The sequence below is a fragment of the Natronomonas salina genome, assembly GCF_013391105.1.
Lineage (GTDB): Archaea > Halobacteriota > Halobacteria > Halobacteriales > Haloarculaceae > Natronomonas > Natronomonas salina.
Genome location: NZ_CP058335.1, coordinates 3,195,940 through 3,306,229, shown reverse-complemented (window position 1 = coordinate 3,306,229; position 110,290 = coordinate 3,195,940). Strand labels below are relative to the sequence as shown.

The 110,290-nt window shown below is 69.1% G+C and carries 118 protein-coding genes and 2 pseudogenes (1 of these 120 cut by a window edge); 56 read left to right on the top strand and 64 right to left on the bottom strand.

Annotation, left to right across the window (positions count from 1 at the left end; genetic code table 11):
- Positions 1-76: 76 nt before the first annotated feature.
- Positions 77-469 carry a VanZ family protein gene (locus HWV07_RS17140; protein ID WP_178335489.1) on the bottom strand — a complete coding sequence of 131 codons (393 nt, stop codon included), beginning with the start codon at positions 467-469 and terminating at the stop codon, positions 77-79.
- Positions 470-604: 135 nt separating this feature from the next.
- Here HWV07_RS17140 and HWV07_RS17135 point away from each other — a divergent pair, with 135 nt between their 5' ends.
- Both HWV07_RS17135 and HWV07_RS17130 read left to right on the top strand, forming a co-directional pair.
- On the top strand, positions 605-2,536 hold the full coding sequence (locus HWV07_RS17135) for an aldehyde ferredoxin oxidoreductase family protein (protein WP_178335488.1): 1,932 nt from the start codon (positions 605-607) through the stop codon (positions 2,534-2,536).
- A gap of 229 nt (positions 2,537-2,765) precedes the next feature.
- Positions 2,766-3,536, top strand: a complete 771-nt coding sequence (locus HWV07_RS17130; RefSeq protein ID WP_178335487.1) for an SRPBCC family protein — start codon at positions 2,766-2,768, stop codon at positions 3,534-3,536.
- Between the two features lie 76 nt (positions 3,537-3,612).
- On the opposite strand, the gene HWV07_RS17125 is transcribed toward HWV07_RS17130, so the two are convergent.
- From HWV07_RS17125 to HWV07_RS17100, 6 genes are all read right to left on the bottom strand, one after another.
- A complete protein-coding gene (locus tag HWV07_RS17125) occupies positions 3,613-4,509 on the bottom strand; it encodes an HFX_2341 family transcriptional regulator (protein ID WP_178335486.1) in 897 nt (298 codons plus the stop codon).
- A gap of 60 nt (positions 4,510-4,569) precedes the next feature.
- Positions 4,570-4,764 carry a hypothetical protein gene (locus tag HWV07_RS17120; RefSeq protein WP_178335485.1) on the bottom strand — a complete coding sequence of 65 codons (195 nt, stop codon included), beginning with the start codon at positions 4,762-4,764 and terminating at the stop codon, positions 4,570-4,572.
- Positions 4,765-4,846: 82 nt separating this feature from the next.
- Entirely contained in the window at positions 4,847-6,376 is a 1,530-nt protein-coding gene (locus tag HWV07_RS17115) for a CARDB domain-containing protein (RefSeq protein WP_178335484.1), read from the bottom strand.
- Positions 6,377-6,627: 251 nt separating this feature from the next.
- Positions 6,628-8,160 carry a sodium:solute symporter family protein gene (locus HWV07_RS17110; protein ID WP_178335483.1) on the bottom strand — a complete coding sequence of 511 codons (1,533 nt, stop codon included), beginning with the start codon at positions 8,158-8,160 and terminating at the stop codon, positions 6,628-6,630.
- Complete coding sequence (locus HWV07_RS17105) at positions 8,157-8,390, bottom strand: DUF3311 domain-containing protein (protein WP_178335482.1); 234 nt, start codon at positions 8,388-8,390, stop codon at positions 8,157-8,159. The genes HWV07_RS17110 and HWV07_RS17105 overlap by 4 nt, the downstream gene beginning before the upstream one ends.
- A 79-nt stretch (positions 8,391-8,469) precedes the next feature.
- Positions 8,470-8,817, bottom strand: coding sequence for a tRNA-binding protein (locus HWV07_RS17100; RefSeq protein ID WP_178335481.1), 348 nt, complete (start codon positions 8,815-8,817; stop codon positions 8,470-8,472).
- A 175-nt stretch (positions 8,818-8,992) separates the two neighbouring features.
- On the opposite strand from HWV07_RS17100, the gene dnaG reads away from it, so the two are divergent.
- Positions 8,993-10,402, top strand: a complete 1,410-nt coding sequence (dnaG, locus tag HWV07_RS17095; protein ID WP_178335480.1) for a DNA primase DnaG — start codon at positions 8,993-8,995, stop codon at positions 10,400-10,402.
- On the opposite strand, the gene HWV07_RS17090 is transcribed toward dnaG, so the two are convergent.
- The gene (locus HWV07_RS17090; protein ID WP_178335479.1) at positions 10,379-10,786 is read right to left on the bottom strand and encodes a GNAT family N-acetyltransferase; all 408 of its coding nucleotides are present in this window, start codon (positions 10,784-10,786) and stop codon (positions 10,379-10,381) included. The two genes, dnaG and HWV07_RS17090, sit on opposite strands and share 24 nt — an antisense overlap.
- The gene (locus tag HWV07_RS17085; protein WP_178335478.1) at positions 10,783-12,108 is read right to left on the bottom strand and encodes a DUF92 domain-containing protein; all 1,326 of its coding nucleotides are present in this window, start codon (positions 12,106-12,108) and stop codon (positions 10,783-10,785) included. Before HWV07_RS17085 ends, HWV07_RS17090 begins: the two co-directional genes overlap by 4 nt.
- Positions 12,109-12,189: 81 nt before the next feature.
- Here HWV07_RS17085 and HWV07_RS17080 point away from each other — a divergent pair, with 81 nt between their 5' ends.
- On the top strand, positions 12,190-12,798 hold the full coding sequence (locus HWV07_RS17080) for an undecaprenyl diphosphate synthase family protein (protein WP_178335477.1): 609 nt from the start codon (positions 12,190-12,192) through the stop codon (positions 12,796-12,798).
- A 343-nt stretch (positions 12,799-13,141) separates the two neighbouring features.
- Here HWV07_RS17080 and HWV07_RS17075 read toward each other — a convergent pair whose 3' ends face one another.
- Entirely contained in the window at positions 13,142-13,411 is a 270-nt protein-coding gene (locus tag HWV07_RS17075) for a HalOD1 output domain-containing protein (RefSeq protein ID WP_178335476.1), read from the bottom strand.
- Between the two features lie 169 nt (positions 13,412-13,580).
- On the opposite strand from HWV07_RS17075, the gene HWV07_RS17070 reads away from it, so the two are divergent.
- Entirely contained in the window at positions 13,581-13,745 is a 165-nt protein-coding gene (locus tag HWV07_RS17070) for a PhlB family protein (RefSeq protein ID WP_178335475.1), read from the top strand.
- Between the two features lie 58 nt (positions 13,746-13,803).
- Here HWV07_RS17070 and uppS read toward each other — a convergent pair whose 3' ends face one another.
- Positions 13,804-14,724, bottom strand: a complete 921-nt coding sequence (gene uppS / locus HWV07_RS17065; RefSeq protein WP_178335474.1) for a polyprenyl diphosphate synthase — start codon at positions 14,722-14,724, stop codon at positions 13,804-13,806.
- A 230-nt stretch (positions 14,725-14,954) separates the two neighbouring features.
- Here uppS and HWV07_RS17060 point away from each other — a divergent pair, with 230 nt between their 5' ends.
- The 8 genes from HWV07_RS17060 (at position 14,955) to HWV07_RS17025 (ending at position 22,670) form a co-directional block, all read left to right on the top strand.
- A complete protein-coding gene (locus HWV07_RS17060) occupies positions 14,955-15,149 on the top strand; it encodes a cold-shock protein (RefSeq protein WP_178335473.1) in 195 nt (64 codons plus the stop codon).
- A 98-nt stretch (positions 15,150-15,247) separates the two neighbouring features.
- The gene (locus HWV07_RS17055) at positions 15,248-15,652 is read left to right on the top strand and encodes a DUF5778 family protein (RefSeq protein WP_178335472.1); all 405 of its coding nucleotides are present in this window, start codon (positions 15,248-15,250) and stop codon (positions 15,650-15,652) included.
- A gap of 75 nt (positions 15,653-15,727) precedes the next feature.
- Entirely contained in the window at positions 15,728-16,786 is a 1,059-nt protein-coding gene (gene ahbB / locus HWV07_RS17050; protein ID WP_178335471.1) for a siroheme decarboxylase subunit beta, read from the top strand.
- Between the two features lie 25 nt (positions 16,787-16,811).
- Positions 16,812-17,459 (top strand): precorrin-2 dehydrogenase/sirohydrochlorin ferrochelatase family protein, encoded by a 648-nt coding sequence (locus HWV07_RS17045; RefSeq protein ID WP_178335470.1) that lies wholly within the window; start codon positions 16,812-16,814, stop codon positions 17,457-17,459.
- The gene (gene hemA, locus HWV07_RS17040) at positions 17,456-18,814 is read left to right on the top strand and encodes a glutamyl-tRNA reductase (RefSeq protein WP_178335469.1); all 1,359 of its coding nucleotides are present in this window, start codon (positions 17,456-17,458) and stop codon (positions 18,812-18,814) included. Before HWV07_RS17045 ends, hemA begins: the two co-directional genes overlap by 4 nt.
- A 309-nt stretch (positions 18,815-19,123) precedes the next feature.
- Positions 19,124-20,719 (top strand): bacterio-opsin activator domain-containing protein, encoded by a 1,596-nt coding sequence (locus HWV07_RS17035; protein ID WP_178335468.1) that lies wholly within the window; start codon positions 19,124-19,126, stop codon positions 20,717-20,719.
- A gap of 67 nt (positions 20,720-20,786) precedes the next feature.
- Complete coding sequence (locus tag HWV07_RS17030) at positions 20,787-21,788, top strand: phytoene/squalene synthase family protein (RefSeq protein ID WP_178335467.1); 1,002 nt, start codon at positions 20,787-20,789, stop codon at positions 21,786-21,788.
- A gap of 117 nt (positions 21,789-21,905) precedes the next feature.
- Complete coding sequence (locus HWV07_RS17025; protein WP_178335466.1) at positions 21,906-22,670, top strand: pirin family protein; 765 nt, start codon at positions 21,906-21,908, stop codon at positions 22,668-22,670.
- A 60-nt stretch (positions 22,671-22,730) separates the two neighbouring features.
- On the opposite strand, the gene HWV07_RS17020 is transcribed toward HWV07_RS17025, so the two are convergent.
- Positions 22,731-23,297: a hypothetical protein gene (locus HWV07_RS17020; RefSeq protein WP_178335465.1), complete on the bottom strand. Its 567-nt coding sequence runs from the start codon at positions 23,295-23,297 to the stop codon at positions 22,731-22,733.
- Between the two features lie 191 nt (positions 23,298-23,488).
- On the opposite strand from HWV07_RS17020, the gene HWV07_RS17015 reads away from it, so the two are divergent.
- Positions 23,489-23,914: a sterol desaturase gene (locus HWV07_RS17015; RefSeq protein ID WP_178335464.1), complete on the top strand. Its 426-nt coding sequence runs from the start codon at positions 23,489-23,491 to the stop codon at positions 23,912-23,914.
- Positions 23,915-24,648: 734 nt separating this feature from the next.
- Here the strand turns inward: HWV07_RS17015 and HWV07_RS17010 are convergent.
- Together HWV07_RS17010 and HWV07_RS17005 are read right to left on the bottom strand one after the other, a co-directional pair.
- Positions 24,649-26,157 carry an amidase gene (locus HWV07_RS17010; RefSeq protein WP_211694161.1) on the bottom strand — a complete coding sequence of 503 codons (1,509 nt, stop codon included), beginning with the start codon at positions 26,155-26,157 and terminating at the stop codon, positions 24,649-24,651.
- 418 nt (positions 26,158-26,575) lie between these two features.
- On the bottom strand, positions 26,576-27,424 hold the full coding sequence (locus HWV07_RS17005) for an MBL fold metallo-hydrolase (protein ID WP_178335462.1): 849 nt from the start codon (positions 27,422-27,424) through the stop codon (positions 26,576-26,578).
- A 788-nt stretch (positions 27,425-28,212) separates the two neighbouring features.
- On the opposite strand from HWV07_RS17005, the gene HWV07_RS17000 reads away from it, so the two are divergent.
- The 3 genes from HWV07_RS17000 (at position 28,213) to gdhB (ending at position 32,562) form a co-directional block, all read left to right on the top strand.
- Positions 28,213-31,014: a bacterio-opsin activator domain-containing protein gene (locus tag HWV07_RS17000; protein ID WP_178335461.1), complete on the top strand. Its 2,802-nt coding sequence runs from the start codon at positions 28,213-28,215 to the stop codon at positions 31,012-31,014.
- 75 nt (positions 31,015-31,089) lie between these two features.
- A complete protein-coding gene (locus HWV07_RS16995) occupies positions 31,090-31,266 on the top strand; it encodes a rubrerythrin-like domain-containing protein (protein ID WP_178335460.1) in 177 nt (58 codons plus the stop codon).
- A gap of 3 nt (positions 31,267-31,269) precedes the next feature.
- Positions 31,270-32,562, top strand: coding sequence for a glutamate dehydrogenase GdhB (gdhB, locus tag HWV07_RS16990; protein WP_178335459.1), 1,293 nt, complete (start codon positions 31,270-31,272; stop codon positions 32,560-32,562).
- A 60-nt stretch (positions 32,563-32,622) separates the two neighbouring features.
- On the opposite strand, the gene HWV07_RS16985 is transcribed toward gdhB, so the two are convergent.
- Positions 32,623-35,070: a PAS domain-containing sensor histidine kinase gene (locus tag HWV07_RS16985; protein ID WP_178335458.1), complete on the bottom strand. Its 2,448-nt coding sequence runs from the start codon at positions 35,068-35,070 to the stop codon at positions 32,623-32,625.
- Between the two features lie 338 nt (positions 35,071-35,408).
- On the opposite strand from HWV07_RS16985, the gene HWV07_RS16980 reads away from it, so the two are divergent.
- Positions 35,409-35,627 (top strand): hypothetical protein, encoded by a 219-nt coding sequence (locus HWV07_RS16980; protein WP_178335457.1) that lies wholly within the window; start codon positions 35,409-35,411, stop codon positions 35,625-35,627.
- A 355-nt stretch (positions 35,628-35,982) separates the two neighbouring features.
- On the opposite strand, the gene HWV07_RS16975 is transcribed toward HWV07_RS16980, so the two are convergent.
- Both HWV07_RS16975 and HWV07_RS16970 read right to left on the bottom strand, forming a co-directional pair.
- Positions 35,983-36,822 (bottom strand): ABC transporter permease, encoded by an 840-nt coding sequence (locus HWV07_RS16975; RefSeq protein WP_178335456.1) that lies wholly within the window; start codon positions 36,820-36,822, stop codon positions 35,983-35,985.
- Between the two features lie 518 nt (positions 36,823-37,340).
- The gene (locus HWV07_RS16970; protein ID WP_178335455.1) at positions 37,341-37,646 is read right to left on the bottom strand and encodes a hypothetical protein; all 306 of its coding nucleotides are present in this window, start codon (positions 37,644-37,646) and stop codon (positions 37,341-37,343) included.
- A gap of 99 nt (positions 37,647-37,745) precedes the next feature.
- On the opposite strand from HWV07_RS16970, the gene HWV07_RS16965 reads away from it, so the two are divergent.
- The 3 genes from HWV07_RS16965 to HWV07_RS16955 all read left to right on the top strand — a co-directional run bounded on the left by HWV07_RS16965 (position 37,746) and on the right by HWV07_RS16955 (position 40,824).
- Positions 37,746-38,288, top strand: coding sequence for a hypothetical protein (locus tag HWV07_RS16965; RefSeq protein ID WP_178335454.1), 543 nt, complete (start codon positions 37,746-37,748; stop codon positions 38,286-38,288).
- 233 nt (positions 38,289-38,521) lie between these two features.
- The gene (gene thrS, locus HWV07_RS16960; RefSeq protein ID WP_178335453.1) at positions 38,522-40,447 is read left to right on the top strand and encodes a threonine--tRNA ligase; all 1,926 of its coding nucleotides are present in this window, start codon (positions 38,522-38,524) and stop codon (positions 40,445-40,447) included.
- Positions 40,444-40,824 carry an acyl-CoA thioesterase gene (locus HWV07_RS16955; RefSeq protein WP_178335452.1) on the top strand — a complete coding sequence of 127 codons (381 nt, stop codon included), beginning with the start codon at positions 40,444-40,446 and terminating at the stop codon, positions 40,822-40,824. The genes thrS and HWV07_RS16955 overlap by 4 nt, the downstream gene beginning before the upstream one ends.
- Here HWV07_RS16955 and HWV07_RS16950 read toward each other — a convergent pair.
- From HWV07_RS16950 to HWV07_RS16925, 6 genes are all read right to left on the bottom strand, one after another.
- On the bottom strand, positions 40,821-41,876 hold the full coding sequence (locus HWV07_RS16950; protein ID WP_178335451.1) for a DUF7972 family membrane protein: 1,056 nt from the start codon (positions 41,874-41,876) through the stop codon (positions 40,821-40,823). The genes HWV07_RS16955 and HWV07_RS16950 overlap by 4 nt on opposite strands.
- 41 nt (positions 41,877-41,917) lie before the next feature.
- A complete protein-coding gene (locus HWV07_RS16945) occupies positions 41,918-42,745 on the bottom strand; it encodes a PspA/IM30 family protein (protein WP_178335450.1) in 828 nt (275 codons plus the stop codon).
- Between the two features lie 58 nt (positions 42,746-42,803).
- Positions 42,804-43,613 carry a carboxylating nicotinate-nucleotide diphosphorylase gene (gene nadC / locus HWV07_RS16940; protein WP_178335449.1) on the bottom strand — a complete coding sequence of 270 codons (810 nt, stop codon included), beginning with the start codon at positions 43,611-43,613 and terminating at the stop codon, positions 42,804-42,806.
- Entirely contained in the window at positions 43,603-45,168 is a 1,566-nt protein-coding gene (locus HWV07_RS16935; protein ID WP_178335448.1) for an L-aspartate oxidase, read from the bottom strand. Before HWV07_RS16935 ends, nadC begins: the two co-directional genes overlap by 11 nt.
- 1 nt (position 45,169) lies before the next feature.
- Positions 45,170-46,306 (bottom strand): quinolinate synthase NadA, encoded by a 1,137-nt coding sequence (nadA, locus tag HWV07_RS16930; RefSeq protein ID WP_178335447.1) that lies wholly within the window; start codon positions 46,304-46,306, stop codon positions 45,170-45,172.
- A 151-nt stretch (positions 46,307-46,457) separates the two neighbouring features.
- Positions 46,458-47,966, bottom strand: coding sequence for an amidohydrolase (locus HWV07_RS16925; protein ID WP_178335446.1), 1,509 nt, complete (start codon positions 47,964-47,966; stop codon positions 46,458-46,460).
- Between the two features lie 226 nt (positions 47,967-48,192).
- Between HWV07_RS16925 and HWV07_RS16920 the strand changes: the two genes are divergently transcribed.
- Entirely contained in the window at positions 48,193-49,014 is an 822-nt protein-coding gene (locus tag HWV07_RS16920; RefSeq protein WP_178335445.1) for a DUF4397 domain-containing protein, read from the top strand.
- A gap of 95 nt (positions 49,015-49,109) precedes the next feature.
- Entirely contained in the window at positions 49,110-50,318 is a 1,209-nt protein-coding gene (gene hmgA, locus HWV07_RS16915; RefSeq protein ID WP_178335444.1) for a hydroxymethylglutaryl-CoA reductase (NADPH), read from the top strand.
- Positions 50,319-50,330: 12 nt separating this feature from the next.
- On the opposite strand, the gene HWV07_RS16910 is transcribed toward hmgA, so the two are convergent.
- The 4 genes from HWV07_RS16910 to pyrH are packed head-to-tail and all read right to left on the bottom strand — an operon-like array spanning position 50,331 to position 53,558.
- Complete coding sequence (locus tag HWV07_RS16910; protein WP_178335443.1) at positions 50,331-50,675, bottom strand: hypothetical protein; 345 nt, start codon at positions 50,673-50,675, stop codon at positions 50,331-50,333.
- 1 nt (position 50,676) lies between these two features.
- Entirely contained in the window at positions 50,677-51,180 is a 504-nt protein-coding gene (locus HWV07_RS16905) for a DUF5817 domain-containing protein (RefSeq protein ID WP_178335442.1), read from the bottom strand.
- Position 51,181: 1 nt separating this feature from the next.
- On the bottom strand, positions 51,182-52,882 hold the full coding sequence (gene lysS, locus HWV07_RS16900; protein WP_178335441.1) for a lysine--tRNA ligase: 1,701 nt from the start codon (positions 52,880-52,882) through the stop codon (positions 51,182-51,184).
- A complete protein-coding gene (gene pyrH / locus HWV07_RS16895; protein ID WP_178335440.1) occupies positions 52,875-53,558 on the bottom strand; it encodes a UMP kinase in 684 nt (227 codons plus the stop codon). The genes lysS and pyrH overlap by 8 nt, the downstream gene beginning before the upstream one ends.
- A gap of 82 nt (positions 53,559-53,640) precedes the next feature.
- Here pyrH and HWV07_RS16890 point away from each other — a divergent pair, with 82 nt between their 5' ends.
- The 3 genes from HWV07_RS16890 to HWV07_RS16880 all read left to right on the top strand — a co-directional run bounded on the left by HWV07_RS16890 (position 53,641) and on the right by HWV07_RS16880 (position 56,214).
- Positions 53,641-54,450, top strand: a complete 810-nt coding sequence (locus HWV07_RS16890) for a molybdopterin synthase (RefSeq protein ID WP_178335439.1) — start codon at positions 53,641-53,643, stop codon at positions 54,448-54,450.
- A gap of 254 nt (positions 54,451-54,704) precedes the next feature.
- Complete coding sequence (locus tag HWV07_RS16885) at positions 54,705-54,944, top strand: DUF7123 family protein (RefSeq protein ID WP_178335438.1); 240 nt, start codon at positions 54,705-54,707, stop codon at positions 54,942-54,944.
- A 97-nt stretch (positions 54,945-55,041) separates the two neighbouring features.
- Positions 55,042-56,214 carry a site-2 protease family protein gene (locus HWV07_RS16880; RefSeq protein ID WP_178335437.1) on the top strand — a complete coding sequence of 391 codons (1,173 nt, stop codon included), beginning with the start codon at positions 55,042-55,044 and terminating at the stop codon, positions 56,212-56,214.
- Here the strand turns inward: HWV07_RS16880 and thiL are convergent.
- On the bottom strand, positions 56,204-57,073 hold the full coding sequence (gene thiL / locus HWV07_RS16875) for a thiamine-phosphate kinase (protein ID WP_178335436.1): 870 nt from the start codon (positions 57,071-57,073) through the stop codon (positions 56,204-56,206). The two genes, HWV07_RS16880 and thiL, sit on opposite strands and share 11 nt — an antisense overlap.
- Positions 57,074-57,145: 72 nt before the next feature.
- On the opposite strand from thiL, the gene HWV07_RS16870 reads away from it, so the two are divergent.
- On the top strand, positions 57,146-58,162 hold the full coding sequence (locus tag HWV07_RS16870) for a lysylphosphatidylglycerol synthase transmembrane domain-containing protein (RefSeq protein WP_178335435.1): 1,017 nt from the start codon (positions 57,146-57,148) through the stop codon (positions 58,160-58,162).
- A 65-nt stretch (positions 58,163-58,227) separates the two neighbouring features.
- Entirely contained in the window at positions 58,228-58,683 is a 456-nt protein-coding gene (locus tag HWV07_RS16865; protein WP_178335434.1) for a 30S ribosomal protein S19e, read from the top strand.
- A gap of 86 nt (positions 58,684-58,769) precedes the next feature.
- Here HWV07_RS16865 and HWV07_RS16860 read toward each other — a convergent pair whose 3' ends face one another.
- Positions 58,770-59,222 (bottom strand): response regulator, encoded by a 453-nt coding sequence (locus HWV07_RS16860; RefSeq protein WP_178335433.1) that lies wholly within the window; start codon positions 59,220-59,222, stop codon positions 58,770-58,772.
- Positions 59,223-59,433: 211 nt separating this feature from the next.
- Here HWV07_RS16860 and HWV07_RS16855 point away from each other — a divergent pair, with 211 nt between their 5' ends.
- The 5 genes from HWV07_RS16855 to HWV07_RS16835 all read left to right on the top strand — a co-directional run bounded on the left by HWV07_RS16855 (position 59,434) and on the right by HWV07_RS16835 (position 63,076).
- Positions 59,434-59,784, top strand: a complete 351-nt coding sequence (locus tag HWV07_RS16855; protein ID WP_178335432.1) for a DNA-binding protein — start codon at positions 59,434-59,436, stop codon at positions 59,782-59,784.
- Positions 59,785-60,384 (top strand): DUF7411 family protein, encoded by a 600-nt coding sequence (locus HWV07_RS16850; protein ID WP_178335431.1) that lies wholly within the window; start codon positions 59,785-59,787, stop codon positions 60,382-60,384.
- Positions 60,385-60,457: 73 nt separating this feature from the next.
- Positions 60,458-61,111, top strand: a complete 654-nt coding sequence (locus tag HWV07_RS16845) for a potassium channel family protein (RefSeq protein ID WP_178335430.1) — start codon at positions 60,458-60,460, stop codon at positions 61,109-61,111.
- 289 nt (positions 61,112-61,400) lie between these two features.
- Positions 61,401-62,471, top strand: coding sequence for a putative sulfate/molybdate transporter (locus HWV07_RS16840; protein ID WP_178335429.1), 1,071 nt, complete (start codon positions 61,401-61,403; stop codon positions 62,469-62,471).
- A 125-nt stretch (positions 62,472-62,596) separates the two neighbouring features.
- Positions 62,597-63,076 carry a DUF7384 family protein gene (locus HWV07_RS16835; protein ID WP_178335428.1) on the top strand — a complete coding sequence of 160 codons (480 nt, stop codon included), beginning with the start codon at positions 62,597-62,599 and terminating at the stop codon, positions 63,074-63,076.
- 49 nt (positions 63,077-63,125) lie between these two features.
- Here HWV07_RS16835 and HWV07_RS16830 read toward each other — a convergent pair whose 3' ends face one another.
- From HWV07_RS16830 to HWV07_RS16820, 3 genes are all read right to left on the bottom strand, one after another.
- A complete protein-coding gene (locus HWV07_RS16830; RefSeq protein ID WP_211694158.1) occupies positions 63,126-64,157 on the bottom strand; it encodes a lysylphosphatidylglycerol synthase transmembrane domain-containing protein in 1,032 nt (343 codons plus the stop codon).
- A gap of 81 nt (positions 64,158-64,238) precedes the next feature.
- Positions 64,239-65,522 carry a glycosyltransferase family 2 protein gene (locus HWV07_RS16825; RefSeq protein ID WP_178335427.1) on the bottom strand — a complete coding sequence of 428 codons (1,284 nt, stop codon included), beginning with the start codon at positions 65,520-65,522 and terminating at the stop codon, positions 64,239-64,241.
- Between the two features lie 94 nt (positions 65,523-65,616).
- Positions 65,617-66,282: a non-canonical purine NTP pyrophosphatase gene (locus HWV07_RS16820; protein ID WP_178335426.1), complete on the bottom strand. Its 666-nt coding sequence runs from the start codon at positions 66,280-66,282 to the stop codon at positions 65,617-65,619.
- A 93-nt stretch (positions 66,283-66,375) separates the two neighbouring features.
- Between HWV07_RS16820 and HWV07_RS16815 the strand changes: the two genes are divergently transcribed.
- Positions 66,376-66,768 (top strand): hypothetical protein, encoded by a 393-nt coding sequence (locus HWV07_RS16815; RefSeq protein ID WP_178335425.1) that lies wholly within the window; start codon positions 66,376-66,378, stop codon positions 66,766-66,768.
- Between the two features lie 15 nt (positions 66,769-66,783).
- Here HWV07_RS16815 and HWV07_RS16810 read toward each other — a convergent pair whose 3' ends face one another.
- From HWV07_RS16810 to HWV07_RS16745, 14 genes are all read right to left on the bottom strand, one after another.
- Positions 66,784-67,740: a beta propeller repeat protein gene (locus tag HWV07_RS16810; protein ID WP_178335424.1), complete on the bottom strand. Its 957-nt coding sequence runs from the start codon at positions 67,738-67,740 to the stop codon at positions 66,784-66,786.
- Between the two features lie 220 nt (positions 67,741-67,960).
- The gene (gene pan2, locus HWV07_RS16805; protein ID WP_178335423.1) at positions 67,961-69,178 is read right to left on the bottom strand and encodes a proteasome-activating nucleotidase Pan2; all 1,218 of its coding nucleotides are present in this window, start codon (positions 69,176-69,178) and stop codon (positions 67,961-67,963) included.
- A 97-nt stretch (positions 69,179-69,275) separates the two neighbouring features.
- Positions 69,276-71,066 (bottom strand): oligoendopeptidase F, encoded by a 1,791-nt coding sequence (pepF, locus tag HWV07_RS16800; protein ID WP_178335422.1) that lies wholly within the window; start codon positions 71,064-71,066, stop codon positions 69,276-69,278.
- Between the two features lie 37 nt (positions 71,067-71,103).
- Positions 71,104-71,928: a tRNA pseudouridine(38-40) synthase TruA gene (gene truA / locus HWV07_RS16795; RefSeq protein ID WP_178335421.1), complete on the bottom strand. Its 825-nt coding sequence runs from the start codon at positions 71,926-71,928 to the stop codon at positions 71,104-71,106.
- 30 nt (positions 71,929-71,958) lie between these two features.
- On the bottom strand, positions 71,959-73,257 hold the full coding sequence (gene hisS, locus HWV07_RS16790; RefSeq protein WP_178335420.1) for a histidine--tRNA ligase: 1,299 nt from the start codon (positions 73,255-73,257) through the stop codon (positions 71,959-71,961).
- A 139-nt stretch (positions 73,258-73,396) separates the two neighbouring features.
- Entirely contained in the window at positions 73,397-73,672 is a 276-nt protein-coding gene (locus HWV07_RS16785) for a DUF5808 domain-containing protein (protein ID WP_178335419.1), read from the bottom strand.
- A 58-nt stretch (positions 73,673-73,730) separates the two neighbouring features.
- On the bottom strand, positions 73,731-75,332 hold the full coding sequence (locus tag HWV07_RS16780) for a bifunctional N(6)-L-threonylcarbamoyladenine synthase/serine/threonine protein kinase (protein WP_178335418.1): 1,602 nt from the start codon (positions 75,330-75,332) through the stop codon (positions 73,731-73,733).
- A 3-nt stretch (positions 75,333-75,335) separates the two neighbouring features.
- Positions 75,336-75,470, bottom strand: coding sequence for a 30S ribosomal protein S27ae (locus tag HWV07_RS16775; protein ID WP_178335417.1), 135 nt, complete (start codon positions 75,468-75,470; stop codon positions 75,336-75,338).
- On the bottom strand, positions 75,471-75,842 hold the full coding sequence (locus HWV07_RS16770) for a 30S ribosomal protein S24e (RefSeq protein WP_178335416.1): 372 nt from the start codon (positions 75,840-75,842) through the stop codon (positions 75,471-75,473).
- A gap of 109 nt (positions 75,843-75,951) precedes the next feature.
- Positions 75,952-76,491, bottom strand: coding sequence for a GTP-dependent dephospho-CoA kinase family protein (locus tag HWV07_RS16765; protein ID WP_178335415.1), 540 nt, complete (start codon positions 76,489-76,491; stop codon positions 75,952-75,954).
- Between the two features lies 1 nt (position 76,492).
- A complete protein-coding gene (gene spt4, locus HWV07_RS16760; RefSeq protein ID WP_178335414.1) occupies positions 76,493-76,690 on the bottom strand; it encodes a transcription elongation factor subunit Spt4 in 198 nt (65 codons plus the stop codon).
- Positions 76,691-77,260, bottom strand: coding sequence for a DNA-directed RNA polymerase (locus tag HWV07_RS16755; RefSeq protein ID WP_178335413.1), 570 nt, complete (start codon positions 77,258-77,260; stop codon positions 76,691-76,693).
- A gap of 1 nt (position 77,261) precedes the next feature.
- Positions 77,262-77,636 (bottom strand): type II toxin-antitoxin system VapC family toxin, encoded by a 375-nt coding sequence (locus HWV07_RS16750; protein ID WP_178335412.1) that lies wholly within the window; start codon positions 77,634-77,636, stop codon positions 77,262-77,264.
- A complete protein-coding gene (locus HWV07_RS16745; RefSeq protein WP_178335411.1) occupies positions 77,637-78,866 on the bottom strand; it encodes a translation initiation factor IF-2 subunit gamma in 1,230 nt (409 codons plus the stop codon).
- A 174-nt stretch (positions 78,867-79,040) separates the two neighbouring features.
- Between HWV07_RS16745 and HWV07_RS16740 the strand changes: the two genes are divergently transcribed.
- The 5 genes from HWV07_RS16740 to HWV07_RS16720 all read left to right on the top strand — a co-directional run bounded on the left by HWV07_RS16740 (position 79,041) and on the right by HWV07_RS16720 (position 85,150).
- Entirely contained in the window at positions 79,041-79,718 is a 678-nt protein-coding gene (locus HWV07_RS16740) for a haloacid dehalogenase type II (protein ID WP_178335410.1), read from the top strand.
- 84 nt (positions 79,719-79,802) lie between these two features.
- On the top strand, positions 79,803-80,768 hold the full coding sequence (locus HWV07_RS16735; RefSeq protein WP_178335409.1) for a DUF5787 family protein: 966 nt from the start codon (positions 79,803-79,805) through the stop codon (positions 80,766-80,768).
- A 40-nt stretch (positions 80,769-80,808) separates the two neighbouring features.
- Positions 80,809-82,182, top strand: coding sequence for an aryl-sulfate sulfotransferase (locus HWV07_RS16730; protein ID WP_178335408.1), 1,374 nt, complete (start codon positions 80,809-80,811; stop codon positions 82,180-82,182).
- 31 nt (positions 82,183-82,213) lie between these two features.
- A complete protein-coding gene (locus HWV07_RS16725) occupies positions 82,214-83,416 on the top strand; it encodes a hypothetical protein (RefSeq protein ID WP_178335407.1) in 1,203 nt (400 codons plus the stop codon).
- A 45-nt stretch (positions 83,417-83,461) separates the two neighbouring features.
- Positions 83,462-85,150 carry a sensor histidine kinase gene (locus tag HWV07_RS16720; RefSeq protein ID WP_178335406.1) on the top strand — a complete coding sequence of 563 codons (1,689 nt, stop codon included), beginning with the start codon at positions 83,462-83,464 and terminating at the stop codon, positions 85,148-85,150.
- Position 85,151: 1 nt separating this feature from the next.
- Here HWV07_RS16720 and HWV07_RS16715 read toward each other — a convergent pair whose 3' ends face one another.
- Both HWV07_RS16715 and HWV07_RS16710 read right to left on the bottom strand, forming a co-directional pair.
- Positions 85,152-85,976 (bottom strand): MBL fold metallo-hydrolase, encoded by an 825-nt coding sequence (locus HWV07_RS16715; RefSeq protein WP_178335405.1) that lies wholly within the window; start codon positions 85,974-85,976, stop codon positions 85,152-85,154.
- Positions 85,976-87,301: an ATP-binding protein gene (locus tag HWV07_RS16710; protein WP_178335404.1), complete on the bottom strand. Its 1,326-nt coding sequence runs from the start codon at positions 87,299-87,301 to the stop codon at positions 85,976-85,978. The genes HWV07_RS16715 and HWV07_RS16710 overlap by 1 nt, the downstream gene beginning before the upstream one ends.
- Before the next feature lie 366 nt (positions 87,302-87,667).
- Between HWV07_RS16710 and HWV07_RS16705 the strand changes: the two genes are divergently transcribed.
- Positions 87,668-88,822, top strand: a complete 1,155-nt coding sequence (locus HWV07_RS16705; protein WP_178335403.1) for a thiolase family protein — start codon at positions 87,668-87,670, stop codon at positions 88,820-88,822.
- 126 nt (positions 88,823-88,948) lie between these two features.
- Positions 88,949-89,167 (top strand): hypothetical protein, encoded by a 219-nt coding sequence (locus HWV07_RS16700; RefSeq protein WP_178335402.1) that lies wholly within the window; start codon positions 88,949-88,951, stop codon positions 89,165-89,167.
- 12 nt (positions 89,168-89,179) lie between these two features.
- Here the strand turns inward: HWV07_RS16700 and hisB are convergent, their stop codons facing one another.
- The gene (gene hisB, locus HWV07_RS16695) at positions 89,180-89,767 is read right to left on the bottom strand and encodes an imidazoleglycerol-phosphate dehydratase HisB (protein ID WP_178335401.1); all 588 of its coding nucleotides are present in this window, start codon (positions 89,765-89,767) and stop codon (positions 89,180-89,182) included.
- 111 nt (positions 89,768-89,878) lie between these two features.
- On the opposite strand from hisB, the gene HWV07_RS16690 reads away from it, so the two are divergent.
- Positions 89,879-90,052, top strand: a complete 174-nt coding sequence (locus tag HWV07_RS16690) for a hypothetical protein (RefSeq protein ID WP_178335400.1) — start codon at positions 89,879-89,881, stop codon at positions 90,050-90,052.
- A gap of 70 nt (positions 90,053-90,122) precedes the next feature.
- Positions 90,123-90,266, top strand: a complete 144-nt coding sequence (locus HWV07_RS16685) for a hypothetical protein (RefSeq protein ID WP_178335399.1) — start codon at positions 90,123-90,125, stop codon at positions 90,264-90,266.
- Here HWV07_RS16685 and hisA read toward each other — a convergent pair.
- Positions 90,263-90,979 carry a 1-(5-phosphoribosyl)-5-[(5-phosphoribosylamino)methylideneamino]imidazole-4-carboxamide isomerase gene (gene hisA / locus HWV07_RS16680; RefSeq protein WP_178335398.1) on the bottom strand — a complete coding sequence of 239 codons (717 nt, stop codon included), beginning with the start codon at positions 90,977-90,979 and terminating at the stop codon, positions 90,263-90,265. The genes HWV07_RS16685 and hisA overlap by 4 nt on opposite strands.
- Positions 90,980-91,080: 101 nt before the next feature.
- On the opposite strand from hisA, the gene HWV07_RS16675 reads away from it, so the two are divergent.
- Positions 91,081-92,232: an inorganic phosphate transporter gene (locus tag HWV07_RS16675; RefSeq protein WP_178335397.1), complete on the top strand. Its 1,152-nt coding sequence runs from the start codon at positions 91,081-91,083 to the stop codon at positions 92,230-92,232.
- Positions 92,233-92,337: 105 nt separating this feature from the next.
- Positions 92,338-92,727: a ferredoxin Fer gene (gene fer, locus HWV07_RS16670; protein ID WP_178335396.1), complete on the top strand. Its 390-nt coding sequence runs from the start codon at positions 92,338-92,340 to the stop codon at positions 92,725-92,727.
- 134 nt (positions 92,728-92,861) lie between these two features.
- On the opposite strand, the gene gvpM is transcribed toward fer, so the two are convergent.
- The 8 genes from gvpM to HWV07_RS16630 are packed head-to-tail and all read right to left on the bottom strand — an operon-like array spanning position 92,862 to position 97,233.
- Positions 92,862-93,134 (bottom strand): gas vesicle protein GvpM, encoded by a 273-nt coding sequence (gvpM, locus tag HWV07_RS16665; protein WP_178335395.1) that lies wholly within the window; start codon positions 93,132-93,134, stop codon positions 92,862-92,864.
- Positions 93,131-93,976: a gas vesicle protein GvpL gene (gvpL, locus tag HWV07_RS16660; RefSeq protein ID WP_178335394.1), complete on the bottom strand. Its 846-nt coding sequence runs from the start codon at positions 93,974-93,976 to the stop codon at positions 93,131-93,133. Before gvpL ends, gvpM begins: the two co-directional genes overlap by 4 nt.
- Positions 93,973-94,293 (bottom strand): gas vesicle protein K, encoded by a 321-nt coding sequence (locus HWV07_RS16655; RefSeq protein WP_178335393.1) that lies wholly within the window; start codon positions 94,291-94,293, stop codon positions 93,973-93,975. The genes gvpL and HWV07_RS16655 overlap by 4 nt, the downstream gene beginning before the upstream one ends.
- On the bottom strand, positions 94,290-94,874 hold the full coding sequence (gvpJ, locus tag HWV07_RS19985; RefSeq protein WP_178335392.1) for a gas vesicle protein GvpJ: 585 nt from the start codon (positions 94,872-94,874) through the stop codon (positions 94,290-94,292). Before gvpJ ends, HWV07_RS16655 begins: the two co-directional genes overlap by 4 nt.
- Positions 94,867-95,853 carry a hypothetical protein gene (locus HWV07_RS16645; protein WP_178335391.1) on the bottom strand — a complete coding sequence of 329 codons (987 nt, stop codon included), beginning with the start codon at positions 95,851-95,853 and terminating at the stop codon, positions 94,867-94,869. The genes gvpJ and HWV07_RS16645 overlap by 8 nt, the downstream gene beginning before the upstream one ends.
- Positions 95,850-96,353, bottom strand: coding sequence for a gas vesicle protein GvpH (gene gvpH, locus HWV07_RS16640; protein WP_178335390.1), 504 nt, complete (start codon positions 96,351-96,353; stop codon positions 95,850-95,852). Before gvpH ends, HWV07_RS16645 begins: the two co-directional genes overlap by 4 nt.
- On the bottom strand, positions 96,350-96,607 hold the full coding sequence (gene gvpG / locus HWV07_RS16635) for a gas vesicle protein GvpG (protein WP_178335389.1): 258 nt from the start codon (positions 96,605-96,607) through the stop codon (positions 96,350-96,352). Before gvpG ends, gvpH begins: the two co-directional genes overlap by 4 nt.
- The gene (locus tag HWV07_RS16630) at positions 96,604-97,233 is read right to left on the bottom strand and encodes a GvpL/GvpF family gas vesicle protein (protein ID WP_178335388.1); all 630 of its coding nucleotides are present in this window, start codon (positions 97,231-97,233) and stop codon (positions 96,604-96,606) included. The genes gvpG and HWV07_RS16630 overlap by 4 nt, the downstream gene beginning before the upstream one ends.
- A gap of 90 nt (positions 97,234-97,323) precedes the next feature.
- Between HWV07_RS16630 and gvpA the strand changes: the two genes are divergently transcribed.
- The 5 genes from gvpA (at position 97,324) to HWV07_RS16605 (ending at position 100,608) form a co-directional block, all read left to right on the top strand.
- Entirely contained in the window at positions 97,324-97,617 is a 294-nt protein-coding gene (gvpA, locus tag HWV07_RS16625; protein WP_178335387.1) for a gas vesicle protein GvpA, read from the top strand.
- Positions 97,618-97,638: 21 nt separating this feature from the next.
- Positions 97,639-98,196, top strand: coding sequence for a gas vesicle protein GvpO, halophile-type (gene gvpO / locus HWV07_RS16620; protein WP_178335386.1), 558 nt, complete (start codon positions 97,639-97,641; stop codon positions 98,194-98,196).
- A gap of 5 nt (positions 98,197-98,201) precedes the next feature.
- On the top strand, positions 98,202-98,537 hold the full coding sequence (locus HWV07_RS16615; RefSeq protein WP_178335385.1) for a hypothetical protein: 336 nt from the start codon (positions 98,202-98,204) through the stop codon (positions 98,535-98,537).
- 66 nt (positions 98,538-98,603) lie between these two features.
- The gene (locus HWV07_RS16610) at positions 98,604-99,542 is read left to right on the top strand and encodes a hypothetical protein (protein ID WP_178335384.1); all 939 of its coding nucleotides are present in this window, start codon (positions 98,604-98,606) and stop codon (positions 99,540-99,542) included.
- 25 nt (positions 99,543-99,567) lie between these two features.
- Entirely contained in the window at positions 99,568-100,608 is a 1,041-nt protein-coding gene (locus HWV07_RS16605; RefSeq protein WP_178335383.1) for a hypothetical protein, read from the top strand.
- An 18-nt stretch (positions 100,609-100,626) separates the two neighbouring features.
- Here HWV07_RS16605 and HWV07_RS16600 read toward each other — a convergent pair whose 3' ends face one another.
- Positions 100,627-101,214, bottom strand: coding sequence for a cysteine hydrolase family protein (locus HWV07_RS16600; RefSeq protein ID WP_178335382.1), 588 nt, complete (start codon positions 101,212-101,214; stop codon positions 100,627-100,629).
- A gap of 278 nt (positions 101,215-101,492) precedes the next feature.
- Here HWV07_RS16600 and HWV07_RS16595 point away from each other — a divergent pair, with 278 nt between their 5' ends.
- Complete coding sequence (locus tag HWV07_RS16595) at positions 101,493-102,530, top strand: A24 family peptidase (RefSeq protein ID WP_178336089.1); 1,038 nt, start codon at positions 101,493-101,495, stop codon at positions 102,528-102,530.
- A 72-nt stretch (positions 102,531-102,602) separates the two neighbouring features.
- Here HWV07_RS16595 and HWV07_RS16590 read toward each other — a convergent pair whose 3' ends face one another.
- The 4 genes and pseudogenes from HWV07_RS16590 to HWV07_RS16575 form a co-directional block, all read right to left on the bottom strand.
- Positions 102,603-103,199 (bottom strand): RPA family protein, encoded by a 597-nt coding sequence (locus tag HWV07_RS16590; RefSeq protein WP_178335381.1) that lies wholly within the window; start codon positions 103,197-103,199, stop codon positions 102,603-102,605.
- Positions 103,199-104,129: pseudogene (locus HWV07_RS16585) on the bottom strand (replication factor A). Before HWV07_RS16585 ends, HWV07_RS16590 begins: the two are co-directional and overlap by 1 nt.
- Before the next feature lie 210 nt (positions 104,130-104,339).
- Positions 104,340-104,939 (bottom strand): annotated as a pseudogene (locus HWV07_RS20165) (alpha/beta fold hydrolase); the annotation flags it as partial.
- 151 nt (positions 104,940-105,090) lie between these two features.
- Positions 105,091-107,283, bottom strand: coding sequence for a hybrid sensor histidine kinase/response regulator (locus tag HWV07_RS16575; protein WP_178335380.1), 2,193 nt, complete (start codon positions 107,281-107,283; stop codon positions 105,091-105,093).
- 119 nt (positions 107,284-107,402) lie between these two features.
- On the opposite strand from HWV07_RS16575, the gene HWV07_RS16570 reads away from it, so the two are divergent.
- The 3 genes from HWV07_RS16570 (at position 107,403) to HWV07_RS16560 (ending at position 108,514) form a co-directional block, all read left to right on the top strand.
- Positions 107,403-107,687 (top strand): DUF7091 family protein, encoded by a 285-nt coding sequence (locus tag HWV07_RS16570; RefSeq protein WP_178335379.1) that lies wholly within the window; start codon positions 107,403-107,405, stop codon positions 107,685-107,687.
- Positions 107,688-107,759: 72 nt separating this feature from the next.
- Positions 107,760-108,044 (top strand): hypothetical protein, encoded by a 285-nt coding sequence (locus tag HWV07_RS16565; RefSeq protein ID WP_178335378.1) that lies wholly within the window; start codon positions 107,760-107,762, stop codon positions 108,042-108,044.
- Positions 108,041-108,514 carry a universal stress protein gene (locus HWV07_RS16560; RefSeq protein ID WP_178335377.1) on the top strand — a complete coding sequence of 158 codons (474 nt, stop codon included), beginning with the start codon at positions 108,041-108,043 and terminating at the stop codon, positions 108,512-108,514. Before HWV07_RS16565 ends, HWV07_RS16560 begins: the two co-directional genes overlap by 4 nt.
- Before the next feature lie 40 nt (positions 108,515-108,554).
- Here HWV07_RS16560 and HWV07_RS16555 read toward each other — a convergent pair whose 3' ends face one another.
- A complete protein-coding gene (locus HWV07_RS16555; RefSeq protein ID WP_178335376.1) occupies positions 108,555-109,343 on the bottom strand; it encodes an SDR family oxidoreductase in 789 nt (262 codons plus the stop codon).
- A gap of 198 nt (positions 109,344-109,541) precedes the next feature.
- Between HWV07_RS16555 and HWV07_RS16550 the strand changes: the two genes are divergently transcribed.
- Together HWV07_RS16550 and HWV07_RS16545 are read left to right on the top strand one after the other, a co-directional pair.
- Positions 109,542-109,700 carry a hypothetical protein gene (locus tag HWV07_RS16550; RefSeq protein WP_178335375.1) on the top strand — a complete coding sequence of 53 codons (159 nt, stop codon included), beginning with the start codon at positions 109,542-109,544 and terminating at the stop codon, positions 109,698-109,700.
- Positions 109,701-110,136: 436 nt separating this feature from the next.
- Positions 110,137-110,290, top strand: partial view of an Lrp/AsnC family transcriptional regulator gene (locus tag HWV07_RS16545; protein ID WP_178335374.1) — the beginning only. 323 nt of this gene lie beyond the right edge of the window; only the first 154 of its 477 coding nucleotides appear in the window; the start codon lies at positions 110,137-110,139; its stop codon lies beyond the right edge, outside the window.

Below are 110,290 nucleotides of genomic sequence, written 5' to 3'. Positions count from 1 at the left end.
ACGATAGCGAGATAGCCGACACCAGCGGCGTCACGGCCTGACTGGCGCTCGCCGTGGGCATCCCGGGGAGTGCTTATCACGGTCGTTCCGCGCCGAATAGCGGAGCGAGACCGCGCCACAGCAGCGTTCCGGCGACGCCCCCGACGCCGTTGACGACCACGTCGAAGGCGCTCATCGTCCGATAGGAAATTGTCCCCTGGACGAGTTCGACGATGACGCCGAACAGCGTCGCGGTACCAGCCGCCGCGGCCAACGTCCGACCGTCCGCGGCCAGTCGAGCGTACCCGATGGCGCCGGCAAGCCCCCCGTAGGCGAGGAAGTGCAGGTAGACGGTCGCGCCGACGCCGAAGAGCGTCGTGGCGGCGCCGTCGCCCGGTTCGAGCACCGAGGCGTAGAGGATAACGACTGCGCAGGCGGCCACCCCGGCGTAGCGGAGCGGCCGGGGCGCCGGCGGCAGCGAGCGTGTCACGGCACAGGGATGAGGGCGCTGGGACTTCAACTGCTCGCTGTCGCTGGCCCGTTCGCCCGCGTAACCCTTTCCGGTTACATCTCGTCGGCAAGTATTACGACGTATGGGTCCGTCTAGCTAGTGACACACGTTACTATGACAGACCTAGGCGGATTCCACGACCACGTCGCTCGCGTCGACCTGACCGACGGGAGCGTCGACTACGAGGGGATAGATCAGGAGGACGCCGAGAAGTACATCGGCGCGCGGGGGCTGGGCGTCAAGTACGTCTTCGACAACGGTCCGGACGTCGACCCGATGGGCCCCGACAACCTGCTGGCGTTCATGAACGGCCCGCTGACGGGCACCCAGACGACGATGAGCGGACGCATCGCCGTCTGCACGAAGTCGCCGCTGACCGGCACCGTAACCGATAGTCATCACGGCGGCTGGTCCGGCGCGCGGCTGAAGTGGGCGGGCTTCGACGGCCTGCTGTTCGAGGGGCAGGCCGAGGACCCGGTGTACGCCGTCGTCGAGGACGGCGAGGTCGAACTCCGGGACGCCTCGCACCTCTGGGGCTCCGGCGTCCACGACACCCGGGACGAACTCGAGGCCGAGGTCGACGGGAGCTACGGGAAGAACCTCTCGATGATGGCCATCGGCCAGGGCGGCGAGAACGGCGTCAAGTACGCCTGCATCGTCAACGAGGACGACCGTGCCTCGGGCCGGGGCGGCACCGGCGCCGTGATGGGCTCGAAGAACCTCAAGGCCGTCGTCGTCAAGTCCACGACGAAGATGCCGAAACCCGCGGATTCGGAGACGTTCAAGGAGGGCCACAAGCAGGCGATGGAGGTCATCCAGGAGTCGGAAGTCACCGCGCCCAACGAGGGCGGCCTCTCGCTGTACGGCACCAACGTCCTGATGAACGCCACCGAGGAGATGTCTGGGCTGCCGACCCGGAACGGGCGGTACACCTCGACCCAGGACGAGGCCGACGCGGACCCCGACGACCCGAACATCGACTCCGAGAACGTCTCCGGCGAGAACGTCCGGGAGAACATCCTCGTCGACGAGCCGACCTGCCACTCCTGTCCGGTGGCCTGCAAGAAGGAGGTCGAGGTCGACGTCGAGCACAAGGGCGAGGACATGAACGTCCGGATGGAGTCCTACGAGTACGAGTCGGCGTGGGCGCTCGGTCCGAACTCGATGAACGACGACCGCGACAAGATCGCGGTGATGATAGACCAGTGCAACGACTACGGGATCGACACCATCGACACCGGGAACATGCTCGCGATGGCGATGGAGGCCTCCGAGAAGGGCTACATCGACGAGGGCATCGAGTGGGGCGACGTCGACGAGATGATCGACATGGTCGAGCGCATCGCCCACCGGGAGGGCGACCTCGCTGACGTCCTCGCCGAGGGCGCCAGCGGCGTCGCCGACGCCCTCGACGCCCACGACTGCCGGCTCGACGTCAAGGGCCAGACGATGGCCGCCTACGACCCGCGCTGCATGAAGGGGATGGGCATCGCTTACGCCACCTCGAACCGCGGGGCCTGCCACCTGCGGGCCTACACCCCGGCGGCCGAGATCCTCGGCATCCCCGAGAAGGTCGACCCCGTCGAGTGGGAGGGGAAGGCCGAACTCTCGGCGACGTTCCAGGACATGCACGCCATCAGCGACTCCTTCGACATCTGCAAGTTCAACGCCTTCGCGGAGGGCATCGAGGAGTACGTCATGCAGTACAACGGCATGACCGGCCGCGACGTCGGTGAGGAGGAGCTGATGCGGGCCGGCGAGCGCGTCTGGAACCTCGAGCGCTACTACAACAACCTCGCCGGCTTCGACGGCGCCGACGACTCGCTGCCGGACCGGTTCGTCGAAGGTCACGAGGACGCCGTCCCCGGCCAGGGTGGCGTCGAGGGGAGCCTGGTCGAACTCGACCGGATGAAGGACGCCTACTACGAGCACCGCGGCTGGGTCGACGGCGTCGTCACCGACGAGAAGCTCGACGAACTCGACATCGACGTCGGGCCCGGCACCGGCGTCTCCGCCGGCGACAGCCCTGCTCCCGCGGACGACTGAGCGAGACCCACCTTCCGTTCTTTCGAACACGCCGAGCAGCCGACCGGCTCGAGCGATAGTGCGGCGGCCGGATACCGGCCACTGCTGCACTTGCAGGCCCGGAAGCTAAGGCCGGAATCCACCTTATATAGTACGGTTGCTGACTTCGCATGTTCCTGGAAGCTACGCATACGCGACGGGCCGGGGGAATCGCACCCGCACAGCCACTGCCGGTCGGGAGGTGCCGCCGATGACGACCGCCAGCGAGGACGCGGCGCCGAAGGCCGAGGCCGAGGAGGCCGTCGAGGAGTCGGCCGCCGAGGCCGACCTCCGGGGCTGGGAGCGGGCCGCCTCGACCGCCCTCGGCGGCTTCATGCTGGTCGGCGGGCTCCGGCGCCGGTCGCTGGCCGGCCTCGCCAGCGCCGGCGTCGGCGGCGCGCTGCTGTACCGTGGGCTCGGCGACTGGAGCCCGCTCCAGCGCGGCGGCCGCGACGCCGAGTCCGAGGTGTACCGGAGCGACCCGTCGGCCGCCGAGCGCCCGGGCGGCGTCGAGCGCAGCATCATCGTCGGGAAACCGGCGGAGGAGCTCTCGGAGTACTGGCAGGACGCCGAACACCTGTCCCGGCTGCTCGGCGAGTTCGCCGAGGTGAGCGACGCCGAGGGCAACCGCCTCCGCTGGGAGATGACGGGACCGCTCGGCCGGAAGTTCTCGTGGGAGACCCGGACCATGCTGGACCGCCCCGGCGAGGAACTCCGCTGGCGCTCCACGGGCGACGCGGCGGTCGCCAACGAGTGGACCGTCCGCTTCGAGGAACTGGCGGACGGCGAGGAGACCAAGGTGACGCTGACGGTCGCCCTCGACCCGCCGGGCGGCGCCGTCGGGCGGGCGATCGCGGGGCGCCTGCTGCCGGAGGCCGCGGTCGGAACCATCCTCGATCGGTTCAAGAGCCTCGTCGAGACCGGCGAGATTCCGTCCCTGGAGAAGAATCCCTCCGCGCGCGGCACCGGCGACCGGATTTAGCGGGGCCGCGCGGCATCGGCGGCCGGCTCCCGCCGGCTGCGGCCGCGTTCGGCTACACGGTCGCAGCCCCGTTCGACTACAGTTCGGACTGGTCGGCGTGCGACCGCACCCACAGTTCGCCGATCCGCGAGAGCCGGGTCCGGTAGGACTTGCCGTGGGACTCCTGCTCGATGTACCCCTTCCCGCCGGGGCCCAGCCGGTCGACGTTGTAGATGACCTTCGAGCGGAAGCTGTCGGTGTACTCCTCGCCGAGTTCGCGGGCCAGCGTCTGGGCGAGCTCGGAGACCGACTCGAACTCGCCGTGCTCGCCGAGCGTGAAGAGGATGAGCTCCTCGAACGGCTTGACGTTCGAGAACGAGGCGACCGGGAGCTCGATGATGTGGCTGTCGCCGAACTTCTTGGCGCCGATGGTGGTGCCCCGCTCGTCGAACTCCTCCAGCAGGTCGTCGGCCACCTCGAGGTGCTCCTCGACGCGGTCGTCCTCGACGTCGCCCTCCAGGAGGTCCGAGAGCAGGTCGCGGTGGGCGCGCAGCTCCTCGGCCAGTTCGGTCTCGAGGTACTTCTCCGGGACCGTGTAGTAAGTGTGGATGCGGTCGCGGTCGCCCTCCCGTTCGACCATGATGGAGTGGGCCGCCGTCGCAAACGCGAAGGAGACCGTCCGCGGCATCGCCGAGACGTTCACCCAGACCTCGCCGCCGCTGTCGAGTTCGCTGTTGATGAGGTCGTAGGCCTGCTCGAAGGCCGCGTCGTAGTCGTAGACGTCCTCGACGACGAACTGCTCGGTCTCGGCGCCCAGCAGGTTCGTGAAGTCCTTGTCGAGCTTGTCGGCGAGGTTCCGGGAGTACTCGACGTTCGCCTCGCTGCCGACCGCCCCCTCCAGCAGCACGACGCGGTCCACGTCGAGCTGATCCCGGACGAGCGGCGCGATGAGCCGGTCGTAGTCGAACCCGACCGGGACGATGTGCACCTGCATACCGGCTACAGCGCGCGTGTGGTTATAAAAGCCTGCAGAGTGCGCCGAAGGCGGCCCCGTTCAACACATCTCGCCGGTGTCCTTCCAGTCGTGGGCGTCGCGGAGCGCGACCTCCACCTCGTAACCGCAGAACTCGCAGTAGAAGGCGGCCTTGGCGTGGCCCGCTGGGAACTCCTCGCTCTCGCCGTGTTCCTCGCAGGTGACCCGGATGCCCCGTTCGGGCCCGTCGGGCGACTCGACGATGTATCGTGACACGTAGTGGCGTAGTGGGCGCGCGGTAATGAATTGTGGCATCGCAGAGTCCGGGGCGGGAGCGGAGCCTGCGATCCGTGTCCAGTCAGCGCCGCCAGTCCCAGTTCTCGCGTCGAGAGGCGAGGAGGCCGGTCCCCGCAGCGGCGAGCACGACGAAGGTCGCCGCCGCGATGCCGAATCCGACGTCGAGACGGCTCTCCTCGGCCGCCGCGGGCGTCGCGGTGTCCGCGCCGCGGACCTGCAACTGGCCGGCCTCGACGCCCTCGACGGCGACCGAGCGCTCGCCGGCCGCCTGGGCCGGCAGTTCGAACTCGACCGTGGTGGACTCGCCGCCGTCGAGGGTCACCTCGCGGGTCTCGACGGTCTCGCCGTCGACGGAGACCGACACCGACTCGGTCGCCCGTCGTTCGCTGGGGTTGGCGACCGTCGCGCGGGCGGTGGGTTCGTGGCCCGCCCGGACCTGGTCGGCCGGCACCTCGGCGTCGGTGACCTGCAGCGGCCGCCGTTCCGGCAGGGCGACCGCGAACGTCGAGAAGCCCGGCGTCACGGCGGTGACCGTCGCCGCGTCGCTGGCGGTCCCGTCGGTCGAGGTCTCCGCGCTCGTCCACTCGCCGTCGTGGTACCGCAGTACCTGGACGGCCTCGGGGGCGACGTCCGACGGCAGGGCGTCCGCGTCGACCTCGAGGGTCAGCGTCGCCCGCTCGACGTCGTCCAGGTCGGTCTCGACGTCGAAGTACGCGAGCGAGACCCCGGAAACCGGTTCGTCGGTCGCGTTCGCCGTGGGGCGGGTCACCCCGATGTCGAAGGCTTGCCCGTCGCCGACGCCGACGTCGATTGCCTCGACGCCGACGGTCCGGCCGTCGGTCGCCGGGCCGCGCAGATCGATCGAGACGTTCTCGCCGTCGTCGACGCCCGAGACCGACGCGACGGTTTCGTTCTCACCGGTCTCGACGTCGACCGACGGCCCCGGGTCAGCCACGCCCGAACTCGTCGGAGTTGTGGCTGGAGTGGACGCACCGCCGTCGTCCGGGGTCGGCGTCGAGTCGACCGACTGGTTCGATGGGAATCCGGGCGTCCCGGTCGGTTCGGACTCCGCCTCCGGGGTCGACGTCTCCGTCTCCTCCGGGAAGGGGAACCGCTCCCGGTCGTCCTGCGAGGAGGGCGTGTCGGGCGTCGCTTCGGGCGTCTCCGGCGTCGGGTCCTCCGACGGGTCGAGGGGCTCGAGCACGGAGTCGACCACGTCCGACGGGCCGTCGTCGGAGTCCGACCCACCCTCCGGCGACGACTCGCCGTCGCGCTCGTCCGAGTCCGCGTCGGTCGTGGCGTCGTCGCTATCACTATCCGCCGACTCCGAACCTCCCTCCTCCGCGGCGTTCGCGTGGTCCGGCGGACCGTCGTCCGCCTCGTCGCCCGCTTCCTCTTCGCCGGCGTCGTCGTCACCGTCGGCTTCGGCGTCATCGTCGTCGGCGTCGCCGCCGTTCGCGTGGTCGGGGGGACCGCCGCCGTCTCCGCCCCCGGCGTGGTCGGGCGGGCCGCCCTGGAGCGCGGCCCCGGGGACCGCAGCCCCGGCCACGAGGACCAGCACCACGAGAGAGAACACGGAAAACTTTCCCATAGCGGATGCTGTGCCCCCGGGAGGATTGTTATCGGGAGAGAAATCCGGTAAGCCCGCCCTGGCCGCCGATGGCCCGAATCAAGCCGATCACCACGCGATCGCGTCACACGGATACGTGCCGGTTCGCGCGACTCAGCCCCGCACAGTCGGTTTCACCTCTCCATACCTCCGTAATTGGGTGGCGTTACCCGCCCTGCCGATGGGAGAGATACGAAATCCCGTGCCACGAGTCGGCCCGTGCGGGAGATGGGTCAGTCCGCGGTCAGGCCCTCGAAGTAGAGGTCGGTGTCCTCCTCCGGCGACTGGACGGTGGCCGCCGAGACGCCGACGGTCACCAGCAGGCCGAGCAGCATGCAGTAGATAGAGACGCCCCAGCCGAGGTAGGCGTCGGCGAAGAGGGTGACCGACCCGACGGTCACCGGGTCGACGAAGTTGAACAGGACGTAGACGGCCTGCGGGGCGACGATCCCGGCGATCATCCCCGGGCGTGTCGTCTTCCGCCAGTACATCGCGACGATGACGGGCAGGGCCAGCTGGGCGAACCCGCCGAACGCGAGGTCGCCGATGCTGACGAGGATGGAACCGACGGTCCCGCCGCCGAACGCCGAGGCCTCCGCCCAGATGCTCGCCGCCAGCGCCGCGGTCGCGAAGACCGCCACACCCGCGCGGGCTAGCAGGTCCTCGCGGGTCGGCGAGATGGTCTCGTCGACCAGCGGGCGGTAGAGGTCGCGGGTGAAGTACGAGGACCCCGAGAGGAGCATCGAGTCCGACGAGGACATCATCGCGGCGATGGCGCCGGCGATGACGAGCGCCGCGAACCACGCCGGGGTGTACTCGCCCAGCAGGACCGGCAGGATGCTCTCGCCCGCGGTGACGTCGGCCTCGAGGCCCAGTCCGGCGGCCCAGGTCCCGAGGATGAACGCGGGGACGAACAGCAGCAGGACGAGGACGGGCCACAGGGCGAACGACCGCTTGAGGACGGTCTCGGAGGACGCGGCGAAGAACCGCTGGTTCACCTGCGGGAACATCGCGACGCCGAAGGCGATGGAGATGGCGAAGGTGAGCATCGTCGCCGGCGTGTAGAAGCCGCCGCCGAGTGCGAGGAACTCGGGGTTCGTCTCCTCAAGACCGGCGTTGATCGTCGCGATCCCGCCGTCGACGGCCACGAGGACCCACAGCATCGCCGCCCACACCATCACGAGCATGAAGGCGCCCTGGAGGGTGTCGGTCCAGGCGATGCCGCGCATCCCCGCCAACGCGACGTAGAGGATCATGAAGACGGTGACGAGCGTCGCGCCGGCCCAGAAGGGGAAGGTGCCGCCGGTGAGCGACGCGAGGGCGGCGCCGGCGCCGATCTGCTGGAGCATCACGTACGGGAACAGCCAGAACAGCGAGACGACGGCGACGAGCGCCCGGAGGGCGGTCGACCCGAAGCGGTCGCCGAGCATCTCCCCGAGGGTCACGTAGCCGTGCCGGTGGCCGAGGAGCCACTGCTTGTAGCCGACGACGTACCAGAGGACGGCGAAGATGACCCCGTCCATCAGCCCCATGACGAGGATCCACTCCGGACCGAACGCGTAGGCGTTGTCGGGGCCGCCGAAGAAGGTGAACGCCGACAGCAGCGTCGCGAACACGGTGAACAGGAGGACGACCGTGCCGAACGTCCGGCTCGCCAGGTAGAAGTCCTCGGCGGTGCGGTCGGTGAGCCGGTAGGCGACGAGCCCGACCGCCAGCGCGACGAGCAGGTAGCCGACGATGATGCCGAGCTGGAGGGTCGCCGTCACGCCCGCTCACCTCCGGTCGGCCGCGTGTCGGTGATGCCGATGCCCCAGGCGCGCCGCGCGAACAGGCAGAAGACGACCGAGGACAGCGTCAGCCACCCGACGTGCCACCAGAGCCACAGCGGTAGCCCCAGGGCTATCCGGCTGTCGCCCCAGAGGAACCAGGGGATGGCCAGGGCCATCAGGACCGCCATCGCTACCGCCCACCCGTACCGTTCGACCTTCGAGACCATCGTTACGACCGATTATCGGACGGAGGTGCCTAAACGTTGCTAATCGTCGACGAACGTCGGCGTCGAAGAGAATTATTCTTCAGTACACGCGCGTCCCGTTCGGCACCTCCCGCTCCGGCTGGAGGTGGACGACGTTCCCGTCGGCGTCGTCGACGCCGGTGACGAGACACTGGCTCTCGTAGCCGGCGATGGAGACGGTCCCGAGGTTGACGACGGCGACGACCTGACGACCGACGAGGTCGTCGGGGTCGTAGAGGTCGGTCAGGCCGGCCGCGGACTGCCGGGTCTCCTCGCCGAAGTCGACCGCCAGCTTGTAGACGTCCTTCCGGGCCTCCGGGAACGGTTCGACGCTCGTCACCTCTCCGACCCGCATCTCGACGTCCTCGAGGAACGTCGTCGGGTCCACGTCCGCTTCTTCGATGCCCATGGGTCGACGTGGACGCCGGCCACCATAAACGTCGACGGGACCGCCGCGGCCGGCGCTCGACGGTCGGTTGCCGGTCCGTGCCATTTATATGTCGACCGGAACGTATTTAAACCGACCATGGGCTCGCTCATGGATTCACCATCACCATCCACGCCCGGCGACGGGCAGTTCACCAATGCAAGACACGGCGAAATACCTCGTACACGCGGACATCACGGCCGACGGAGTCGTCGAGCGGTCGGACGTCGTCGGGGCGGTCTTCGGGCAGACCGAAGGCCTCCTCGGCGACGACCTCGACCTCCGGGAGCTGCAGGACTCCTCGAAGGTCGGACGCATCGACGTCGAGATCGACTCCCAGAACGGCCAGTCGTTCGGACACATAACCATCGCGACCAGCCTCGACCAGGTCGAGACCGCCATCCTGGGGGCGGCCCTGGAGACCATCGACCGGGTCGGCCCCTGCCGGTCGACCATCGAGGTCCGGAAGATCGAGGACGTCAGGGCCGCCAAGCGCCGCGAGGTCGTCGAGCGCGCGAAGACGCTGTTCGGTGAGGCCTTCGACGACTCGGTCCGCTCCAGCCGGGACCTCGTCGAGGAGGTCCGCGAGGCGGTCCGGGTCGAGGACATCAGCGAGTACGAGGGCCTCCCGGCCGGCCCCCACGTCGCCGACTCCGACGCCATCGTCGTCGTCGAAGGGCGGGCCGACGTGCTCACGCTCCTCCGGTACGGCATCAAGAACGCCATCGCCGTCGAGGGGACGAGCGTCCCCGACGCCGTCGCCGACCTGACCGAGTCCCGGACCGTCACGGCGTTCCTCGACGGCGACCGCGGGGGCGAGCTGATCCTCAAGGAGCTCGAGCAGGTCGGTGACGTCGACCACGTCGCGTTCGCGCCGGAGGGCCGCTCCGTCGAGGACCTCGCGCGCCACGAGGTGATGACGGCGCTCCGCGAGAAGGTCCCCTACGACCGGGTCGCGGCGGCCGACGACCCGGGCGACGTCGTCCCGAGCGGCGTGGAGCGACCGACCGACGCCGACCCGACGACCGCGGCCGGCGACGGCGCCGCAGCCGAGCCCCAGCCGAACGACCGGCCGGTGAAGACCGACGGCGCGTCGGCCCAGGCGGCGACTCCCGACCCGGAATCGGCGGCCGGCCCCGTCGACGACGCGGCCGACGACACGGTCGACGACGCGCCGACGATGGAGGAGCCCTCCTCGACGTCCACGGCCGCCCCCGAGGACGACGAGAGCGATCCGGAGTCGGAATCCGCCGACGAGCCCGAGACGCTGCGCGGCCACGTCCGGGCGGTCGTCGACGGCGACGCAGGGACGGTCCGGCTGCTCGACGCCGAGTTCGGCGTCGTCGCGAGCGGGCACGCGACGGACGCCTTCGACCTCCTCGCCGACGCGTCGGCCGACGTCACCGCCGTAGTCCTCGACGCGGAACTGGACCAGCGGCTCCTCGACGTGGCGGCCCAGCGCGGCGTCGACCAGATCGTCGCCGCCTCGACCGGCGAGTTCGTCAAGCAACCGACGAGCGTCCGGGTCCGGACCGCCGACCAGCTACTCGCGACGAACGAGGCGTAGGGCGTCGTCGTCCCCGTAGAACCCCGACAACCGCTCGTCGACCTCGAAGCCGAGTGCCTCGTAGAATCGCTGCGCTTCCTGCTCTCCGACCGGCGTCGTGACGACCAGCCCGTCCCCGGATGTCTCCACGGCGACCGCTTCGACCAGGGCCCGTCCGTGGCCCGATCCGCGGTGCTCGGGCGCGACGACCAGCTCCGAGAGCGTCGTCTCTCGACCGGGGAACGCGATAGCGTAGCCGGCGACGTCCCCGTCCGTCTCGACTACGAGCCCGAGGAAGGGACCCTCCAGCGCGGCCGTCACGAGCTCTTGGTCGGCGTACTTGAGGTGACCTTGCAGCGAGCGGACGGCCGGTTCGTCGGCCGACCGCATCGAGCGGACCGTCACAGCGCCAGCGCGACCGCCCCGGCGACGAGGCCGGCCGACAGCGTCGCCAGGAGGTTCACGCCCTGGTTGTCGAGGTGGTGGCCCTCCAGCGTCGCCCCCAGCAGGCTGTCGACGGTCATCCCGACGCCGCCGGCGACCGCGACGGTCACCGCCGGCAGCGGACCGTAGTCGAAGAACCCCCAGCCGAGCAGGGCGATGAGGCCGGACCCGGCCAGCCCCGCGACGGCGCCCTGCCAGGTGACGCCGCCGTCGGTGCCGGGGTCGACACGCTCGAACGTTGTGATGAGCAGCGGGTCGTCGAAGAGCCCGCCGAACTCGCTGGAGAACGTGTCGGCCAGGGCGGCGGCGACGGCGCCCGCGAACGCCAGCCGGAAGACCGCCGGGTCGATCCCGGCTAGCCCGGAGGCGGCGTAGGCGACGACGGCGACCAGCGCGACCGCGGAGTTGGCGAGGACGTTCCCGCTGCCGCGGGCGCCCTCGTTCCGCTGGGCGATGCCGCGGTCGAGCTTCTCCTCGTAGCGGTACTTCGAGGAGAGCCCGCCCAGCCCGAAGAACGTCACCAGCAGGACGAACCAGCCGTAGCCGCCGAGGACGACGGCGAACAGCGCTAGCAGGACGCCGGTGAACATGCCGGTCACCGAGGCCGTCCCGAGCGCGTAGGCGAGGTAGCCGAGCGCGAAGGTGACCGCGAAGCCGACGGCGACGCGCTGGCCGGTCACGCTCGGCGGGTCGAGGCTCAGGAGGAACCACACGAGCAGCCCCGCCGAGAGCAACACCAGCGAGTCGTCGCGGACGTACAGCACCGACCGGATGAGCGCCCCGAGCAGCGCGCCGCTGGCGGCGACGAACGCCACGAGCGGCAGCGCGAACGTCCCGGCGCCGAGGAGGCCGGCGACGAGGATGGCCGCGACGGCGCCGAGCGTCCCCGCGACGGCGAACGCGGTGGTGCCGACCACGAGGTCGGGGTCGTACCGCGAGACGACCGCCTGCCCGAGGTTCCCCGTGGTGAGGACGAACACGCCCGCGACGAACGCGGGGATCGGGAGGTCGAAGGCGACGATGAGGACCGCCAGCCCGGAGACCGCCAGCGAGAACGAGGCGAGGCCGTAGAGACGTCCCTCAGTGCGGTCGCCGGCGTGGGCGAAGAGTTCGAACAGCGGCCCCTCCGTGGAGACGAGCGCGACGGCGGCCACGAGGGCGAAGGGAACCACGGTGCCGACGGCGACGAGCGACCCGCTCGTCCGGCCGTCGAGCGCCGGCGCGAGCAACGCGAGGGCTCCGATCAGCAGAAAGCCGACGGCACGACGTACCTCGCCAGTCACGAACCGAGATTCCGTCGTCGCCCACTTAACCTTCCCGAAGGGGACCGATACGTTCAGGCGACTCCAGGATAACACGCGAACGTGGGGCTGTACGACCGGTATCTGGCGACCCGCGTCCGCACGAGCGACGCCGACGTCCCCGAGCAGGTCGCGCTCGTCATCACCGAACACGACCTCCTCGAGCAGGGCGCCTACGACACCCTGGCGTCGTTCCTCGAGTGGGCCTTCGAGACCGGCGCCGAGCGGGTGCTCATCTACGTGAGCGTCCTCGACAAGGCGGCCGTCCCGACGCTCCGGTCGGCGCTCTCGGACCTCGAGAGCCCGCGGGAGGTCGCGGTCCGCGGCCCGGAGGCCGACGCCGCCGCCGATGCGCCCGTCCAGGTGAGCATCGGCCTCGGGGGCCGCGAGGAGTTCGCCGCCGCCGTCCGCCGCATCGCCGAGGACGCCGCCGCCGGCGACCTCGACCCGGCGGGCGTCGACGAGTCGGAGATCGAGGAGCGGCTCGTCTTCCAGACGCCGCCGGACCTCGTCATCAAGACCGGCGCCGAGCGGCTCTCGGACTTCCTCATCTGGCAGTCGGTCTACTCGGAACTGTACTTCACCGACGTCAACTGGCGGGACTTCCGCCGGCGCGACTACCTGCGGGCAGTCAGGGAGTTCCAGGAGCGCCAGCGCAGGTTCGGACGCTGACCGACGGGAAGCGTCCGAGCCCTGGGAGACGAGCGGAGCGAGTCTCCCCCAGGTTCGGGCGGTAGACCGAGCCCCGGGAGACGAGTGGAGCGAGTCTCCCCCAGGTTCGGGCGGTAGACCGAGCCCCGGGAGACGAGTGGAGCGAGTCTCCCCCAGGTTCGGGCGGTAGACCGAGCCCCGGGAGACGAGTGGAGCGAGTCTCCCCCAGGTTCGGGCGGTAGACCGAGCCCCGGGAGACGAGTGGAGCGAGTCTCCCCCAGGTTCGGGCGGTAGACCGAGCCCCGGGAGACGAGTGGAGCGAGTCTCCCTCAGGTTCGGGCGGTAGACCGGGCCGCCGGCGCGGCTACGTCCTGACGAACTTGCCGGTGCCGTCCTGGGAGACCGTGATCCGGAACGACTCGTAACTGAACTCGACCTCCATGTCCGCCTCGGCAGCCGGCGGGTCGGAGAAGAGATGTTCGAGCATCCCGTCGATACAGCCCCACAGCGGCGTCATCTCGGCCGGGTCGCGCTCGTCGATCCGGCCGATAGCTTCGACGACCGCGACGCCCGGTCGCAATCCGTCCGTGTCGAAGTCCCGGTAGAAGATGTCCTCCTGCTGGGGTTCGTCCATTATATCGCTAGATTGGGCCCGGACGTGTATACGTGTTCGCCAGCGTTTCACATACTCTGTCCCGACCCGGCTCGCCGTCGCGGCTGCGCTACCGCCGACGGCGACGGTTTCGAGCGCCTCGACCGGCGGCTGCCCAACGCTTATTCGGTGTGCTACCCAACCACAGGTGATGGGCATCTTCAGGAAAGCCGGCGAGAAGTTCGAGGAGACCAAGCGGGCGTTCAAGCGGGGCGAAGGGCGAGCGTACGCCTGTACCTCCTGCGAGCGGGCCGTCTCGGAGAACCACGAGCACTGCCCGCACTGCGGCGAGGAGACGGTCGAGCCGGTGGAGTAGCCCCGGTTCTCGCAGGGAGAGAGTTGCGGACACACTCCGGCTCCGAAGTCGGGTGCGGTCAGTCCGCTGACTGATCCGGCTCGGCGACTTCGACGTCTTCGAGTTCGCCGTCCGGCACCGAGTCGCGGAACCGGCCGACGACGCGGCGCGCCTCCTCGAGTTCGACGTCGCCGACCGCCCGCAGCAGCGCGGCGGCGCGCTTGACGCGGGTCCGGCGCCACGACTCCTGGCGCGACTCGTAGGTCCGGATGGCCCGGAGGAAGTCGACGCGGGAGAACTCCGGCCAGTAGGGCGTACAGAAGTAGACGGCCGCCTCGTTGCCGTTGGCGTGCCACGGCAGGAAGTTCGAGGTCCGCTCGTCGCCGCCGGTGCGGATGATGAGGTCCACCGCGCGCGTCGAGCGGGCTGTGAGTCGGTCCTCGATCTCGTCGACGGTGACCTCCGCAGGGTCGAGGTCGCCGGTCGCGGCCTCCCGGGCGACGTCCCGGGCGACGCCGAGCAGTTCGGCGCGGCCGCCGTAGGCGAGCGCGACGTTGAGGAACAGTTCGTCGTAGTGGGCCGTCTGGGACTCGGCGTACTCGATGGCCTCGCGGACGCGCTCGGGGAGCAGGTCGGTCTCGCCGATGGCGCGGATGCGGACCTCCCGGTCGTGGACCTCCTCGTGGTCGGCGAAGCTCCGGAGCTTCTCGCTGATGAGGTCGAACAGCGCCTCGCGCTCGTCGGGCGGGCGCTCGAAGTTCTCCGTCGAGAAGGCGTAGAGGGTGAGCTCCTCGATGCCCATGTCGGCACACCACTGCAGCACCTGCTCGGTCGTGTCGGCGCCGGCCCGGTGGCCCTCGGTCTTCTCGGCACCGTTCTCGCGTGCGTACCGGCGGTTGCCGTCCTGGATGACGGCGACGTGCGTCGGTGCGCCGGTGATCTCCCGTTCGAGGAGCCGCTCGTAGGCGCGTCGCGCAAGCCGACGTGGCCCTCGCTTCATCTATTTCGTCTGGTCGGGGCGCAAACAAATGCGTGTCGGTGTCGAGCCGTGCTCGCGCGCGAGGTGACGACGCCGTTCGGAACCGCGAAACGCCGGACGATAGGCCAGGGGAAGTCTCCGTCCGACAACTTGTTTCCGCCCCTCGTTTAACGTAACCGCCTCCTAACGCGTCAGCTCGGCGGTATGTAGCCGCAGGGTTTTTATCTAATCCCGTCTTCGGGTCAGGTGCAATGGCGAAAGGCGTGGTTGACTTCTTCAACGACACTGGCGGTTACGGATTCATCGAGACTGACGACGCGGACGAGGACGTCTTCTTCCACATGGAGGACGTCGGCGGTCCGGACCTCGAAGAGGGCCAGGAGGTCGAGTTCGACATCGAACAGGCCGACAAGGGTCCCCGAGCGAAGAACCTCGAGCGACTGTAACCCACCGACACAGCTGCACAGCGGACGACTTCGGCGCGGTGCGGGCGATCCTCGTCGCGGACCGTGACCTGTATTACCCTCGATAGCGACCGCTCTGTATGAGCGACGCTATCGACGAGGACCTTTATCAGCGGACGAAGGCGCTGCTCGAGCCCGGCGACATCGAGCTGAACGGCGTCATCGTGCGCACCGACCTGACCGGCGAGGAGGAGCCGACGCTCCACCAGGCGACCCTCGACGTCGGGAACGTCATCGCCGAAGCATCCGGGATCGACCCCAAGGACACCTTCGTCTACTCCGGCAACGACGACCCCGAGTTCGGCGTCAACCAGCACCAGGGCCGCACCCTCGAGGACGAGGCGTTCGTCTGGGAGTGCCAGCAGCTGATGCGCGACGGCACCTACGACGTCGTCTTCTACTACGAGGCCGACGCCGACCAGGAGGCGATCGTCGAGGGCGTCGAGGACCTCGGCTTCGACGCGACGGGCGTCCGCGGCGAGTAGTCGGTCTCGCGACCTCCCTGCGACCGACCGATCGGAGCGGACCCCTTATGGTGCCGAGGCCCCCACCACGGTGTAATGAGTCAGTCCACCGGGCTGGACCGCCTCGACCGGGCGGTCGTCAACGCCTTCCAGGGCGGCTTCCCGGTCGTCGCCGAGCCGTTCGAACCCGCCGCCGAGGCCCTCCGGGAGCGCGGCGTCGACGTCACCGCCGACGAACTCCTCGAGCGCGTCCAGGCGCTCGACGAGGAGGGCGTCCTCACGCGCTTCGGGGCGCTGATTAACGCCCAGGAGATCGGCGGCGCGGCGACGCTCGTCGCGATGCACGCCCCCGAGGAGCGCTTCGAGGAGGTCGCCGAGCAGGTCAACGCCCACCGCGAGGTCGCCCACAACTACGAGCGCGAGCACCCCCACCTCAACATGTGGTTCGTCGTGTCGGTCGCCGACCCCGACGAGGTCGACCGCGTCCTGGCGGACATCGAAGCCGAGACCGGCCAGGAGACCTACAACCTCCCGAAGCAGCGGGAGTTCCGCGTCGAGGCGAAGTTCCTGCTCGACGGGCCGGTCGAGGACGGCGACGTCGACTGCTCGGCCCTGGGGCCGGACGTCGAGGCGGTCGACCGCGACACGCTGACGCCCGAGGAACGCGACCTCGTCGTCGAGATCCAGGGCGGCCTGCCGATCACCGCGACGCCGTACGCCGACGTCGCCGAGGAGTTAGGGGTCGACGCCGACTGGGTCCGCCGGACGATCAAGCGCTTCGACCGGGAGGGCAAGGTCAGGCGAGTCGGCGTCATCCCGAACCACTACGCGCTCGGGTACACCGAGAACGGGATGACCGTCTGGAACGTCCCGGACGACCTCGTCGAGGAGGTCGGCCCGGAGGTCGCCTCCCTTGGGTTCGTCACGCACTGCTACCAGCGGCCCCGCCACGAGGGGGTCTGGCCGTACAACTTCTTCGCGATGACGCACGGCCGCTCTGAAGCGGAGAGCGAGGCGCGCATCCAGGAGGTCAGAGAGACGATGGAGCGGTACTGGGACGTCGGCGACGACGACTGGGACACGCTGTTCTCCACCCGGATCCTGAAGAAGACGGGGATCCGGCTGGACGAGCGCGCCGAGGCGAACACGCGATGACGGCGGCAGGAGAGTCCACGGACGCATGATCCCCCTCTACCACGACTTCACGGGCGAGACGGTCCTCGTCTTCGGCGGCGGGCGCGTCGGCGCCCGGAAGGCCCGGCGGTTCGCTCGCGAGGCCGACGTCGTGGTCGTGAGTCCGACGTTCCCCGACGACGACTACGGCGGCGCCGAACGGGTTCGTGCGTCGCCCGGCGTCGACGACGTCCCCGAGTGGTTCGACCGCACCGACCCGGCGCTGGCGGTCGCCGCGACCAGCGACGAGGCGGTCAACGAGGCCGTCGAGGAGGAAGCGCGCGCCCGCCACGTCCTCGTCAACCGCGCTGACGAGTCGGGCGGCCGCGAGGCCGGCAGCGTCGTCGTCCCCGCGACGGTCCGGGACGGCGACGTGGTCGTCTCCGTCTCGACGGGCGGCGCGAGCCCGGCGCTGGCGAAGGAGCTCCGGAAGCGCGTCGAGTCCGAGATCGGGGGCGCGGGCGAACTCGCCGAACTGACCGGCGAAGTGCGGGAGGAGTTAAAAGACCGGGGCGTGGACCCGTCGGTTCGCCGGGAAGCGCTCCGTCAGGTGGTGCAATCCCCGCAGGTTTGGAAGGATTTAGGTACCGGGAGGGACAAGCCACGGCGAACAGTAGACGCCGTCGTCGACGCGGCGTTGGGTGAACTGGAGTGACCAAAGGAACAGGAATCATCGCCGGCGTGAGCGTCTCACACAGCCACGCGAGCGTCGAACAGATCGAGGCCGCCTGCACGGACTCACAGCGAGCGGCCGTCGAACGCCTCCACGAACAGCGCGGCATCTCCGAGGCGTTCGTCCTCCAGACGTGCAACCGCGCGGAGGCGTACGTCGTCGCCGACGACGAAGCGACGGCCAGGGCCGTCCTCGACGACCACGTCGGCGACGTCGACGGCGACGCGGTGCGCGACCTCGGCCACGAGGCCAGCCTCCGGCACCTGCTGCGGGTCGCCTGCGGGCTCGAGTCGCTCGTCCTCGGCGAGGACCAGATCATCGGGCAGGTCCGGCAGGCCTACGAGGACGCCCGCGGCGCCGGCGCCGTGGGTCCGACGCTCGACGACGCGATCCTCAAGGCGCTGCACGTCGGCGAGCGCGCCCGCACCGAGACGACGATCAACGAGGGCGTCGTCTCGCTGGGGTCGGCGGCCGTCCGGCTGGCCGAGGCCGAGCGCGACCTCGCCAACGCCACCGCGCTCGTCGTCGGCGCCGGCGAGATGGCGACGCTGGCCGCCCAGTCGCTCGCCGAAGCCGTCGACCGCGTCGTGATCGCCAACCGGACGCTCCCCCACGCCGAGCACGTCGTCAACGAGATCGACGCCGACGCGACCGCCGTCGGCCTCGCCGCGCTCCCGGCCGCCGCCGAGACCGCGGACCTCGTCATCACGGCGACCGGCAGCGACGACCACGTCGTCGGCCGCGACGTGCTCGCCGACGCCGGCGAGACGCTCGTCATCGACATCGCCCAGCCGCGGGATGTCGCCCCGGGGGCCGACGACGTCGACGGCGTGACAGTCCGCGACCTCGACGCCATCGAGGCGGTCACCGACCGCACGCGCGAGCAGCGCCGCGAGGCCGCCGAGGCCGTCGAGGCGATGATCGACGAGGAGTTCGACCACCTCATCAGCCAGTACAAGCGCAAGCGCGCCGACCAGGTCATCGCCGCGATGTACGAGGGCGCAGAACGGATGAAGGCCCGCGAGCTCCGCACCGCGGTCGCGAAGCTGGAAGCCGAGACCGACGGCGAGGTGACCGACGAGCAGCGCGAGATCCTCGAGTCGATGGCCGACGCCCTCGTCGGCCAGCTGCTCTCGGCGCCGACCCAGAGCCTCCGGGACGCCGCCGAGAACGACGACTGGTCGACCATCAACACCGCCCTCCAGCTATTCGACCCCGGCCTGGACGACACGATGGACATCCCCTCGATCCCCGACGGCCCCGACGGCATCCCCGAGGAGATGCGCGAACAGATGCCAGCCGCCGTCCTCGAACAGCTATCGGCGGAAGAGGACTGAGATCCGCCGCTCGGACGAGTAGGTGCACGGAACCAGTCGGTCGTTCCGACGACGTCAATTCTACTGATTCTCCGGTTGGACAGTCGGCGATGCCGGCCACCGTGAAAAATCCGAGTCGGCCCGCGCCGCCGTGTACCCCTACCCGGTCCGCCGCCGTGGTGTTCCACGCGACGGTCATTTCCTCGGCGCGGTTACCTGTACCGGGAGGCGAGTTTCGTATAAGCTTTCTGCGTGACTCACCGGGACGATGGGTCGGTATCCCACGGGAGCCGTGCGAACGTTCTTGGCCGTTTCCGGTCTAGACCGGGTATGCCGCAGGAGGAGTCCCGCGACGTGGCCTTCGAGCTGAAGGAGCGTGCGATGGACGAGGCGCCGGTCGGCATCACGATCTCGGACCCTCGCCGCGAGGACAACCCGCTGGTCTACGTCAACGACGCATTCGAGCGTCTCACGGGCTACTCGCGGGAAGCCGTGCTCGGCCGGAACTGCCGGTTCCTCCAGGGCGAACGGACCGACCCGTCGGCAGTCGCGGAACTCCGGTCGGCGATCGAGGCAGCCAGGCCGGTCACCGTCGAACTCGTCAACTACCGTAGCGACGGGGAGCCGTTCTGGAACGAAGTGACAGTCGCGCCGCTCCGAGACGCCGACAGCGAGGTGACGAACTACGTTGGCTTCCAGGTGGACGTCACGCGGCGGAAGGAGGCCCAGCTGGCGCTGGCGGACGAGCGCGAGCGCCTCGATCGGCTGGTCGACCGGATCAACGGGTTACTCGCCGACGTGACCGAGCTATTGATGCACGGTGTCGACCGCCGGGAGACCGAGCGCGCGATCGTCGAACGGATCGCGGCGACGGACGCCTACGCGGCGGCCTGGATCGGCGAGCCGGACCTGGCCCGGGAGGTCCTCGTCACCGCCGCTGCGGCCGGCTTCGACGGTTCGCTCGACGAACAGACCCTCGAGTTAGACGGCACCTCAGCGGCCGCCCGTGCGTACCGTGATCGGACCGTGGTGACCACCGAGACCGGCGAGGGCTCCCGTTTCGGGTCCGACACGTCGGACGGCGCCCTGGCCGCCGTCCCGCTCGTGTACGGCGACGCGATTTACGGCGTCCTGGTGGTCAGAGGGGTCACGGCGGACGCGCTCGACGAACGCGAACGGGTGGTGCTGGAGGCGGTCGGGCGGAGCATGGCGACCGCGGTGAACGCGGTCCAGAACCGCCGGGCGCTCGCGGCGGACGACGTCGTCGAACTCGAGTTCTCGATCGCGGACCGGGCGTTCTTCCCAGTCGCGCTGGCCGACGCCTGGGACTGTCGACTCGACTACCGCGGCGCCGCCGCTAGCGGAGACGCCGGCCTTCGGCTCTTCGTCGACGCTGTCGGCGGCCCGGGACCGCCGGCCGAGTCGGCAGTAGACGTCGACGACGTGGAGTCGGCCGCCCGCGTCGGCGGTGAGGACTCGACACTGGTAGAGCTCCGGCTCGCGCCCGGGTCGGTCGTCGAGCGCATCGCCGAACGTGGCGGGGAACTCCGCTCGCTGACGGCCGAGCGGGGCGTCGGGGAACTCGAGGTCGTGATCCCCGCCGAGATCGGGGGTCGCGTCATCCTCGAACTCCTGGAGGACCGGTACGAGGACGTCGAACTGCTCGCCCACCGTGAGTCAGACCAGCGGCCATCAACGCAGTCGGCGTTCGGCGCCGCTCACGAGGCGGCCCTCACCGAGCGCCAGGCGACGGCCCTGCGGAGCGCCTTCTTCAGCGGGTACTACGACCAGCAGCGGACAGTCTCCGGTGACGAGCTCGCGAACATGATGGGGATCTCCCGGGCGACGTTCCATCAGCACCTCCGGGCCGCCGAACGGAAGGTGTTCGCAGCACTCCTCGAGGGGACCGCGCCACACACTTACTAGTAAGGCATCCCCGGTATCCGTCCGAGACTGGTAACTCAGGGTGCGTCGACGACGCACCCATCGACCCATGACACCTCAGCTACCCCGGATCGACACTGCGAAGGCGATCCAGCGACGCACCGGTCGGACGTTCCACCTCGCGACGCGACTGCTCCCCGAACGGGCCCGGCTCCCGACGTACGCGCTGTACGCGTTCTTCCGGGTCGCCGACGACGTGGTCGACGACCCCGACCCGTCGTCGGTCGCCGACCAGCGTCGCGACCTCGCGGCCGTCCGCGCCCAGGCACTCGGCGAGCGCGAACCGACCGGCGAGGCCCTCGAGGCGTTCGCGGCGGTCCGGGAGGCCCACGACCTGGACGACCGCGAGATCGATATCTTCCTCGACGCCATGGCGCGGGACCTCGAACAGGACCGGTACGACACCGCCGCCGAACTCGACGAGTACCTTCGGGGCTCGTCCGTCGCCGTGGCGCACCTCCTGCTGGACGTGTTCGCGCCGGACCTCGACCCGGCGGCGCGGCCCCACGCCGCGGCACTCGCCGAGGCGTTCCAGCTCACCAACTTCCTGCGGGACGTCCGCGAAGACGTCGCGGAGTACGACCGGATCTACCTGCCCCGCGAGACGCTGCAGCGGCACGGCGTCGATCACGCGGCCGTCGAGTCGCTGACGTTCTCCGAGGGGATGGCTGACGTCATCCGCGAGGAACTCGAGCGGACCGAGGCCCGCTACCGCGAGGGCGTCGCGGGTATCCGCTACCTCCCCGAGGACGTCCAGTTCGGCGTCTTGCTCGCCGCGGTCCTCTACGCGGAGCACCACCGCCTCATCCGGCGGCAGGGGTACGACGTCGTCTCGCAGACGCCGTCGCTGTCGACGGCCCGGCGGCTCGCACTGGCGGCCCGGACCTGGTACCACTGGCGCCGGTCCCACGACCCGGAGGCGGTCTTCGAGGCCGTGAGCGCGGTACCGGAAACGGCCCCCAGCGGTCGAAGTACCGGGTCTCGGTTGGCGGAGGAGACGACCACCAGCGAGGCCCCGCTACGGGACTCGGGCCGACCGCAATCGAGTTGAGAGGGACGACAAAGGCAGGAGATGTAGAATGCAACCGGGGCGCAGATCTATGAACGCTCCCGTGTCGAGCACCGACACGCAGAACCCATATACCGGCCGAGAGGCTACGACAGGGCAATGGACGAATCGCCCTCGGCGCAGACGCAGCCTCGTATCTACACAGCACCGCGTACGGACGTCTCGCAGAACCAGGGGAAGTTCCGGATCCACCTCGACTTCCCCGGTCGAGCGGTCCCCGACCACGACGACCACGGCTACGGGCCGCTCGCGACCGTCGTCGAGTCGTTCATGGACCCAGGGACGCGCATCCGGATGCACCAGCACCGCAACGAGGAGATCATCTCGTGGGTCCCGGACGGGGTGATGCGTCACGACGACCGCCAGGGCAACGAACTCGTGACGGACGCCGAGCACCTGATGGTGATGAATGCCGGCAGCGGCTTCTGGCACGCCGAGGAGACGCTCGCCGACGACCCGCCGCTGCGGATGCTCCAGATCTTCGTCCGTCCGCACAGTCTCGACCTCGAACCGGGCATCCAGTACGAACCGATCCCCGACCCCGTTGCCAACGAGTGGCGGCACCTGTTCGGTCCCGAGGGGACCGACGCCCCGCTGTCGGTCCGCAACGACGTCCACCTCTACGACTGCCGACTCGCGTCCGGCGCCACGACCACGCTCCCGTCACGGTCGGGCTGGCACACGTATCTGTACGTCTTCGAGGGAGCGGTCGACGTCGGTGCGGAGCGCGTGGGGTACACCGAGAGCGCGCTCGTTATGGGAGACAGCGACGTACCCGTCACCGCAATCGAGGACTCGACCATCGTCGCGTTCGTCATCGACCCCGACGCCCCGATCACGCGACAGGGGACGATCGGTCGCTGAGATACCGGCGAGGAGTCGCCGACGGATCCGCTGGCCGTTCTCGAAGTGACGGGTCTGTTATTATGCTTCGTCGGCAGTCGGTGTGACCGTTACAGGCGGACACCCCGCATCGGTCCTCGTATAGCCGATGGTGACCGCCGCGTCGTGTACGTGGATCTCGATTCGCGGGTGATTGCAATCGGCGAGGTCTCGCATCGGGACGGCGAGAGTTTCCTCGTACCGCTCACCCGCGATGTCGACGCGGAGGCGATATGCACCGGCCGCTTCGAATTCGCCGATTCCCACCGACTCATCGGGACGAAACTCGTAGGTGTGGTTTCGCACCTCTCGGAAGTCGTCTTCAGATTCGGGACGAATTTCCAGGGTAACAGCGACTGTGTAGGAGGCACTCCGCACGTTTCTGCCGGTGACCGTCACCGGTGTTTGCAACACGTACTTCGGTTCCTCGTAGGGCGTTCGTGAGCCGTTCTCCGCCGGGGTCGTCGGCTCGTACTGCAATCCGCCTCGAGAGTCCGGTGTTGTCGTCCGATTGTCCTCCCGCTCGTTCGGCAGGAGACTACTACACCCTGTGATTCCGACAGCTACCATCGGTATTACCTGCAGGAACTGTCGCCGCTTGGAGGGCATACGATTTCAACACCACTACGACGTGAAAAATATTCGCTCGTTACGTTCCTTGCATAGAGCGATTCAGGTGGGATATTGTTCCAGCGAGTTGTGACTGAATCGGCCGAATGACTGAGCCTGCGAACTGAAAGTTTCGCACCTGCACTTTTCTTCGGTGAACACTTAACAAGGAGTTCAACATCCATCGGGATATGGAACGCACGCGCCGGGATTCCCTCATTGCCCTCCTCATCGGGGGTGGAATAAGCGGCAGTCTCTACTGGCTAAGTGGTTATCTCAGCCTCGCTCTTGTAACTGGGCTTTGCTGGGTCTGTGGTCTCAAATTCTCCCTCCACATCGGACACCTGTATCCGGCTTACACCACGGGCAATACGTGGGCCGATAAACGGTGGACTTCACTGAGTGTCGGACTCGTGACGCTCGCCGCTCTCATCGGTGTGAGTCCAATGCTCCCCATTTCGAATGAACTGCGTCTCGGACTCGGCTTCCTTGTTCTAGGCGCTGGACTCGTAGCATACGCAGCGGGCACACTTGCTGTATTAGAACGAGTAGAAGGCGATTCGAACGAGACGACCACCTCAACCCCCGAAACACAGGCTTCAACAGACGGCGATTGATATTAACGAAGCCCAAACCCGCCTCCTCTGCTGTTACCACTCCTACCTGTACTCACCGATTCATCCGACCCCTATACTGCCTGACCCGGTAAACTGCGGCAAATGTGGAATAGATGTAGCGGTGACAGAAGTGAAACTCTGATTAGATCGAATGGACTGGATTAGTTCTGCCCAGCGTGTTGGAAGACCGGGTGAGCTGAGCGTTTGAAAGCGACTTGGAGTGATGTCCAAATCAGCAGGGGAAATTGAGAGCCATGAACTACGTGAGGCTACTCTCAGCCCGTTTCACTCGTGAAATCAAACTAATAGAACTGTCTTTTTTGAAATCCCCGAGACAGCCATTGCAGAGGAACATCCTGTGCGAACCACCATTCGAATAGCTCAACTCCATCAACGCTGCATTGCTACTGAGACACTTGTGACACTCGATAGTTCTTCTCGGGGTTACTGCGGGATAACGCGTGGGACTGGAGACGGCAACTGGTTATTGCAGCGGTCCCATCAGCGGTTCGACGGAGCGGTCAGCTACGTCCCTGTGATTGCGTACGTGGCCCCACAGTCACACTGGACCCCATCATCTTGTTGACCAAACGGTACGTCTACCCCACAGTCACAACGAAACCTTCCTTGCGAATCCACCTTGAATCTCGTAGATCGGTCGAATCGGTTCGGGAATCAGGAATAATCGCTTCCTGCAATCCGTGGTGTCTGCGACAGGTGTAACGATCGGCGAGTTAGCAACTCGCCCGGAGGGCTGGATAGTCGTCGAACCAGGGATTCGCGTCTTCGTACGCGGCGCTCGCGGCGATGACCCGTTCGTCGGCGAGGTGGGGGCCGACCACCTGCATTCCCACCGGGAGCCCGCCATCGGTCAGCCCCGCCGGAACCGACGCGGCCGGATTGCCGGTCAAGTTGAACACGACCGTGAGTAGCCAGCCGATGATCGGGTCCACCTCGACGCCCTGGATCTCGGTCGGTCCGAGCACGTCGTTTCGGATCGGCGGCACCGCGAGCGTGGGCGTGACGAGCAGATCGTACTCGTCGAACACTGACGCGATACCGTTCAAGACCGTCGTCCGGGGGCCTTTGTTACCCACGACGTCGACGCCGCTGAGTTCCTGCCCGCTCTCGACGATATCGACCAGCGCCTCCGGAAAGAGGTCGCTGTCTTCGCCTGTCATGTCGATCCCGTCCTCGGCCAGGGACGAGGCGAGGTTCGCGTACGAGACGTCCCACTTGATCGCCACCGTCTCCATGAGTTCTTCGTAACTGAGCCCGAGGTCGACGTCGACCTCCGTGACCTCCGCGCCGGCATCACGGATCGTCCAGACGGCATCGTCGACGACGCTCCGCACCCGCTCGTCGACCGGAAAGACGCCGAGATCCGGGCTGTAGGCGACCGAGAGCCCCTCGACGCCGTGGTCGAGTGCGCCCATGTAATCGACAGTATCGGGCTTCGTATGGGGGTCTCGATTGATGGGTCCGGCCATCACCGAGAGAACGAGCGCCGCCTCGGCGACAGTCCGCGTGAGGACGCTGTGATGGAAGAACGTCTGTCCCGGTCGAAACGGGGAGCCGTTGGGGGAGCCGATTCGGCGGAACGTGAGTTTCAGCCCGTACGTCCCGGTGAAGGACGCCGGAATCCGGATCGAGCCGGCGCCGTCGGTACCAGTCGCGAACGGGAGGAGCCCGTCGGCGACCGCCGCGGCACTGCCGCCCGAGGACCCGCCCGCGTTCCGGTCGAGGTCGAACGGCGTCGACGTAGGGCCGGTGAGTAAGTTGTCCGTCTTCCCCATGTAGCCGAACTCGGGTAGGTTCGTCTTGCCGAGTGGAATCGCGCCCGCGTCGATGAGTCGTTGGATGGCGTGCGTCGTGCTCTCGGCGGTCCGGTCGTCGAACGCCAGCGAACCGCCGGTAAAGCGCACGTCACGTAGCGCTTGATTGTCCTTGACCGCGAACGAGACGCCGTGTAACGGGCCCAGGTCGTCCCCGTTCTCGACTGCCTGTTCGGCTCGCTGGGCGGCTTCACGTGCCCGGTCCGGTGTCAGGGTGATGAACGCGTTCAGGTCGGCTTCCCGCTCGTCGATCCGTCCGAGGTACCGGTCGACGAGTTCGACCGGTGATACCTCACCATCCCGGACATCGCTGGCGAGCGTCACTGTCGACGTGAAGTAATCACGCGGCTCCAGGTCCTCTCCCGCCGTGTCCTCGATAGCTATCCCCGCACCGTTGTTCGCCGTCACGCCGTTGCTGGCACCGAGAAACGCCGCCCCGCCGGCAAGGACGCCTTTCAGGACACTCCGTCTTCCGATTTCATTCCGCCTCGGATTGTGGTTGTCATTATCTGGCATGACGGGCAGACTTGCGACCTATCGTTAATTATGCATTTCTGCCCGCTGGTGTGTAGTTTCTATAGATATTGCGTGAATATAATATCCGATATGAACCAATAGCGTTCCATCGGTTGCCACTCACGGGGTATCCCCGTTTTCCAGTCTAGAATCTCGGACGCCCTTCGATATGCCCGCTCAGTACTCCTGCAGTGGCCGAGGGTTACAGCCAGACTAGAGGCACTCTCTCGAGGGCCACAACTCACTCGCGGTCACACTGCGACACGTCTTTGCACTGATCGAACAGGGTAGCCCCCTCTCCTTCGGTGGGTTAAATCGCTGCGTGTGTGAGGATCGTCGAGCCGTCGACTTCGTACTCGTCGGCCGGACCCCAATCAGTCTCGACGCGTTCCCCGTCGGCAACCCCATCGAGGATGCGTTGGAGCTCCGCTTCGAGGCGGTCGAGAACGTCGAGCGCCGAACCGGTGAGGGGCGGATTGTGACTCGTGAGAAGCGTGTTGAACGCGCCCGAATCCCGGAGGTCGATCAGCCGAGCGAACGTCTCCCGGTAGGCCTGCAGATCACAGCCCTGTAGATGAGCGTACACCCCGGCGTCACGGTGGATGACGTCACCTCCGTACAGGACGCCTGCGTCTCGGTCGAGGACCGCCACGTGCCCGGGGGAGTGTCCAGGCGTGTGGACCACCTCCAGCGTTCGGTCGCCGAGTTCGAGTCGGTCGCCATCCTCGATCGGGGATGGAGCTTCAACAGGCTCGATTGTATACGCGTCGGGGCCGAATCCGTCGGGGAACTCGTTGCCGCGTGCTCTCCAGCGCTCGACGAAGCGATCCGGCCGGTCGACGAACTCGTCGGATCGACCGTCCAGTGCGACACGTCCATCAGCGCCGCAGTCCGCTGGGTGGATGGAGACGCCGTCGTCCGCGAATCGGGCTGCATTGCCGATATGGTCCCAGTGCCAATGTGTCAGCAGCAGGGAGATGGGCGTCCCGGCGAGGTCGGTCACGAGTCCCCGAAGGTCACCGATGCCGATACCGGCGTCGACGAGAAGTGAACGTTCAGACCCGGCGACGAGATACTGGCCGTACGCCTCCCCCTCGATGATTCGCCACGTCTCAGCCGAGAGGTGTTCGACGTCGTACCACCCGTCGGTCCGGTTCATCGTCGGAGTAACAACGACCGCGAGTATCTGTCTTTCCCTGCTCGGGGCCTGTCTGTTCCCTGATCGGGAGGCCGACGAATGGCTCAGCGATGGCGGTTTCGTGGACCCCCTGACTGGCGAGGGGCGCAAGATTGCGGACCTCGTGACGTCCGGTGGCTTAGAGAGATATCTACGAGCAGATGTTCGACGTAGACGCTCGAACCCCTACAGTAACGTCTGAACTCTTCAGTGGCGATGCACTAACAGTCTCTCGACGAGTTTGCCACTCGTTGTCGGTGAAATAGCGATTTGAGTCTACCGAAGCAACTTGTCCATCCTCTTCTGTTCTCGAGCTATGCGCAGGAACGCCAGTATCGAGCTCACGGAGAAGCATCCATGAGTAGGGGTCGAAGAGTGGTGAGGTGCAAACACTGTCCGTTCGAGCGTATCGTGAATGTCGACGACGACGTTCGACCGACCGAAATCCTGCTCCATCACGGTCGACAGACCGGGCACGAACTTCGCCTCAGCTCTCTCGAACGGTAGAGCGAATTGCGGGCAGATTCACTGGTTCCTGATTGTCGAAGATTAGTGTAAGGGAATCAGTCCGCCGCTTCTTCGATAGTGAGGAGATGGTCGACGCAGGCGTCTGAAAGAGAGCGGGGACCATCAGGAGTGCCGGATGGCGGTACGATAAGCTTGATGGCCGATCCGTGCCAGCGGCGCTGCGGACCGGCCGCTCGTCTGGCCTGCGATCGCGTGGACACCTCCTGATACGTTTAACCGTACACCGGCCCAGGGCGCAGTATATGCCGCAGGACTCCACCGGGACCGACGAGCCGCTCCGGCTCCTGCTCGTCGGCCAGCCGGAGTGCTTCGAGGCCCCGCGAGCGGCCTTCGGCGACGCCGACGTCGAGTTCGTGACCGCGACGACTGCGGCGTCGGCCCGCGAGGAACTGGCCACTACGCCCCCGACATTCGACTGCCTCGTCGTCGCCGGCGCGCCATCGGATTCGGCGATCCCCGCCCTCGTCTCGTCGCTCCAGGACGACGCACCACGGATCCCGTCGGTCGTCACGTCGCCGGACGGCTCCGAGCACCTGGCGGCCGAGGCGTTCGACGCCGGTGCCGACGGTTACGTCCCGTGGGCCGACCTCGCCGATGCCCTCCCGGACCGCGTCCACCGAGCCGTCGACGCCGCCGAGAAGCGCGCCCGGACGCGCCGCCGCGCCGCGCAGTTCGAGACGCTGTTCGAGGACGCCGACGCCTACCGGTGGGTCGTCGACACGGACGGCCGGGTCCTGTCGGCGAACTCCGCCGTCCCCGACCGCTTCTCGAGGGCGGACGGCCAGCTCTGGGAGCTGCCGGCACTGGACGCGGCCGCTGCCTCCGAGGTCCGGTCGGCGATCCGGAGTGCCGTCGACGGGCGCACCGCCCACTCGAGCATCGAGACCGAGGACGGGACGCTGCTCGACCTGTCGTGTCACCCGGTCGCGGGCGAATCGACGGTGCTCGTCGAGGCGACCGACGTCACCCGGCAGGGGCAACTCGAGGAGGAGCTGCGCCGGTCCGAGCGCCTCCACCGGATCACGCTGAACAACATGACCGACACCGTCCTCGTCACCGACGACGACGGCGCGTTCACGTACGTCTGTCCGAACGTCCACTTCATCTTCGGGTACACCGCCGAGGAGATCCACGAGCTCGGCACCATCGACGAACTGCTCGGCGAGGACCTCTTCGACGAGGCGGAACTCGCCGAGCACGGCGTCCTCACCAACATCGAGTGTACGGCGACCGACAAGGTCGGCGAGGAGCACACGCTCCTCGTCAACGTCAAGGAGGTCTCGATCCAGGGCGGGACGCGGCTCTACAGTTGCCGGGAGATCACCAAGCGGAAGGAGCGCGAGCGCGCGCTGACGACGCTGCACGACACCGCGCGGCGACTGCTCTCGGCGGAGACCAAGCCGGACGCCGCCGAGTTGCTCACCAGCGATATCGTCGACGGCCTCCCCGTCGACGCCGCCGCCTGTTACCTCTACGACCCCGACGACAACGTCCTCCGGCCGATGGCCGTCTCGCCGCGGTTCGCCGAACTCCACGGCTCCCTGCCGACGGTCCCGCCGGACGCGGACTCGCTGGTCGGCGAGACGTTCGTCCGCGGCGAGGTCGTCTACTACGACGACGTGCGGGAGGCGACCCAGCTGGCGACCCCGGCGACGGACCTCCGGGCGGCAGCGTTCGTCCCGATCGGCGACCACGGGGTGCTCGTCGTCGGCAACGAGGTCAGCGGCTCCATCGACGACGTGACCCTCGAGCTGGCGGACCTGTTCGCCGCCACCGTCGAGGCCGGTCTCGACCGGATCGACCGCGAGCAGGAGCTCCACCAGCGCGACGAGACGCTCAAGCAGCGCAACGACCAGCTCGTCGAGCTCGACCGGATCAACGACATCATCCGGGAGATCGACCGGTCGCTGGTGCAGGCGGAGACCCGCGAGGAGATCGAACGCGCCGTCTGCGAGCGGCTCACCTCCGCCGGCCGGTTCGCCTTCGCGTGGATCGGCGAGCACACCGCGACCGGCCTCGAGATCCACGCGTGGTCCGGCACGGGCCAGGGCTACCTCGACGCGCTCCCGGCGGACGCCGAGTCGTCGGCAGAGCCCGCCTACGAGACGATGCGGTCTGGCGAACCCACGATCGTCTCCAACGTCGCCACGAACCCGCGGCGCGACGAGTGGCGCGTCGAGGCGCTGTCGCGCGGCTTCCAGTCGGTCATCAGCGTCCCCCTGACCTACGAGGGGGCGATGTACGGGACGATGACCGTCTACGCGACCGAGGCGAACGCGGTCGACGACCCGATCGACAGCGTGCTGGTGGAACTCGGCGAGACCATCGCCTCGGCCATCGGGTCGGTGCGGCGCCGCGACGCCCTCCTCGGCGGGACGGCGACCGAACTCACCTACGACGTCGGCGGCGAGGAGTGCCTGCTCGCGAACCTGGCCGCCCGGACGGATAGCGACCTCGCCATCGAGGGCGGCGTCGAACGCCTCGGCGACCGGGTCCTGGTGTTCGTGACCGTCGAGCGCGGCGACGTCGAGGCGGTGGCGGAGGCGGCCACCGGGTTCGTCGGCGTCGACGAGGCGAGTCCGATCGCGATCGACGACGACGGGGGGACGCTCCGCCTGGAGCTCTCCGAGCCCTTCATCGGGACCGCGCTGGCCGACCACGGCGCGGTCCTGGAGCGGTTCGCGGCCGACGACGAGGGGACGACGCTCGTCGTAACGGTCCCGGGGTCGACGGACGTCCGGACCATCGACGAGGTGGTCGCCGGCTGGTACGACCGCGCCGACCTCCGGTCGCGACAGGAGCGGTCCAACGACCGCCCGTCCGACGAGCGGCTCCAGACCCGGATCTCCGACCGGCTGACCGACCGCCAACTGGAGGCGGCCCGCACCGCCTACCACAGCGGCTACTTCGAGACGCCGCGGGAGACGAACGGCGAGGAGATCGCCGAGATGCTGGGCGTCTCGCCGACCGCCTTCTACCAGCTCAACCGGAAGGCCCAGCGCAAACTGTTCGCGCTCCTGTTCGACGCCGAGGGGGTTCGATAGTCAACCCTGGTGGGTCGAGTCACCCTTCGATATCGCAGGCCCGAGGTTATCCTCCTGAGGCAAATATTGCAACGCATGGGACGAGACGATACAACCGGTGGCGCGTACGAGGTCTGGGACGTGGGCGCGGACGCCGACGAGTCCGTCTACGAGTGCACACGCTGCGGCTGGAGCGAGCGCGCCGAGACGAGCCCGGGGACCTGCCCCAAGTGCGGTAACGACCTCCGGAACACCGCGATGCCGATCGAATAACCGATGTCGTCCGGAACCTCCTCGCCGCCAGACGAGACCGCGGCGGACCCCGAGACGTCCGAGACGGCCCTGGAGACCGCCCGCCGGCAGCTCGAACACGCGGCCGCGGAGCTCGACCTCGATCCGAACGTCGTCGAGCGGCTGCGACACCCGACGCGCGTCCAGCGCGTCTCCGTGCCCCTCCGGCGGGACGACGGCTCCGTCGAGGTGCTGACCGGCTACCGCGCCCAGCACGACGACGCCCGCGGGCCGTTCAAGGGCGGCCTCCGGTTCCACCCGCACGTCTCCGAGGAGGAGTGCGTCGGCCTCGCGATGTGGATGACCTGGAAGACCGCCGTGATGGACCTGCCGCTCGGCGGCGCCAAGGGCGGCATAGTGGTGAACCCGAAGACGCTCTCGCCGACCGAGCGCGAGCGGCTGACCCGCCGATTCGCCGAGGAACTCCGCGACATCGTCGGCCCGAACACGGACATCCCGGCGCCCGACATGGGGACGGACCCCCAGACGATGGCGTGGTTCATGGACGCCTACAGCGTCCAGCAGGGAGAGACGACCCCCGGCGTCGTCACCGGGAAGCCCCCCGAGATCGGCGGCAGCTACGGCCGCGAAGCCGCGCCCGGCCGGAGCGTCGCCATCATCGTCCGGGAGGCCTGCCGGTACTACGACAAGCCGATGGATGACCTCTCGGTCGCCATCCAGGGCTTCGGCAGCGTCGGCGCCAACGCGGCCCGTCTGCTCGACAGCTGGGGGGCCGACGTCGTCGCCGTCAGCGACGTCAACGGCGCCGTCCACGACCCCTCCGGGTTACCGGTCGACGAGATCCCCTCCCACGACGAGGAACCCGAGGCGGTCACCGAGAACGCCGAGACGGTCATCGCGAACGACGAACTGCTCGAACTCGACGTGGACGTCCTCGCCCCCTGTGCGATCGGCAACGTCATCACCGGCCAGAACGCCGGCGCGGTCCGGGCGGACCTCGTCGTCGAGGGGGCGAACGGCCCGGTGACCTTCGCCGCCGACTCGATTCTCGAACAGCGGGGCGTCCCGGTCATCCCGGACATCCTCGCGAACGCCGGCGGCGTGACGGTCTCGTACTTCGAGTGGCTCCAGGACATCAACCGCCGGAAGTGGTCCCGCGAGCGCGTCAACGAGGAACTCGAGAACGAGATGGTCACCGCGTGGAACGCCGTCCGCGAGGAGTACGACGAACGGGACGTCTCCTGGCGGACCGCGGCGTACATCCTGGCGCTCTCCCGGGTCGCGAAGGCCCACGAACTCCGCGGACTGTGGCCCTGACCGCTCGGCGATAGCGTCGATTTCTCCCCCGTCGCTGGTTTCTCACCCGCCGTCGGGGGTTCAGTTCTCTCGGTCGGTCGCGACCGGCAGCGTGAAGTAGAACGTGGCCCCCTCGCCGGGTTCCGATTCGACCCAGATGTCGCCGCCGTGGCGCTCGACGATCCGCTGACAGAGCGAGAGCCCGATGCCGGTGCCGGCGTGTTCCTCGTGGGAGTGGAGTCGCTGGAACACGTCGAAGATGCGCTCGGCGTTCTCGGGATCGATGCCGATGCCCTGGTCGCTGACCGAGATCACCCACCTGTCGCCGTCCCGCTCGGCGTCGATACTGACCTCCGGTGGTTCGTCGCCGCTGTACTCGATGGCGTTGTCCAGCAGGTTCTGGAAGACCTGCCGGAGCTGGTTCTCGTCGCCCTCGACGACGGGCAGGGAGCCGGCCGTGACGTCGGCGCCGCTCTCCGAGATTTGTAGCTGGAGATCCTCGCGGACGTCGGCGACGACCGTCTCCAGGTCGACCGGCTCGAAGGCGTCTCCCTGCGTCTCCACCCGCGAGTACTCGAGCAAGCCCGCGATCATCGCGCGCATCCGGTCGGCGCCGTCGACGGCGAACTCGATGAACTCCCGGCCGTCCTCGTCGAGGTCGTCGGCGTACCGCCGCTCGATGAGCTGCAGGTAGCTCGAGACCATCCGCAGCGGTTCCTGGAGGTCGTGGGAGGCCGCGTAGGCGAACTGCTCGAGGCGCTCGTTGGACTCCTCCAGCTTACGCTCGTACTCCTTGCGCTCGGAGATGTCGCGCGCGACGCCCACGACGCGCGTCGACCCGTCGGCGTCCTGGACGGGGTGGCCAGGGGCCTCGATCCACCGCACCTCCCCGTCCCGGATGATCCGTATCTCCTCGTGTTTGGGTTCGCCGGTCTCGATGGCGGTCTCGATGGCCTGCTGGGCCTCCTCGCGGTCCTCCGGGTGGATCACGTCGACGAAGTCCTCCCAGGTCTCGACCTCGGTTCCGTAGAGCGACTCGGCGGATGGGTAGAAGGACGCCTCGTCGGCGTCGACGTTCCAGTCCCAGACGACCGCGTCGGTCGCGTTGAGGGCGAACTCCATGCGGTCTCGCACCCGCTGGAGCTCGCGTTCCCGCTCCTTCCGCTCGGTGATGTCCTGGACCGCCCCCCGGAGCAGGATGGCCTCGCCGTCCTCGAGGTCGACGTCGCCCTTGACGTGGAGCCAGCGGACCTCGCCGTCCGGCGTCCTGAACCGGGTCTCGACGTCGAGCGACCCGCCGGTTTCGAGCGCCTCGTCGATGGCGTCCTCGACGATATGCCGGTCGGCCTCGTGGTAGACGTCGAGCGCCTCGTCGAGCGACGGTTCCGCGTCGTACGGCAACTCCAGGATCTCGAAGAGGTGCTCGGTCCAGAACACCTCCTCGGTAGCCGGATCGATTTCCCAGCCGCCCACGTCGGCGATGCGCTCGGCCTTCTCCAGCAGCTCCCGCGTCCGGTCGAGTTCCTGCTGGCGCTGCTTGCGCTCCGTGATGTCCCTGAAGTACACCGAGAGGCCGGTCTCGGAGGGGTAGACCCGGACCATCGCCCAGATCCCCAGCGGCTCGGAGTAGCGCTCGAAGCTCGTCGGCTCCTGGGTGGCCATCGCGGTCCGGAACTCCTCGAAGAGCGGGTTCGACTCGTCGACGTCGAGTACCTCCCAGGGTCGCCGTCCGAGCAGTTCATCCGCCGATCGGCCGAAGTACGACTCGAACTGCTCGTTGACGTACTCGAACTGGAACTCCTCGTCGAGCGCGAAGAAGGCGTCGTCGATCCGCTCGAAGATGTCGTCGAGTTCCACCTCGAGGTCGTCGCGCTGCCGTTCGAGCCGCTCGGTCTGGGCCTCCAGTCGCTGTTCGTACTCGCGCCGCTCGGTCATGTCGCGGGTGACCTTCGTGAACCCTCTGAGTTCGCCGTCGTCGTCCCGGATGGCGGTGATAGTGACGTTCGCCCAGAACTGCGAGCCGTCAGCGCGGACGCGCCACCCCTCGTCCTCGACGCGGCCCTCCTCGGCGGCGATCTCGAGGTTCGTCTCGGGGACGCTCTCGGCGCGGTCGGCCTCCGTGTAGAACGTCGAGAAGTGCTCGCCGACGATCTCCGGGGCCGAGTAGCCCTTGATGCGCTCGGCGCCCTCGTTCCAGGTGACGACCGTCCCGTCGGGGTCGAGCATGAAGATCGCGTAGTCCTTCACCGCGCTCACGAAGGCGCGGAACTGCTCCTCGTCGGGCTGGTGGTCGCCCGCCAGTGCGTCCCGAGACGTCCACCAGATCGCCGTCGAGTCGTCCCGTCGTTTCGTCTGTATCTCCCCCCGTTCGGCGAGTTCCTCGAGACGGCGCCGCGCCGTTCGCGGCGGACACTCCAGCGCCTCGGCGACCTCCTCGGTGAAGAACGGTGTCGAGGGGTCCTCGCGGCGGCTGAAGAACTCGCGGACATCATCCCTCGTGACGTCCTGTGTTGACCCCGGTGCTCCCATTAGCGCTGAATTGCGTGGTAAACATATAAAACCGCTTGACAGTAGATGCGTCGTCGGACGTGGCCGCCCGCTGCCGAAGGGTGCCGGGTATCGACGAGACGAACCCCTCGGTCGCCGGGGAAGCGACCTGAAAGGTGACTCCTCTATGGGGAGAAGGCGCTTCTGTCTAAAGAGCAAGTAATTGGTATAGTAGGAGAACAGATTATCGGCGTAGGTGTCCTCTTAGCCGTAATACTGCTGTTGGACTTCGTCTTTTTTGGATCCGTTCTTCCAATGGAAGAGCCCCCTTATCGATCTCCTTGCCGAATACACTGCTAACTGAGTAATCCCGAGACTGCATGAAGCAGTTCCGTCTGCATCAAGACTACCACCTCACAGGCCTGGACCGAGTTCAATTCGAGGGAATGTCAGAATCCGGCCTCTATCGCGTCAGCAACGTCGTCTCGTCGGATAGCGAGGATGACGAGTCCCGCGATCAACAAGCCGATGCCCCACCAGACGGACTCACCGGGCAGTACGAAAAGAAGCAGGGTAACGAGTCCAGACGTCAGCAGTGACCACCCGAGGGTCGTTTGATACGCCATACACCCATTACCTTATCTATCAAGATAAGACACTGCCTTGCCTCTGCAAGTGGAGACGAGTACTGCTTCCGAGATACAGGGAGACCAAGCACAGCGCCACTAACAGTGACTACGCCACCTGATTCCCGCACAAAGGTACGAGTATTTACTGCAGCTGGCCGGCATTCCAGCGGTCGGTGTGCAGATTCAGACGACAGGCTGCTTCAGACGCGCACTGCTGTAAGCTCGGGTGGTCGAGTCAGTCGTTGTAGGGTACAACTCGGTCACGAGAACGTATCGATTCGGAATACGAGAGTGGAGGTGAGCAGGACGGTAGCCGCTACAGTACTTACATAATATCTGCCGACTGGAACCGACGATAGCCGTACCCGAGTGAGAGAACGAGCCAGGCAGCCAATATGGCGAACCCGGCCCACTTCGGGGGAGCGAACGAGGCCGATACCGGATACGACATGATCTCGTCGAACGTGGGGATTATCGCCCGCGTTGCGTAGCCGACTGCCGCCGTCGGGTTGAGTGCGTAGACGACGATCAACCAGGGCGGAACGCCGGAATCCGGGGGAACGTATCCGACGGTGATCGTCTGCAGAATCGCCGCGATGACATCCCACCCCAGCAGAAAGAGGACGTAGAGGCCCGCCGCACCCCCGAGCGCCGTTGCCTGAGACCGCATCGCCGACGAGAACCCGATGCCGATCGCGACGTAGACCGCACCGTAGAAGACCGTCAGCACGGTGTAAAGGGCGAATTCGACGACCGCGAAGGACTCGTAGGTTACCAGTGCGATGACGGCAACGACCGAATAGCCGCTGAGGATGGCGACAGATAGAACGGCACACCGACCGATGAACTTCCCGAGAACGACGTCACGTCGCGAGTTCGGCAGGCTGAGCGCGAGCTTGATGCTCCCGCTATCGCGCTCACGGGCGATGGAACCGTAGGAGATGCCCAACCCCAGCATGGGGACGAAGAAGGCCATCGGCTGGCCCATGCTATTGAGCAGTGCCAGCGTGCTAGTCGGGACTTCGCTATCTGAATACATCGCTGGAATGTGCTGAATCGCCGCCCAGAACCCGGCGACGAGGACGAACAACAGCGTGGTAGCGATGAACGATCTCGACCGGATGGAATCGCGGATGTCTTTCCTGACGATCGCTGGGAGGGCCATCTGTCGACGGGTCGTGAAGAGCAGTGATAAAGCTTGAGAGCCTGCCGTCCCCGCTGAGCGCGTCGTTAGTTGTTCTCGCCACGCCGTCTCCGTGTGAACTGAGTCTGACGATGTCACGCAGGCATCGCCTCGGTTCTCCAGAGGAGAATATCTAGTAGGCTCACTAATCGCCTGGACGCGGGCCGAGTGACGCTTCGACTCGGGGCAGCATCGACCAGTCGCCACAACCGGGACTTCTCACCAGATTCTGACGGAGTCACGTCCCTCTGGATTGCGAATCTGATTCAGTTTGTATACAGGGTCGTTCTCTCGGTTCATCCAGGACAGATTCGCTGGGGTCAACAGGAATCGGACGCGGAGACCCGGACGGTGAGCATCGAACTGTCGACGTAGATGGAAACGTCCGCACAAGCCGAGTCCGGGTCGTCTTCGGCGATATCCTCTCGGATGTCCTCGTTCGTGAGCGGCCACCCTTGTCCGTCGTTCCGGAGCGACGCGGACGGGACGACGGTGAGGGCTTACGCGCGGGGTGTCTCCTTCCACGGCCCCTCGAGGGTTCGCGTCGTCGTACTCCCCTCGGCGTTCGCCGTGTCGGTTTCGGCGGCTTCGAGTGTGACCGTGTCGTGGAACTCGTACCCCGCAGCCGTGTAGATACGGACGTACACCTCCTCGGGCTCCGTGTTACCGTTGACGAGGGTTATCCGACGCAGGCGAATCTCGTCGCGTCGCGTCGAATACCACCGCCACGAGTAGCCGAGGGTCCCTGCGCCACCCGCCCCTGCGATGGCGCCGGTGAGGAGTTCTCGGCGACCCCAGTATCCCATTCTGAACGACTACTTCCGTTCTCCCTCGCATAAGTTTTCGGTGGTCAGAGACGAAATATCTGGCTAAGTCGGTTATCGGTCAGCTGATCGAGGCGGTTCGTGCTGAATCTCTCCTGCAGCTCGATTCAATCAACGAGCGAGTCGATGCGATTAGAGTCCAATGTCGCGATTCTTCGCTGCCCGCTCGGAAAGCTATATAGGGAACTGTTGCCTGCCCCAGTTATGCCCTCCAGACGGTCTGTTATCGCAGCGCTGCCGATGGTCATCGCGGGGTGTACGGTCTTCGGGCAGGGCTCGGAGCAGATATTCGACGAGGACATCAGCCTCTCTCCGGGGGAGTATCGAGCCGTCGAATTCGATATCGAGGCCGAGCGGAGCGTCTCCTTCGGATTTAGCGGCGATGACGACGCGACGCTGGACATCCTCTTCCTCCCTCACGAAGAGTTCGCTGCCTACGAGCGAGGCGACGACTTCGAGTATCGGTACACGAGTGGCCTCGACGTGTCCGACGGCTACGCCGAAGACGAAAACGTCCCCGCGGGAAGGTACGTCGTCGTGTTCGACAACACGGACCGCGGCGAAGCCACGCCGAGCCGGCAAATCGACGGCCGGGCCGAGGTGTCGCTGGAAGCATCGAACTGAGCCTCGGCGAGTATCGCATGTCGATGGTTCCACTCGGCAGGTCCACAGACCAGCGAACGGACAGCGTAGCCCCACGCCGGGAGAACTGACGAGGGCTGCGCTCCGGAACCGAACGGCGCGATAGCGTCGCGCTACATCGCCTCCACAGCGCGATCCGACGGGTCCAGCGTGGAACCCGACGAGCGGACGGCGGTCTCTTAACACTTATCCGCCCGCCTTGGCTTTGCGTAGGCATGAGCGATATCGTCGTCACGTTGCCGGACGGCTCCGAGCTCGAGGTCGAGTCGGGGTCGACGGTCCGGGACGTGGCCTACGAGATCGGACCGGGCCTCGGCGACGACACGGTCGCCGGCGTGGTCGACGGCGAGCTCGTCGACAGGGCCGAACCGCTGGCGGAGGACTGCCGGGTCGTCATCGTCACCGACCAGTCCGACGAGTACCTGCAGGTGCTGCGGCACACCGCCGCCCACGTCTTCGCGCAGGCGCTCCAGCGCCTCCACCCGGAGGCGAAGCTGGCCATCGGCCCGCCGACCGACGAGGGCTTCTACTACGACGTGACGGGCGTCGAACTGGACGCCGAGGACCTCGAGGAGATCGAGGCGGAGATGTACGACATCATCGAGGCCGACTACGACCTCGAGCGCGTCGAGCGCTCCCGCGAGGAGGCCTTCGAGATCTACGAGGACAACCCCTACAAGCGGGACGTCCTCGAGAACGAGGCCGCCGACGAGGACCCCGTCTCCTTCTACGTCCAGGACGGCTGGCAGGACCTCTGTCAGGGCCCCCACGTCGAGTCGACCGGCGAGATCGGCGCCGTCGAGCTCCTCAACATCGCCGCCGCCTACTGGCGCGGCGACGAGGACAACGAGACGCTGACCCGCGTCTACGGCACCGCCTTCGAGAGCGAGTCCGACCTCGAGCGCTTCCTCGACCGACGCGAGGAGGCCAAGGAGCGCGACCACCGCAAGCTCGGTCAGGAGCTCGACCTGTTCTCCATCCCCGACGTCACGGGGCCGGGCCTCCCGCTGTACCACCCCAACGGGAAGGCCGTCCTCCGGGAGCTGGAGGGGTTCGTCGACGACCTCAACGAGGCGCAGGGCTACGACTTCGTCGAGACGCCGCACCTCTTCCGGACGGAGCTGTGGAAGCAGTCCGGCCACTACGAGAACTACGTCGACGACATGTTCCTGCTGGACGTCAACGACGAGGAGTACGGCCTCAAGCCGATGAACTGCCCGGGCCACGCCACCATCTTCAACCAGGGTAGCTGGTCGTACCGCGACCTGCCGGTCCGCTACGCCGAGAACGGCAAGGTCTACCGCAAGGAGCAGCGCGGCGAGCTCTCTGGGCTCTCCCGCGTGTGGGCGTTCACCATCGACGACGGCCACCTGTTCGTCGAGCCGGACTCCATCGAGCGGGAGGTCAACGTCGTCATGGAGCAGATCAACGAGGTCCTGGAGACCTTCGACCTCGACTACGAGGTGGCGCTGGCGACCCGCCCCGAGAAGTCCGTCGGCTCCGACGAGATCTGGGAGCAGGCCGAGTCCCAGCTCCGCGACGTCCTCGAAGACAGCAACATGGACTACGACGTCGAGCCGGGCGACGGCGCCTTCTACGGGCCGAAGATCGACTTCGCCTTCGAGGACGCCCTCGGGCGCAACTGGGACGGCCCGACCGTCCAGCTGGACTTCAACATGCCCGAGCGGTTCGACCTCACCTACACCGGCGAGGACAACGAGGAACATCGCCCGGTGATGATCCACCGCGCGCTGTACGGCAGCTACGAGCGGTTCTTCATGGTGCTCGTCGAGCACTTCGACGGCAACTTCCCGACGTGGCTGGCCCCCGAGCAGGTCCGCATCCTCCCGGTCTCCGACGACAACATCGGCTACGCCAAGCAGGTCGCCAACCGCTACCTCTCGGAGTTCCGCGTCGAGGTCGAGGAGCGCTCCTGGACGGTCGGCAAGAAGATCCAGACCGCCCACGACGACCGCGTCCCCTACATGCTCGTCGTCGGCGACGACGAGGCCGAGGCGGGAACCGTCTCGGTCCGCGACCGCTTCGAGGAGGAGGCGAAGGACGTCGACGTCGAGGCGTTCCGCGAGCACCTCCGCGACGAGGTCGACGAGAAGCGCGTCGAGCCGGACTTCGTCGGATGAGCGGGGCCACCTACGAGCTCGTCGTCGGCTCGCTGGACCTGGGGGAGCGCCACGTCGACGACAACGTGTTCCCGCAGTACGTCACCGAGGCTCGCGAGCGGTTCCTCGAGGAGCGCCTCGGAGCCGCCCTCGAGGGCTACGGCTGGCCGGTCGTCCACATGGAACTGGATTTCCACGCCGAACTGTTCGGGGGTGACCGCGTCGACGCGACCGTCGAGGTGACGGACCTCGGGACGACGAGCTTCACGACCGAGGTCGGACTGTCCCGCGACGGCGAGCCGGTCGCGACCGCGCGGACGGTCCAGGTGACCCAGGACCTCGAGTCCGGGGAGTCGATTCCCGTCCCCGATGCGTGGCGGGCCGAACTCGAAGCTTAGTCGTCGGTCGACCAGTCGCCCCGGTCGGCGTCGACGTCCCCGCCGGTGCGTTCGTCGGCCCTGAGCACGAACGGCCCCATCGCCAGCGTCCGCTTCGCGATGGTCGCGATACGGAGGATGTACGACATCAGGATGACGAAGGGCAGCATCACCATCGACGCGGCGGCCGCCACCAGCCAGACGACGTTCTGGACGCCCAGGGTCGCCCCGGGGGCGGCCGTCGGCTGGTCGAGGAACACGAGCGCGGTGATCGAGACGACCAGCGCCGGTAGCGCGGCGTAGAGCATCCCCCGCGAGAGGTCGGTCAGCTCCCACTGGAAGTACAGCGTCTTGAAGTGCTCGCGGGCGGGCGCGAACAGCTGTAACACGTCGGTGACCTGCTCGAAGGCCTCGTCCTGCTCGTCGTCCAGCGAGTCGGCGTACTGGCCCTGGAGGTACTCCGCCCGGTAGAGCTTCCAGGAGTAGTTGTAGTCCACGACGGCGCTGACGAGGTCGTAGCTGCCGAACTGGGCGTCGCCGAGCTCCTCGGAGACCTCCTCGGCGTTCTCCACGAGGTCGTCGACGTACTCGTCGATCTCGTCGCGCAGGTCCTCGTCGGGGTGGTCCTCGAGTGCCTCGCCCAGCCGGATCGCCGACGTTCGGGAGGCGCCGATGAGCCGGTCGAGGAACGACGCCGGCTCCGCGGGCGCGGCGGGTTCCTCCAGGTACTCGCCGACGTCGTGACGGAACTCAGTGGCGGCCTGCATCCGCTCGCGCTGGTCGCCGACCGCGCCCAGCTCCTGGGAGAGCACCAGCTGGTTGATGGTGATGACGAGCGTGACGGCGGTGATCGTCGCGGTCGTCAGCGCCTGGAACATCGTCTCGACGGGGTCGCTCCGGGCGAGGATCGGCCGCAGCGACTGCGGCCAGAGTTCGATCAGCGCGACGAGCGCCAGGAAGAAGCCGAGCAGGAGGATGGCCGCGATCACGCGCCGGTTCGCCTCGAGCAGGAGCCACGCCTTGAGTCGACTGCCCTGAATGCGCTCCTCCAGCGTGTCGTCGGGACCGCCCATTGGGTCGTCCTACACTACCCGGGGTGAAAGGAATAGGTTGCCTACTCCTCGTCTTTGCTTTCCTCGGACTTGATGTCCTCGAGTTCGGCCTCGATCTCGGGGTCAGCGGAGGGCTCTTCGACCTCGACGTCGGCCTCGGTGTCGGCGTCCGCGCTCGCGCTCTCGCCGGCGTCGGCGCCCGTCTCGGACTTCAGCGTCTCGAGTTCCGCCTCGACCTCGCCGCCGCGGCGCATCTCCTCGAGCTCGCGGTCGATGTCGTCCTCGTCGGAGAGGACGTCCTCGAAGGCGCCCGACTCCTCGAGTTCGTCCATGGCGGCCGACCGGGCCTCCATGTCCTCGGTCTGCTCCCGGGCGCGCTCGATGGACCGACCGACGTTCTCCATCTCGTCGCCGGCGCCCGTCATCGCCTCGCTTACGCGCGTGCTGGCCTCGGCGGCCTCGTAGCGGGCCTTCATCGTCTCCTTCTCCGTGCGGAACTGCTCGATGCGGCTCTGCAGCTTGTTCTTCTTCTCGACGAGGTTGTCCTGGGTGTTCTGGAGGCTGGCGATCTGCTCTTCCAGCTCCTCGATCTGGCTCATCTTCTGCTTCTTCTTCTCGAGGGCCCGCCGCGCGAGGTCCTCGCGGTCCTGCTTGACGGCCTCGCGGGCCTGGTCGTTGTGCTTCTCGACGTTCTCCTCGAGGCGGCGCTTCTGGATCTCCAGGCGCTTCTTCTGGGTCGTCAGATCGGCGATGCCCTTCTTGACGTCCTGCAGCTGGTCGCGGAGCTGTTCGTACGAGTAGTCGAGCGTCTCGTGGGGGTTCTCCGCCCGGTTCAGGACGGCGTTGATCTTCGAGCGGATGACGTAGGACGCCCGCGAGAGGATACCCATGTGCCCGTGTTGTGGCGCCAACCCTTAAAACGCTACTCCGGACCGGGCCAGAACGGGTCTACTCGGTCCGGAACGACAGATCGAGCGACGGCGCGCTGTGGGTCAGACTCCCCATCGAGACGACGTCGACGCCGGCGGCGGCGTACTCGCGGACCTCGTCGACGGTGATGCCGCCGCTGGCCTCCGCGAGCACGCCTTCGGGGAGGGTCTCGACGGCCCGCTCCGTCTCGTCGGGTGGCATGTTGTCCAGCAGGACGACGTCGGCGCCCGCCTCGGCCGCCCGGAGCGCGTCGCCGGGTTCCTCGACCTCGACCTCGATCTTCGTCGCGAAAGAGACGCGTTCGCGGAACCGGGCGACGGCGGCCTCCAGTCCGAGTTCTTCGATGTGGTTGTCCTTGACCATCACCATGTGCGAGAGGTCGAGCCGGTGGGTGTCGCCGCCGCCGGCCACGACGGCCCGCTTCTCGACGCCACGGAGTCCGGGCGTGGTCTTCCGCGTGGCCGCGATGCGGACGTCGTCGGAGACCTGCCTTGCTTCGTCAACAGCCGCCCGGGTCTTCGTCGCGATCCCGGAGGCGTGCCCCGCGATATTGACGGCGACCCGCTCGCCGCGGAGCACCTCGCGGGCCCCTCCCGAGACGCGCAGAACTGTATCCCCGGCGGCGACCCGTTCGCCGTCGTCGAGGCGTTCGTCGACGGCGACCCCGAGATAGTCGAACACCGCCTCGGCGGCCTCCAGCCCGGCGACGACGCCACCCTCTTTGGCGACCAGCCGGCCAGTCGTCTCCCCGGGAACGTCGTTCGTGACGTCGTGGTGGCCGAGGTCCTCCCGGAGCCAGCGTTCGACCTGCGAGCGCTCAATCGGCATCGGCGGTCGGCTCCTCGACGAGGTGGTGACAGCCGCGCGAGCGGTCGTTCTCGGCGGCCGCGCGGGTGATCAGCAGCGCCGTGACGCAGGCGCTCCGGAGCTCGTACAGCGAGCGGCTGGTCCGCGTCCGGGTGTAGGCGTCGACCTCGCCCTTCAGCCGCCGGAGGACGCCGCCCGCCCGTCCGAGGTCCGACGGCGACCGCTCGATCCCGGCGTACTCGTCCATGACCCGGCGGAGCCGGACGAACTTCTCGTCGGCGAAGCTGTCGGGGAGGTCGGGGTCGGTGTCGCGCAGCTCCGGGGCCTCGATCCGTTCGACCTCGTGGCCGGCGGCGGCTTCGCCGGCGCGGCGCCCCCAGACGAGCGCCTCCAGCAGGCTGGTGGAGGCGAGCCGGTTGGCGCCGTGTACGCCGGTGCGGGCGCACTCGCCGACCGCGAACAGGCGGTCCAGCGACGCCCGACCCTCGGTATCCACGTCGATGCCGCCGCAGAGGAAGTGCTCGGCGGGCGCGACCGGGATGCCCTCGGCCGGGTCGACGCCCCGGGCCTCGCACTCGGCGTGGAGGTCCGGGAACTCGCCAGCGAAGTCCACCGGTCCGACGTCCAGGTACACCTCACCGGTCCGCTCCCGCTCGGCCTTCACGGCGCGGGCGACGACGTCCCGCGGCGCGAGTTCGGCGTCGTCGTGGTAGTCCGGCATGAAGCGTTCGCCCGCCGCGTTCCGCAGCAGCGCGCCCTCGCCGCGGACCGCCTCGCTGAGGAGGAAGGTGCCCTGGCCGTCCTCGCCGGCCCCGCCTTCGGCCTCCTCGCCGCGCGCCGCGGCTTCGCCGCTCCGCTCCGAGGCGCGTGGCGCCTCGCTCGCGAACGCGGTCGGGTGGAACTGTACGTACTCCATGTCCGCGATGTCCGCCCCCGCGAGGGCGGCCATCGCGACGCCGTCCCCGGTCGCCGTCGGCGGGTTGGTCGTCCGGCCGTAACAGGCGCCGACGCCGCCCGTCGCCAGCACCGTCGAGCCGGCGAAGCAGGGCGCCCACTCCCCGTCTCGTTCCAGCATCGCACCGTGGACCCGCCCCTCGTGGGTGACGAGTTCTAGTGCGGCTGTGTCCTCCAGCACCTCGACGCGGTCGTGGTCGGCGAGGTGATTCAGGAAGGGCGCGAGGATGTGCCGGCCGGTGGAGGCGTCGACGTGGAGGATGCGCGCCTCGCTGTGGGCGGCTTCCCGGCCGTACTCGGGCTCGTCACCGCCGTCGAAGTCGACGTCAAGCGTCTCGACGAAGACCTCCCGGACCGCCTCGTCGGCCTCGGAGACGAGGATGTCGACCGCCTCGGGGTCGGCGAGGCCGTCGCTGGCCTCCAGTATGTCGGATTTGAACGCGTCGGGGTCGCCGCGGGTGACTGCGACGCCGCCCTGGGCCCAGTAGGAGGTCGAATCCTCTGGCCGGCTGGCCTTCGTCGCGAGCGTCACGTCGGCGCCCGCTCGCGCGCCGGCCAGTGCCGCGGCACAGCCCGCGACGCCGCTGCCGACCACCAGGAGTTCGGTCTCTCGCTCCTCCATGTTAGACCTCCAGCATCCGCTCGAGGGCCAGCTCGGCGAGTCCCTTCTCCCTCGGGGCGACCTCGACGACGTTCCGCTCGTTCCCGTCGACCAGCTCCTCGAGCACCCACGTCAGGTAGTTGGGGTCGACCTGCCGCATCGCGTTGCAGTCCATGCAGGCGTCGCCGCACAGCGGCAGGACCTCCACCTCCGGGTGCCACCGCTGGAGGTGGTTCGTGAGGTGGATCTCGGTGCCGATGGCCCACGTCTCGCCGGGGTCGGCGTTCTCGACGGTCTCGCAGATGGTCGAGGTCGACCCGACGACGTCGGCGGCCTCGACGACCTCCCGGCGGCACTCGGGGTGGACGACGACGTTGGCGCCCTCGTGTTCGGCGCGGACCGCCTCGACGTGGCCCTCGGTGAACCGCTCGTGGACCTGGCAGTAGCCGTCCCAGAGGATCACGTCGGCGTCGGCCACCTCGTCGGCGTCCTTCGACTCGGGGTCCCAGGGGTCCCACTCGGCGGTCGAATCCGCCAGCCCGAGGCGGTGGGCGGTGTTCTCGCCGAGGTGCTTGTCCGGGAGGAAGAGCACCTTGTCGCCGCGCTCGAAGGCGTACTCGAAGGCGCGGTGGGCGTTCGAGGAGGTGCAGACCAGCCCGCCCTGCTCGGCGCAGAATGCCTTCAGGTCGGCGTAGCTGTTCATGTAGGTGATCGGGACGATATCGGTGTCGTCGTCGACCGCCGCGTTGAGTTCCGTCCAGGCGGCGTCGACCTGTAATGCCTCGGCCATCCCCGCCATCGGACAGGACGCCTCCATCGACGGCAGGACGACCGTCTGGTCGTCGTCGGTGATGATGTCCGCGGACTCGGCCATGAACGTCACGCCGCAGAAGACGACGTAATCGGCGTCCGCGTCGGCGGCCTCCTTCGAGAGCTGGTAGGAGTCGCCGACGAAGTCCGCGTGCTCGACGATCTCACGGCGCTGGTAGTTGTGGCCCAGGATGACCACGTCGTCGCCCAGAGCCTCGCGGGCCGCCTCGATACGCTCGGTACGGGCGGCTTCGTTCAATTCCCGATACTCCGGGGGTAACTGTTCCAGGTTGTCGTACTTGAAGAGGCTGAGGTCGGTCTCCAGGTCGACCGTTTCCATTTCGGGCATTGGTTGGGTACCTTGGGTTGGCCTAGCCAACGGACCCGACTATTGATAAAATTTTGTCTTCAATAAATCGGGACGGTGGGATATCTTCGATACAGTTGCCGATAGGGGGCGAAGCACCACTCGGAGAACGGCGCTGAGGGGAAAAGAACCGTCAGTCCCGGTAGACGACCTCGCCGTCGACGACCGTCATCGAGACGTCGATATCGGCGATAGCCTCGGGGTCGACTACCCACGGCGATTCCGCGAGCACGACGAGGTCGGCTCGCTTGCCCGGCTCGACGGTGCCGAAGCGGTCCTCGTCGTGGCCGGCGAAGGCGGCGCCGGACGTGTAGGCCCGCAGCGCCTCGGCCACCGACAGTCGCTGTCCCGATTCGGGCGCCGTGACGGTCTCCTGGACGCCGTAGAGGGGGTCCAGCGGCATGCAGTCGCTGCCGAACGCCAGCGGGACGTCGGCCGCCAGCACGTCCGCGAACCGGTTCGATGCCGCGGTCCGGTCCGCGCCGAGTCGCTGCTCGTAAAGTCCGTCCTCACGGGCCCACCGCAGGAAGTTCGGCTGCATCGACGCGACGGCGCCGGCGTCCTCGAACGCCGCGACGTCCGCCAGCAGTTCGGCATGCTCGATGCGGTGTCGCATCTCGGGGTCGTCCGGCAGGGCCGACAGGGCGACGTCGATGGCCTCGTCGCCGATCGCGTGGACGGCCAGCTGCAGGCCGAGGTCGTCCGCCCGCTCGGCGATAGCCGCCAGCTCCTCGGGATCGACCACCCACTCGCCGGTGCCCTCGCGGTCGGCGTACGGCTCCGAGAGCTTCGCGGTGCCGGCGCCGAGGGAGCCGTCGGTGAAGGTCTTCACCCCGCCGACCTCCACGTACTCGCCGCCGTGGTTCGTCGCCAGCCCCGTCTCCTCGACGGCGTCGAGATGGTCCGTCCAGTAGTAGAGCCGCACGCGGAGGTCCAGGTCGCCGTCGACGGCGAGGTCGCGGTACGCCGCCGGCGCGTCCGAGTGCCGGACCATGTCGTGAACGCCGGTGACGCCGAGTTCGTGGGCGCGGTCGCGAGCCGCCCGGACGAGCCGCCTGGTCTCCTCGCGGCCGGGCGCCGTCTCCATCCGCAGCAGTTCCGCGGCGTCCTCGGTCACGACGCCCGTCGGCTCGCCGTCCTCGCGCTGGACGCCATCTTCGGGGAGTTCGTCGGCGTAGCGGTCGAGGACGACCGAGTTGACCGACGCCGTGTGCAGGTCCTCGCGGAAGGCGACGACCGGGCGGGTCTCCGAGACGGAATCCAGTTCCTCGCGGGTGAGGTACTCGCCGGCGGGCCACGTCGACTCGTCGTAGCCGTAGCCGAGGATCCAGTCGTCCGCGGGGGCGTCCCGGAGCGCAGACAGTGCCGCCTCGCGGTCGGCCGCCGCCCCGAGGTCGGCGTGGACGACCCGCCGCCCGACGATCTCCATGTGGGTGTGCGCGTCGACGAAGCCGGGGAGGAGGACGCCGCCCTCGCAGTCGACGACGTCGGTGTCGACGCCCCGGAGGAACTCGATCTCGTAGGCCGAACCCACCCGGACGATCCGGCCGTCGCGGACGGCGACGGCCTCCTCCTGTTCGTCGGGCTCCCCGAGTGTGTGGACCTCGGCGTTCGTGAAGATGCGGGCCGCAGCGTCGGTCATACCGGACGGGCGGCCGCGACAGTATTCAATCCCGCCCTCGGCGGCCGTCACCGAGTGGGACCGAGGCCCTCGCCGGTCTGGATTCACCGCCCCCGGCTTCAGCCTCGACGTCGGTGGTGAGCAGTGGGCGCCCGAACCGGTCGTCTCCGATTCCTGGCATCTCCCCTTACTAGTCAGGTGTTCATTTGTTGCCCACTCGCCCACGAATTGTACCTGGAGTTCTACCATGCAAAACAGAAGAACCGTGCTGAAGGGCCTTGCGGGAGGTACAGTACTGCTGACAGCCGGCAGCGCCGCCGTGACCGGTGACAACCACGATTCGAACGGTGGGGGGAACGCGACCGAGGATTCGGAAGACGAGGCGAGCGGTCAAGAAGAGACAGGCGAACATGCGGAAGACCAGGCGCGGCTGCGCGTCGCGCACGGGTCGCCCGACGCGCCGGCAGTGGACGTTCTCGTCGACGGCGACGCGGTCGTCGAGGCTCTCGAGTTCCGCGGGGTCACCGACTACCTCGAGGTCCCGGCGGGCGAGTACACCGTCGAGGTGCAGCTCAGCGACGACGGCACGACCGTGTTCGGTCCGGTCGACGTCGAACTCGCCGCCGCGGACTACACCGCGGTCGCGCTCGGTGAGGCGACGTGTGACGACACCGAGTTCACCGTCTCGCTCTTCGAGGACACGAACGACGAGGACGTCGGCGACGACGAGGCCCGGGTGCGGGCGATCCACGCCTCGCCGGACGCGCCGGCCGTCGACGTGACCGTCGACGACGGGTCGCTCACGCTCTTCGAGGACCTCGAGTTCGGCGAGGCGAGCGACTACACCGTCGTTCCCGCCGGCAGCTACGAGGTGGAGGTACGCCCCGCCGACGGCTGCGAGACGGTCTTCGAGACGGACGTCTCGGTCGAAGGGGGCACCACGTACACGGTGTTCGCGGTCGGGTACGTCGACCCCGACAACGCGCCGACCGACGAGGCGTTCGGACTCGTCCCCACGGCCGACGCGACCGCGCAGTCCCACGACGAGGGCGGCGATTCCGAAGAGTAGGTGATCTTCCCGGTCGGCCCCGTCCAACCCCGAGACCCGCGACCGGCCTCGCGTCGGGACGGAAACCCTTAGTCGCGGGACCGCGAGTCGCCAGTATGGACGCCGAGGACCTCGCCGGACGGGTGCAGGACGGCGAGCTGCGCCTGCACGAACTCGAACAGCACGCCGACCCGGACGTCGCCGCCGAGGCCCGCCGCCTGCTCCTGACCGAGGAGACCGAGGCCGACCTCGACGCCGTCGGCGCCTACACCTTTGACGCCGCGGACGCCGAACCGAACGTCGAGAACATGCTCGGCGCCGCGCAGGTACCGATGGGCGTCGTCGGCCCGGTCCGCATCGACGGCGGGGCCGTCGACGGCGCGAAGTACCTCCCGCTGGCGACGACGGAGGGGGCGCTCGTCGCGTCGGTCAACCGCGGCTGTGCGGCCATCCGGGCCGCCGACGGCGCCACCGCGCGGGTGCTGAAGAACGCGATGACCCGCGCGCCGGTCTTCCGCGTCGCCGACGTCGGCGAGGCCAGCGAGGTCGCCTCGTGGGTCCGGGACAACGTCGGGACGCTGGCCGAGGCCGCCGAGTCGACGACGAATCACGGCGAGTTGCGCGACGTCACGCCGTACGTCGTCGGCGACAACGTCTTCCTCCGGTTCGCCTACGACACCAAGGACGCGATGGGGATGAACATGGCCACCATCGCGACGGAGGCCGCCTGCGACGTCGTGACCGACGAGACGCCGGCCGAACTGGTCGCGCTCTCCGGGAACCTCTGTTCCGACAAGAAGCCCGCGGCGGTCAACAGCGTCCAGGGCCGTGGCCGGACCGTCGCCGCGGACGTCGAGATTTCCCGGGACGTCGTCGAGAGCTACTTCAAGACGACGCCGGAGGCCATCGCGGAGGCCAACACCCGCAAGAACCACGTCGGCTCCGCGAAGGCCGGCTCGCTGGGGTTCAACGCCCACGCGGCGAACACGGTCGCGGCGGCGTTCCTCGCCACCGGCCAGGACATCGCCCAGGTCGTCGAGGGGAGCAACGCCATCACGACCGCCGACGTGAGGGACGGCGACCTCTACGCCAGCCTCACCATCGCGTCGCTGGAGGTCGGCACGGTCGGCGGCGGGACGAAGCTCCCGACGCAGGCGGAGTCGCTCGACGTGGTCGGCGTCCGCGGCGGCGGCGACCCCGCCGGCTCGAACGCCGACGCGCTCGCGGAGGTCATCTGCACTGCCGCGCTGGCCGGCGAGCTCTCCCTGCTCGGCGCGCTTGCCTCCGACCACCTCGCCTCCGCCCACGAGGAACTGGGGCGGTAGCCCCACCGGGAGTCACTCCTCGGTCTCGTCGGTCTCGTCGGTCCGTTCTGCGACCCGCTCGCTCGCGAGCAGCAGGAAGCCCGCCGCGAGCAGCGCCACCAGGGCGACGACGTAGAGGACGTCGCTGCCGACGTCGACGACGGCGAACAGCGCGACGGACGCGGCGAAGACGAGCCAGCCGGCGCCGGCACGGACCTCGCCGCCGCGGACGTGGACGCCCGCGGCGGCGACGAGCAGCAGCGCGCTCCCGCCGACGAACGCGGCGGTCGGCAGCCCGACGGCGACGTCGACGAGGAGCAGCGGCAGCAGCCCCGCGAGGACGAGCAGCCGGCTGTACTGCTTCGGGTCGCGGGCCACTTCAGAGCCTCCGGTAGACGCCGTCGGTGACGGTCACCTCGCCGGCGCGTTCGAGCTTCTCCAGGGTGCGCTCGACGTAGGACTCCGGGACGCCGGCGTCGGTCGCGTACGTAACGACGTCCTCGGCCGTCGGACGCTCCTGCTCGTCGAGGGCGTCGAGGACGACCTGCTTGCGGCTCCGCGAGCCCCCGCTCTGGGTCGCCCGCTCGCCGGCCTCGGAGACCTCGTCGGCGTCCAGTCCGGAGGCCGAGAGGAACTCCTCGTCGCTGACGCCGACGCCCTCGAGGTCGATCTCGTCGGGGTCGACGAACTCGCCGTCGTCGGAGCGCCGCGCGAGCATCGAACTGCGGACGCGGGCGGCGGCGTCGGAGGTCTCCGTCTCCGCGAACTTCTTCAGCTTCTTGAACTGGTGACGTCGTCCACACCGGCGACACTGCGTCGTCTCCGGGCGGTTCTCGACGATCCAGAGGTTGTGGCACTCCTTGCAGCCGACGACCGAGTACATCTCAGGCCTCCCGCCGGAGCCGTCGGACGACGAACTCCGTGTCCATCGCGGCGAGGAACGGCCCGAGCCGCGGCCCCTGGTCCTCGTCGAGGAACAGCCGGTAGCCGGCCCCGAAGAGGTCGCCGACCTCGACGTCTGCGGCCTTCGCCGTCTCGTATATCTCGCCCTGCAGCGTCTCGTCGTCCGGGTCCTCCGCCTCGACGAAGTCCGCGAGGTCCTCCAGCGCTGCGGCCACCTCGGGGTCGAACTCCACGGCGGGCAGCTCCTCGGCCAGCCGGTAGTTGAACTCGTTGTCCGTGCGGACCGCCCAGGCGCGGGCCTTCTCGATCCTGGCGAGGGCGGCGTCGATCTGCGCGTCGTCGGCGTCCTCCGGGAGGTGGCCGGAGCGGCGGGCCATCGTGACCCGGAGGTCGCGGTCGTCGGTCATCCCGAGGACGGCCGCGAAGGTGTAGGGGATGCGGACCGGCGGTTCGTCGGCGACCTCGTCGACGACCATCGGGTAGGCGCGCTCCGCGCGGCGCTGCTCGTCCTCGTCGGCCTCGACTTCGCCGTAGTAGACCCGCTCGAACCGGTCGAAGTCGTCGACGAGGCGGTCGATGCTGCCGACGTCGAAGTCCCGCTGCTTCTTGGGGTTCTTCGTGAAGAAGTAGCGCAGCACCTCGACCTCGAGGAGCTCGAGGACCTCCTCGACGGTGATGACGTTGCCCGCCGACGAGGAGAGGGCGTCGCCGTTGAGCGTGAACCACTCGTAGACCATCGGCACCGGCGGCTCGAAGTCGAAGACCTCGCGGGCGACCCGCTCGCCGGAGGGCCAGGAGCCCTCGGCGTGGTCCTTGCCGAACGGCTCGAAGTCGACGCCGAGGGTCAGCCACTGGGCGGGCCACTCGAAGCGCCAGGGGAGCTTCCCCTCCTGGAACGTCGCGGTGCCCTCGTGGCCGCAGCCCTCGATGGTGTCGTCGCCCGCGTCGACGTCCTCGCAGACGTACTCGACCGCCTCGCCGGCGAGGTCGATGGCGGTGATGGTCTCGGTGAGGTTGCCGCACTCCCTGCAGCGCGCGAAGAAGGGGACGTAGTCGTCGTCGACCTTGTCCTGGAAGTCACTCAGGACGTCGCGGGCGGTCTCGCGGTTCTCGAGGACGTGCCGGACGGCGTCGTCGAACTCGCCGGACTCGTAGAGGTCGGTGTTCGAGACGACGTCGATGGGGACCCCGACGGCGTCGGCCGCCCGACTGAGCAGTTCCGTGAAGTGGTCGCCGTAGGAGTCACAGCAGCCGAAGGGGTCCGGGATGTCCGTGTAGGGGCGCCCGAGGTTCCGGCCCAGGGCGCCGGCGTCGACCTCGCCGAGGCCGACGACGTTCCACTCGAGGTCCGCGAGCTTCCGCGGGAGCTTCCGGAGGCGGTCCCTGTCGTCCGTGGTGAACACCTGCCGGACCTCGTGGCCGCGGTCGCGCAGCGCCTCGGCGACGAAGTACCCCCGCATGATCTCGTTGAAGTGCCCGAGGTGGGGGACGCCGGAGGGCGAGACGCCGCCCTTGATCACGATGGGCTCGTCGGGCTCTCGACTCGCGGGTCGTCCGTCCCCGCTCGTCCCTTCCGTCGCCTCACCCCGTTCGGCGACGCGTGCCTCTACCTCGTCCGCGGCGGCGTCGGCCCAGAACGGCCGGTGCTCGCCGGTACCGAGGTCGTAGAGGCCGTCAGTCATCGGGGACGACCTCGGTGCCGTCGAACGCGCCTTCGACGGCGGCGACGATCCGCTCGGGGTCGGTGCCGTCGAGGACGACCGCGCGGAGCCCCGACCGCTCGATGATCTTCGTCGCCAGCAGGTCGACCGGGGCGTTCGAGCCGGCGGTGGTCTCGATGGAGGAGATGACGTCGACCAGTTCGCTGGCGGAGAGGGTGTCGAACCGCTCGGCGTCGTCGTCGACGTTCGGGTCCGCGGAGAAGACCCCGGGAACGCTCGTGGCGTACACGAGAAGGTCCGCCTGGACCATCTCGGCGAGCATCGCGGAGACGGCGTCGGTGGTGTGGCCGGGGACGGTCCCGCCCATGACGGCGACCTCGCCGCGGCGGAGCGACGCGCGGGCGGCCTCGTGGGTCTCGGCGGGCTCCGGGGTCGCCGAGCTCTCGAGGGCGGTGACGAGGAGACGAGCGTTCAGCCGCGTCACGTCGATGCCGAGGGCGTCGAGGTCGTACTCGGTGGCGCCCAGGTCCCGCGCCGTGCCGATGTACTGCCGGGCGACGTCGCCGCCGCCGACGACGACGGCGACCTCGTGGCCGTCGGCGACCAGTTCGTCGATGGCGGCCGCGTGTTGCTCGACCCGGTCGGCGGCGAGGTCCGGTGCGAGGACGCTCCCGCCGATAGAAACGACTACTCTCATTGCGTCCAGGTTGCCGGGTTCCGCTCTTAAGGGTTGTCAAGACCGCCGACACCTACAAGCGCCCTCGGACGAAGGAACGGGTATGTACGCGTTCGCGGTCCTCGGGGACGGCGCCGAGGACGCACTCGAGCGGCTGCTCCCCGAACTCGACGGCCGGGTCGGGACGGTTCGCGTGGGAGCCCGGAGCACCGACGGCGGCGTGGCTGCGGTGCACGGAGACACCGAGTACGTCCTCGACGACGGCTGGCGGGCCTCCGGCGACGGCCTCACCCTCGGAGAGACCCTCGACAGGCTGGCGCCGAACCACGACTACGCCGCAGTGATCGGCACCGCGGATGGGGACCTCCCCGCAATCGTCGTCGACGGCCACCCGGACGACCAGGCGGAGCCCCTCGTGGCGGTCGACGACGCGGCGGACCTCGATGCGGATGCCGTGGTCGACACGATCCGTGCGACGGAACCACACGAGACTCTCGAGTCTCTCGTCGCCGACATCAAGCGGTCCTCGAAGGCCGACTACGCCGGCGCCATCGCCACGTTCACCGGCCGCGTCCGCGCGAAGGAGGACGCCGACGACGAGCGGACCCGCTTCCTGGAGTTCGAGAAGTACGAGGGCGTCGCCGAAGAACGGATGCGGACCATCGAGTCGGAACTCGAGGAACGGGACGGCATCCTCGACGTGCGCCTACACCACCGTACGGGGCGCATACCGGACGGCGAGGACATCGTGTTCGTCGTCGTGCTCGCCGGCCACCGCAGGGAAGCGTTCCGGGCTGTGGAGGACGGTATCGACCGTCTGAAGGACGAGGTGCCCCTCTTCAAGAAGGAGGTGACGGAGGGGGACACCTTCTGGGTCCACGAGCGCGAGGAGGCGCGCGGCGGCAGCGAGTGAAGGTCCGAACCGGCAATATATTCCTGCAGAAACCGGTGCCTGTCGCATTGGAAGGGTAGAACATCCGCTCTTTATCTATGTCCTACTCTCGCGGAACGGATGGATTAGAACGCTTCGTAAAAGGTCTCGAGGACTCTGCGTCGTTCGTGAAAGGTGCCTTTTCCGACGATTTAACCCGAATTGTTGCAAAGCAGCCCTAATATTCCCTCCTTTATATACTCATCCGGGGGGAAGGAGCGGTCGAGGTGTCAGAGATGAGCGCAACAACGGAACCCGCCACGGAAAGCAAGGAATCGCGTCTCCGGAACTACCTGCGTCAGCGCGCCGAGGACGGCGAGGTGTACATCAAGAGCAAGTTCATCGCCGACGACGTCGGCCTCTCGCCGAAGGAGATCGGCGCGCTGATGGTCAAGCTCTGCGATTCCGCCCACGAACTCGAGATCGAGAAGTGGTCGTACACCTCCGCGACCACGTGGCGCGTCTCCCGCCCGTAACACGGGTCCCGACTGACACCGGTGTCAGCTGTCCGGCCTCCCGCAGTACCGTCCTCCGACAGGGGATTTATCCCCGTCAATCCCGTTCTCGCAACTGATGACCACCGTCGAACCGGTGTCGGGCCTCGACGGTCCGCCGCCGGAGTCGCTCCGGCCGGCCTTCCGCGTCACCGAGATAGCGGAGGACGACGGCACGCTCGTCTACTACGGCCGTCCACAGACCGAGTACCGGCGACTCGAGCAGCAACTGTGGCCCCTCTTCCGGGAGTACGGCTACGAGGTGCGCCTCGACGTCGTCTCGGACTCCGAACCCGACCCCATCACCGGGGTCGCGGTGAGCGAACAGCGGCAGGCCCTCGTCGCCGAGCCCCGCAGCGTCGGCGTCGACGGCGTCCCCTGGACGAACATCGTGATGCTGCTGGCGACCATCGTGACGACGCTGTACGCCGGGACGATCTGGTACTACGAGCAGCCCATCGAGGGGCCGCTCGACCTCCTGGCGGGCTGGCCGTTCGCCGCGGCGGTCCTCGGCGTCCTCGGCGTCCACGAACTGGGCCACTACGTCCTCTCGCGGTACCACGACGTCCAGGCGAGCCTCCCGTACTTCATCCCCGTGCCGACGTTCATCGGGACCTTCGGCGCCGTCATCAAGATGAAGGGCCGCATCCCGAACCGGAAGGCGCTGTTCGACATCGGCGTCGCGGGGCCGCTCGCCGGCCTGGTCGCCGCGGTCGTCGTCGCCGTCGTCGGCCTCCACCTGGACCCGATCACGGTCCCCGAGCGGGTGCTGACCGACGAGAGCGCCATCGAACTCGAACTGGGCTACCCGCCGCTGCTGGAGTTCATCGCGTGGGCCACGGGCGAAAAGCTCCGGTACGCCGACCCGACCCTGGCGGCCAACCCCGTCATCTTCGGCGCCTGGGTCGGCCTGTTCGTCACGTTCCTCAACCTCATCCCCGTCGGCCAGCTCGACGGCGGCCACATCGTCCGGGCGATGTTCGGCGAGCGCTCCGAGACCGTCGCGGCGCTCGTCCCCGCCGGCCTCTTCGGCCTCGCCGGCTACCTCTACCTGTTCACCGACGTCAGCCCGAACGCCCCGTTCCTCTGGACGTTCTGGGGACTCATCGCGCTCGGGCTGGCATACGTCGGCCCGACGACGCCGGTCTTCGACGAACCGCTCGACCGCAAGCGGATGGCGATCGGCGCGCTCACGTTCGTCCTCGGCCTCCTCTGTTTCACGCCGGTCCCCATCGAACTCGTCAGTGGGTGAACCCCCGGTCCTCCAGGGGTTCACCGTCCATCGTCACGCCATCGTCGGTCACCGTCCCGATCCTGCTGATCTGGACCGGCGTCTCGTCCATCGCGCGTTCGACGTCCGTCTCGGGGACCGTGAACACTAACTCGAAGTCCTCGCCGAAGTGGAGGCCGAGCTCCCGACGCTGGGCGTTGTCGTCCACCACAACGCCCACAGATGGGTCGACCGGGACGGCGTCGTACTTGACGGCGAACCCGCAGTCGCTGGACTCCGCGAGCTGGTGGAGCGACCGGGCGAGCCCGTCGCTCGAGTCCATCATCGCCGTGGCGTAGGGGGCCAGGACCCGTCCCGTCTCGACGCGCGGCTCGAACCGGAAGAGGTCGTTGGCCCGCTCGGCCTCGCCGTCCTCGAACAGTCGGACCGCGGCACCGCTGCGTCCGAACGTGCCGGACACGCAGACGGCGTCGCCGGGCGACGCACCGGACCGCAGCACCGGGTCGTCGGTCCGCCCGACGGCGGTCGTCGCGACGGTGAACTCGTCGTGGCCGTCCAGGTCGCCGCCGACGTACTCGGCGTCGACCGCCTCGCAGACGTCCGTACAGCCGCGGAGGAACCCCTCGAGTTCGTCGTCGCGGAATTCGGGGGCGCCGTAGGCGGCGACGGCCGCCCGCGCGTCGGCGCCCATCGCCGCGACGTCGGAGAGGGAGGCCGCGACCGCGCGCCACCCGGCGGTGTAGCGGGTCGTTCCCCCGGGGAAGTCGGTCGACTCGTGGAGCATGTCCGTCGTCACGACGAGGTCGTCGACGACCGCGCAGTCGTCGCCCGCGGCCTCGACGTGCCCGCCCACGAGCGAGAGCGCCGCCCGTTCGTCCATACGCGGGGCCACGCCACGCGTCGTCAAAGGGCCATCGGTGCGTTGAAGCGGCCGACGGTCGACCCCTCGAGTATGGACCTCGACGCCCGGGCGACCGCGGCCGGCTTCGTCGGTGCGATCGTGGTGCTCGCGATTCTCGCGGTGCTCGTCGGGGTGGAGAAACTGGTCGACGCGCTGTCGATGGCCGACCCCGCCACCGTCGCCGCCGTCGTGGGCATGGCCGTCGTCTGGCTGACGGCCTGGGCCTTCGCGCTGCGGGCCGTCCTCCGCGCCCTCGACGCGTCGATCTCCCGGCTCTCCGTGATCGCGGTCTACGCCGGCGCACTGTTCGCCAACAACGTCACGCCGTTCGGCCAGGCCGGCGGCGAACCGATCAGCGCGCTGCTCATCTCCGAGGCCGCCGGCACCGAGTACGAGACCGCGCTCGCGGCCATCGCCAGCGCGGACTCGCTGAACTTCGTCCCGTCGACGGGACTGGCGCTGGTCGGCGTCACCTACTTCTCTGTGGCCGCGGCCGCGGGTGACCGACTCCAGTACGCGACCGTCGCCGTCGTCGCGATGGCGGTCGCACTCCCCGTCGTCGGTTACCTGGCCTGGACGAACCGCACCCGGCTGGAACGCGCCGTCGACGGGGCGATCACGCCGCTGGCCCAGACCGTCGGGCGGCGCGTCCCCCGACTCGAGGCGCCGAGCGAGGGCGCCGTCGCGGCCCGCATCGACGGCTTCTTCCGCGCCATCGAGGCCGTCGCCACCGACCGGTGGACGGTGCTGATCGCCTTCGGCTTCTCGACCATCGGGTGGGCCGCCCAGGCCGTCGCGCTGTGGCTGTCGCTGCAGGCGGTCGGCGTCGCGGCGCCGTTCGCGGCCGTCCTCGTGGCCGTCCCGGTCGGCGCCATCGCCGGCGTCACGCCGCTGCCGGGCGGGCTCGGCGGCGTCGAGGCGACGCTGGTCGCGCTCCTCGTCCCGCTGGCCGGCGTCAGTGCCGCGACGGCCGCGGCGGCGGTCGTCCTCCACCGCGGGGCCATCTACTGGCTCCCGACGCTCGTCGGCGGCGGCGTCGCCTCGGCGCTCGGCGCCGGCCGCGTGTGAGCGCGTCACGCCCGTTCCGGGGGAGACCAACAGCGTTAAACGCCGGCGTGGGGAATCGGGACGTAATGACGACGCTATTCGACGTGCCCGCCGAGGACCTCATCGAGGCGGTCGCCGAGGAGATCGCGGACGAGCTTGACGAGCCCGAGTGGGTCGCCTTCGCGAAGACCGGCAAGGGGCGGGAACTGCCGCCCGAGCAGGAGGACTTCTGGGCGCGACGCTCCGCCAGCCTGCTCCGGAAGGTCGCCGTCGACGGCCCCGTCGGCGTCCAGCGACTCAAGACGGCCTACGGCGACTCGGAGAACGGCACGACCCGATACCGGGTCCGTCCCCCGAACCAGAAGGACGGCTCCGGCAACGTGATCCGGACGGCCCTCCAGCAGCTCGAGGAGGCCGGCTACGTCGAGACGAACAAGGGTCGCGGCCGAACCGTCACCGGCGAGGGCCGCGCCCTCCTGGACGAGACCGCCGAGGAGCTCATCGAGGAGCTCGACCGCCCCGAACTCGAGCGGTACGCGTAGGACCGCCGTTCTCACCTCTCTCGTTCGCACCGCCCAGCAGCGGCGCTATCGGACGGGTGGGTCTTCTGGGCCCGGACGGTGGGCCGTCAGCGAGAAGTGGAATCCAGTTCGACGAGCGAGAGCTCCCCGGATGACTCGACGAGTGAGATGAGTTCGTCGGTGTCGATGGGCTTGGTGAGGTAGGCGTCGACGCCGAGGTCCGACGGGACGACGGAGTCGGGGTCGCGCATCGACCCGGTGAGCACGACCGTGAAGACGTCGACGGTGTCGGCCTCCCCGTTGAGCCGGTCGACGATCTCGTCGCCGGTCCCCTTCGGGAGGTGCCAGTCGAGGAAGACGACGTCGGGGGACGGTTCCTCGGCGTAGTCGCCGCGCTGATGGACGAAGTCGAGGGCCGCGTCGATGGTCGAGACGTGGTGGATGGGGTTGGTGATGTCGACCTCAGAGAGGTGCTCCTGGAAGAGGCGGGCGTCGCCCGGGTTGTCCTCGACGACGAGGAGCTGGGCCTCGGCTCCACCTTTCTCGATCTGACGCCTCATTACCTTCCATATTAGGACGCCACTTTAAGTGTCTTTCCTATAGGTTCGTTGAAGTGTTCCCGGATTCTACTTCGTCCCCCGCCGACGGAAAGTGAGACGAACGACGCCGGTGATCCGTCCGGTCCTGGACGGTACTGCGCGCGCTCCACGGGGTCGCCGCCCGGAGCGGTCGTCCGTAACGATTTTTCAGGCGCGGCCGTAATGGAGGGGTATGAGTGGCGAACCTACGGACGAGGAACTCGACGAGCTTCGACAGAAGAAGATGGAGCAGCTGAAGGAACAGCAGGGCGGCGAGGGCCAGTCGGAGGCCGCCGAGGCCCAGCGCCAGCAGGCCGAGGCCCAGAAGAAGGCGATGCTGCGGAAGGCGCTCACGGACGGGGCCCGCCAGCGGCTCAACAGCGTCCAGATGTCGAAACCGGAGTTCGGCGAGAAGGTCGAACAGCAGATCGTGGCGCTGGCCCAGAGTGGCCGGCTGCAGGGGAAGATCGACGAGGAGAAGATGAAGGAACTCCTCCAGGAGATGAAACCCGACTCCCAGAGCTTCGACATCAAGCGCCGATAGATGGAGTGCGGACTGCTGTTCAGCGGGGGGAAGGACTCGTCGCTGGCCGCCCTGTTGCTCGAGGAGTTCTACGACGTGACGCTCGTCACCGCCCACGTCGGCGTGACCGACGACTGGGAGCACGCGCGCGAGGCGGCCGAGTCCCTCGGCTTCGCCTTCGAGGCGATCGAACTCGACGGCGACGTCGCCGACGAGGCCGTCGAGGTGATGCGCGAAGACGGTTTCCCGCGGGCGGGCATCCAGCAGGTCCACGAGGCGGCCCTGGAGGCCGTCGCCGCGGACTACGACGTCGTCGCCGACGGCACTCGCCGGGACGACCGGGTGCCGACGGTCTCGCGGGCGGTCGCCCAGAGCCTTGAGGACCGCCACGGCGTCGACTACGTCGCGCCGCTGTCGGGGTTCGGCCGCGGCGCGGTCGACCGACTCGTCGAGGAGAACCTGGTCGTCGAGTCGGGGCCCAGCGAGGCGATCCCGAAGGGCGACTACGAGACCGAACTCAGGGCGCGCATCCGCCAGCGGTGGGGCGAGTCGGTCGTCGACGAGGTGTTCCCGGACCACGAGCAGACGCGGGTCGTCGGCCGCGCCGGTCCCGACGCCTGACCGGGATTCGGTCACCGCCGGTCGCCGGGGACAGGCGCACACCTTTTTGCCGTGCCGTGTCGTACCATGCTCCATGAAGTTCGTCATCGTGGGTTACGGTCGCGTCGGGATGCGGACCGCGAACATCCTCACGACGGAGGGCCACGAGGTGGTCATCGTCGATGTCGACCCGGAGAAGGCCCAGCGGGCGCGGGACGCCGACCTCGAGACCGTCGAGGGCGACGGCGCCGACGAGCGAGTCCTCGAACAGGCGGGCCTGGACGACGCCGACGCGCTGGCGGCGCTGACCGCCGACCTCAACGTCAACTTCACGGCCTGCATGATCGCCAACGGCCACGGCTGCCGGACGGTGCTCCGCATCGACGAGGACTACCGCCAGGAGATCTACGAGAAGTACGCGGCCGACGTCGACGAGGTCGTCTACCCCGAGCGGATGGGCGCGGCCGGCGCCAAGACCGCGCTGCTGGGCGGCGACCTGAACGTGCTTGGCGACCTCACGGAGTACCTCACGGCGACGAGTATCGACATCCCGTCGGGGTCGCCGGTGGTCGGCCAGCGCGTCGTCGAGCTGGAGCTGCCGGGCGACGCGCGCGTGTACGCCCACGGCCGCAGCAAGGAGCCGATGACCATCCCGATGCCGCAGACCGAGATCGAGGCCGGCGACCGCGTGGCGCTGATCGCCGAACAGACGTCGCTCGAGGACGTCCGGACGATGCTGACCGGATAGCGCGGCGGGGGAGCCCGTTCCCGCCGCTCCGTGCGTGAAAAGCCTGGGCGCGCGATGGGGAGGATGGGGAAATTTGAGGCCGTCGATGCGCGCCCACCGATAGAGAGGGTCCACCATCACATAAATCCGCGTCAGACGGACGTGTGACCGACGGCGCGCGCCGCCGTTCGTCGCCGGACGCGACCCGTTCGTGACTCCTCTGGTAACCGCATCCGTTTGCCCGGAACGGCGTCCGCAAGCCGTGACGGTTGCTGGAAAGCGACATACGGCTCGGGTTCCACCCTCGCGTATGGCGACTGTCGAAGCCGTCGGCCGCGGGTTCGCCCTCGACGCCGGCGAGGTGACCGGCGCGATCGGGGACTCCATCACGGTGCTCCCGCTGGTCGTCGCGCTCGGTTTACTGACGCCAGCGTCGCTGCCGCACGTCCTGCTCGGATTCGCCGTCTTCCAGGTCGTCTGGGGCGTCGCCTACGGCCTGCCGCTGTCGGTGGAGCCGATGAAGGCCCTGGCCGGCCTGGCCATCGCCGGCGCGATCGGGTACGGCGACCTCGTCGCGGCGGGACTGCTCGCGGGCGTCCTGTTGCTGGTCGCCGGCCGCGTCGGCGCCCTCTCCGAGATTGCCAGCCTGGTCGGCGAGCCGGTCGTCCGCGGCGTCCAGTTCGCGGTCGCCTGCCTGCTGGTCGTCGCCGCGGTCGACCTCGTCGTCGCCGCGCCGGGCGTCGCCGCCGCCGGGGTCGGCCTCGCCGCCGCCGTCGCCGTCGTCTCGCGCCGCGCCGTCGCGCTCGTCGTGCTCGCCGTCGGCGCGGCGTGGGCGGGGGTCGCCACGGGCGTCCCGACGCCGACGCTGCCGGCGCTCGCACTCTTCTCCAGCGGCGGTCCCACCGTCTCGCTCGGCGCCGCCGAGGGGCTGGCGGCCCAGCTGGCGATGACGGTCGGCAACGCCGCCGTCGCGACGTCGCTGCTGCTCTCTGACCTCTACGACGCCGACGTCTCGCCGGACCGCCTCGCCGAGAGCATGGGCGCGATGAACCTCGCGGCGGTGCCGCTGGGGGCGCTGCCGATGTGCCACGGCTCCGGCGGCCTCGCGGGCAAGCACGCCTTCGGCGCCCGGTCGGCGACCGCGAACCTGCTGGCCGGCTGCCTCTACGCAGGCCTCGCGCTCGCCGCCGGCCTGCTCGTGGCGTTCCCGGTGGCGCTGCTCGGCGTGCTGCTTGTCGTCGTCGCGGCCTCGCTGGCGCGGGTCGCGCTGTCCTCGACGGGTCGGCCGTGGCTCGTCGTCGCGATCGGCGGGCTCGCGGTGGCGACGAACGTCGGCGTCGCCTTCGTCGCCGGCGCGGCCTACTGGCACCTGCGCGGGTGACTCCCGCGCGCTTTAGTGCGTCGGCGGCCTGCCTCCCGGTATGTCGTGGGCCGAACTCTTCGAGCGGGCGGCCGAGTACGAGGTGTCGACCGAGGACGTGACCGCGGCCCTGGGAGCGCGCCGCGATGGATAGCGACCGCGAGGTCGACCACGGTCGGATCGTCGCGGACGCTGACGTCCTCGCCGCGGACCTGCTGGTCGGCGGCGCGGCGCGGGACGCCCTCGACCACGTCCGGCGACACTCCTGGCTCGACTTGGTCGCGACCGGGCCGCTGCTCGACGACGCCGAGGCGGTCGTCGCGGACCTTGCCGGGGCCGACCTGGCGGACGACTGGCGAGCGCGGTTCGACGAGGTCGCCGTCGTGGTCGACCAGCCGGAGGGCGACCACCCCGCGCTCGCGGCGGCCTACCGGGGCGGGGCCGCCCACGTCGTCTCGATGGACGAGCGCCTGCAGAGCCCGGCGGCCGGGGCGAACCTCCGGGGCGCGATGGACGTCAGCGTTCGCTCGCCGGACGCCTTCGCGACCGTCTTCGACCCCGCCGGCTTCTACGAACTCCTGTTCGACGACGAGTACCCCGGGCCGGACCGCGACCCGCGAGCGTGACGGCCGCCGCCTCGGCGGTCGGGCGTGTTGCGGTCCACGGCCCTCGAGATCACACCCGCGCGAGCACCCACAGCGCGGCGGCCCCGCCGAAGAGGATGACGAACCAGTAGCTCGTCAGCCGGTAGACGGTGGTGACCGCCAGCGCCTGGTCGCCCGAGAACGCCAGCAGCGCGGTCAGTAGCGCCACGAGCGTCCCCTCGATGGCGGCCAGCCCGCCGGGCAGCGGCGTCGACCCCGCGATGACCGCGATGGGGACGAGGAAACAGACCAGCAGCAGCGGCACCTCGAGGCCGAGGGCAAGCCCCGAGAAGTACAGCGGCAACGCGAACAGCACCCAGCCGACGTAGGCGTACCCGACGGCGACCAGGAGCGCCCGCGGGGACTCCCGGATGACCTCCAGGGACTCGTAGAGGTGGCCGATGCGCCGGTCGACGGTCTGGGCGTCGTAGCGCTTCGTCCGGCTCGTCAGCGAGCCCACGCCCCGGACGATACCCCGGCGGACGGTCCGGCGGTACCGCCAGGCGAGGACGATGGCGGCCGGCATCACGACCGCGAAGGCCACGAGCAGGTACGCGAACACCTCGAGGCCGTCGGGCAGGTCGGCCTGCCACGTCAGGTACCCCAGGCCGACCAGGCCGACGTTGAGGAAGGGGAGCATCCGGAGGATGTCGGCGATGACGACGCTCGCGAGGCTCTCCTCGAAGTCGGCCTCGGTGTCCCGCGAGAGGATGAACGCGATGAACGGCTCGCCGCCGGCCTGCCCCATCGGGGTGACGTAGTTCGCGAACGTCGCCGCGAAGAACGTCACCACGAGCTTCGGGTAGGGGACCCGGACGCCGACCGCCGAGAGGACGATCTGCCAGGTCTTCCCCCAGGCGAACAGACAGAGGACGGTCGAGACGAGTGCGGCGAGGACCCACCACGGGTCGGCCATCCGGAGTCGGGTGAGAGTGGCCTCCCAGCCGACGACCGCGCCCAGCAGGTAGATGAGCACGACGGCGACGGCGAACCCGAGTGCGATCTTCAGGGCCGTCCGGCGGTCGAACATCCAGCCCGCGGCGCCCCTGCCGGCGTCTGTCACGGTCGCACCCACTCGGGGACCGGTGTAGTCGTTTGGGGAAACGACCGCGTGTCGAGCGGAGCGGTCGAGTGTGCCGCCCGCTCAGGCACCGATCTTCGTCACCTGGTACCACTCGCCCTCCCAGGTGAGGTAGTACTCGAGGAACGACTTCACGGTGAGGGCGCCGTGGCCGAAGTACACCAGCGGCACCAGGCAGATGGCCCACGTGGGCCGGCCGACGTGGCCGTCCAGGTAGTCGCGGATCCAGACCGACCCGACGACCGAGAGGACGCAGGCGTAGGGGACCAGGAACGCCGACTGGACGTCGAGCAGGAGCAGCAGCGGGACCTGCGACATGAACACGAGCAGGAACGCGCCGGCGACGAGCGCGCCGGCGGCCCGGCCGATCGAGAGGACGTCGCCGGGGCCGACCTCGCCGTTGAGTGCCTCCTCGATCCGCGAGTGGAACACCTGGACGTGGCCGATGCGCCAGCGCTTGCGCTGCCCCCAGAGGTCCCGGACCGTGTGCGGGGCCTCCATCGTGTTCGCACAGCTGCGGTCGCGGGTCACCGTCAGGTCCCCGCGGTAGCACTTGTGGGAGAAGTCGATGTCCTCGGTGAGCTTGTCGTCGTAGCCGCCGACGGACTCGAAGGCCTCGCGGGTGAACGCCGTCGAGGAGCTCTGGCAGTGCGTGAAGCCGAACAGCTCGCCGGCCGCGTAGCCCGTCTGGACGACGAGCCGCTCGCAGTACGCCAGCGTCTCGACGACGCCGGTCGGCCGCGGGATGCGGCGACCCTGGAAGACGTCTGTGCCGCCGAGGAGCTCCTCCATGGCGACGGCCAGGAACGGCGCGGAGACGCGCTCGTCGGCGTCGAAGACAGCGAAGTAGTCCGCCTCGGAGCGCTCGACGGCGTAGTTGATGGCCTTGGCCTTCGACCCCGGGTCACCGTTGACGAGGCAGGTGACGTCGTCGTGCCGCTCGGCCAGGGTCTCCGCGACGGCCGTCGTCTCCGGGTCGTCGGGTTCGACGACGACGGTCACCGACACGGGGCCGTAGTCGCTGTCGAGCAGGCTCTCGACGCAGATGTCGACGACGCCGGCGTCGCGGTACGCTGGCACGAGCGCGTTCATCGTCAGGCCGTCGGTGATGCCGCGGTCGCCGCCGTCGCGCCAGACGTCCCAGACGACGTAGACGCCCGTGACGACGACGAAGGCGGTGAAGACGCCGACGGTCACCTGTCCCTCGAAGAACGAGTAGTGGACGGACAGGGATTCGATAGTCACCGTGTAGATCTCCATCCCGGAGATCACACCGAACATCAGCAGGCTACTGATGCCGAAGACGGTCCCCACGAACTCGGTGATGCGCAGGGGGGAGGGCGACATGGTATTCATAAGTTAACGGTCCAGTAATCAACGTTACGTATTTCGCGACTGAGTTTGTCGCCAGTGTTTTATATATCGTGTGGTATCGGGTCGGTCACGACCGCCCCTGGTACCACTCCGCGAACTTCGCGAGCGCGCGACCGCGGTGGGAGATGGCGTTCTTCTCGGCGGCGCTCATCTCGGCGAAGGTCCGGCCGTCGTGCTCGAAGATGGGGTCGTAGCCGAACCCGCCGTCACCCCGTGGCTCGACGATGGTTCCCGGGACGGCCCCCGTGAACAGCTTCACCGGGGCCACGCGCGCGTCTTCGGCGCCGTCGCCGCCGGCGACCGTCTCGTCGGTCGTCGCGGTCGCGCGATCCTCGGCCGCGAGGTCCTGGCCCCGCCGCTCGCCGGTGTCGACCGGCTCGGGGGAGGCCTCGAAGGGGTCGCCGTCGCAGTAGGCGATGACGCAGCGGAACTGCGCGCCGGTGGCGTCTTCGCGGCGGGCCAGGCGGCCGACCCGCTCGACGCCGAGGGTGTCCTCGACGTACGCCGAGTACGGCCCCGGGAAGCCGTCGAACCCCTCGAGGTAGAGGCCGGCGTCGTCGACGACGACCGGTTCGCCGGCGTAGTCGTAGGCCTTCCGGGCGCCGTAGGCGGCGACGGCCTCCAGGGAGTCGGCCTGGATCTCCGGGTAGTCGTAGTCGAGTGCGGCCACCTCCTCGAGGTATTCCTCGGCCTCCCGGACCTTCCCTTCGTTCGTCGTCACGTACCTGAGCATGCGCGGCGGTAGCCGCGCCGGCGGAAAAGTCCCTCCGGTAGCGCCTCGAGTCGACCCGGAAACTTATGCGCGTGTGAACGTTACACACGGACGATGACCGACGCGGACGCCGACGAGATCCGGGACGTGCTGCTGGAGCACTCGGACCACCAGGCGGTCCGGAACGTCTTCGGGGCGCACACCGACCGTGGGTCCGCGACGCTCGCCGACTACGTCGAGACGATGCGGACGACGGAGGGGGCCGTCGCCCTGGTTGCCAGCGAGGGCGCCGGCGAGATCTACGCCCGCTGGGACGGCCGCGGCGGCCGCTTCGAGCACATCACCATCTGGCCGCCGTGGACCATCGGCGGCTACGAACACACCGACAGCGGCGGCCTCGTGGCGTTCCTCGAGGAGAAGGACGAGGTGCGGCCGACGCTCCACGACTACACGCCGTTCGCCGACCAGCAGGTGCTGTCGGGGCTCTCCCACCGCCTGTGGCCCTGACCGCAGGCCGCTCCCTCAGACGCTCCGCTCGAGGACGAGGCCGCTGGCACCGACCGCGAGGTCCGGCGTCCCGGTCGCGACGGCGGTGAGGTTCTCGCCGGTCGGTGTGTCGTTCTGCTGCCAGTCGCCGCCCGACAGCTCGAAGACCGTCCCGCCGCCGCCGACGGTGTAGCCCTCGCCGGCCTCGGTCTCGACGTCCTGCAGGTCCGCATCGCCGAGGCTTTCGGCGGTCCACTGGCTGCCGTCGTAGGTCAGCACCGTCGCGTTCCCGCCGCTGACGCTGACGTCGTCTCCGGCGTCGCTGTCGAGGCCGTAGAGGCTCACGTCGGCGTCCTCGACGCCGATCGGGTCCCAGGTGACGCCGTCGGTGGTCTCGAAGACGCGGCCGTTCGAGTCGACGACGTGGCCCGAACAGCGGTCGTTGAAGTCGATGGCCTCGAGGCTGGCGCCGCTCCCGGGCGTCACTGAGCCCCAGGTGCCCTCCTCGCCGTTCTCGAAGCTGTAGTGGACGGCCCCGGAGTCGCCGGCGACGTAGACGTACGCACCGTCGGCGCTCTCGGTGACGCCGACGTCGTTGAAGTTCTCGGTGACGTCGTTCGGCGACGACCGGTCGACGAGGTCGCCCGTGACGACGTCGTACTCGCCGATGGCCCCGCTGCCGCCGACCACCCAGAGCTGCCGGCCGTCGTCGGTGGTCGCGGCGCCGTAGAGGTCGTTGCCGTTGCCCGTCGGACCGCCCTCGGCGGCGGTCTCCCAGCCGGCCTCGGTACGCTCGAGGACGATTCCGCCGTCGCCGACCGCGTGGGCGTTCGCGGCGGTGTGTGCGACGTCGTGCAACGTGCTGTCGACCGGCGTCTCGGCGACCGTCCAGCCGCCGGACTGGGCCGAGGCCGGGCCGACCGCCCCGACCGCGGCGCCCGCGAGCGATCCGCCTGCGATCTTCAGCGTGGACCGTCGAGTGTACCGTAACATCGTCGGACCCGTATCGCGGACGACAGAAGAAAGTCGGTAGAATCGAAGCCGACTCCAAGTTATCCGCGGTCAACCGACACGTTCCGATTGATTAGTGGGGAAAAGGTGGACAGATGTTGGTAAATCCAGAGTAAATTCGAGGTAATCGAACAAGAGAGCACGAGCACTCGACCCTCGATAGCTCGACATCGGGAAAACGCGCGGAACGAGAGGAGGCCCGTCAGTAGAAGGCGATCGGCTTGCCGGGCGCGTCGTCGGTGGAGACCTTCTCGAGGGCGTCGTCGAAGTCGCGGCGTTCGACCTCGGTGCGGCCGTCGCGGATCGCGAACATGCCGGCCTCGGTGGTGAGGCTCTCGAGTTCCGCGCCGGAGAAGCCGTCGGTCTCGTCGGCCAGGTCGGCGAGGTCGACGTCCTCGTCGAGGTTCATCTTCCGGGAGTGGATGCGGAGGATCTGCTCGCGGCCCTCCTCGTCCGGTTCGGGCACCTCGATGAGGCGGTCGAAGCGACCGGGCCGGAGGATGGCGCGGTCGAGCATGTCGAAGCGGTTGGTCGCGGCGATGATGGAGATGTCGCCGCGCTGGTCGAAGCCGTCCATCTCGGAGAGCAGCTGCATCATCGTCCGCTGGACCTCGGCGTCCCCGGAGGTCTTCGACTCGGTTCGCTTTGAGGCGATGGCGTCGATCTCGTCGATGAAGATGATGGCTGGCTCGCGCTCGGCGGCCAGTTCGAAGAGGTCGCGGACGAGGCGGGCGCCCTCGCCGATGAACTTCTGGACCAGCTCGGAACCGGCCATCTTGATGAAGGTCGCGTCGGTCTGGTTGGCGACGGCCTTCGCCAGCATCGTCTTCCCGGTCCCCGGCGGGCCGTGGAGGAGCACGCCCGTCGGCGGCTCGATGCCGACCTTCTCGAACTTCTCGGGGTTGGTCAGGGGGTCCTCGACGGCCTCGCGGACCTCCCGGATCTGCTCTTCGAGCCCCCCGATCTCGTCGTAGTGGACGTCGGGCTTCTCGGAGATCTCCATCGCCTGGGCGCGGGCGTCCGTCTCGGAGTCGAGGACGGTCTGGATGGCGAAGGAGTCGTTGATGGCGACGCGGTCGCCGGCCTCCAGCTTGTCGTACAGGCGTGGCGAGACGTCGGTGAGCACCTCCTGGTTGTTGCCATGCTGCTTGAGGAGGACTTGGTCGTCGGTGAGTTCCTCGACGGTCGCGAGGTACAGCGAGGAGGTCTTCAGGGCCTCGTTCTCTTCCTGCAGGTCCGAGACCTCCTCTCTGAGTTCCGACTTCCGTTCCCTGGCGGTCTCCAGCTGGTCCGCGAGCTCCTCGTGGACCCTGGAGACGTCGACGTAGTGGTCCCGAAGCGCGGCCAGCCGCTCTGAGTCCGACATCTCGGCGTCGAGGTCGAGCGTCGGCCGGTCGGGTAACGAGGGACTATGCGACATTGGTTGTCGGGTGATAGGCGTTGGAGCCTAAAAGTGACTTTGGGTGTGGGAGATGCTTGCGGTACACTGTACCACACCGCCCGCCCGGGATTCCGGCCTACCGGAGCGACTCGTACTCGCCGACGAGGTCGTCGTAGGTCTCGATGGCCGACTCGACGGGTTCGGGCGACGACATGTCGATGCCGGCCGTCTCGAGCAGTTCCAGCGGGTAGCCGCGGGAGCCCGAGCGGAGGAACTCGCGGTAGTCGGCCGCCGCGTCCTCGCCCTCCTCGCGGATGCGGTCGACGATGGCGACGGCGGCGCTGATGCCGGTCGCGTACTGGTAGACGTAGTAGGCGCGGTAGAAGTGCGGGATGCGCATCCACTCGCGGCCGATGCGGTCGTCGACGTCGGCCGGCTCGTAGTAGTCCGCCTTGAGCCCCTCGTAGATGTCGTCGAGGCGGTCGGGGGTGAGCGCCTCGCCGGCCTCGCTGACCTCGTGGGCGCGGTGCTCGAAGGACGCGAACATCGTCTGGCGGAACAGCGTCGACCGGAACCGCTCGAGGTACTCGTCGAGGACGTGCCGGCGGAACCGCTCGTCCTCGACGGTCTCCAGCAGGTGGTGGGTGAGCAGCGCCTCGTTGACCGTCGAGGCCACCTCGGCGACGAAGATCTCGTAGCCCGAGTAGACGTAGGGCTGCTCCTCGCTGGTCAGCTCGGAGTGCATCGAGTGGCCGAGCTCGTGGGCCAGCGTGTACATCGACGAGATGTCGTCCTGGTAGTTCATCAGGATGTACGGCTGGCTGTCGTAGGTGCCGCCGCTGTAGGCGCCGGACTGCTTGTTCGCCGTCTCGTAGACGTCGACCCAGCGGGACTCGAGGCCCTCGGCCATCCGCTCCTGGTAGGCCTCCCCGAGCGGCTCGACGGCGTCGACGACGTACTCCTTGGCCTGCTCGTACTCCAGGTCGGGGCTCTCGCCGCCGGCCAGCGGCGCGTAGACGTCCCACATCTTCAGCTCGTCGACGCCGAGGCAGTCGCGCTTCAGGTCGGCGTGGCGGTGGAGGACGTCGAGGTCCGACTCGACGGTGTCGACGAGCGTGTCGTAGACCTCGACGGGGACGTTCGGGCCGTCGAGAGCGGCTTCCCGCGCCGAGTCGTAGTTCCGGGCCGCCGCGAGCTTCAAGTCGGCCTTCACGCTGTTCTTGTAGGCCGTCGCGATGGAATTGCGGTAGTCGGCCCACTCGTCGTAGAACGTCTCGTAGACCTCCCGTCGGAACTCGCGGTCGGGGTGCTTCTGGAGTTTCGTGAAGTTCGACAGCGTGATCCGCCGGGGCTCGCCGTCGGGATCGTCGACCGCCGGGAACTCCATGTCTGCGTTCGTCAGCATGTTGTAGACGTCGCCGGCGGCGCCAGTCACCTCACCGAGGTCGGCCAGCAGCTCCTCGATCTCCGCCGAGCGGGTGTGCTCCTTCATCCGGAGCGTGTCCTCGAAGTAGTGCTCGTACTCCGCCAGGTCGGGGTTCTCGTCGACGAACTCGTCGATGGTCTCGCGGTCGACCCCCTGGATCTCCGGCTCGATGAAGCTCGCCGCGCTCGAGGCGTCGGCGGCCAGCGACTGCGAGCGGGCCGCCAGCGCCTGGTACTGCTGGTCGGTCGTGTCCTCGTCGCGACGCATCCGCGCGTACGCGGCCACGTTCGAGACCTCCCGCATGATGGACTCCCGCAGCTCCAGGACCTCCTGGAGCGTCTCGGCGTCCTCGGTGACCCGTCCCTCGTAGGCCTCCAAGTCGTCCAGCCGCTCCTCGACGCGCTCGTAGGCCGCCTCCCACGCCTCGTCGTCCGCGAAGAGATCCGAGAGATCCCAGGTGTACGCCTCGTCGATGTCGCCGCGCTCCGGAACCGAACTCATGGCCCCGGCTACGGCGGCGCCGCTCCTAAACCCGTCGTCACCGGTCTCCGTTTTCCGCCACCGGCGCGTCCGGCGCCAGCGACCCGGCGACCCGGGCGCCCGACAGCCGCTCGCGCCGCCGCCGCTCGAACACCTCGCGGGCGCTGGCGGCCGCCTCCTCGTCGACGGCGAAGTCGACGGACGGGTACCGGACGTCCATCAGGACCAGCGGTTCGGGAGGCGCTGGCGGGATGCCGTCGCCCCCAGAGAGAGGTTCGTCGGAGAGCGCGCGGTCGAGGAACCGGACGTCGCGCTCGCCGGTGGCGATCAGCTCCAGGGCCGAGACCAGCCGCCGGACGAGCTGTCGGGCGAACCCGCTGGCGCTGCAGTCGACGACGAAGAACTCGCCGTCCCGTTCGACGGCCATCGTCAGGTCCCGTTCGGTCCCCGTCTCGTCGGGCGTGAAGTTGTGGAAGTCGTGGGTCCCGGAGAGACGCTCTGCGGCGGTCCTCGCTCGCTCGATGTCGGTATCCGCAGCGTACAGGAAGTATCGGTAGCGCCGCTCGACGGCGTGGTGCGTCGCGTGGAAGGACCCGTCGACGTCGGCGTGGGCCCACGCCCGGACGTCGGCGGGCAGTTCGCCGTTGAACGCCCGCGGCGTCAGCCACGCCGGGGTCTCGAAGGCGACCGTCTGGGCGCGCGCCGAGACGCCGGCGTCGGTCCGGCCCGCAGCGGCGTACCCGGTCGGCGCGCCGTCGACTTCGACCTCCAGATTCAGGTCCCGGAGCGCGTCGAAGACCGCGTCCTCGACCGTCTCGCCGTGCGGCTGCCGCTGGAACCCGCGGTACCCCGTGCCGTCGTAGGCGAGTCGGAAAGCGCGCATGGTGGACGCTCTGACGTGCTCGCGGTGGATTTACTCGAAGTCCTCGTAGGTCGGCCGGCCCTCCTCGGGCGGGAAGTCGTCCAGGGGGACCTGCTTCTGGTCGCCGGACTCCATGTCCTTGATCGTCACCGCGTCGTCTTCCAGATCCTGCTCGCCGACCACGACGACGGTCTCGGCGTTGATGCCGTCGGCGTAGGACAGCTGGTCGCCGAACCCGCGGCCCGTGAGGTTCACCTCGACGACGTGGCCGAGTTCGCGGAGCTGGCGGGCGATCTCGGCGGCCTCCTCGCGGGTGTCGCCGACGGTCAGGACGTAGTAGTCGGTCGACAGCTCCTCGTCGGGCCAGACGCCGGCGCGCTGGCAGAGCAGCGACAGCGTCTCGTGGCCGATGCCGACGCCGACGGCGGGCGTGGGCTCGCCGCCGAAGCCCTCGATGAGGTCGTCGTAGCGGCCGCCGCCGAAGACCGACCGCGAGACCTCGCCGGCGGTGTCGAAGCACTCGAAGACGACGCCGGTGTAGTAGTCCAGCCCGCGGGCGGTCTCCAGGGAGACGGTGCAGAACTCGCGGGCGCCGAAGTCCTCCGCTGCGGCGAGGACGTTCCGCAGGTTCTCGACCGCGGCGTCGACCCGGTCGGTCCCCGCGAACTCGACGAGGTCCGCGAGGTCGTCGGTCGCCAGCACCTCGTCGAACGCCTCGGCCTCCTCGCGGTCGAGGCCCGCCGAGACCAGCAGGTCGTAGTACTCCGGCTCGTCGAGCTTCTGGTTCTTGTCGACCCCGCGGATGGCCGCCTGCGTGTCGACGTCGCTGTCCAGCGACTCCAGCAGGCCGCCCAGGATGTCCCGGTGGGAGACCCGGAACTCGAAGTCGTCGGCGGTGAGCCCGAGGTCGGTCAGGACGTCGGCCGCCGCGGCGAGGATCTCGGCGTCGGCCTCCGGCTCCGGCGACCCGAAGATGTCGACGTTCGTCTGGTAGAACTCCCGGAAGCGCCCCTGCTGGACCTGCTCGTAGCGCCAGAACGGCCGCGTCGAGAACCACTTGATCGGCTTGGCCAGCGCCTGCTGGCGGGCGACGACCATCCGGGCGACCGTCGGCGTCAGCTCCGGCGTCAGCGCGACGTCGCGGCCGCCCTTGTCCTCGAAGTTGTAGAGTTCGTCGACGATCTCCTCGCCGGACTTGTCGACGTACATCTGCGTCCGCTCGAGCCGCGGCGTCCCGACCTCGCGGAAGCCGTACCGGCGGACGCGCTCCTCGATGGTGTCGGTGACCGCCCGGCGGGCGGACATCTCGCCGGCGTAGAAGTCCCTGAATCCCTTCAGCCCGTCGTACATGCAACGGGATTCGAAGCGGGGCGCACTAAAAGGACCGATTGTGGTCGGGGCTACCTAACGGCCACCAGGACTAGCTGCTCGCGGGTCGCTCCGCTCCCCGCTCGCATCTCCGAGGTCGCTCGCTTCGCTCGCGACCTCGCTAGTCGTCCACGACGACTTCCACCGGCTCGTCGCCCGACTCGCCGTCGAACTCCTCGCTGGACTGTTGCTGCTGGTAGTAGAGCGCCCCGGCGACCCCGAGGACGACCCACGACCGCCAGTTCGCGAGGTTCAGCGTGTACCCGATGCCGAACGGCTTCTCGACGAGCATCCCCTCGCCGGGCTGCCAGTAGGCCGACGTCATCCGCCCGAGCGACGGCCTGTCGAAGTTGTACGGGATACCGAACAGTTCGCCGGACTGCGGCTTCTCGGACATACTCGCCACTATGGCTGGCCGGAACTTATAGGCACGCCCCTCGCCGCGGCCGCCCCCGCTACTGGTAGCGCCCGCGGCCCTCGATCGCCCGCAACTGCTCGACGACGGCGGGGTCGCCGACCTCGCGGTAGGCGTCCTCGAAGGCCTCGACCAGCGCGGTCGGGTCGTCGGCCGTCCCGCCGAGGGCGCCCTCGAAGACGTGGAGGTCCATCGCGTAGTCCTCGACGTCGTCGGTGTAGTAGCCGAGGCCGAAGTCGATGAGATAGGTGAAGTCCTCGGAGGTCCGCACGTTCCGCGGCGTCGGGTCGCCGTGGACGAACCCGGCCGCGTGACAGCGAGCCAGGTGCCGGCCGACGTCGCGGACGCCCGACTCGGTCAGCGCGTCCCGCAGGTCGGACTCGCCGACGTACTCGAACTCGAGGCTACCCTCCTCCGGGTCGACGTCGAAGACCACCGGCGTCGGGACGCCGAGGCCGCGTGCCTCGCTGGTGAGGCGGGCCTCCGAGCGCGTCCGGCGCGTCCGCAGCCTCGCGTCGAGTTCCGGGTGGCGGTAGGACTTCGAGAGCCGGCGCTTGTACGCCCGCCCCGCTCCGTCGTCGAGGTCGACGACCGCCTCGGCGCCCTGGACGCGCTCCTCGTCGGCGGCCGGCGTCTCGACCCCCTCGCCGGAGCGCCACGTCACCGGCACCTCGTCGGGCCGGAAGTCCGGCAGCACCCGCGAGTCCTCGACGGCGACGGTGTCGCCGGCCTCGTACATCTTCGCGCCGAGGACGGCGATCATGCCGGCGTTGTCCCGGAGGAAGCGGGCCTCCGGCGCGTAGAAGTCGGCGCCGCGCTCCTCGCACATCGACTCGAGCATCTCCCGGAGGCGGTCGTTCTGGGCGACGCCGCCCCCCAGGACCAACTCGCCGGCGCCGGTCAGCGACAGCGCCCGCTCGCTCACCTCCGCGAGCATCGCGAAGACGGTCTCCTCGAGCCCGCGGCAGACGTCCTCGACGGGCGTCCCGGCGTCGTACTCCTGCTTGGCGGCGGACATGATGCCGGAGAAGGAGAAGTCCATCCCCTTGACGACGTATGGGAGGTCGACGTACTCGCCCTCCCTCGCGTGGGCCTCGACCTTCGGGCCGCCGGGGTGCGTCCAGCCGACGTGGCGGGTGAACTTGTCGAGGGCGTTACCGACGCCGGTGTCCATCGTCTCGCCGAGCACGCGGTAGCGGCCGTCGTGGTAGCCGAGGACGTGGGCGTTCGCGCCGGAGGCGTTCAGGCAGATGGGCGACTCGAAGCCCGACCGGTGGCGGCCGATCTCCAGGTGGGCGACCATGTGGTTGACGCCGACCAGCGGCAGGTCCAGCGAGCCGGCGAGCGCGCGGGCGGCGGTGCCGACGATGCGGAGACACGGACCGAGCCCGGGGCCGCGCGAGAAGGCGATAGCGTCCAGCGCCTCCGCCGGCGGTCCGTACTCCTCGGCGACGGTGTCGAGGACGTCTTCGACGACGGCCGGGACCGCCTCGCGCATGTGCTCGGCGGCCTCCCGCGGGTGGATCCCGCCGCTATCCGGCTGGTAGGCGTCGGACTCGATAGAAACGGCGTCGGACTCGGCGGCGAAGACGGCCGCGCTGGCACACCAGGCGGTCCCCTCGATGCCGAGAACGCGGGTCACGACCTACTCGAACTCGGTGTAGCTGCACTTCCCGCAGTGCTTGCGGTCGCCGTAGTCACCGAGGAAGGTGTCGCCGCAGCGCGGGCACTGCTCCTTGTCCGTCGTGCCGTCGTCGTTGTAGAACTCGTGTCGGGCCATCTACGCCTCCTCCGCCTCGGCTTCGGCCTCGTCGCCTTCCGCTTCCGCCTCGGGCTCCTCGTCGCCTTCGGGCTCGGCTTCTTCGGCGCCATCCTCGGTGATCTTGTTGCGCGCGAGGGTGTAGTCCTGCTCGACGTCGCGGGCGGCATCGGCGCTGTCGTAGACCTTCGCGTAGCCGACGGTCTTCCGCATGCCGTACTTGGTGTCGAGCTTCTGGACGACGACCTCGTCGGAGCCCTTGTTCAGCTTGGCGGCCAGCGAGTCGCGGACCGACAGCCGGGAGGGCGTCGCGTCGTCGTGGGTCAGCTGGAACCGGACGTCAGTCCGGTGCAACATCGGGTTCTCGTCCTCGTCTATGATTTCGACGTCCATGGTTACGTTACCCCAGATTTCCGCCGAAGCGCGTAAAAGGATTTCGAAGCAGCAGGTCGCCCCGGTCCGGTGCTCGACGTCACTCGGTGGCGAGCCGAATCCGACTCGGTCAGTCCGACAGGATGTCGGCGATGCGCTCGTAGTCGCTCTCCATGGCCTCCAGCAGGTCCCGGCACTCGGCCCGGAGGTCGTCGTCGACGGTCGCCAGAACCATCCCCTCGTCGGGCTGCCCGTAGACGATCGCGGCGCCGTCGGGAGCCGCGACGACCGCGGCCAGCGCCGCCAGGTCCTCCTCGCCCTCGACGGTGATGACGGTCGTCCCGTCGCTGTCCAGCGCGTCGGCGAGGGCCTCCAGCAGCTCGTCGGTCAGCGTCGCCGGCGGGTTGACGGCGTCGAGACGCTCGTCGAAGCCGTCGATGGCCTCGGCCACCTCGCGCTCGACGCGCTCGCGCTTCGTCTTCCCGTCGACGAGCGCGACGTCCGGCCGGCGGTCCGCCTGCAGGAGGTGGTAGGTGACCATGTCGCCGACGGCGACTATGGAGTCGCCGGCGTCGGCCAGCAGCGCCTCGGTGTCGGTGTAGATCGGTCCAAGCGGGTCCTTCAGTTCGCCCCGGAGGTCGTCCGGGAGCTTGGCGAGGATGGTCGGCATCCTAGCGGACCTTCAGCGCGTAGCGGCCGGGTTCCGTGACCTCCATCTCCTCGGCGATGACGCTGCTCTCGGGGTGGGCGATGACGACGTAGCCCGCCCAGTCCTCCGTCAGCGAGTTCGAGCCGCAGGAGGGACACTGCTCGCCGTCGTCGACGTCGAGGACGCGGTGGCAGTCCCGGCAGACCAGTCGATCGGCCATCTAATCACCCGCCTGCGCCTCGCGGCGCTGTCGGTCCTCCTCGAGCCAGCCGTGCTTGCCCAGTCCGGGCTGCTTGGCCGTCAGGCCGATCTTCGAGTCGCGGGGGTTCCGCTCGTCGATGCTCTTCGTGACGATGCGTGCGCGTACCGAGTCGCCGACGCCGAGCGTCCGGTTGGAGTCCCGCGAGGCCAGCTGCTGGCCCTCCTCGTCGTAGGCGAGGTACTCGTCGGAGATCTGCGAGACGTGGAGCAGCCCGTCGACCGGGCCGATCCCGACGAAGGCGCCAAAGTTGACGACCTCGACGACCTCGCCGTCGACGACCTCCTGCATCTGGGGGTCGAACGTGACGGCGTCGAACTCCGCCTCGTAGTACACCCCCGGCCGGTTCGGGAGGACGGCGCCGTCGCCGATGTCGTGGACCTCCGTCACGGAGACGACGCTCCCCACGCCCTCGTCCATCCGTCCTTCGAGCTTGTCCTGCAGCAGCCGCCGGACCAGCTCGGGCGACACATCCGCGAGGTGCCGCGGCGGCACCTCGACCGTGTCCCGAAGTCGTACCCGTTTGTACATGCTATGGTTCAGTGATTTCCAGTTTGTTTCGCCCCCGTAAACTAATTACGGGAACGTTCGCCTCCAGTAACCGCCGCCGAAGCGGGCCGTCGTTCGTGACCGCGTAGTCGCGCCCGCCGGCGATCTCCAGCACCGCATCGTCCGCGTAGTTGGCGCCGTGCTCGACGGTCTCGCACTCCCGGGCCGCGAGGTCCGCGCCGACGCTCGCCGCGGTCGCCTCCTCGCCGTTGCCGGCCGCGAGCTTCTCCAGCTCGTCGACGACCGCCCGCGGCACCACGGCCTCGTAGTCGCCGAGCAGGCGGTCGAGTTCCTCGAACGTCCGGACCCCGACCTCGACCGGCATCATCAGCGCGTTCGTGTCGAGCACCACGTCCATTCACCTGAGCGTTCCGACGCCGATGAGCCGCCAGCGCGCGCCGACGCGGCGGTTGATGGCGATCTTCGACCCCTCCGGCGCGCAGACGGGGCGCTTCAGCTTGACCTCGCACTCGTCGTCGCGCGCGCTCGTGACAGAGCCGACCGTCGTGGCCGTCCCGACCGTGAGCATCAGCGGCTCGCCGGTGCTGATCGGCTCGATCTCCTCGGCGTCCTCGCCGACGACGCGGTCGAGCAGGTCGACGCCCATCGTGAAGGCGTCGTGGGTCGGCGGCAGGCTCCCCGGCGGCCCGGCGACCTGCCCGGCCAGCGCGTCGCCCTTCGTCAGCGACGGGTCGAGTCCCGTGCCGACGCCGAGCAGCCCGCCCGGCGTCGCCTCGTCGACGAAGCTGCCGCCGGCCTGCAGCGACCGGACGGTCGTCTCGACCGGCTGGTACTCGGCGGCGCCGCCCTCCTCGACCTCGCGGCCGGGCCTGATCTCGAGGTCCTCGTCGACCGTCAGGCGACCCTGCGTCAGCGACCCGCCGAGGACGCCGCCCGTCAGGTCCTCCCAGGTCGTCCCCGGACGGTTGATGTCGAACGACCGGGCGACCTGCATCCGGGCGTCCGCGTCGGGGTCCCGCTCCGGCGTCGGGATCTCCTCCTCGATGGTCTGCATCAGCAGGTCCATGTTGACGTCCTGCTGGGCGGAGATGGGGACGACCGGCGCGTCCTCCGCGACCGTGCCCGCGACGAACTCCTTGATCTGCTCGTAGTTGCGCTGGGCCTGCTCGCGGTCGACGAGGTCGACCTTGTTCTGGGCGACGACGATGTTCTCGATGCCGATGATGTCCAGGGCCATGAGGTGCTCCTCGGTCTGGGCCTGCGGCACCGGCTCGTTGGCACCGACGACGAGCACCGCGCCGTCCATGATGGCCGCCCCCGACAGCATCGTCGCCATCAGCGTCTCGTGGCCCGGCGCGTCCACGAACGACACCGTCCGGACGTGCTCGCTCTCGGAGCCGTCCGGACAGGTGTCCTCGACGGTGTACCGTTCCGGCTCGTCGAGGTCCGGGCACTCCCGGAACGTCGCGTCGGCGTACCCGAGGCGGATGGAGATGCCGCGTTTCATCTCCTCGGAGTGCTGGTCGGTCCACTCGCCCGAGAGCGCCTGGACGAGCGTCGTCTTCCCGTGGTCGACGTGACCCACCAGTCCGATGTTCACCTCCGGTTGTCGGTGTTCTTGCGTCATTTAGTAATGACGTGAACGTCCGCCCGTGCGAGTGATAACGCTTCCGCTTTGTCCACCGTCGAAGAGCGCCCTGGAACCGTTCGACCGGGCTCGCTGCTGCCGCCGCGGGCCCGCTGCGACCGTGTCACCGACCTGCACGCCTATACCCGTGTGGCCCCAAGTCGAGGCCGACCCATGCCCGACGTCGAGACCGTCACCTTCGACTCCTTCAGCACGCTCGTCGACGTGGACGCCGTCCAGTCGGCGCTGGCCGACGCCGTCGACGACCCCGTCGCCGTCTCGAACCACTGGCGCTCGCGGTCGCTGCTGTACACCACCGTCGCCAACGAGGTCGACGCCTACGACACCTTCTACGCGCTCAACCGCGCCGCCCTCGAACACGCCCTCGCCACCCACGACGTGGACCTCCCCGAGAGCGAGCGGGAGGCCGTCCTCGAGACCTACCACGAGCTGGCGGTGTTCGACGACGTCCGCGAGGGGCTCTCCGCCCTCCGCGACGCCGGCGTCGAGACGTACGTGGTCTCGAACGGTAATCCGGAGATGCTCGACTCCATGGTCGACCACGCCGGCATCGACGACCTCCTGGCGGACGCGATCAGCGCCGACGAGGTCGAGACGTTCAAGCCCAGCGTCGAGCTGTACCGCCACGCGGCGGCGCGGACGGGGACCCCCATCGACTGCATCGCCCACGTCACCGCGCTGTTCTACGACGTCCTCGGCGCCTCCCACGCCGGCATGACCGGCGTCTGGCTCGACCGCGGGAAGGTCCCGTGGGACGGCTTCGCCGGCGACCCCGACGCGGTCGTCGACGACCTCCGGGACGTCGCATCGACGCTCGGCATCGAGAGCTGACCCGTCGTTTGTGCCGCCTCCGCGGTCGGTCTGTCGGTGTGGCGAGCGGGCCCCTTTTCACCGCCGAGCACGTCCCCTCCGCCAGTGCGGGAGTACGCCTTCGAGCTGGCGATGTGTGCCGCCGTCGAGGCCGCCAGCGACGGCGTCGTCGCCCGGCAGCTCGGCACCCACACCCGCGTCGTCGACGCCGTCGAGGTGCTTCCGGGCCCCGGCTTCGACGACCGGGTCGCCATCACTCCCGAGACCATCCCCGGGCTGGCCGTCGAGAGCGGCGTCGGCGTCGGCCGCGCCCGCTACTGGAAGGACGCCGTCGACGCCTCGCCGGAGCACGCCCGCGACGTGGTCGACCGCGCGGTCGACGTCGGCTTCTTCGAGGCCGAACGCCGGAACGGCCGCCGGTACGTCCGCCAGACCGCCCGCTACCCCGACTGGTTCTCGGGGCTCCGCGCCTACGAGAACAAGCCGGACCTCGGCCGCCCCGGCGACCTCGAACTCCAGCTCCGCAAGGACGTCTCGCTGGCGCTGTTCGACGAGGTCGTCCTCGTCACCGAGTCGTACGTCACCGGCGCTCACCTGAACCGCATCCCCCCGGAGGTCGGCGTCCGCCGGTTCGACGCCGAGACCGGCGACTTCGAGGTCGTCCGCGAGGCGACGCCGCTGCCGTCCGACGAACCGGGCATCGCGGTGCTCGACGAGCACCCGGCCCGCGTCGACGTCGAGCCGGTGACGGCGGACGAGAAGGCGCGGCTCCGCCGCCGCGTCGCCGAGCGCGCCTACGGCAAGGGCTGGCGGCCCTCGGCGCTGCCGGCCTGTGCCTCGGGCGAGGCGCGCGGGCCGGGCTTCGCCCCCGGCGACGAACTCCCCTACTGCACCTGGAAGGGCCGGTTCGTCGACCCAGCCCGGGAGTGCGGCGACGGTTGCGACGGCTACGAGGCCGCGGCCCCGCCAGCCGCCGACCCCGAGGCCGTCCGCGCCGAGCGGAGCCCCTGGGACCCCGACCCCGACGGCGCCCGGCGACGGCAGGCCGGCCTCGACCGGTTCTGCGACTGATGCCGAACGACTGATTAGACCGGCCGCCGGGAGTGATACCATGCCAGAACCACGCACGCTCCTGGCGCCGGGCGCCGCCCTCCTCCTCGCGACGCTCCTGGCGCTGTCGCTGCCGGCGATGACCGGGTTCGGAACCCCGGCCGCGGCGGCGGAGGGGCCGGGCGACGAGTGCGTCGGGACGATGACAGAGCAGCCCGACGAGTCGACGGTTGTGAGCATCCAGGGGACGGAACTCACCGACGACGGCTACGAGAAGCGGGCGGCGCTGCTCGTCTCCTACGCCCCCGACGGGACCTTCGAGTGGGCCCGGAACGCCTCCGCCGCCGGCCGCTGGTGGGCCTACGACGTCGACCGGCTCCCGAACGACAACCTCCTGTTCGTCACCACCGAGAGCGGCGCGAGCATCGTCGGGGAGCTGAACCCCGACTCCGGCGAGTACGAGTGGAAGAAGCGCTTCGACGGACCTCCGGACGACGCCGAGAACCCGCAGGTGACCGACGCCCACGACGTCGACCTGATCGACGGCGACGAGCTCGCGATCGCCGACAAGGGCGAGGGCCACGAGCGACTGCTCGTCTACAACCGCACGCAGGGCGAGGTGACCTGGGAGTGGCGCTTCGAGGACCACCCCGACCACTACCCCGAGTCCGGCGGCGGCCCGCCGGACGACTGGACGCACGTCAACGATATCGACCGCGTGAACGTCAGCGAGTCCGACGCCGTCGACGCCACCGGCGAGTGGTTCATGGCGTCGGTCCGGAACTTCGACCAGGTCGTCTTCGTCAACCGCACCTCGAAGGCGGTCGAACTGACCCTCGGCGAGGACGGCGACCACGACGTCCTCCACCGCCAGCACAACCCCGACCACCTCTGGGGGCCGGACGGCGAGCACACCGCCCTCGTCGCCGATAGCCTCAACGACCGCGTCGTCGAGTACGCCTACGACGCCGACTCGGGGTCCTGGGAGCGCGTCTGGCAGGTCACCGGGCTGAACGAGCCGCGGGACGCCGACCGCCTCCCGAACGGCAACACGCTCGTCTCCGACCGCATGGGCCACCGGGTCGTCGAGGTGACCCCGGAGGGCGAGGTCGTCTGGGAGATGTACACCCCCTACGAGACGTACGACGCCGAGCGCGGCGGCCCCGGCTCCGAGGGCCCGACGATGCGCGAGCAGGGCGTCGAGGGGCGCTACGAGGTTCACGGCGACGCGAACTTCTCCGAGGCGGAGGTCGACGCCTGCGCCGACGCCCTCTACTCCTTCGCCCCCTCGCGGTTCGACACCTTCGCGGGCGACCTGACCGGCCGGGACGTCCACCGCGGCGAGTCGCTCCCCCTCGTCCCGATCGCGGTCGGCGCGCTCCTCGTGCTCGTCGCCGCCGTCGGCGCCATCGCCTACCGCCGGCGCTCCGGGTAAACCTCTTGTCCCCGGGCGCCACCTATCGACCGTGAGTCGGCCAGCCGGTATCGTGCTGCTCGCCGTCCTCTGCAGCCTCGCCGTCGTCGGGGCGACGCTGGGAGCCGCGCCGTCGCCGGCGTCGGCCCAGCCGGGAACCGACGACTGCACTGGCCCGGTCGAGCGCCCGGCGGCGGCGGAGACGGTGATCGCCGCCCAGGGGCTGCAGGTCGTCGGCGACCGCTACGAGAAGCGGCCGGCGACGGTCTCGGCGTACGACCGCGAGGCGAGGCCGGTCTGGAGCCACGACCTCGGCGAGCGCGGCCGGTTCGTCGCCCGGAGCGTGGACGCGACCGAGGCCGGCGTGCTGGTCGTGAGTCGCGAGCGCGACCACAGCGTCGTCGAACTGCTCGACGACGACCGCCGGCCGGTCTGGGCGCTCCGGTTCGGCCTCGGCGACGGCCCCCGCGGCGACGTCGACGCCCGCGACGCGCTGCTCGAACCGGCCGGCCTGCTCGTCGCCGACGACCGGCGCCTCGTCCGCTACGACCTCGAGGCCGACCGGATTACCCGCGAGTGGCGACTGCCCGACGACGCATTCGCCGACGACGAGAGCCACGTCTCGGGGGTCACGCCCGTCGGGGACGGCTACCTCGTCACCGTCGCCGGGAACGGCACCGGCAGCCTGCTGTCGGTCGGCGACCGGGGCGTCCGCTGGCGGGTCGACGGCCTCCGGGCGCCGTACAGCCCCCAGTCGCTCGGCGAGACGGTGCTGCTCGCGGAGATGGGCGCCGACCGCGTCGTCGAGGTCGAACGCGACGGCGACGTCGCCTGGGCGCTGACCGGCCTCGACCGGCCGCGGAGCGCCGAGCGCCTCCCCGGCGGCACGACGCTCGTCGCGGACCGCCGCGCCCACCGCGTCCTCGAGGTTGAGGCCGGCGGCCGCGTCGTCTGGACCGCCTTCGCCCCCTGGGAGCCGGTCGATGCCACCCGGTCGGTCGAGGGAGACCGCCCGGGGGCCGGGGCGCTGAACGCCTCCGGGAGCGCGCCGGTCGACGCAGCGAACGCCACCTACGACGAACTCGCGGCCTGCGAGGCCGGCCTGCTCGCGCTCGGGACCAACCGGAGCGAACGGGCCGTCGCCGTCGTCGACACCGGCCCGCCGGCCGCCGGTTTCGGGGTGGCGATGGCCGCCATCGCCGGCCTGGTCGTCGTCGTTCGATTCGGGCGCGGCCGGTCCGAACACAGCGACTAACTCGGTCTGAAGGTTTTAGCGTCGGAGTCCCGGAGAGGGCCTACCATGGCTGTCGACCCCACCGCCGTCCAGGCGGTGTACGCGCTCTCGTCGGTCACCGCGCTGCCGATCGGCTACGTCGTCTGGCGGCACCGGCGGACGCCCGGCGCGCTCCCGCTGCTGGGCAGCATCTGCGGCGGCTGGTGGTGGTCGACGATGGCGTTCCTCACGACCGCCGTCCCGGCCTCCCCGCTCTCGGACCACCTCTCGCACTCCATCTTTCTGGGCGTCGGCGTCGTCGTCGCCTCCATCTTCCTGTTCTCGCTGGAGTACACCGGCCGCGAGCACCTAGTGAACCGGTGGACGGTGGCGTTGCTGTCCGTCCACCCGCTCGCGGTGTACGCCGTCGCGGTGACGAACCCCGGTGACCTCTTCTACGCCGGCACCACCGTCGACCCGTCGGCGCCCTCCGGCGTCGTCGTCGAGTGGGGCCCCGCGTTCTGGGTCCACACGCTGTACTCGTACGTCCTGATCCTGGTCGGGACCGTCTTCATCGTCGGGATGCTCTACCGGTCGCGCGCGCTCTACCGGGGGCAGGTCGTCGCGCTGCTGGGGGCTGTGGCCGCGCCCACGGTCGCCAATCTCGTGAGCCTCTCCGGTCTGGTGTCGTTCGACACCACGCCCGTCGGCTTCGTCGCCGCGAACGCGCTCTTCGCCGTGGCGATCGTCCGGTACCAGCTCATCGACCTCTCGCCGATCGCCCGCGACCGGGTGCTCGACGAGATCACCGACGCGGTGTTCGTCGTCGACGCCCAGCACCGGCTCATCGACCTCAACGAGACCGGCGAGGAGTTCGCCGAGCGCGTCCTGGGGAGCGCCGACATCGTCGGCAGCACGGTCCAGGCGCTGCTGACCGCGGTACCGGAGGCCCTCGAGGGGTACCGGGAGATCGTCGGGAGCGAGACCGCCCAGGGGGTCGAACTCTCGGTGCTGGGCAGACACTACGCGGTCAACGCCTCCCCGCTCGAGGACGGCCGGGGCCGCCACGTCGGGTGGCTGTTCCTCGTCCGGGACGTCACCGAGCGGAAGCGCCGCGAGGCGGAGCTCCGGCGGCGGAACGACCAGCTCGACCAGTTCGCCAGCGTCGTCTCCCACGACCTCCGGAACCCCCTCGGCATCGCGAAGGGGTACGTCGAACTCGTCGAAGAGACCGGCGAGCTCGAGCTCCTCAAGGAGGTCGAGGAGGCCCACCGCCGGATGGACAGCATCATCGAGGACGTCCTCGCGCTCGCGCGGGAGGGCGAGGTGGTGACGGACCCGGAGCCCGTCGACCTCCGGGGCGTCGCCGAGCGCGCCTGGCGGAACGTCGACACCGACGGCGCAGAGCTGCACGTCGACGACGTGTCTATCTCGGCCGACGGCGACCGCCTCACCCGGCTCCTCGAGAACCTGTTCCGGAACGCGACCGAGCACGGAACGTCCGACGACCCGGCGGAGGCCGATCGGTCGGTCGTCGTTTCGGTCGGCCGCTGCGACGGCGGCTTCTACGTCGCCGACGACGGCGTCGGCATCCCGGAGGAGATCAGCGACCGGATCTTCGAGAGCGGCTTCTCGGGCGGCGACGGCACCGGGTTCGGCCTGAGCATCGTCCAGCAGATCGCCGAGGCCCACGGCTGGCGGGTGTCGGTGACCGAGGGCGGCGACGGCGGGGCGCGCTTCGAGTTCGACGGCGTGACGTTCCCCGAGGACGGCTGAGTCAGAGGCCGAACGTCTCGCCGTCGACGGCCATGTCGTCGTCGAAGGCCCGCTCGGCCGGGATGTAGTGGGAGAGGTGGACGAGCCGGTAGTCGTCGGCCCCGAGTTCCGCCGCGAGGTCTCGGGCGCCCTCGATCGTCATGTGCTTGGTCCCGAAGGTGCGGAAGACGCCCTCGTCGTCGGGGTGGTCGCCGCCGAGGGGGTGGTACTCGCAGTTCGAGGCCGGGACGATGCCGTCGGCGAGCAGGAGGTCGGCCCCCCGGAGGACGTCGCGGGACCGCTCCGGGAGGTCGTAGTTCGTGTCGCCGGTGAGCGAGAGGACCGCGCCGGTCTCGGGGTCGGCGATCCGGACGCCGTAGCAGACCAGCGGCGGATGTTCCACCGGGACGAGCGTCACCTCGAACCCGCAGGTCTCGAAGGGCTCGTACGGCGTCCGCGGGCGAACCGAGATGGCGTCGAGGTAGTCGTACTTCCGGTCGACGGTCTCGGCGACGCTCTCGTCGGTGACCGGGTCGGTCTCGTCGGCGGCGTAGACCGGGACGTCGTCGAGCAGGCGGTAGGCGTTACCCAGACCGTCCAGGTGGTCGAAGTGGACGTGCGTGACGAGGACGGCGTCGGGGAGGTCGACGTCGTGGTCGAGGAACTGCTGGCGGAAGTCGGGGCTGGCGTCGACGAGCAGCGACTCGCCCGTGCGCTCGTTGTGGACGTGGACGGAGAACCGGGAGCGCTCGACGCCGCGGTCGCGGGCCGCTCGACAGGTGCCGCACTCGCAGTTCGGCGTCGGGGTCCCGGTGGTGTCGCCGGTGCCGAGCAGCGTGACCTCCATCAATCGTGGCTGTGGTCGTGGTCGTGGTCGTGGCCGTCGGAGCCGCCCGCGACGAGGGCGTCGGCGTCGCCCTCGATCATGTCCATGTTCTTCAGGTTGTCACGCTCCTCGAAGTCCTCGATGGCGTCGAGCATGTCCGCCTGGGTCAGCGTCGTCCGGTTCTCGGTGAGGGCGTCGAGGACGGCCTCCCGGAGGACGAGCCGGAGGTCGCTGCCGGTCAGGCCCTCGGTGGCCTCTGCGAGTTCGTCGGGGTCGAAGTCGTCGACGTCCATCCGGCGGGTGACGATGCGGAGGATGTCCGCGCGCATGCGACTGTCCGGCTTCGGGAAGTTGACGATCTCGTCGAAGCGGCGCCAGGCGGCGGCGTCGAGTTGGTCCGGGTGGTTCGTCGCGCCGATGAGGAGGACGTCGTCCTGGATCAGGCTCACCTCGTCGATCGACTTCAGGAGCGTGTTGACGGCGCGCTTGATGGCCGCGTGCTCGTCCGACGAACGGGTCTTCGCGACGAAGTCGAACTCGTCCATGAAGAGGATGCAGGGCGAGAGCCGCTTTGCGATCTCGAAGGTCTTGTCGACGTTCTTGGCCGTCTCGCCGAGGTACTGGCTCGTGATCATCGAGAGCTTCACCTCGACGAACGGCAGGTCGAGGTCCTGGGCGAGCGCCCGCGCGACCGACGTCTTCCCGGTGCCCGGCGGGCCGACGAACAGCAGCTTCCCGATCTCGCGGAGGCCGATCTCCGCGAGGTAGTCGCGGTGCTCGATGGCCTTGACGACCTTGTGGATCTCGTTCTCCTGGTCCTCGGTGAGGACGAGGTCCTCGAGGGTCATCTCGATCTCCTCTGGGGCGCGAATCTCCACGAGGTCGAGCATCTCCTCCTCGTCCTCGTCGAACATCTCCTCGAGCAGCGAGTCGATCCAGACCCGGTCGGCGTGGATCGGCCGGTTCTGCTCACGGGCGTCCTCGTAGTCGACGCCGAGGTCGTCGCCGAAGGCGTACGCCAGCGTCGGGTTGCTGGTCAGCTGCTCGGCGGTGATGCGGTCGAGCAGCCACGACTCGGCCATCTCGCGGTCCGTGAACTCGATCTTCCCGGAGAAGTCGTCGCGGTCCGTGAACATCAGCCCCGAGACCGCCTCCCAGGGGCGCTCGACGCCGGTCGCCGCCGCCGCGGTGTTCGTCGTCGTCGTCAGCGGCCGCTCGACCTCCCCGTCCTCCCAGAACACCCGCCGGTAGCGGGGCGGCAGGTCGCGTTCGTCGAGGTCTCGGTTCTCCGTGTAGATGGACGCAGTCAACAGAAACTCCACGACGTCGAGCTCGGGGCTGCTCATTCCCGGGAACGTTACCGCGGTAGGTGTATAAGCCATTCGAAAGCCACTTTTTGCACGCTCCGGCGGTCCGCCGGGAGCGGACACGCCTCCGCGGCAAAAACTTGGGGAAAATATGCGCGAGCGCCTCCAGCCACGAGCCTCCCTGCGGTCGGCTCGCGTTAGTCGGCGCTCGCTACGGCGACTCGGCCTCCGGCCTCGTCGCCGCGAACCGCTCGGTCGCTGCGCTCCCTCGCGGATGCTCACGTGCCGACATAAAAACCCTCCTCTGTGCGGTTAACAGTAGAAGTCGAAACCGGTGGTGCCCTTAACGTGAAAAATACGCCAGCATAGCAGGTTTAACGTGGGACCGACCGCTAGAGTGGGTGTATGAGTGACAATACTCCCGTCGTGGTGAAGGCGTACCGGACGCCGTTCGGCAAGGAGGACGGCGTCTTCGCGGACGTTCGTTCCGAGGACCTCTCGATCCCCCTCATCAACAAGATCCTCGACGAGACCGGGCTCACCGGCGAGGACGTCGACGACCTGAAGTGGGGCTGCGCCCAGCAGCGCGACGAGCAGGGCAACAACATGGCTCGCGTCATCGCGCTGATGTCCGACCTCGGCGAGGACACGCCGGCGACGACCATCAACCGCTGGTGTGCCTCCTCCGCGGAGGCCGTCATCTCCGCCGCCGACGCCGTCCGCGCCGGCCAGCGGAACTGCATCATCGCCGGCGGCGTCGAGTCGATGTCCCGCGTGAAGATGGGCCAGAACAACGCCATCCACCCGGGCCTCAACGACCACCACAACATCGCCGCCCTGCAGATGGGCATCACCGCCGAGGAGGTCGCCGAGCGCTACGACATCTCCCGGGAAACCCAGGACGAGTACGCCGCCCAGTCCCAGCAGCGCGCCGTCGAGGCCACCGAGGAGGGCCGCTTCGACGACGAGATCGTCCCCATCGAGGGCCACGACGACGACGGCGAGGAGATCACCGTCGAGGAGGACGAGGGCCTCCGCCCCGGCACCACCGCCGAGAAGCTCGCCGACCTGCCGACCGTCTTCAAGGCCGACGGCAGTGTCACGCCCGGGAACGCCTCCCAGACGACCGACGGCGCCGCGGCGCTGATGATCACCTCCCGCGAGTTCGCCGAGGAGAACGGCTTCGAGGAGCTCGCCGAGATCGGCAACAACGCCATCGCCGGCGTCGAGCCCGAGGTCATGGGCATCGGCCCGATCCCGGCCTGCGAGACGCTCTTCGAGCGCTCCGACACCTCTGCCGACGACTACGACCTCATCGAGCTCAACGAGGCCTTCGCCTCCCAGTGCGTCTACTGCCGCGACCAGCTCGGCTTCGACAACGAGCGCTACAACGTCAACGGCGGCGCCATCGCCATCGGCCACCCCCTGGGTGCCACCGGCGCCCGCCTACCCGTCACGCTCATCCACGAGATGAACAAGCGCGACGACGCCCAGCGCGGCATCGCCACGGAGTGCGTCGGCTTCGGTCAGGGCGCCGCCATCGAGTTCAAGGTCGACTGAACGACGTCGCTGCTCTCTTCCATTTCTGGTCGTCGCATCGGGTAGTGACGACTGTCGTCCGAGCCGACGTCCTGGCGGCCGAACTCGGCGGCAGTGTTTTCACGCAGTCGCCCCACCCCACCCACCATGCGCGTCCTGGAGAGCGACCTGGCGGTCTACGTCGCCTCGGGGGCGTTCGCCATCCTCGTCTTCGCCGCCGCCATCGCGGTGCTCGTCACCCGGACCGAGATCGAACTCGCCAGCGGCACCGTCGCGACGTTCAGCGCGGGCTTCCTGCTGTTCATGAGCGTCTACTTCGCCGCGATGGTCATCTACCGGGAGATCGACGAGCGGGAGCCGCTGTAGAACGATTTTCGGCTACAGTTCGCCCTTCGTGCTCGGGGTGTCGCTGCGGCGGTCGTCGATCCGGGTGGCGTCGTCGAGCGCCCGCGCGAGCGCCTTGAACAGCGCCTCGACCTCGTGGTGGGCGTTCTCGCCCGAGACGTCCGCATGCAGGGTCAGGCCGGCGTTGAGCGCCAGCGACTCGGCGAAGTGCCGGGCCATGTCGCTGGTGAAGTCGCCGACGGCGTCCTGGGAGAACGCGCCGTCGAAGTAGAACCGCGGGCGGCCGGAGACGTCGACGACGACGCCGGCGACGGCCTCGTCCAGCGGCACCCGGCGGTCGGCGTAACGGACGATGCCGCGCTTGTCGCCCAGCGCCTCGGCGAGCGCCTCGCCGAGTGCGATGCCGACGTCCTCGACGGTGTGGTGGTCGTCGATCTCGAGGTCGCCGTCGCAGCCGACCGTCAGGTCGAACAGGCCGTGCTTCGCCAGCGACTCGAGCATGTGGTCGAAGAACCCGACGCCGGTGTCGACCGTGCTGTCGCCGTCGCCGTCGAGGGCCAGCGTCACCTCGATGTCCGTTTCGGCCGTCTCACGGGTGACGGCCGCCTGCCGCTGTGTCATATCCCCCACTTCGAGCGCTCCCTTATGGTGGTTGCGGCGGTTCGGCGCCGGGAACGGGCGCGGGTCGTCGGTCGCCGCTCGCCTTTTCCGTCCGGCGGCCGTACTGGAAGTGTGTTCCAGAAGATCAGCATCGCGGTGACGGCGTACAGGGTCGCCTCCCGACGGTTCGGCACCATCGGCTCGCTCGCCGTCGCCGGGCTGGCGGTGGTCGCGGTCGGCTACCTCAAGCAGTACCTCCGCCGGGAGCACCCGGAGGCGGAAGAGCAGCTCGACGCCGCGCTGTAGCAGTCCGACGACCGCGTGACGGCCGTCTGACTGAACGTTTTGGTACCCCGCGTCGTAGGTCGAGAGACGCATGAGTGCGCGAAACCTGATCCCGGTCGCGGCGGCGCTGGCCGAACCCGTGGCCCCGAAGGTACCGCCGACGACCAGGGAGGGTCTTTACGCCCGGATCGCGCTGCTGTACCGGCGTGCCAGAGCGCGGTTCGCCCGTGACTAGACCTCGTTGGCTTCCTCGAGCGTGAACCGTCCCTCGTAGAGGGCCGTCCCCACGACGACCGCGGCGGCCCCGACGTCCTTCAGCGCGCGCACGTCCTCGAGGGTCGAGACGCCCCCGCTGGCGACCACGGGGACGTCGACGGCCTCGACGACCCGCGCGACCGGCTCGCGGCGGATCCCCTCCAGTTGCCCCTCCACGTCGACGTCCGTGAACAGGATCGCTCCGGCACCTTCCTCCTCGTAGCGAGCGGCGGCCTCGGCCGGATCGAGGCCGGTACCCTCGGTCCACCCGGAGACGACGACCTCGCCGTCCTTCGCGTCGAGGCTCACCATCACGCTCCCGGGGAAGTCCTCGCTGACGGCGCCGACGATGTTCGGGTTCTCGACGGCCGCGGTGCCGAGGATGACGCGGTCGACGCCGAGTTCCAGCAGCTCGCAGGCGTCCCGCGCCGTCCGGATGCCGCCGCCGAGCTGGACGTCCGCGTCGACGGCCTCCAGGACGGCCTCGAACGCCGGGGCGTTCTCACGCTCGCCTTCGAAGGCGCCGTCGAGGTCGACGAGGTGGAGCGTCTCGGCGCCCTCGTCGACCCACGTCCGGGCCGCCTCGACGGGGTCGCCGTACGTCTTGCCCGTGCCGCGCTCGCCGCCGACCAGCTGGACGACCTGGCCGTCCTGGACGTCGACCGCCGGGATGACCTCGAAGGAGGGGAACATGCCCGACCGGTCGGCGCGACGGGAGAAAAGCGTACCCGTCGACGGCGGGCGACCACCGGCCAAACAGGGCGCTTATCCGACGCCCCCTCGTTGCTCCGGGCATGGAAGTGCTGCTCGTGGTCGGCATCGCCGTCGCCGTGTTCGTCGGGTACAACATCGGCGGCGCCAACACCGCGCCCGCCTTCGGGCCGGCGGTCGGCGCCGGCGTCCTCGGGAAGCTCCTGGCGGCCGGTCTCATGACCGTCTTCTTCTTCGCGGGCGGCTGGACGCTCGGCCGCCAGGTCGTCGACACGCTCGGCGACGGCATCGTCCCCGGCGAGCTGTTCACGCTCCCGGCCAGCATCGTCGTCCTCTTCTTCATCGGGTTCGCGCTGTTCATCTCGAACTTCGCCGGCGTCCCCGCCTCGACGTCGATGACCGCCGTCGGCTCCATCGCCGGCCTCGGGCTGGCGACCGGCACCCTCGACTGGGAGACGATGGGCCGAATCGTCTCGTGGTGGATCGTCGCGCCGATCGTCGCCTTCTGGATCAGCGGCGTCATCGGTCGCTACTTCTACCCCACGATCAACGCCTGGATCGCCATCCCGCAGACCGAGGGAAGCCCCTTCGGCGCCGACGCCTCCCGCCGGGAGACCGCCGGCGCCCTGCTGGTCATCGTCATCGGCTGTCTGATGGCCTTCTCGGCGGGGGCGTCGAACGCCGCCAACGCCGTCGCACCGCTGGTCGGCAGCGGCGAGCTGTCGATGAACGTCGGCATCATCCTGGCGACCGTCGCGGTCGGCCTCGGCGCGTTCACCATCGCCCGGAAGACCCTCGACACGATGGGCAACGACCTGACGGAACTGCCGCTGACGGCGGCCATCGTCGTCGCGATCGTCTCGGCGACGGCGACGGCGGCGCTGGCCGCGATCGGCATCCCCGCGAGCTTCGTCATCATCGCGACGATGAGCATCGTCGGGCTGGGCTGGGGTCGCGCCACCCGGACCGCGACCGCCCGCGACGCGGTCCGCGGCGAGGGGACGAACGTCTCCGTCGGCGCCCTGGCGGCCGACGAGGGGGCGACCGTCGGCGACACCGAGCGGCGGGGCGAGAACGCCCCGCCCATCGGCGAGGAGGAGCCCGGCGACATCCCCGCGGCCTCGGACCTCTTCGACCCGGAGACGACCGGTCGCGTCATCCTGATGCAGAACTTCGTCCCGGCGGTCGCCACCATCGGGGCCTTCCTCGTCTTCCGGTTCGTCCCCGTCGTGTAGCCCCGCCCACTCGGAGGCCGGAAAGGTGGACAATCGTCCGTGTACCGCGAGAGACCCGTTCCTAACAGCAACCTTCAACACAGAGGCGCGTGAATCTACGAGGTGATGCCCACGGTAGAATACCTCAACTACGAAGTGCTGGACGACCAGGGCTGGGACATGGACGACGACGACCTCTTCGAGCAGGCCGCCGACGCCGGTCTCGACGACGAGGACTACGGCACGCTCGACGTCGCCGAGGGCGAGTACATCCTCGAGGCGGCCGAGGCGCAGGGCTACGACTGGCCCTTCTCGTGCCGCGCCGGCGCGTGTGCGAACTGCGCCGCCATCATCAAGAAGGGCGACATCGACATGGACATGCAGCAGATCCTCTCCGACGAGGAGGTCGAGGAGAAGGGCGTCCGCCTGACCTGCATCGGCAGCCCCGCCGACGAGGAGGTCAAGATCGTCTACAACGCCAAGCACCTCGACTACCTGCAGAACCGCGTCATCTGAGCGGTATCGTTCGACGTTCGTTTCATCCTCCCCGTTCTCCGACCGCGCCCTGCCCGTTCCGGCGAGTCGACCGCAGGTGTGACGGCGCTTCCGAGTCTTCGCCTCCGACCGTTACTCGCTGATCCTCCCGCTCGTCACTCGTCGGACCCCGGTATTTCGGGGTCCGGCCGCCCGTGACCGCTCGCGCGGCGCTCCTTGCCCATCCGCCGCGTCTCGAGGTCCCAGTTCTCGAAGAAGCCGTACTCCCGCATCGTCGTCATCCCCGCGACGGCCGCCCGGAGGTTGATCCCCACCAGCGGGATGTCGGCGACCGTGATCAGCACGTCGGCCTGGACCATCGCGCCCTCCCGCAGGAGGACGTCGAGGACGTCCACGATGGCGTGGCCGTCGTCTCTGGTCGGCTTCACGGGCCCTCGCCACCCCCGTCGCCGATCTCGGGTGCGAAGCTGTACGGCGGCCACGGCCCGGTGTAGGAGACCTCGTAGGCGCCGTGGTCCGCGTAGGGCTCCAGCGCGTCGCCGATCGCTTCCTCGTCGGCTTCGTCGGCCAGCAGCGACAGGTCGGCGACCGTCTCCCTGCCGGCGTCGTCGTCCTCCTCGGAGAGCACCGACGCACCGCCGGAGCGCTGCAGTTCGACGGCGTGGGGTTCGATCGCCTCGTGGAGCTGCTCCTCGACGGCTCCGCGGTGCTGCTCGAGGCGCTCGGAGAGCTGCTGCTGGTACTGCTTCTGCAGCAGGAAGCCGGTCCCCTCGTCGGCGGTCTCCGCGCGTGCGGCCAGTTCGCGGAGTTCGCCGTCGGCCTCGAGGATCTCGTCGGCGATCGCCTCCTCGTCCCACTCGACGCGGACCCGGTACTCCCAGCGCCCGTCGAGCCACTCGAGGGCGTCCTCGAGCTCCGAGCGGTGGTCGTCGAGCCACTCGCGGACGGTCGCGTCGCCGCCCTTCAGGATGGTGTCGAAGCGGAAGGGGATCGGCGTGCCGAACCGCTGGGCGGCGTCGTCGACGACCCCCTGGTGGTCGAGCAGCCAGCTGCGGACCTGCGTCACGTCGTCGGAGTCGAAGACGGAGTCGACGGGCTGGACGACCGCGCCGATACCGTCCCGGACGACGAGGGAGACGTCGCCGCCCTCCAGGCCCTCCGCGGCGAAGGTCGCGCCGTCGTCCGCGTTGACGGCGCAGTAGACGTACCGCCCCTCGTCGAACTCGAGGGACGTCTGGGCGTCGCCGCTCGGCTCGTCGGTGTCGCTCATCCGTCGATCCCCTCCAACTCCTGGTCGCGGACCTGCTCGACGGCCTCGGAGACAAGCGAGTCCAGGTCGCCGCGGAGCTGTTCGACGTTCTCGTCGATGCCCTGGTCGGCCTTGATGGCCTCCATCTCCTCCTCCAGCGCCTGGAGCTGCGCGCCGAGCCGTTCGATCTCCTCGGGGTCGAGCTGCCCGGACTCCATGCGCCGGATGGCCTCCCGCTCCATCGTCTCGATGAGCAGTTCGATCACCGTGACGACGAGCGCCATCAGCCCCGAGGCGCCGCCGTCGCCCTCCTCGTCGTCGAGTTCGATGTGCTTCATGTGTCCTCCTGGCCGCTCGCAGATTCCTCGTCGCTCGAGTCCGCCGCCGAGCCGTCCTGGCCATCTCCGTCGTCGTCACTCCCGTCTTCGGACCCCGACTCGTCGGGAGCGGCGTCCGGGCCCTCCCCGTCGCCGTCCCCGCTCTGGTCGGCGTCGTCGACGCTGCTGCCTTCGCCCCCATCGTCGTCGTCCGTCGGGACCTGGGGCGTCGGTCGCTGACTGGGCGCCGCGGGCGCCGCCGCCGCTCGGCTGCTGCCGCCGTCGCCGTCGCTCTCGTCGTCCTCCCGGCTCCCGCCCGAACTGGCGTCGATCCCCAGGTCGATCGGCTCGTCGTCGTCCTCGAGCGGTTCGCGGCCGGAGGCCCGCTCGACCCGGCGCATGTCCGTCCCGCTCGGGAAGGCCAGCCCGTACTTGGCGGCGGTCTCGAAGGAGGCGATGGCCGCCCGGAGCTCGATGCCGAGCAGTTCCGTCTCCCCGACCGTGACCGCGATGTCCGCGTTGATGACGATGCCCTTGTCGAGGACCAGCTCGAGGACCTCCGCCAGGTCCGCCTGGTCGCGTGTAGGTTTTCCACTACTCATTCTCCTCGAACACCTCGATCTCCGGCGCGTCGTCGTCGCTCTCGCTCTCGCTCTCGCTCTCGCTTTCGGCGTCGGCGGTCGCACCGTCCGTGTCGGCGCCCTCGCTGTCGGCGTCGGTCGACTCCTCGGCGTCGGCGTCGGCGCTGGTCGTCCGCGAGTCCTCGTCGTCGTGCCGTTCCTTGAACCGCCGCCCGAAGATGCGCCGCGGGTTGTCCGCCCGGGAGTACTTCACCTGCGACGGCACCGTCGAGGTGCGCGTCGAGATGGAGTCCGGGAGCGGCCCCGGCGGCATCGTCGACCGGGCCGTCGGGTTCAGCGAGTCGGGCTGGTTGCCCTCCTGGCCGAGCTTCTTCTGGTTCTCCCGGTAGATCTTCCGGAGGCCGTCGTGGGTCGACAGCAGCGCCGACCGGAACTTCTCGACGGCGGCCAGGATCTTCTCCTCGATGAACTGCTGGCGGGCGCTCTGCTCGAAGGAGGCGTCCGCGCCGTCCATGTCGACGACGTTCTCGAACATCCCGTCGTCCTCCTCGCCGTCGCCGTCGCCGTCCTCGTCGTCGGTGACGTCGTCGACGGCCGCCTCGAACTCGCGTTTCTCCTGGAGGAACTGCGTGAGGTCGACGGCGTCCCACAGCTCCCGGAGGTTGACCGCCTCGGTGACGTCCCCGAGGTCGATCGCCGACTCGTCCTCGTCGAACAGCCCCTCGGGGATGTCCTCGACGTCGACGGCCTCGGGGATGTCCTCGACGTCGATGGCCTCGGGCAGCTCCTCGAAGTCCAGGGTCTCCAGGAGCTCCTCCAGCTCCTCGAGGACCTCCCAGAGGTCCTCCGCCAGTTCGACGATGTCGCCGCCGTCCTCGTCGTCGACGATCGCCCGCTTGATCTCGGTGACGTACTCGCCGATCTGGCCGACGAGGTCGGCCAGCCGCTCCGGGTCGAAGACCTCGTCCTCGGTCTCCCCCTCGGCTTCGGCGTCGCTCATGACGCGTCCTCCGTCGCCGTGATGCGCAGTTCGAGGACGCCGTGGTTGAACCGCCCCTCGACGTCGTCGACGGGCCAGGGCAGCGCCAGCCGCTCGACGGCCCGGTCCTCGACGCCGACCACGAGTTCGTTGGTCTCCTCGTCGAGGCCGACGGTGAGGTCGTCGGGGTCGACGTTCGGCAGGTCGGCGACGACCACGAGCCGGCCGTCGTCGTCGTGCCGGACGTCGACGTGGTGGTCGACGTCCCGCTGGTCGCTCGCGGAGCTGCGGTCGTTGATCGAGTTCGCGTCTGACCCCGAGGACGGGCGACCGACCCGGACCGAGAAGCCCGACTCGGTCGAGAACCGTCCCTTCGACGAGCGACGTCTGCGGCTGATGCGGGACTTCCCGTCCCGCTCGGCGTCGGCCAGCGCCTCCAGCACGCTCCGGATGCCGCCGAGGAGCCCGCCCTGTCGCTCGGTCTCGTCGTCGTCGTCGGCTCCGTCTCGTTCGTCGCTCATCCGCGCACCTCGATGGACTTGTCGCTCAGCTGTTCGTGGGCCTGCTCGGCGACCTCGAGTTCGGCCTCGAGTTCGCGGCGGCGTTGTTGGTACTCCTCCTCGTCGCGCTCGCCCATCTCGTAGAGTAGCTGGTTCTCTTTCATGCGGTCCCTGATGTCCTCGATGTCGTAGAGTTCGTTCATGGCGATGGCCTGCAGCGATTCGAGCACCTGGAAGAACGGCCGCACCAGGAGGTCGTCGACGATGATGGTCATCGCTTCGCCCCGATCTCGATCTCGACGAAGTTGTACGGCGCCCACGGCCCCGTGTACTGGACGAGGAGGTCGTCGTGGTCGTCCTCGAAGGCGCCGACGGCGTCGTCGAAGGCGTCGCGGTTCTCGCGGTCGACGAGGAACGAGCGGTTGACGACCAGCCGGTCGCTGAAGAGGTCGTCGTCGGTCGACCCCTCGGCGATGTCCTCGAAGCGCTCGGAGACCTCCGCCTCGACGGCCGCCCGGTCGACGTCGGCGTCCTCGTCGACGAGGACCTTCAGGCCGAGTTCGACCTTGTCGTCGACCTCCCGGAGGGCCCGCCGGAACGCCGGGCGGGTCTCCCGGAGGACGCTCTTGAGCGTCCGCTTGTTCTTGAACGCCATCCCGAACTGCATCGGGACGACGGTGCGGCCGCCGTCGTGCTCGAGGAGGGTCTGCAGCACCTCGTTGTGTCGCTGGGCGTTCTCGTCGGTCGCCTCCGGCTCGACGGTGTCGATGTCGGTCACGAGCGCCGACAGGGTCCGGTGGTCGACCGTGTACGCCCGCTCCGCCCCTTCGACCCCGTCGGTGTCGAACTCGAGGTCCTCCTGCTCGATGACGCCGTAGGCGTAGAGGGCGTTGTCTGCCATGGCTAGTACGAGGTCTCGCACTCTCAACAGTACGGTGCCTGAGTATGCAAGCCGAACACCTACCCACCTGTCGGCTCGATTGTATGACACATGAGTTCAGCCAGACCAGGCAGTTCCAGCCTCGTGGAGGTCCTCGACCGCATCCTCGACAAGGGCGTCGTCATCGACGTCTGGGCCAGGGTCTCGCTCGTCGGTATCGAGATCCTGACGGTCGAGGCCCGGGTCGTGGTCGCCTCGGTCGACACCTTCCTGCACTACGCCAAGGAGATATCCAAGATCGAAGCCGCGGAGGCGGAGGTCGAGGACGGGGGTGATCTGGACAACCTCCAGGACATCGACATCGAGCAGTCGGAGTCCCCGAACCCGGAAGCGCAGGCGGAGTGACCTGAACGGGCTCTCTGACCGATGTCGACGACTGATTCGGACGAAGAACAGTGCAAGGCGGTCACCGGCGACGGTGACCGCTGTTCGCGCCCCGCGCAGGACGACGGCTTCTGTCACCAGCACGATTCGTCGGACGAGACTATCGACGACGCCGAGGACGGAGACGGCGGCGACGATGGTGACCCCGACGAGAACGAAAACCGCGAGGAGACCGTCGACGGAGCCGGGGACGCCGACGGGGACGAAGGGGGCGACGAATCGACGGGCGAGACGGACGACCAGGATACCCAAATGTCATCCAGTGATTCACAGACGGCGGAGACCGAGATCGGGGAGGTTCGCCAGACCGTACAGGAGACCGCCGAGGGTGTCGTCGGCCATCCCCTCGACGGGATAACGAGCATCGACAGCACGGACAGCGGCTGGCGGGTCGCCGTCGAGGTGGTCGAGCGGAAGTCGGTCCCGGACACCCAGGACATCCTCGGCCGCTACGAGATCGAGCTCACCGACGACCTGTCGGTCACCGGCTACCAGCGGACCCACCGGTACCGCCGCGACGACATGAACCACGACATCTAGGGCCCATGAGCGAGACAGTCGATCTCCCCTGGGTGGACGAGCCGGTGGAGCTGGCCGAGGCCGTCGAGATGATCGCCCGCGCCGACGAGGAAGACGAGGACGTCATCGAGGACGTCTCGGCCCGGGTCGACAAGCTGCAGCGGCGCATCGAGCGACTGGAGGACGGCAGCGACGCCGAGTGCCCGTCCTGCGGCAGCGCCGACGACGTCTACAAGTCTGGGATCGGCGCCGCGAAGCTCGCGAGCAAGGGCGCGCTCAGCGAGAAGAACGCGACGGCGCTGAACCGCGAGTCCCACGTCTGCCTCGACTGCCGGGAGTCGTTCACCCCGTCACCCGACTGAGGCCGCCCCCGGGAACCTGCAGGTGCAGGCATCCCGACTAACCGTTTTTCCCGCGTCGTATGAGATATGGATTCTCGAGATGCTCCGGAGTCGAGCACCGGCGGCGTCGGCGTCAGAGTGTTGCTCCCGGACGGCGGTCAGATGGAGGAGCCGGAAGAGGAGGACGAATCGGCGGACGACCAGGAAGCCTCCGAGGAGCAGACGGACGCCGAGGAGGCGGACGCTGAGAGCGAAGAGAGCGAGGAGAGCGAATCCGCCGAGGGCGACGAGCAGGAGGCGGAAGGGGAGGACGACGAGTCCGACGAGGAGCAAGCGGAGGGCGAAGACGAGGAAGAGGCCGCCGAAGACGAGGCCGAATCTGAAGACGAAGAGGAGGCCGAAGCGGACGAGGGTGAGGACGAGGAGGCAGAGGAGGACGCCGAAGCGGAAGGCGACGGCGAAGAAGCCGAGGGTGAAGGTGAAGAAGCCGAAGAGGAGGAGTCCGAGCGCGAGCAGGCCGTCTCGGACGAGGGCGCGCGCCTGCTCCACCTGAACATCGACGGCCTCTTCCTCGACCTGCTCGGCCTGGAGGTCGACCTCGATACGGTCACGCTCGACCTCACCGCGGTCGAGGGCGAGTCGAAGCTGCTCGGCAACCTGCTGTCGGCGGTCAGCGGCCTGCTGGGCGGCGACCCGCTGTCGAGCTTGATACCCGAGATGCCGGACAACCCGCTCAGCGGGCTGCTCGGCGGCCGCGAGGGTGACGAGGAAGGCGAGGAAGGTGAGGAAGGCGAGAGCTCGGGCCTGCTCCCCGACGTGCACCCGATGGAGCGCGCGAAGGAGCTGGCCGGCTACATCGCCGACGGCATCCGCAGCGCCATCGACGACGCCGGGTCGTCGATCATCTCCGCGCTGCCGCTGGAGGAGCTGCTCGCGCAGTTCCTCCAGGAGATCGTCAACCAGCTCCTCGACACCTCCGACGACGGTGGCGAGTCCGACGCCGAAGAGGCGGCCGCGAGCGCGTGACTCCCGTTTCCGATCTCCACAACCAATGAGTGATACATCTCTCGTCGACCGCATGGACACCGAGGAGCTGCTCGAGAAGATCGACTACGAGGAACTGTTCGAGGGCACGGAGCTGGAAGGAGCCATCGACAGCGAGAGCGGACAGCCCACCAGCGAGGACCTGGGCGGCGCCGTCGGCGCGCTCGTCGGCCGCCGGATCGGCGAGAAGCTCGGCGCCTGGATCGAGGAGGCCATCCGGGAGAGCCTCAGCGACGACGAGGACGAGGAGTCCGCCGAGGACGGCGACGAGGAGTCCGCCGAAGATAGCGACGAAGAGTCCGAGGGGGACGGCGAAACGGAAGCCGAAGGCGAATCGGAGGAGGGTGCCGAGGACGGAGGTGAGGAGGCGAGCGACGACGGCGACCAGTCCGACCTCGCCAGCACCATCACGGAGTCGGTCGAGGCCGCCCTCTCCGATGACTCGGGCGGTGACTCGGACAGCGACGACGTGACCGACAAGATCGCCTCCGCCGTCGAGCAGGCGATGACGTCCGAGGACGGCGACGAGGGGTCCGAAGACGCCGAGGCCGAGGACGGTCAGTCCGAGGAAGCTACGGACGAGAGCGAGGACGGCGACGAAGCGGCGTCGGACGACCAGCAGGCCGAGGACGAAGGCGAGGAGTCCGAGGGGGAGGACGAGGCGTCCGAAGCGGACGCCGAGGACGAAGGCGAGGAGACGGACGACGCCGAGTCCGAATCCGACGAAGAGGAGATCGAGGCCGAAAGCGAGGACGAGTCGGATTCCGAGGCGTCGGAGGACGAGAGCGAAGCGGAGTCCGAGGGGGGCGACGAGGAAGCCGAAGCGGAGGACGAAGAAGCCGAGGGCGACGAGCAGGAAGCCAATTCGGAGTCGGGCGACGAGTCGGAAGGCGACGACGACACGCCGCAGCCCTCGAGCGAGGACGACCTCGAGGACCTGTCGTACCGCGAGCTGCAGTCGCTCGCGAAGGAACACGACATCCAGGCGAACCTCAGCCAGGAGGAGCTTGTCGACGAGCTCTCGGACGCGCTCAGCATGGAGGCGTAGGACGCTTCCGCGGCGGGCTCATTCTCTCGCCTCAAGGGCGGCCAGTAGCGTCGCCGTCTCGACGACGGTCGCGAACTCGCCGTCGAGCTGTGCGAGCGCCAGCCGGTGGTTCTGCTCGGCGGCGTACCGCGTGCCGTCGAACTCTCGCTCGAAGGTCACCGCGGCGTCGGCGACGACGTACGGTTCGAACCCGAAGTTCGCCGCCATCCGCGCGGTCGTCGAGACGCCGCGGTCGGTCGTGAACCCGACGAAGACGGGTCGCTGCACGCCGGCCTCCCGGAGCCGGCTCTCGAGGTCGGTCCCGACGAAGGCACCGTCGACGTCCCTGGCGACGACGGGTTCCTCGCGGGTCGGCTCGGCCTCGGGCTTGAAAGCGTTGCCCGCCCGGTCGGGGCGCAGCGGCGAGTCGAGTTCGGTGGAGTCGTGGCGGACGTGCACGACCGGCAGGTCGGCCTCGCGGAACGCCGCGAGCAGTTCCGCGACGTGGCGCTCGGCGTCGGGGTTGTTCCGCTCGCCCCAGCGGTCGTGGTCGAACCCCTGCTGGACGTCGATCGGTACGAGGGCGACGCCGTCGAGGTCGAGCGTCTCGTAGTCCCTGAACGGCATGTGGTCGTACCGAGTTCACAACCGGTTGCGGGATATACCGGACTATTGCGGCAGTATTACCGATTCAAAATCACGAATGTCCAATCTCTCTCCCGTCGCCTGGCCGAATCTACGCACCCGACGAGCGCACTGAGCCATAGCGTGAGTTTATAAGGAACCTGGACACACCCCACTGTGTGTCGTCGCTGTTCGCCGGGCTCGCTTCGAGTCCCGACCCGTCCGTACCGCTCGCCGCTCTGACGGCCCTCGGGCTCGTCGGCGGCGACGTCCTCTCGTCGGTGTTCCTCGGCGTCGCCCGGGGCCCGGACCTGCTCCGCCTCGTCGCCGTCCCCGTGTTCGCGTGGGCGGCCTACCGCGACATCGAGACGCGGCGGGTGCCGAACCGGACGTGGCTCCCCCTGCTCGTCGCGGGGGTCGTCGCGCTCGCCTGGGACGGGTGGCTCGTCCTCGACCAGGGGGCCTTCTCCCAGCGGCTCTTCGCCGTCCGCGTCGTCCTCTCGCTGGGGCTCGTCGCCCCGCTCGGCTACGTCTTCTGGCGGCTCGGCGGGTTCGGGGGAGCCGACGCCAAGGCGGTCATCTCGCTTGCGGTGCTGTTCCCGGTGTACCCCAGCTTCTACCTCGAACTCGGGGCGCTCCCGCTCAACCGGGCCACCCTCGGCGTCTTCTCGCTGACCATCCTCTCGAACACCGTCATCGTCGGCCTCGCCTACCCGCTGCTGCTGGCGCTGCGGAACCTCCCGCGCGGCGAGGTCACGCCCGCGATGTTCGTCGGCCGGCCGGTCGCCGTCGCCGACGTCCTCGTCGAGTACGGGCGCCTGCTGGAGGGGCCGGACGGGTTCAGCCGCCGCGGCCTCGACGTCGACGCCCTCCGGATGTACCTCCGCTGGCGAGGCGTCACGTTCGAACAAATCCGTGCGAACCCGGACCGGTATCGACATCCCCTCCCCGCGGCCCGGAACGACCCGGGCGACGGCTCCATCGCCGCCGACGAACGCGCGCTGACCGACGGCGGCGTCGTCACCGAGTCCGAGAGTGCGGATGACAGTGACTCCGACGCCGCGGAGGACGAACTCCAGGCCGCGATCCGGCCCCTCGACACCTGGGGCGCCGAGCGCTTCCTCTCCGCGCACTCGGCCTACGGCACCACCCCGACCGAACTCCGCGAGGGCCTGGAGGTCCTCACCGAGTCCGACCGGGAGCGCGTCTGGCTGACGCCCGGTATCCCGTTCATCCTCCCGATGTTCGCCGGGCTGCTGTTCGCGCTGACCTACGGCGACCTGCTGTTCGCGCTGCTGACGTTCCTGGGACTGGCCTGAGTCGGCTGGAGCAGCACGGAGCCCGCGCTATCCGGCCAGTATCGCGAAGAAAAACGAAGTCTGTTGACCGTACTACGCTTCGGCGGCGACCTCGACGTCCTCCTCGAGGTCCTCGAGGGCCGTCACGACCTGGTCGCGGTAGACGGAGAGGTCGAGATCCGGTCCGTACTGGGTCTCGGCCATCGCGTCGTACTCGTCGGCCGTGTCGAACGATTCGATGCGCTCGACGGTCCGCTCGGCCGTCTCGACGACCCAGCGGTCGCGGGTGTCGGCGTCGACGACGGTGATGGACTCGGGTCGCAGCGAGACGTTCACGTCGCCCTCGTCGGTCTCGTAGGTGCGGGGCTTGCCGACCACGGAGACGTAGGCGGGGGTCTCGGCCTCGCGGAGCGCCGAGGCGGCCTCGGGCTGGTACTGGCCCGCGTACGTGAAGAACGTACCCGTAGGGTCGACGATTCGACCGCGCCAGTACTCGGAGTCCTCGCCGACGTCCTCCGTCTCGGTCAGCGTGCCGACGACGAAGACGCGGTTGGCGGACTCGCCGGTCGGCAGCAGCGAGTAGACCGGCGCGCGGTCGTCGTCGGACTCCTTGAACGTGTACGATGCGTCGTTGAACTCGGCCGCGAAGGCGCGCCGGGCGACCTCGCGGGTGGGAACGGATGCACTCATTACAGGGACCTCGCTTTGATCAGCACGCTCTCCGCGTCGACCGGCCCGGTGAGGGTCTCGATCTCGTCGGCCAGGACGTACCGGCCGAACGTGGGTCCGGCGACCCGGTAGTAGAGGCCGAGGACGGTGTCGGCCATCTCCTCGACGACGACCTCGGTGTCGAGGGCGTCCATCGCCATCTCCTGGGCCTCGTCGAGGGTGATGCCGGTCAGCTCCTCGGTGGCCTCCTGGTCGAAGATGACCTCGTGGACCTGGTCGCCGTCGTCGAGGACGCCCTTGATGCGGAGGTCGAACTCGCCCTCGACGTCGCCGTGCTCCGAGCAGCGGCCGTTCTGGAGGACGCGCGTGCAGTCCTCCTCGGGGCAGCGTTTGATGAGGCCGGAGCCGGACTGGATGTCGACCAGCGCGCCCTGGACCTCCGTGGAGTCGTCGCCGACCTCGATGTCCTCGTCGAGCTCCTCGATGGTCGTGGTCTTGTTGAGCTTCACCGAGTAGCGGCCCTCGTACTCGTCGGTGACGAGGTTGCCGAGCCGGTAGACCGACCCCTCCTCGAGTTCGGGGAGGTCGCTCTTGGCCCACTTGGTGAACTTCACGGTGCCGGTCTCGTCGCCCAGCAGGCCGACCTGCGCGATGGAGTCGGCGCGGGGCTCCCCAGAGGTCGACGACCTTGACGGTCAGGTCGAGCCACTCCTCGGGGGCGTCGATGTCCTCGACGTTAGCGGCCTCGCTGGAGCCGCCGGCCAGCTGGTCGCGGTCCATGTCGGCCTCGTCGAGGTACGTCGAGACCACGCTGCGGCGGGCCTCGTCGACGGGAACGCGGTACTCGGAGACGAGCGTCTCCAGGCGTTCCTCGATTTCTTCCTCGCTCACGTCGAGCGAGTCTGAGAACTGTTCGTGTATCTCGGCTGCGTGCTGTCGCAGGTCTGTCATGGCGTATCCGTCTCCACGTGTTTTCAATGGGAGACGTACGTCGGTTGGCGCCCGATGGTATAAAAACCGTCGGTGGCGGAGTGAAAGTGGACAGCGGCCCTCACTCGGGGAGAATCGACCGGATGGCGGAGCGTTGCTCGTCGGTGTTGAGCGCGGCGCGTGCCCGCAGTCCACGACCAGCGTCTCCACCTCGGGGCGGCGGGTCTGCATCTCCTCGAACGTCCCCTCGCCGAGGATATCGGAGTCCTCCCCGCGGAGGACGAGCGTCGGGGCGTCGACGGCCTCCCACAGCGCCCAGGGGTCCCGTTCGGACTCGGCGGTCACGACGGGTTCGACGATACCGGTGTCGTAGTTCGGCGTGAACTGCCCGTCGTCGGTGCGGCGCGATGAGGTCCGGGTCAGCCGCCGCCACTCCGCGTCGCTCTGCTCGTTGAACGTCGCGTAGGCCTCCCGGAAGTACGCCTCCATCTCGGTGAACCGGTCGTACGTCGGCGGGTTCGTCAGGTAGTCGATGATCCGCTGGATACCCCCCTCGGCGCCCTCGTCCTCCGAGGGCTCTGGGCCGACGTCGTTGAGCACCAGCGCGTCGATGCGGTCGGCGAGGTCGTCGGCCGCCAGCCGGATGCCGAGCGTCCCGCCCATCGACGTCCCGACGTAGCGGGTCGACTCGAGGCCCAGTTCGTCGTAGAAGGCGACCAGGAGGTCGACCATCGCCTCGGGCGAGTAGTGGGTCGGCGCCCACTCGCTCAGCCCGCGGCCGGGCATGTCGGGACACAGCACCCGGTAGTCGTCGGCGAGTTCGCGCGCCAGCGGGTCGAAGTCGCGGCCGACCCGCGAGAGGCCGTGGACGCAGACGACCCGGCGGCGCGTCCGTGTTGCCCCACTCGCTGTAGTGGATCTCGACGCCGTCGAGGGTACGGAACTCGTCTCGTCGCATGGCGGTGAAAGGTCGCCGCGGGGCTTAACGGTAGGGTCCGCCGGCGGGCAGTGCCTCCCGGGAACTGAAGCCGGTCACGCGACGCGGTCGACGTCGGTGAACTCGAAGCGCGCCCCGCCGTCGGCCCCCTCGCGTACGTCGACGGTCCATCCGTGCGCCTCCGCGATCCGGCGGACGATGGCCAGTCCGAGACCGGTGCCCGACCGGGCGGTCGTGTAGCCCGCCTCGAGGACGGCGTCGCGTTCGTCCTCGGGGATGCCGGGTCCGTCGTCGGCGACGAAGAACCCGCCGTCGAGGGGGTCGACGGTGACCGTCGCGTCGGCGGCGCCGTGCTCGACGGCGTTCCCGTAGAGGTTCTCGAAGAGGTGCCGGAGGCGGTCGGGGTCGGCCTCGATCTCGGGGGAGGTCCCCCAGCCGGAGGGTGGCCCCGGGGTCGCCGCCGGTCGACCACGCGGCCTCGGCGACCCCCGACAGGTCGACGGGCTGGGTCTCGCCGACGGTTCGGCCCTCCCGGGCCAGGGTCAGCGTCCGGTCGACGAGCGTCTCCATCCGGTCGAGGGTCGAGGCGGCGATCTCGAGGTCCTCGCTGTCGCGGTCGGCCCGGGCGAGCCCGATCCGGCCCTTGGCGACGGTCAGCGGGTTCTTTAGGTCGTGGGAGACGATACTCGCGAACTCCTCGAGCCGCTGGTTCTGCCGCTCGAGCTCCCGCTCTCGCTCCTTGCGGTCGGAGACGTCGCGGACGACGCCGACGGTCCCCCGGCGGTCGGTGCCCGCGCGCTCGGGGGCGAGCGCGATCCGGACCTCGCAGGGGATCGGCCCGCCGTCGGCGGTCACCGCCGTCAACTCGAAGGTCACGTAGTCGGCCTCCCCGGCCAGCAGCGCCCGCTGCCTCTCCTTCGCGGTCTCGAGGTCCGCCGGCGAGACGACCGCCGCGAGGTGCTCGCCGAGGAGGTCCTCGACATCGTACCCGAGCATCTCGGCCATGTAGTCGTTCACCTCGGTGAACGCGCCCCGGTGGTCGAGTTCGAACACCGCGTCGCCGACCGCGTCGACGATCTGCTCGTAGCGCTCGAGTTCGCGCTCCCTGGCCAGCCGTTCGGAGACGTCCCGCCCCGCGCCGACGATCCCGCGAAGGTCGCCCGCGTCGTCGATCAGCGGCGCGCCGACCAGTTCGTACGGGATCGACGTGCCGTCCCTGGTCACCACGTCCACCTCGAGGGTCACCGACCGCCGCTCCGAGACCACGGTGCCGACCGCGTCGGCGACCCGCTCGACGTCCTCGCCGCCGACCATCTCGGTGGCGTCCATCGCCCCGATCTCCTCGCCCGAGTAGCCCGTCACCTCGACGGCGTGGTCGTTCCACCGGACGATGGTCCCCGTCTCGTCGAGGGCGTAGACGAGGTCCGGGATGGCGTCGAAGAGGCCCTCGACGAACGCCTGCTCGCGGCGGAGCTCCCGCTCCCTGGCCTTCCGGTCGGAGATATCCCGCGCGATCGCGAGGACGCAGTTCCGCCCGCGGAGCGTCGTCTCCTTCAGGCGGATCTCCACCGGCAGGTCGTCGCCGCCCGCCGTCTCCACGACCCACTCGAAGACCTGCTCGCCGTCGTCCAGGACGCGGGCGACGTGCTCGTCGGCCCGCCGCTGGGTGTAGCCGCGGTCGGTGGCGCTGAACTCGCCGAAGGACGCCGAGAGCAGGTCCTCGCGGTCGTACCCGACCATCTCGCAGAACCGCCGGTTCGCGTCGAGGATCTCGCCCGTGTCGGGGTCGTGGACGGTGATCCCGTCGGTCGCGTCCTCGAAGATGTGCCGGTAGTCGGTGCGGGCCCGCCACCGCGAGACGACGTTCTCGATCCGCTTGGCGAGCAGTTCGAACTGGTCGACGCCGGGGCCCTTCTGGAGGTAGTCGGTGGCGCCGGCCGAGAAGGCGTCGCTGGCGACCTCCTCGCTGCCCTTCCCCGTGAACAGCACGAACGGGAGGTCGGGGTGGTCGGTCCGGACGGCCTGCAGGAACTCGAGGCCGTCGGTCCCCGGCATCTCGTAGTCGCTGACGATGCAGTCGATGTCGCCGGCGTCGTCGGCGAGCCGCTCGAGAGCGTCGCCGGCGGCGTTCTCGACGACCACCTCGAACCCGTCGCCGGTCCCCTCGAGCGTCGAGGCCGTCAGGGACGCGAACCCGGCGTCGTCGTCGACGTGCAGCACCCGGGTCTGTCGGCTCATTGCAACGAGGTCGGCGTCTCGGGGGAAAACCGTTGCGGGGCTTGCGGGCGATGAGTCGTGCGGACCCGTCGTCCGCCCCGGCCGACGGCTCTTTGGGGCCGGCGCCCGAACCCCCCACCGTGAGCAACCGTCGTCGTCTCGAGCGGCTCGTCCGGACGAAGCTGCACTCCGCGGGCAAGCAGTTCGAGGAGGCCAGGCGCGCCTACAGCGACGCGAAGACCGCCACCCTCGCCGACCTCCCGACCGACGACGAGGGGCGGGCGCGGATCGTCTGCCGCCGCTACGCCGAGAAGCGCGCCGTCTCGCTCGACGAGCAGGCCCGCCCGGCCTGCTACGACCCCGACCACCGCGACTGCCGCGGCTGCGTCGAGGACATCCGCGAGCGCCGCATCGAGACCTGGTGACCTGGAGAGGGCCTCCACCGGTGTGCGACTAGGTGGGAAATACTCTTCTTGCGGGCGCGAATCTCCGAGACCGTGAACCCCCTCCCCCGGACCGGGTCGTACCTCATCGACTCGATGCTGTTCGCCGTCGGCGCGATCTGCTTCACCCTAGCGGTCGGCCTCGTCGTGATCGTCGGCGCCCTGCTCATCCAGGCGACGATCCAGCTCTCGCAGCCGTACACCGGATCGCGGAGCACCTCGAGCCTCCTGGCGATCCTCGTCTTCGCCCTCTACATCGGCGTCCCGTCGTACCTGCTCGCGACCCAGGTCGAGGCCCCGTCGACGTCGGACGAAGAGCGCGACGGAGGGAAACTATGAGCCGGACCGGCGAGGGCGACCCCGCGACCTACCTCGTCGCCTACGACGGCGGCGAGAGCTCCGAGCGGGCGCTCCGGCGCGCCACGGCGTTCGCCGACCGGACGGGCGCGCGGCTCGTCGTCGCGAGCGTCCTGCCGACCGACGCGTCCCTCGCGGAGACGTACGACCTCACCGACGACGGGGCGTACGACCCCGACGCGGCCGCCGAACGGCTCCGGGCGGCCGCCGCCGATGTCGCGCCCGGGGCCGACTTCCGCGCCGAGCGCGTCGACGCCTACGCCGGCCGGCGGCGGATCGCGAAGGTCCTCTCGCGGGTCGCCGGCGAGGCGGACGCCGAGGTGGTCTTCGTCGGCGGCGACGACGCCGGTCGCGTCGTCCAGCGGCTCTCGAGGGTCGACGCGGGGAGCGACGAGCGCGACGAGAACGACGAGAACGACGGGTTCGACGTCTTCGTCGTCCGTTCGGCTTGACTACGTCGGTGTTACTCGACGCCGACCGGGAGCGACCGCTTCAGACGCTCCGGGTAGACCCCCCGTCGACGGGGACCGCGGCGCCGTTGACGTACGACGACCGGTCGCTGGAGAGCCACGCCACCGTCTCCCCGAGCTCCCGGGGGTCGCCGACCCGCTCCAGCGGGACGCCCTCCGACCAGTCGGCGAGCCCGGCCTCGTAGTCCTCGTAGTCGCCGCGCTCGACGGCGTCCTCGACGAGCTCCTCGATGCGGCTCGTCTCGTGGGCGCCCGGGAGCACCGCGTTGGCGCGCACCTCGGGCGCGAGGTCGTGGGACAGGGACTTCATCAGCCCGATGACCCCCCGGCGGACGGAGTTCGACAGCACGAGGTCGTCGATGACCTCCTGGACCGACCGCGAGGTGATGTTGACGATGGTGCCGCCGCCGTCCTCGACGAGCGGCGGATGGGCCGTCCGCACCGTCCGGACGACGCTCATCACCAGCAGGTCGTAGGCGTCGTACCAGTCCTCGTCGTCGGTGTCGAGGAACGACCCCGAGGGCGGACCGCCCGCGCTCGTGACGACGTGGTCGAGGCGCCCGAACTCGTCGACTGCACTGCCGACGAACGACTCGACGTCGTCCTTCTCGGTGATGTCCGCCCGGAGGGCGAGGACGTCGCCGGGGCCCGCCTCGTCGACCCGCGACTCGGCCCGCGAGAGCCTGTCCTCGTCCCGCCCGCAGATGGCGACGTCGCACCCGGCCTCCGCCAGCGCCTCTGCGCTGGCCAGCCCCAGGCCGGCGGTTCCTGCCGTCACTATCGCCGCGTTCCCGTCGATTCCGAGGTCCATGTCGGCGGGTCGGCCGCCAGCGCAATAAATCAGTGGCGGCGCCGAGCCCAGAGGCGCCTACCGCGACTCGTTTGCGTCGCCTTCGGCGTGCTGACGGCGCTGCTCACCGCTACGGTCCGGGTGCTCGACGGGGTGTCGCGGAGTCCTCCTAACATCATTGGCACCAGTACGATACCCCCGCCGTCCCACAGATGTAGTATGAGCAAGTCGGAGACGAAGTCGAGGTGCTTCGCGCGCTGCCGATCCTGCGGTGCGACGGTCACGGCAGCGATCCGACCGGACGGGTCCATCCGGCCCATCGGTATCTCGCCGGACTGTACCTGCGGCGACGGGGACTTCGAGCGCGTCCTGGAGTAGCTAGCCTGGTTCGTCCGGGACGTCCCGGACGGTTCTTCAGAGATCCACAGCCGTTACCGGTTCTCCGGCGCGGTATCGCCGCGAGCTGGATTCCCGGGTAGCGGCACTCCTGCCCGACGACGCGGACGCACTGATTCACCCGCTTCTTTACACTCCCTAGTACAGGTGGTAAGAACCCATTTCAGGGGTCGAGGACAAGATACGGTGCGGTCTGGGGAGTCGACCGCACCCGTCGCGGCGCGGCACCGCCGCTGTCAGCGGCCGGACGAGGGGGAACCACCAGGGACCGATCGCTACGGGGGCCGGTACCGTCGGCGGGTCCGCGCCCCGGCACCAGGGGACCGGGGCGCACTCGCCGTTTCGCCGGCCGGACCGACAGCGGGCAGTCGCGCCTGTACACCGGGCGATTTAACGCTGGAGCAGCTATTCCTCGCCTATGAGCGACAGTTTGGACGCGACGGACCGAGGCGTCCTGTACATGCTCCAGCAGAACGCCCGCGAGACGACGACGACCGATATCGCACAGGAGGTCGACGTCTCCCCGAGCACCGTCCGGAACCGCATCGACGACCTGGTGGACCGCGGCGTCA

Coding starts and splice junctions, on each gene's coding strand:
- hmgA (WP_178335444.1), top strand. CDS start 49,110: ATGGACGCCGAGGACCTCGCCGGACGGGTGCAGGACGGCGAGCTGCGC.
- gvpL (WP_178335394.1), bottom strand. CDS start 93,976: ATGAGCGACACCGACGAGCCGAGCGGCGACGCCCAGACGTCCCTCGAG.
- HWV07_RS16975 (WP_178335456.1), bottom strand. CDS start 36,822: ATGGCCCTCCCAGCGATCGTCAGGAAAGACATCCGCGATTCCATCCGG.
- HWV07_RS16865 (WP_178335434.1), top strand. CDS start 58,228: ATGACGACGCTATTCGACGTGCCCGCCGAGGACCTCATCGAGGCGGTC.
- HWV07_RS16995 (WP_178335460.1), top strand. CDS start 31,090: ATGGGACGAGACGATACAACCGGTGGCGCGTACGAGGTCTGGGACGTG.
- HWV07_RS17045 (WP_178335470.1), top strand. CDS start 16,812: ATGATCCCCCTCTACCACGACTTCACGGGCGAGACGGTCCTCGTCTTC.
- HWV07_RS16855 (WP_178335432.1), top strand. CDS start 59,434: ATGAGTGGCGAACCTACGGACGAGGAACTCGACGAGCTTCGACAGAAG.
- HWV07_RS16775 (WP_178335417.1), bottom strand. CDS start 75,470: ATGGCCCGACACGAGTTCTACAACGACGACGGCACGACGGACAAGGAG.
- HWV07_RS16810 (WP_178335424.1), bottom strand. CDS start 67,740: ATGTTACGGTACACTCGACGGTCCACGCTGAAGATCGCAGGCGGATCG.
- HWV07_RS17020 (WP_178335465.1), bottom strand. CDS start 23,297: ATGCCCTCCAAGCGGCGACAGTTCCTGCAGGTAATACCGATGGTAGCT.
- HWV07_RS16840 (WP_178335429.1), top strand. CDS start 61,401: ATGGCGACTGTCGAAGCCGTCGGCCGCGGGTTCGCCCTCGACGCCGGC.
- HWV07_RS16985 (WP_178335458.1), bottom strand. CDS start 35,070: ATGGGAGCACCGGGGTCAACACAGGACGTCACGAGGGATGATGTCCGC.
- HWV07_RS16600 (WP_178335382.1), bottom strand. CDS start 101,214: ATGCCGTTCAGGGACTACGAGACGCTCGACCTCGACGGCGTCGCCCTC.
- uppS (WP_178335474.1), bottom strand. CDS start 14,724: ATGAAGCGAGGGCCACGTCGGCTTGCGCGACGCGCCTACGAGCGGCTC.
- HWV07_RS16980 (WP_178335457.1), top strand. CDS start 35,409: ATGAAGCAGTTCCGTCTGCATCAAGACTACCACCTCACAGGCCTGGAC.
- HWV07_RS16905 (WP_178335442.1), bottom strand. CDS start 51,180: ATGTACTCGGTCGTCGGCTGCAAGGAGTGCCACAACCTCTGGATCGTC.
- HWV07_RS16815 (WP_178335425.1), top strand. CDS start 66,376: ATGACCGACGCGGACGCCGACGAGATCCGGGACGTGCTGCTGGAGCAC.
- HWV07_RS16610 (WP_178335384.1), top strand. CDS start 98,604: ATGGATTCTCGAGATGCTCCGGAGTCGAGCACCGGCGGCGTCGGCGTC.
- HWV07_RS16770 (WP_178335416.1), bottom strand. CDS start 75,842: ATGGACGTCGAAATCATAGACGAGGACGAGAACCCGATGTTGCACCGG.
- HWV07_RS16765 (WP_178335415.1), bottom strand. CDS start 76,491: ATGCCGACCATCCTCGCCAAGCTCCCGGACGACCTCCGGGGCGAACTG.
- HWV07_RS16785 (WP_178335419.1), bottom strand. CDS start 73,672: ATGTCCGAGAAGCCGCAGTCCGGCGAACTGTTCGGTATCCCGTACAAC.
- HWV07_RS16850 (WP_178335431.1), top strand. CDS start 59,785: ATGGAGTGCGGACTGCTGTTCAGCGGGGGGAAGGACTCGTCGCTGGCC.
- HWV07_RS17135 (WP_178335488.1), top strand. CDS start 605: ATGACAGACCTAGGCGGATTCCACGACCACGTCGCTCGCGTCGACCTG.
- HWV07_RS16730 (WP_178335408.1), top strand. CDS start 80,809: ATGCCAGAACCACGCACGCTCCTGGCGCCGGGCGCCGCCCTCCTCCTC.
- ahbB (WP_178335471.1), top strand. CDS start 15,728: ATGAGTCAGTCCACCGGGCTGGACCGCCTCGACCGGGCGGTCGTCAAC.
- HWV07_RS16890 (WP_178335439.1), top strand. CDS start 53,641: ATGTACGCGTTCGCGGTCCTCGGGGACGGCGCCGAGGACGCACTCGAG.
- fer (WP_178335396.1), top strand. CDS start 92,338: ATGCCCACGGTAGAATACCTCAACTACGAAGTGCTGGACGACCAGGGC.
- HWV07_RS17030 (WP_178335467.1), top strand. CDS start 20,787: ATGACACCTCAGCTACCCCGGATCGACACTGCGAAGGCGATCCAGCGA.
- pan2 (WP_178335423.1), bottom strand. CDS start 69,178: ATGTCGCATAGTCCCTCGTTACCCGACCGGCCGACGCTCGACCTCGAC.
- HWV07_RS17025 (WP_178335466.1), top strand. CDS start 21,906: ATGGACGAATCGCCCTCGGCGCAGACGCAGCCTCGTATCTACACAGCA.
- thrS (WP_178335453.1), top strand. CDS start 38,522: ATGAGCGATATCGTCGTCACGTTGCCGGACGGCTCCGAGCTCGAGGTC.
- HWV07_RS16970 (WP_178335455.1), bottom strand. CDS start 37,646: ATGGGATACTGGGGTCGCCGAGAACTCCTCACCGGCGCCATCGCAGGG.
- nadA (WP_178335447.1), bottom strand. CDS start 46,306: ATGCCCGAAATGGAAACGGTCGACCTGGAGACCGACCTCAGCCTCTTC.
- HWV07_RS17015 (WP_178335464.1), top strand. CDS start 23,489: ATGGAACGCACGCGCCGGGATTCCCTCATTGCCCTCCTCATCGGGGGT.
- HWV07_RS16820 (WP_178335426.1), bottom strand. CDS start 66,282: ATGCTCAGGTACGTGACGACGAACGAAGGGAAGGTCCGGGAGGCCGAG.
- HWV07_RS17125 (WP_178335486.1), bottom strand. CDS start 4,509: ATGCAGGTGCACATCGTCCCGGTCGGGTTCGACTACGACCGGCTCATC.
- HWV07_RS16745 (WP_178335411.1), bottom strand. CDS start 78,866: ATGACGCAAGAACACCGACAACCGGAGGTGAACATCGGACTGGTGGGT.
- HWV07_RS17100 (WP_178335481.1), bottom strand. CDS start 8,817: ATGGGCATCGAAGAAGCGGACGTGGACCCGACGACGTTCCTCGAGGAC.
- gvpJ (WP_178335392.1), bottom strand. CDS start 94,874: ATGAGTAGTGGAAAACCTACACGCGACCAGGCGGACCTGGCGGAGGTC.
- HWV07_RS16825 (WP_178335427.1), bottom strand. CDS start 65,522: ATGTCGCCCTCCCCCCTGCGCATCACCGAGTTCGTGGGGACCGTCTTC.
- HWV07_RS16685 (WP_178335399.1), top strand. CDS start 90,123: ATGAGTGCGCGAAACCTGATCCCGGTCGCGGCGGCGCTGGCCGAACCC.
- HWV07_RS16935 (WP_178335448.1), bottom strand. CDS start 45,168: ATGGAGGAGCGAGAGACCGAACTCCTGGTGGTCGGCAGCGGCGTCGCG.
- HWV07_RS17105 (WP_178335482.1), bottom strand. CDS start 8,390: ATGGTCTCGAAGGTCGAACGGTACGGGTGGGCGGTAGCGATGGCGGTC.
- HWV07_RS17075 (WP_178335476.1), bottom strand. CDS start 13,411: ATGGACGAACCCCAGCAGGAGGACATCTTCTACCGGGACTTCGACACG.
- lysS (WP_178335441.1), bottom strand. CDS start 52,882: ATGACTGACGGCCTCTACGACCTCGGTACCGGCGAGCACCGGCCGTTC.
- HWV07_RS16955 (WP_178335452.1), top strand. CDS start 40,444: ATGAGCGGGGCCACCTACGAGCTCGTCGTCGGCTCGCTGGACCTGGGG.
- HWV07_RS16835 (WP_178335428.1), top strand. CDS start 62,597: ATGGATAGCGACCGCGAGGTCGACCACGGTCGGATCGTCGCGGACGCT.
- HWV07_RS16645 (WP_178335391.1), bottom strand. CDS start 95,853: ATGAGCGACGCCGAAGCCGAGGGGGAGACCGAGGACGAGGTCTTCGAC.
- HWV07_RS16710 (WP_178335404.1), bottom strand. CDS start 87,301: ATGAGCAGCCCCGAGCTCGACGTCGTGGAGTTTCTGTTGACTGCGTCC.
- HWV07_RS16845 (WP_178335430.1), top strand. CDS start 60,458: ATGAAGTTCGTCATCGTGGGTTACGGTCGCGTCGGGATGCGGACCGCG.
- HWV07_RS16950 (WP_178335451.1), bottom strand. CDS start 41,876: ATGGGCGGTCCCGACGACACGCTGGAGGAGCGCATTCAGGGCAGTCGA.
- HWV07_RS16555 (WP_178335376.1), bottom strand. CDS start 109,343: ATGGACCTCGGAATCGACGGGAACGCGGCGATAGTGACGGCAGGAACC.
- HWV07_RS16705 (WP_178335403.1), top strand. CDS start 87,668: ATGAGTGACAATACTCCCGTCGTGGTGAAGGCGTACCGGACGCCGTTC.
- HWV07_RS17070 (WP_178335475.1), top strand. CDS start 13,581: ATGGGCATCTTCAGGAAAGCCGGCGAGAAGTTCGAGGAGACCAAGCGG.
- HWV07_RS16715 (WP_178335405.1), bottom strand. CDS start 85,976: ATGGAGGTCACGCTGCTCGGCACCGGCGACACCACCGGGACCCCGACG.
- HWV07_RS17055 (WP_178335472.1), top strand. CDS start 15,248: ATGAGCGACGCTATCGACGAGGACCTTTATCAGCGGACGAAGGCGCTG.
- gdhB (WP_178335459.1), top strand. CDS start 31,270: ATGTCGTCCGGAACCTCCTCGCCGCCAGACGAGACCGCGGCGGACCCC.
- HWV07_RS17005 (WP_178335462.1), bottom strand. CDS start 27,424: ATGAACCGGACCGACGGGTGGTACGACGTCGAACACCTCTCGGCTGAG.
- spt4 (WP_178335414.1), bottom strand. CDS start 76,690: ATGGCCGATCGACTGGTCTGCCGGGACTGCCACCGCGTCCTCGACGTC.
- HWV07_RS16590 (WP_178335381.1), bottom strand. CDS start 103,199: ATGAGTGCATCCGTTCCCACCCGCGAGGTCGCCCGGCGCGCCTTCGCG.
- HWV07_RS16630 (WP_178335388.1), bottom strand. CDS start 97,233: ATGGCAGACAACGCCCTCTACGCCTACGGCGTCATCGAGCAGGAGGAC.
- HWV07_RS16880 (WP_178335437.1), top strand. CDS start 55,042: ATGACCACCGTCGAACCGGTGTCGGGCCTCGACGGTCCGCCGCCGGAG.
- HWV07_RS16925 (WP_178335446.1), bottom strand. CDS start 47,966: ATGACCGACGCTGCGGCCCGCATCTTCACGAACGCCGAGGTCCACACA.
- HWV07_RS16740 (WP_178335410.1), top strand. CDS start 79,041: ATGCCCGACGTCGAGACCGTCACCTTCGACTCCTTCAGCACGCTCGTC.
- hisB (WP_178335401.1), bottom strand. CDS start 89,767: ATGACACAGCGGCAGGCGGCCGTCACCCGTGAGACGGCCGAAACGGAC.
- HWV07_RS16575 (WP_178335380.1), bottom strand. CDS start 107,283: ATGAGCCGACAGACCCGGGTGCTGCACGTCGACGACGACGCCGGGTTC.
- HWV07_RS16550 (WP_178335375.1), top strand. CDS start 109,542: ATGAGCAAGTCGGAGACGAAGTCGAGGTGCTTCGCGCGCTGCCGATCC.
- HWV07_RS16720 (WP_178335406.1), top strand. CDS start 83,462: ATGGCTGTCGACCCCACCGCCGTCCAGGCGGTGTACGCGCTCTCGTCG.
- HWV07_RS16655 (WP_178335393.1), bottom strand. CDS start 94,293: ATGAAGCACATCGAACTCGACGACGAGGAGGGCGACGGCGGCGCCTCG.
- HWV07_RS16945 (WP_178335450.1), bottom strand. CDS start 42,745: ATGGGTATCCTCTCGCGGGCGTCCTACGTCATCCGCTCGAAGATCAAC.
- HWV07_RS16605 (WP_178335383.1), top strand. CDS start 99,568: ATGAGTGATACATCTCTCGTCGACCGCATGGACACCGAGGAGCTGCTC.
- HWV07_RS16615 (WP_178335385.1), top strand. CDS start 98,202: ATGAGCGAGACAGTCGATCTCCCCTGGGTGGACGAGCCGGTGGAGCTG.
- dnaG (WP_178335480.1), top strand. CDS start 8,993: ATGCAAGACACGGCGAAATACCTCGTACACGCGGACATCACGGCCGAC.
- HWV07_RS16920 (WP_178335445.1), top strand. CDS start 48,193: ATGCAAAACAGAAGAACCGTGCTGAAGGGCCTTGCGGGAGGTACAGTA.
- HWV07_RS16700 (WP_178335402.1), top strand. CDS start 88,949: ATGCGCGTCCTGGAGAGCGACCTGGCGGTCTACGTCGCCTCGGGGGCG.
- HWV07_RS16560 (WP_178335377.1), top strand. CDS start 108,041: ATGAGCCGGACCGGCGAGGGCGACCCCGCGACCTACCTCGTCGCCTAC.
- HWV07_RS17115 (WP_178335484.1), bottom strand. CDS start 6,376: ATGGGAAAGTTTTCCGTGTTCTCTCTCGTGGTGCTGGTCCTCGTGGCC.
- HWV07_RS16675 (WP_178335397.1), top strand. CDS start 91,081: ATGGAAGTGCTGCTCGTGGTCGGCATCGCCGTCGCCGTGTTCGTCGGG.
- HWV07_RS17060 (WP_178335473.1), top strand. CDS start 14,955: ATGGCGAAAGGCGTGGTTGACTTCTTCAACGACACTGGCGGTTACGGA.
- HWV07_RS16870 (WP_178335435.1), top strand. CDS start 57,146: ATGGACCTCGACGCCCGGGCGACCGCGGCCGGCTTCGTCGGTGCGATC.
- HWV07_RS17035 (WP_178335468.1), top strand. CDS start 19,124: ATGCCGCAGGAGGAGTCCCGCGACGTGGCCTTCGAGCTGAAGGAGCGT.
- HWV07_RS17000 (WP_178335461.1), top strand. CDS start 28,213: ATGCCGCAGGACTCCACCGGGACCGACGAGCCGCTCCGGCTCCTGCTC.
- truA (WP_178335421.1), bottom strand. CDS start 71,928: ATGCGCGCTTTCCGACTCGCCTACGACGGCACGGGGTACCGCGGGTTC.
- HWV07_RS17130 (WP_178335487.1), top strand. CDS start 2,766: ATGACGACCGCCAGCGAGGACGCGGCGCCGAAGGCCGAGGCCGAGGAG.
- HWV07_RS16755 (WP_178335413.1), bottom strand. CDS start 77,260: ATGTACAAACGGGTACGACTTCGGGACACGGTCGAGGTGCCGCCGCGG.
- HWV07_RS16750 (WP_178335412.1), bottom strand. CDS start 77,636: ATGGACGTGGTGCTCGACACGAACGCGCTGATGATGCCGGTCGAGGTC.
- hisS (WP_178335420.1), bottom strand. CDS start 73,257: ATGTACGACGGGCTGAAGGGATTCAGGGACTTCTACGCCGGCGAGATG.
- HWV07_RS16860 (WP_178335433.1), bottom strand. CDS start 59,222: ATGAGGCGTCAGATCGAGAAAGGTGGAGCCGAGGCCCAGCTCCTCGTC.
- hisA (WP_178335398.1), bottom strand. CDS start 90,979: ATGTTCCCCTCCTTCGAGGTCATCCCGGCGGTCGACGTCCAGGACGGC.
- pepF (WP_178335422.1), bottom strand. CDS start 71,066: ATGAGTTCGGTTCCGGAGCGCGGCGACATCGACGAGGCGTACACCTGG.
- HWV07_RS16885 (WP_178335438.1), top strand. CDS start 54,705: ATGAGCGCAACAACGGAACCCGCCACGGAAAGCAAGGAATCGCGTCTC.
- gvpH (WP_178335390.1), bottom strand. CDS start 96,353: ATGAGCGACGAACGAGACGGAGCCGACGACGACGACGAGACCGAGCGA.
- pyrH (WP_178335440.1), bottom strand. CDS start 53,558: ATGAGAGTAGTCGTTTCTATCGGCGGGAGCGTCCTCGCACCGGACCTC.
- gvpO (WP_178335386.1), top strand. CDS start 97,639: ATGTCGACGACTGATTCGGACGAAGAACAGTGCAAGGCGGTCACCGGC.
- nadC (WP_178335449.1), bottom strand. CDS start 43,613: ATGCCGATTGAGCGCTCGCAGGTCGAACGCTGGCTCCGGGAGGACCTC.
- gvpG (WP_178335389.1), bottom strand. CDS start 96,607: ATGACCATCATCGTCGACGACCTCCTGGTGCGGCCGTTCTTCCAGGTG.
- gvpA (WP_178335387.1), top strand. CDS start 97,324: ATGAGTTCAGCCAGACCAGGCAGTTCCAGCCTCGTGGAGGTCCTCGAC.
- thiL (WP_178335436.1), bottom strand. CDS start 57,073: ATGGACGAACGGGCGGCGCTCTCGCTCGTGGGCGGGCACGTCGAGGCC.